The sequence below is a fragment of the Modicisalibacter sp. MOD 31.J genome (assembly GCF_020147985.1).
Classification (GTDB): domain Bacteria; phylum Pseudomonadota; class Gammaproteobacteria; order Pseudomonadales; family Halomonadaceae; genus Modicisalibacter; species Modicisalibacter coralii.
In genome coordinates this window covers 169,917-282,382 of record NZ_JAGXFF010000006.1, presented here as the reverse complement: position 1 = coordinate 282,382, position 112,466 = coordinate 169,917, and the positions used below count along the sequence as shown (strand labels likewise).

Annotated in this window: 109 protein-coding genes (1 of these 109 only partly in view); 55 read left to right on the top strand and 54 right to left on the bottom strand. The window is 65.4% G+C overall.

Features of this window, described 5'->3' with window-relative positions; translation table 11 throughout:
* Nucleotide 1 precedes the first annotated feature (1 nt).
* Nucleotides 2-946 carry a siderophore-interacting protein gene (locus KGR00_RS21110; protein ID WP_224419212.1) on the top strand — a complete coding sequence of 315 codons (945 nt, stop codon included), beginning with the start codon at nt 2-4 and terminating at the stop codon, nt 944-946.
* A 57-nt stretch (nt 947-1,003) separates the two neighbouring features.
* Here KGR00_RS21110 and KGR00_RS21105 read toward each other — a convergent pair whose 3' ends face one another.
* On the bottom strand, nt 1,004-1,963 hold the full coding sequence (locus tag KGR00_RS21105; protein WP_129141766.1) for a 2-hydroxyacid dehydrogenase: 960 nt from the start codon (nt 1,961-1,963) through the stop codon (nt 1,004-1,006).
* 9 nt (nt 1,964-1,972) lie between these two features.
* Nucleotides 1,973-2,728 (bottom strand): GntR family transcriptional regulator, encoded by a 756-nt coding sequence (locus KGR00_RS21100; RefSeq protein WP_162500915.1) that lies wholly within the window; start codon nt 2,726-2,728, stop codon nt 1,973-1,975.
* A 143-nt stretch (nt 2,729-2,871) separates the two neighbouring features.
* Between KGR00_RS21100 and dctP the strand changes: the two genes are divergently transcribed.
* Genes dctP through KGR00_RS21070 form a run of 6 tightly spaced genes read left to right on the top strand, consistent with a single transcriptional unit; the run spans nt 2,872 to nt 8,805 of the window.
* Nucleotides 2,872-3,915: a TRAP transporter substrate-binding protein DctP gene (gene dctP, locus KGR00_RS21095; RefSeq protein WP_129141764.1), complete on the top strand. Its 1,044-nt coding sequence runs from the start codon at nt 2,872-2,874 to the stop codon at nt 3,913-3,915.
* Nucleotides 3,916-3,949: 34 nt separating this feature from the next.
* Complete coding sequence (locus KGR00_RS21090) at nt 3,950-4,456, top strand: TRAP transporter small permease (RefSeq protein ID WP_224419211.1); 507 nt, start codon at nt 3,950-3,952, stop codon at nt 4,454-4,456.
* Entirely contained in the window at nt 4,453-5,760 is a 1,308-nt protein-coding gene (locus KGR00_RS21085) for a TRAP transporter large permease subunit (protein ID WP_224419210.1), read from the top strand. Before KGR00_RS21090 ends, KGR00_RS21085 begins: the two co-directional genes overlap by 4 nt.
* Nucleotides 5,761-5,769: 9 nt before the next feature.
* Entirely contained in the window at nt 5,770-6,981 is a 1,212-nt protein-coding gene (locus KGR00_RS21080) for a mandelate racemase/muconate lactonizing enzyme family protein (protein ID WP_224419209.1), read from the top strand.
* Nucleotides 6,978-7,745, top strand: coding sequence for an SDR family oxidoreductase (locus tag KGR00_RS21075; RefSeq protein ID WP_224419208.1), 768 nt, complete (start codon nt 6,978-6,980; stop codon nt 7,743-7,745). Before KGR00_RS21080 ends, KGR00_RS21075 begins: the two co-directional genes overlap by 4 nt.
* A gap of 19 nt (nt 7,746-7,764) precedes the next feature.
* Entirely contained in the window at nt 7,765-8,805 is a 1,041-nt protein-coding gene (locus KGR00_RS21070; RefSeq protein ID WP_224419207.1) for an L-idonate 5-dehydrogenase, read from the top strand.
* 177 nt (nt 8,806-8,982) lie between these two features.
* Here KGR00_RS21070 and KGR00_RS21065 read toward each other — a convergent pair whose 3' ends face one another.
* Together KGR00_RS21065 and KGR00_RS21060 are read right to left on the bottom strand one after the other, a co-directional pair.
* The gene (locus KGR00_RS21065) at nt 8,983-9,141 is read right to left on the bottom strand and encodes a hypothetical protein (protein WP_224419206.1); all 159 of its coding nucleotides are present in this window, start codon (nt 9,139-9,141) and stop codon (nt 8,983-8,985) included.
* The gene (locus KGR00_RS21060; protein ID WP_224419205.1) at nt 9,134-9,424 is read right to left on the bottom strand and encodes a nucleotidyltransferase family protein; all 291 of its coding nucleotides are present in this window, start codon (nt 9,422-9,424) and stop codon (nt 9,134-9,136) included. Before KGR00_RS21060 ends, KGR00_RS21065 begins: the two co-directional genes overlap by 8 nt.
* A 229-nt stretch (nt 9,425-9,653) precedes the next feature.
* On the opposite strand from KGR00_RS21060, the gene KGR00_RS21055 reads away from it, so the two are divergent.
* Nucleotides 9,654-10,148: a methylated-DNA--[protein]-cysteine S-methyltransferase gene (locus KGR00_RS21055; RefSeq protein WP_129141757.1), complete on the top strand. Its 495-nt coding sequence runs from the start codon at nt 9,654-9,656 to the stop codon at nt 10,146-10,148.
* A 19-nt stretch (nt 10,149-10,167) separates the two neighbouring features.
* Here KGR00_RS21055 and KGR00_RS21050 read toward each other — a convergent pair whose 3' ends face one another.
* Both KGR00_RS21050 and KGR00_RS21045 read right to left on the bottom strand, forming a co-directional pair.
* Nucleotides 10,168-10,506 (bottom strand): hypothetical protein, encoded by a 339-nt coding sequence (locus KGR00_RS21050; RefSeq protein WP_224419204.1) that lies wholly within the window; start codon nt 10,504-10,506, stop codon nt 10,168-10,170.
* A 25-nt stretch (nt 10,507-10,531) separates the two neighbouring features.
* Complete coding sequence (locus KGR00_RS21045; RefSeq protein WP_224419203.1) at nt 10,532-11,122, bottom strand: TetR/AcrR family transcriptional regulator; 591 nt, start codon at nt 11,120-11,122, stop codon at nt 10,532-10,534.
* 89 nt (nt 11,123-11,211) lie between these two features.
* Here KGR00_RS21045 and KGR00_RS21040 point away from each other — a divergent pair, with 89 nt between their 5' ends.
* On the top strand, nt 11,212-11,715 hold the full coding sequence (locus KGR00_RS21040; protein WP_224419202.1) for an HPP family protein: 504 nt from the start codon (nt 11,212-11,214) through the stop codon (nt 11,713-11,715).
* Here KGR00_RS21040 and KGR00_RS21035 read toward each other — a convergent pair.
* The gene (locus KGR00_RS21035; protein WP_224419201.1) at nt 11,669-12,628 is read right to left on the bottom strand and encodes a LysR family transcriptional regulator; all 960 of its coding nucleotides are present in this window, start codon (nt 12,626-12,628) and stop codon (nt 11,669-11,671) included. The genes KGR00_RS21040 and KGR00_RS21035 overlap by 47 nt on opposite strands.
* A 138-nt stretch (nt 12,629-12,766) precedes the next feature.
* Here KGR00_RS21035 and KGR00_RS21030 point away from each other — a divergent pair, with 138 nt between their 5' ends.
* From KGR00_RS21030 to recD, 5 genes are all read left to right on the top strand, one after another.
* A complete protein-coding gene (locus KGR00_RS21030) occupies nt 12,767-13,633 on the top strand; it encodes an SDR family NAD(P)-dependent oxidoreductase (protein WP_224419200.1) in 867 nt (288 codons plus the stop codon).
* Nucleotides 13,630-14,481 (top strand): SMP-30/gluconolactonase/LRE family protein, encoded by an 852-nt coding sequence (locus KGR00_RS21025; protein ID WP_224419199.1) that lies wholly within the window; start codon nt 13,630-13,632, stop codon nt 14,479-14,481. The genes KGR00_RS21030 and KGR00_RS21025 overlap by 4 nt, the downstream gene beginning before the upstream one ends.
* Before the next feature lie 125 nt (nt 14,482-14,606).
* Nucleotides 14,607-18,263 (top strand): exodeoxyribonuclease V subunit gamma, encoded by a 3,657-nt coding sequence (recC, locus tag KGR00_RS21020; RefSeq protein WP_224419198.1) that lies wholly within the window; start codon nt 14,607-14,609, stop codon nt 18,261-18,263.
* Complete coding sequence (gene recB, locus KGR00_RS21015) at nt 18,260-22,138, top strand: exodeoxyribonuclease V subunit beta (RefSeq protein ID WP_224419197.1); 3,879 nt, start codon at nt 18,260-18,262, stop codon at nt 22,136-22,138. Before recC ends, recB begins: the two co-directional genes overlap by 4 nt.
* Nucleotides 22,135-24,606, top strand: coding sequence for an exodeoxyribonuclease V subunit alpha (gene recD, locus KGR00_RS21010; RefSeq protein WP_224419196.1), 2,472 nt, complete (start codon nt 22,135-22,137; stop codon nt 24,604-24,606). Before recB ends, recD begins: the two co-directional genes overlap by 4 nt.
* 219 nt (nt 24,607-24,825) lie before the next feature.
* On the opposite strand, the gene KGR00_RS21005 is transcribed toward recD, so the two are convergent.
* Nucleotides 24,826-26,541, bottom strand: coding sequence for an ABC transporter ATP-binding protein (locus tag KGR00_RS21005; RefSeq protein ID WP_224419195.1), 1,716 nt, complete (start codon nt 26,539-26,541; stop codon nt 24,826-24,828).
* A 184-nt stretch (nt 26,542-26,725) separates the two neighbouring features.
* On the opposite strand from KGR00_RS21005, the gene KGR00_RS21000 reads away from it, so the two are divergent.
* On the top strand, nt 26,726-27,727 hold the full coding sequence (locus KGR00_RS21000) for an IS30 family transposase (protein WP_224419194.1): 1,002 nt from the start codon (nt 26,726-26,728) through the stop codon (nt 27,725-27,727).
* A 233-nt stretch (nt 27,728-27,960) separates the two neighbouring features.
* Here the strand turns inward: KGR00_RS21000 and KGR00_RS20995 are convergent, their stop codons facing one another.
* The 9 genes from KGR00_RS20995 to KGR00_RS20960 form a co-directional block, all read right to left on the bottom strand.
* Nucleotides 27,961-29,457 carry an RNA-directed DNA polymerase gene (locus KGR00_RS20995; RefSeq protein WP_224419193.1) on the bottom strand — a complete coding sequence of 499 codons (1,497 nt, stop codon included), beginning with the start codon at nt 29,455-29,457 and terminating at the stop codon, nt 27,961-27,963.
* A 99-nt stretch (nt 29,458-29,556) separates the two neighbouring features.
* Complete coding sequence (locus tag KGR00_RS20990; protein WP_224419192.1) at nt 29,557-30,510, bottom strand: toll/interleukin-1 receptor domain-containing protein; 954 nt, start codon at nt 30,508-30,510, stop codon at nt 29,557-29,559.
* Between the two features lie 81 nt (nt 30,511-30,591).
* Nucleotides 30,592-31,215 (bottom strand): restriction endonuclease, encoded by a 624-nt coding sequence (locus KGR00_RS20985; protein ID WP_224419191.1) that lies wholly within the window; start codon nt 31,213-31,215, stop codon nt 30,592-30,594.
* Nucleotides 31,216-31,463: 248 nt separating this feature from the next.
* On the bottom strand, nt 31,464-31,637 hold the full coding sequence (locus KGR00_RS20980) for a hypothetical protein (protein WP_224419190.1): 174 nt from the start codon (nt 31,635-31,637) through the stop codon (nt 31,464-31,466).
* A 17-nt stretch (nt 31,638-31,654) separates the two neighbouring features.
* A complete protein-coding gene (locus KGR00_RS20975) occupies nt 31,655-32,602 on the bottom strand; it encodes a DUF2971 domain-containing protein (protein WP_224419189.1) in 948 nt (315 codons plus the stop codon).
* Between the two features lie 237 nt (nt 32,603-32,839).
* On the bottom strand, nt 32,840-33,184 hold the full coding sequence (locus KGR00_RS20970) for a DUF427 domain-containing protein (protein ID WP_224419188.1): 345 nt from the start codon (nt 33,182-33,184) through the stop codon (nt 32,840-32,842).
* Between the two features lie 164 nt (nt 33,185-33,348).
* Nucleotides 33,349-33,792 carry a GNAT family N-acetyltransferase gene (locus KGR00_RS20965; protein ID WP_224419876.1) on the bottom strand — a complete coding sequence of 148 codons (444 nt, stop codon included), beginning with the start codon at nt 33,790-33,792 and terminating at the stop codon, nt 33,349-33,351.
* Nucleotides 33,793-33,893: 101 nt separating this feature from the next.
* Entirely contained in the window at nt 33,894-34,028 is a 135-nt protein-coding gene (locus tag KGR00_RS22470; RefSeq protein WP_275423205.1) for a hypothetical protein, read from the bottom strand.
* Between the two features lie 38 nt (nt 34,029-34,066).
* Nucleotides 34,067-34,681, bottom strand: coding sequence for a TetR/AcrR family transcriptional regulator (locus tag KGR00_RS20960; protein WP_224419187.1), 615 nt, complete (start codon nt 34,679-34,681; stop codon nt 34,067-34,069).
* A gap of 110 nt (nt 34,682-34,791) precedes the next feature.
* Between KGR00_RS20960 and KGR00_RS20955 the strand changes: the two genes are divergently transcribed.
* Nucleotides 34,792-35,808 (top strand): NAD(P)-dependent oxidoreductase, encoded by a 1,017-nt coding sequence (locus KGR00_RS20955; RefSeq protein ID WP_224419186.1) that lies wholly within the window; start codon nt 34,792-34,794, stop codon nt 35,806-35,808.
* A 154-nt stretch (nt 35,809-35,962) separates the two neighbouring features.
* On the opposite strand, the gene KGR00_RS20950 is transcribed toward KGR00_RS20955, so the two are convergent.
* Both KGR00_RS20950 and KGR00_RS20945 read right to left on the bottom strand, forming a co-directional pair.
* On the bottom strand, nt 35,963-36,922 hold the full coding sequence (locus KGR00_RS20950) for a zinc-binding alcohol dehydrogenase family protein (RefSeq protein WP_224419185.1): 960 nt from the start codon (nt 36,920-36,922) through the stop codon (nt 35,963-35,965).
* A gap of 203 nt (nt 36,923-37,125) precedes the next feature.
* Nucleotides 37,126-37,962: a glucose 1-dehydrogenase gene (locus KGR00_RS20945; RefSeq protein WP_224419184.1), complete on the bottom strand. Its 837-nt coding sequence runs from the start codon at nt 37,960-37,962 to the stop codon at nt 37,126-37,128.
* 15 nt (nt 37,963-37,977) lie between these two features.
* Between KGR00_RS20945 and KGR00_RS20940 the strand changes: the two genes are divergently transcribed.
* Entirely contained in the window at nt 37,978-38,364 is a 387-nt protein-coding gene (locus tag KGR00_RS20940; RefSeq protein WP_224419183.1) for a helix-turn-helix domain-containing protein, read from the top strand.
* A gap of 69 nt (nt 38,365-38,433) precedes the next feature.
* On the opposite strand, the gene KGR00_RS20935 is transcribed toward KGR00_RS20940, so the two are convergent.
* Genes KGR00_RS20935 through KGR00_RS20925 form a run of 3 tightly spaced genes read right to left on the bottom strand, consistent with a single transcriptional unit; the run spans nt 38,434 to nt 40,944 of the window.
* Complete coding sequence (locus KGR00_RS20935) at nt 38,434-38,913, bottom strand: nuclear transport factor 2 family protein (RefSeq protein ID WP_224419182.1); 480 nt, start codon at nt 38,911-38,913, stop codon at nt 38,434-38,436.
* A gap of 34 nt (nt 38,914-38,947) precedes the next feature.
* On the bottom strand, nt 38,948-40,078 hold the full coding sequence (locus KGR00_RS20930) for a YbfB/YjiJ family MFS transporter (RefSeq protein ID WP_224419181.1): 1,131 nt from the start codon (nt 40,076-40,078) through the stop codon (nt 38,948-38,950).
* Nucleotides 40,075-40,944 carry a LysR substrate-binding domain-containing protein gene (locus KGR00_RS20925; protein WP_224419180.1) on the bottom strand — a complete coding sequence of 290 codons (870 nt, stop codon included), beginning with the start codon at nt 40,942-40,944 and terminating at the stop codon, nt 40,075-40,077. The genes KGR00_RS20930 and KGR00_RS20925 overlap by 4 nt, the downstream gene beginning before the upstream one ends.
* A gap of 92 nt (nt 40,945-41,036) precedes the next feature.
* Between KGR00_RS20925 and KGR00_RS20920 the strand changes: the two genes are divergently transcribed.
* Entirely contained in the window at nt 41,037-42,101 is a 1,065-nt protein-coding gene (locus KGR00_RS20920) for a nitronate monooxygenase (protein ID WP_275423203.1), read from the top strand.
* A gap of 488 nt (nt 42,102-42,589) precedes the next feature.
* Nucleotides 42,590-43,888: an MFS transporter gene (locus tag KGR00_RS20915; RefSeq protein ID WP_224419179.1), complete on the top strand. Its 1,299-nt coding sequence runs from the start codon at nt 42,590-42,592 to the stop codon at nt 43,886-43,888.
* Between the two features lie 96 nt (nt 43,889-43,984).
* Here the strand turns inward: KGR00_RS20915 and KGR00_RS20910 are convergent, their stop codons facing one another.
* Nucleotides 43,985-44,908 (bottom strand): LysR family transcriptional regulator, encoded by a 924-nt coding sequence (locus tag KGR00_RS20910; protein WP_224419178.1) that lies wholly within the window; start codon nt 44,906-44,908, stop codon nt 43,985-43,987.
* 141 nt (nt 44,909-45,049) lie between these two features.
* Here KGR00_RS20910 and KGR00_RS20905 point away from each other — a divergent pair, with 141 nt between their 5' ends.
* The 3 genes from KGR00_RS20905 to KGR00_RS20895 are packed head-to-tail and all read left to right on the top strand — an operon-like array spanning nt 45,050 to nt 47,984.
* Nucleotides 45,050-46,243 carry a M20 aminoacylase family protein gene (locus KGR00_RS20905; RefSeq protein ID WP_224419177.1) on the top strand — a complete coding sequence of 398 codons (1,194 nt, stop codon included), beginning with the start codon at nt 45,050-45,052 and terminating at the stop codon, nt 46,241-46,243.
* A 48-nt stretch (nt 46,244-46,291) separates the two neighbouring features.
* Entirely contained in the window at nt 46,292-46,516 is a 225-nt protein-coding gene (locus tag KGR00_RS20900) for a DUF3311 domain-containing protein (RefSeq protein ID WP_224419176.1), read from the top strand.
* Nucleotides 46,509-47,984 carry a sodium:solute symporter family protein gene (locus KGR00_RS20895; RefSeq protein WP_224419175.1) on the top strand — a complete coding sequence of 492 codons (1,476 nt, stop codon included), beginning with the start codon at nt 46,509-46,511 and terminating at the stop codon, nt 47,982-47,984. The genes KGR00_RS20900 and KGR00_RS20895 overlap by 8 nt, the downstream gene beginning before the upstream one ends.
* A 124-nt stretch (nt 47,985-48,108) precedes the next feature.
* Here the strand turns inward: KGR00_RS20895 and KGR00_RS20890 are convergent, their stop codons facing one another.
* Entirely contained in the window at nt 48,109-48,498 is a 390-nt protein-coding gene (locus KGR00_RS20890; protein WP_224419174.1) for a carboxymuconolactone decarboxylase family protein, read from the bottom strand.
* Complete coding sequence (locus KGR00_RS20885) at nt 48,495-49,478, bottom strand: aldo/keto reductase (RefSeq protein ID WP_224419173.1); 984 nt, start codon at nt 49,476-49,478, stop codon at nt 48,495-48,497. Before KGR00_RS20885 ends, KGR00_RS20890 begins: the two co-directional genes overlap by 4 nt.
* 59 nt (nt 49,479-49,537) lie before the next feature.
* On the opposite strand from KGR00_RS20885, the gene KGR00_RS20880 reads away from it, so the two are divergent.
* The 3 genes from KGR00_RS20880 (at nt 49,538) to KGR00_RS20870 (ending at nt 51,384) form a co-directional block, all read left to right on the top strand.
* A complete protein-coding gene (locus KGR00_RS20880) occupies nt 49,538-50,497 on the top strand; it encodes a LysR family transcriptional regulator (RefSeq protein WP_224419172.1) in 960 nt (319 codons plus the stop codon).
* 67 nt (nt 50,498-50,564) lie between these two features.
* Nucleotides 50,565-50,957 (top strand): DUF4440 domain-containing protein, encoded by a 393-nt coding sequence (locus KGR00_RS20875; RefSeq protein ID WP_224419171.1) that lies wholly within the window; start codon nt 50,565-50,567, stop codon nt 50,955-50,957.
* A gap of 40 nt (nt 50,958-50,997) precedes the next feature.
* Nucleotides 50,998-51,384: an ester cyclase gene (locus KGR00_RS20870; RefSeq protein ID WP_224419170.1), complete on the top strand. Its 387-nt coding sequence runs from the start codon at nt 50,998-51,000 to the stop codon at nt 51,382-51,384.
* A 7-nt stretch (nt 51,385-51,391) separates the two neighbouring features.
* Here the strand turns inward: KGR00_RS20870 and KGR00_RS20865 are convergent, their stop codons facing one another.
* On the bottom strand, nt 51,392-51,877 hold the full coding sequence (locus KGR00_RS20865; RefSeq protein ID WP_129139376.1) for a MarR family transcriptional regulator: 486 nt from the start codon (nt 51,875-51,877) through the stop codon (nt 51,392-51,394).
* A 77-nt stretch (nt 51,878-51,954) separates the two neighbouring features.
* Here KGR00_RS20865 and KGR00_RS20860 point away from each other — a divergent pair, with 77 nt between their 5' ends.
* From KGR00_RS20860 to KGR00_RS20845, 4 genes are all read left to right on the top strand, one after another.
* A complete protein-coding gene (locus KGR00_RS20860) occupies nt 51,955-52,839 on the top strand; it encodes an EamA family transporter (RefSeq protein ID WP_224419169.1) in 885 nt (294 codons plus the stop codon).
* A complete protein-coding gene (locus tag KGR00_RS20855; protein ID WP_224419168.1) occupies nt 52,836-53,498 on the top strand; it encodes an NAD(P)H-binding protein in 663 nt (220 codons plus the stop codon). Before KGR00_RS20860 ends, KGR00_RS20855 begins: the two co-directional genes overlap by 4 nt.
* A 225-nt stretch (nt 53,499-53,723) precedes the next feature.
* Nucleotides 53,724-54,443: an SDR family oxidoreductase gene (locus KGR00_RS20850; RefSeq protein WP_224419167.1), complete on the top strand. Its 720-nt coding sequence runs from the start codon at nt 53,724-53,726 to the stop codon at nt 54,441-54,443.
* Nucleotides 54,444-54,639: 196 nt separating this feature from the next.
* On the top strand, nt 54,640-55,839 hold the full coding sequence (locus tag KGR00_RS20845) for an MFS transporter (RefSeq protein ID WP_224419166.1): 1,200 nt from the start codon (nt 54,640-54,642) through the stop codon (nt 55,837-55,839).
* A 261-nt stretch (nt 55,840-56,100) separates the two neighbouring features.
* On the opposite strand, the gene KGR00_RS20840 is transcribed toward KGR00_RS20845, so the two are convergent.
* Nucleotides 56,101-57,312, bottom strand: a complete 1,212-nt coding sequence (locus KGR00_RS20840; RefSeq protein WP_224419165.1) for a DUF1835 domain-containing protein — start codon at nt 57,310-57,312, stop codon at nt 56,101-56,103.
* Nucleotides 57,313-57,525: 213 nt separating this feature from the next.
* Between KGR00_RS20840 and KGR00_RS20835 the strand changes: the two genes are divergently transcribed.
* Entirely contained in the window at nt 57,526-58,515 is a 990-nt protein-coding gene (locus KGR00_RS20835; protein WP_224419164.1) for an alpha/beta fold hydrolase, read from the top strand.
* Between the two features lie 69 nt (nt 58,516-58,584).
* Entirely contained in the window at nt 58,585-58,806 is a 222-nt protein-coding gene (locus KGR00_RS20830) for a DUF3820 family protein (protein ID WP_129139369.1), read from the top strand.
* 7 nt (nt 58,807-58,813) lie between these two features.
* Here KGR00_RS20830 and KGR00_RS20825 read toward each other — a convergent pair whose 3' ends face one another.
* Entirely contained in the window at nt 58,814-59,695 is an 882-nt protein-coding gene (locus KGR00_RS20825; RefSeq protein WP_224419163.1) for a DMT family transporter, read from the bottom strand.
* A 98-nt stretch (nt 59,696-59,793) separates the two neighbouring features.
* A complete protein-coding gene (locus tag KGR00_RS20820) occupies nt 59,794-61,587 on the bottom strand; it encodes a sodium:solute symporter family protein (RefSeq protein ID WP_224419162.1) in 1,794 nt (597 codons plus the stop codon).
* A gap of 213 nt (nt 61,588-61,800) precedes the next feature.
* Between KGR00_RS20820 and KGR00_RS20815 the strand changes: the two genes are divergently transcribed.
* The 3 genes from KGR00_RS20815 to KGR00_RS20805 are packed head-to-tail and all read left to right on the top strand — an operon-like array spanning nt 61,801 to nt 64,679.
* On the top strand, nt 61,801-62,814 hold the full coding sequence (locus KGR00_RS20815) for a TRAP transporter substrate-binding protein (protein ID WP_224419161.1): 1,014 nt from the start codon (nt 61,801-61,803) through the stop codon (nt 62,812-62,814).
* Nucleotides 62,814-63,374, top strand: coding sequence for a TRAP transporter small permease (locus KGR00_RS20810; RefSeq protein ID WP_224419160.1), 561 nt, complete (start codon nt 62,814-62,816; stop codon nt 63,372-63,374). Before KGR00_RS20815 ends, KGR00_RS20810 begins: the two co-directional genes overlap by 1 nt.
* Entirely contained in the window at nt 63,375-64,679 is a 1,305-nt protein-coding gene (locus tag KGR00_RS20805) for a TRAP transporter large permease subunit (RefSeq protein ID WP_224419159.1), read from the top strand.
* 64 nt (nt 64,680-64,743) lie between these two features.
* Here the strand turns inward: KGR00_RS20805 and KGR00_RS20800 are convergent, their stop codons facing one another.
* The 5 genes from KGR00_RS20800 to KGR00_RS20780 form a co-directional block, all read right to left on the bottom strand.
* On the bottom strand, nt 64,744-65,598 hold the full coding sequence (locus tag KGR00_RS20800; protein WP_129139364.1) for a sugar phosphate isomerase/epimerase: 855 nt from the start codon (nt 65,596-65,598) through the stop codon (nt 64,744-64,746).
* 74 nt (nt 65,599-65,672) lie between these two features.
* The gene (locus tag KGR00_RS20795) at nt 65,673-66,689 is read right to left on the bottom strand and encodes an ABC transporter permease (RefSeq protein WP_224419158.1); all 1,017 of its coding nucleotides are present in this window, start codon (nt 66,687-66,689) and stop codon (nt 65,673-65,675) included.
* Nucleotides 66,686-67,705, bottom strand: coding sequence for an ABC transporter permease (locus KGR00_RS20790; RefSeq protein ID WP_224419157.1), 1,020 nt, complete (start codon nt 67,703-67,705; stop codon nt 66,686-66,688). The genes KGR00_RS20795 and KGR00_RS20790 overlap by 4 nt, the downstream gene beginning before the upstream one ends.
* Complete coding sequence (locus KGR00_RS20785) at nt 67,698-69,227, bottom strand: sugar ABC transporter ATP-binding protein (protein WP_224419156.1); 1,530 nt, start codon at nt 69,225-69,227, stop codon at nt 67,698-67,700. The genes KGR00_RS20790 and KGR00_RS20785 overlap by 8 nt, the downstream gene beginning before the upstream one ends.
* Before the next feature lie 76 nt (nt 69,228-69,303).
* Nucleotides 69,304-70,308, bottom strand: a complete 1,005-nt coding sequence (locus KGR00_RS20780; protein WP_224419155.1) for a substrate-binding domain-containing protein — start codon at nt 70,306-70,308, stop codon at nt 69,304-69,306.
* A gap of 200 nt (nt 70,309-70,508) precedes the next feature.
* Here KGR00_RS20780 and KGR00_RS20775 point away from each other — a divergent pair, with 200 nt between their 5' ends.
* The 4 genes from KGR00_RS20775 to KGR00_RS20760 all read left to right on the top strand — a co-directional run bounded on the left by KGR00_RS20775 (nt 70,509) and on the right by KGR00_RS20760 (nt 73,607).
* Nucleotides 70,509-71,573, top strand: a complete 1,065-nt coding sequence (locus KGR00_RS20775) for a LacI family DNA-binding transcriptional regulator (protein WP_224419154.1) — start codon at nt 70,509-70,511, stop codon at nt 71,571-71,573.
* Nucleotides 71,551-72,183, top strand: a complete 633-nt coding sequence (locus tag KGR00_RS20770; protein WP_224419153.1) for a nucleoside/nucleotide kinase family protein — start codon at nt 71,551-71,553, stop codon at nt 72,181-72,183. Before KGR00_RS20775 ends, KGR00_RS20770 begins: the two co-directional genes overlap by 23 nt.
* 160 nt (nt 72,184-72,343) lie before the next feature.
* Entirely contained in the window at nt 72,344-72,667 is a 324-nt protein-coding gene (locus tag KGR00_RS20765; protein WP_129139359.1) for an antibiotic biosynthesis monooxygenase, read from the top strand.
* 4 nt (nt 72,668-72,671) lie between these two features.
* Nucleotides 72,672-73,607, top strand: coding sequence for an oxidoreductase (locus tag KGR00_RS20760; protein ID WP_224419152.1), 936 nt, complete (start codon nt 72,672-72,674; stop codon nt 73,605-73,607).
* 117 nt (nt 73,608-73,724) lie between these two features.
* Here the strand turns inward: KGR00_RS20760 and KGR00_RS20755 are convergent, their stop codons facing one another.
* Complete coding sequence (locus KGR00_RS20755) at nt 73,725-74,351, bottom strand: TetR/AcrR family transcriptional regulator (protein ID WP_224419151.1); 627 nt, start codon at nt 74,349-74,351, stop codon at nt 73,725-73,727.
* A 156-nt stretch (nt 74,352-74,507) separates the two neighbouring features.
* On the opposite strand from KGR00_RS20755, the gene KGR00_RS20750 reads away from it, so the two are divergent.
* On the top strand, nt 74,508-76,544 hold the full coding sequence (locus KGR00_RS20750; RefSeq protein WP_224419150.1) for an NADH:flavin oxidoreductase: 2,037 nt from the start codon (nt 74,508-74,510) through the stop codon (nt 76,542-76,544).
* 16 nt (nt 76,545-76,560) lie between these two features.
* On the opposite strand, the gene KGR00_RS20745 is transcribed toward KGR00_RS20750, so the two are convergent.
* The 3 genes from KGR00_RS20745 to KGR00_RS20735 are packed head-to-tail and all read right to left on the bottom strand — an operon-like array spanning nt 76,561 to nt 78,713.
* Nucleotides 76,561-77,526 carry an AGE family epimerase/isomerase gene (locus KGR00_RS20745; protein WP_343232813.1) on the bottom strand — a complete coding sequence of 322 codons (966 nt, stop codon included), beginning with the start codon at nt 77,524-77,526 and terminating at the stop codon, nt 76,561-76,563.
* 5 nt (nt 77,527-77,531) lie between these two features.
* Complete coding sequence (locus tag KGR00_RS20740) at nt 77,532-77,807, bottom strand: AGE family epimerase/isomerase (RefSeq protein ID WP_224419149.1); 276 nt, start codon at nt 77,805-77,807, stop codon at nt 77,532-77,534.
* Nucleotides 77,808-77,849: 42 nt separating this feature from the next.
* Nucleotides 77,850-78,713 carry an SDR family oxidoreductase gene (locus tag KGR00_RS20735; protein WP_224419148.1) on the bottom strand — a complete coding sequence of 288 codons (864 nt, stop codon included), beginning with the start codon at nt 78,711-78,713 and terminating at the stop codon, nt 77,850-77,852.
* 339 nt (nt 78,714-79,052) lie between these two features.
* Between KGR00_RS20735 and KGR00_RS20730 the strand changes: the two genes are divergently transcribed.
* Nucleotides 79,053-79,256: a cold-shock protein gene (locus KGR00_RS20730; RefSeq protein WP_129139353.1), complete on the top strand. Its 204-nt coding sequence runs from the start codon at nt 79,053-79,055 to the stop codon at nt 79,254-79,256.
* A gap of 101 nt (nt 79,257-79,357) precedes the next feature.
* On the opposite strand, the gene KGR00_RS20725 is transcribed toward KGR00_RS20730, so the two are convergent.
* Nucleotides 79,358-79,711 (bottom strand): hypothetical protein, encoded by a 354-nt coding sequence (locus KGR00_RS20725; protein ID WP_224419147.1) that lies wholly within the window; start codon nt 79,709-79,711, stop codon nt 79,358-79,360.
* Between the two features lie 4 nt (nt 79,712-79,715).
* Nucleotides 79,716-80,012, bottom strand: coding sequence for a YciI family protein (locus tag KGR00_RS20720; RefSeq protein WP_129139351.1), 297 nt, complete (start codon nt 80,010-80,012; stop codon nt 79,716-79,718).
* 183 nt (nt 80,013-80,195) lie between these two features.
* On the opposite strand from KGR00_RS20720, the gene KGR00_RS20715 reads away from it, so the two are divergent.
* Nucleotides 80,196-80,993 carry a sulfite exporter TauE/SafE family protein gene (locus KGR00_RS20715; protein ID WP_224419146.1) on the top strand — a complete coding sequence of 266 codons (798 nt, stop codon included), beginning with the start codon at nt 80,196-80,198 and terminating at the stop codon, nt 80,991-80,993.
* Here the strand turns inward: KGR00_RS20715 and KGR00_RS20710 are convergent.
* A complete protein-coding gene (locus KGR00_RS20710; protein WP_224419145.1) occupies nt 80,981-81,505 on the bottom strand; it encodes a YgjV family protein in 525 nt (174 codons plus the stop codon). The two genes, KGR00_RS20715 and KGR00_RS20710, sit on opposite strands and share 13 nt — an antisense overlap.
* A 345-nt stretch (nt 81,506-81,850) precedes the next feature.
* On the opposite strand from KGR00_RS20710, the gene KGR00_RS20705 reads away from it, so the two are divergent.
* From KGR00_RS20705 to KGR00_RS20695, 3 genes are all read left to right on the top strand, one after another.
* Complete coding sequence (locus KGR00_RS20705; RefSeq protein WP_224419144.1) at nt 81,851-83,395, top strand: DHA2 family efflux MFS transporter permease subunit; 1,545 nt, start codon at nt 81,851-81,853, stop codon at nt 83,393-83,395.
* Nucleotides 83,396-83,432: 37 nt separating this feature from the next.
* Nucleotides 83,433-84,590, top strand: a complete 1,158-nt coding sequence (locus tag KGR00_RS20700) for an HlyD family secretion protein (protein WP_224419143.1) — start codon at nt 83,433-83,435, stop codon at nt 84,588-84,590.
* Between the two features lie 153 nt (nt 84,591-84,743).
* Nucleotides 84,744-85,970 (top strand): MFS transporter, encoded by a 1,227-nt coding sequence (locus KGR00_RS20695; RefSeq protein WP_224419142.1) that lies wholly within the window; start codon nt 84,744-84,746, stop codon nt 85,968-85,970.
* Nucleotides 85,971-85,986: 16 nt separating this feature from the next.
* Here the strand turns inward: KGR00_RS20695 and KGR00_RS20690 are convergent, their stop codons facing one another.
* The gene (locus KGR00_RS20690) at nt 85,987-87,201 is read right to left on the bottom strand and encodes a hypothetical protein (RefSeq protein ID WP_224419141.1); all 1,215 of its coding nucleotides are present in this window, start codon (nt 87,199-87,201) and stop codon (nt 85,987-85,989) included.
* A 79-nt stretch (nt 87,202-87,280) separates the two neighbouring features.
* Nucleotides 87,281-88,126 (bottom strand): EamA family transporter, encoded by an 846-nt coding sequence (locus tag KGR00_RS20685; protein WP_129139345.1) that lies wholly within the window; start codon nt 88,124-88,126, stop codon nt 87,281-87,283.
* A 173-nt stretch (nt 88,127-88,299) separates the two neighbouring features.
* Here KGR00_RS20685 and KGR00_RS20680 point away from each other — a divergent pair, with 173 nt between their 5' ends.
* Nucleotides 88,300-89,181, top strand: coding sequence for a LysR substrate-binding domain-containing protein (locus KGR00_RS20680; protein WP_224419140.1), 882 nt, complete (start codon nt 88,300-88,302; stop codon nt 89,179-89,181).
* Between the two features lie 24 nt (nt 89,182-89,205).
* On the opposite strand, the gene KGR00_RS22530 is transcribed toward KGR00_RS20680, so the two are convergent.
* Together KGR00_RS22530 and KGR00_RS20670 are read right to left on the bottom strand one after the other, a co-directional pair.
* A complete protein-coding gene (locus KGR00_RS22530) occupies nt 89,206-91,131 on the bottom strand; it encodes an acyltransferase family protein (protein WP_224419139.1) in 1,926 nt (641 codons plus the stop codon).
* 227 nt (nt 91,132-91,358) lie between these two features.
* Entirely contained in the window at nt 91,359-92,303 is a 945-nt protein-coding gene (locus KGR00_RS20670; RefSeq protein ID WP_224419138.1) for an OBAP family protein, read from the bottom strand.
* A gap of 228 nt (nt 92,304-92,531) precedes the next feature.
* Between KGR00_RS20670 and KGR00_RS20665 the strand changes: the two genes are divergently transcribed.
* Together KGR00_RS20665 and KGR00_RS20660 are read left to right on the top strand one after the other, a co-directional pair.
* The gene (locus tag KGR00_RS20665) at nt 92,532-93,167 is read left to right on the top strand and encodes a LysE family translocator (RefSeq protein ID WP_224419137.1); all 636 of its coding nucleotides are present in this window, start codon (nt 92,532-92,534) and stop codon (nt 93,165-93,167) included.
* 67 nt (nt 93,168-93,234) lie between these two features.
* Nucleotides 93,235-93,702, top strand: a complete 468-nt coding sequence (locus tag KGR00_RS20660; protein WP_129139338.1) for a YbaK/EbsC family protein — start codon at nt 93,235-93,237, stop codon at nt 93,700-93,702.
* Between the two features lie 19 nt (nt 93,703-93,721).
* Here the strand turns inward: KGR00_RS20660 and KGR00_RS20655 are convergent, their stop codons facing one another.
* From KGR00_RS20655 to KGR00_RS20640, 4 genes are all read right to left on the bottom strand, one after another.
* Entirely contained in the window at nt 93,722-94,327 is a 606-nt protein-coding gene (locus tag KGR00_RS20655; RefSeq protein ID WP_129139337.1) for a LysE family transporter, read from the bottom strand.
* A 15-nt stretch (nt 94,328-94,342) separates the two neighbouring features.
* The gene (locus KGR00_RS20650) at nt 94,343-95,176 is read right to left on the bottom strand and encodes an AraC family transcriptional regulator (protein ID WP_224419136.1); all 834 of its coding nucleotides are present in this window, start codon (nt 95,174-95,176) and stop codon (nt 94,343-94,345) included.
* A gap of 146 nt (nt 95,177-95,322) precedes the next feature.
* Entirely contained in the window at nt 95,323-95,934 is a 612-nt protein-coding gene (locus KGR00_RS20645) for a cyclodeaminase/cyclohydrolase family protein (protein WP_224419135.1), read from the bottom strand.
* A complete protein-coding gene (locus KGR00_RS20640; RefSeq protein ID WP_224419134.1) occupies nt 95,931-96,935 on the bottom strand; it encodes a ribonuclease Z in 1,005 nt (334 codons plus the stop codon). The genes KGR00_RS20645 and KGR00_RS20640 overlap by 4 nt, the downstream gene beginning before the upstream one ends.
* Nucleotides 96,936-97,068: 133 nt before the next feature.
* On the opposite strand from KGR00_RS20640, the gene dauA reads away from it, so the two are divergent.
* From dauA to KGR00_RS20625, 3 genes are all read left to right on the top strand, one after another.
* Nucleotides 97,069-98,844 (top strand): C4-dicarboxylic acid transporter DauA, encoded by a 1,776-nt coding sequence (gene dauA / locus KGR00_RS20635; RefSeq protein ID WP_224419133.1) that lies wholly within the window; start codon nt 97,069-97,071, stop codon nt 98,842-98,844.
* Nucleotides 98,845-98,995: 151 nt separating this feature from the next.
* Nucleotides 98,996-101,077: a methyl-accepting chemotaxis protein gene (locus tag KGR00_RS20630; protein WP_224419132.1), complete on the top strand. Its 2,082-nt coding sequence runs from the start codon at nt 98,996-98,998 to the stop codon at nt 101,075-101,077.
* 146 nt (nt 101,078-101,223) lie between these two features.
* Nucleotides 101,224-102,162, top strand: coding sequence for a 2-dehydropantoate 2-reductase (locus KGR00_RS20625; RefSeq protein ID WP_224419131.1), 939 nt, complete (start codon nt 101,224-101,226; stop codon nt 102,160-102,162).
* A gap of 48 nt (nt 102,163-102,210) precedes the next feature.
* Here the strand turns inward: KGR00_RS20625 and KGR00_RS20620 are convergent, their stop codons facing one another.
* Nucleotides 102,211-103,308 (bottom strand): class I SAM-dependent methyltransferase, encoded by a 1,098-nt coding sequence (locus KGR00_RS20620; protein WP_224419130.1) that lies wholly within the window; start codon nt 103,306-103,308, stop codon nt 102,211-102,213.
* Between the two features lie 107 nt (nt 103,309-103,415).
* On the opposite strand from KGR00_RS20620, the gene KGR00_RS20615 reads away from it, so the two are divergent.
* The gene (locus KGR00_RS20615) at nt 103,416-104,453 is read left to right on the top strand and encodes a helix-turn-helix domain-containing protein (protein ID WP_224419129.1); all 1,038 of its coding nucleotides are present in this window, start codon (nt 103,416-103,418) and stop codon (nt 104,451-104,453) included.
* A gap of 10 nt (nt 104,454-104,463) precedes the next feature.
* Here KGR00_RS20615 and KGR00_RS20610 read toward each other — a convergent pair whose 3' ends face one another.
* From KGR00_RS20610 to KGR00_RS20600, 3 genes are all read right to left on the bottom strand, one after another.
* Complete coding sequence (locus KGR00_RS20610) at nt 104,464-105,177, bottom strand: DUF3581 family protein (protein WP_129139328.1); 714 nt, start codon at nt 105,175-105,177, stop codon at nt 104,464-104,466.
* A 192-nt stretch (nt 105,178-105,369) separates the two neighbouring features.
* Complete coding sequence (locus KGR00_RS20605) at nt 105,370-106,092, bottom strand: glutathione S-transferase (protein WP_224419128.1); 723 nt, start codon at nt 106,090-106,092, stop codon at nt 105,370-105,372.
* A gap of 142 nt (nt 106,093-106,234) precedes the next feature.
* Nucleotides 106,235-107,059, bottom strand: a complete 825-nt coding sequence (locus KGR00_RS20600) for an SHOCT domain-containing protein (protein ID WP_224419127.1) — start codon at nt 107,057-107,059, stop codon at nt 106,235-106,237.
* Between the two features lie 205 nt (nt 107,060-107,264).
* Between KGR00_RS20600 and KGR00_RS20595 the strand changes: the two genes are divergently transcribed.
* A complete protein-coding gene (locus KGR00_RS20595; protein WP_224419126.1) occupies nt 107,265-107,798 on the top strand; it encodes an Hsp20/alpha crystallin family protein in 534 nt (177 codons plus the stop codon).
* Between the two features lie 75 nt (nt 107,799-107,873).
* On the opposite strand, the gene KGR00_RS20590 is transcribed toward KGR00_RS20595, so the two are convergent.
* Nucleotides 107,874-108,905, bottom strand: a complete 1,032-nt coding sequence (locus KGR00_RS20590; protein ID WP_224419125.1) for an alcohol dehydrogenase catalytic domain-containing protein — start codon at nt 108,903-108,905, stop codon at nt 107,874-107,876.
* Nucleotides 108,906-109,415: 510 nt separating this feature from the next.
* On the opposite strand from KGR00_RS20590, the gene KGR00_RS20585 reads away from it, so the two are divergent.
* The 3 genes in view from KGR00_RS20585 to KGR00_RS20575 are tightly spaced (at most 54 nt apart) and all read left to right on the top strand, a layout consistent with a single transcriptional unit that may run on beyond the window.
* A complete protein-coding gene (locus KGR00_RS20585) occupies nt 109,416-109,994 on the top strand; it encodes a substrate-binding domain-containing protein (RefSeq protein ID WP_224419124.1) in 579 nt (192 codons plus the stop codon).
* On the top strand, nt 109,972-111,162 hold the full coding sequence (locus tag KGR00_RS20580) for a hypothetical protein (protein WP_224419123.1): 1,191 nt from the start codon (nt 109,972-109,974) through the stop codon (nt 111,160-111,162). Before KGR00_RS20585 ends, KGR00_RS20580 begins: the two co-directional genes overlap by 23 nt.
* Nucleotides 111,163-111,216: 54 nt before the next feature.
* Nucleotides 111,217-112,466, top strand: the 5' portion of a protein-coding gene (locus KGR00_RS20575) for an EAL domain-containing protein (RefSeq protein ID WP_224419122.1). It continues 1,660 nt past the right edge of the window; only the first 1,250 of its 2,910 coding nucleotides appear in the window; its start codon is at nt 111,217-111,219; the stop codon falls past the right edge of the window.

The window sequence follows — 112,466 nt, the reverse complement described above, 5'->3', positions numbered from 1 at the left end:
CATGGCCGCACAGCAAAGTTACCGAATCTTCGATATCACCCTCTCGCGGCGCACCCCGATCAGCCCCTCGCTGGTCAGGTTCACCTTCACCGGGCCGGAGGTCGACCGGATGGCCACCCATGCCCCGGATCAGCGCATCAAGCTGTTCTTCCCCACCGAGGGTCACGACAGCGAAGACGGAGGCCTCGACGCGCTGTTCGAGATTGCCAAGCGGCACGAACACGACTGGTATGGTGCCTACCGCGCCCTGCCCGATGCCCGGCGTCCACCGATGCGGACCTACACCATCCGCGAACTGCGCCCGGCCAGCGCCGAGGTCGACGTCGAATTCGTGCTCCACGGCGACAACGGCCCCGCCTCGCGCTGGGCCATGCAGGCCCGCCCCGGCGACCGCCTGGCGATGACTGCCCCGGCGGCCGGGAACGACGCCGCCGCGGTGGGTTTCGAATGGAAACCGCCGCAGAGCGTGCGCCGGGTTCTCATCGTCGCCGACGAGACCGCCCTGCCGGCTGCCGCCGGGATCCTTGAAGCGCTTGCCGCGCGTGCCGACCGCCCGCGGGTGGACGCACTGGTCGAGGTGCCCAAGGGCAGCGATGAGCAGGCGTTGGCGCCGGTTGCCCGGGTACGCTGGCTGCCGCGCGATGCCGACCCCGGCTGCGCCCACGGCGAGCGGCTGCTGGGCGCGGTGCGCGAACTCGATCTTGCTCGGGAGATCGCCACCCTGGGCGGCCAGCCCGCCGGTACCGACGGCGACGAAGAGACGCGGGGCGAAGGCCTGTTCTGGGAAGCCGCGACCGTCGACGACAGCGCCCCCTTCTACGCCTGGATTGCCGCGGAAACCAAGGTGGCGCGAAGCGTTCGTCGCTATCTGGTCAACGAATGCGGGCTGCCCAAGCGCTACATCACCAGCATGGGCTACTGGTGCAAGGGCAAGGTACTGGGGTAAAACGCTGCTGCCCCTGCTCCCGGCACGGATGACGGCGCTCTTCGCGGTGTGGCGCCCTCAGGCAATGACGTTGCGCAGCTCCCGACCGGCGGCCAGACGATTGATGTTGTCGGCGATCGCGTCCTTGCGGCGTTCGATGGTGCCCTGGGTCCAGCCCGACATGTGGGGGGTCATGATCAGGTTGTCCAGTTCGTGGAAAGGCTGTTCGGCCGGCAAGGGGTGTGGTTCGTCGGCATTTGGATAGCGATACCAGGTGTCAATCACCGCCCCGGCGATGCGTTTCCGGCTCAAGGCACGATACAGCGCCTCGGCATCGATAACCCCGCCTCGCCCGACGTTGATCACCCGGGCATGCGCCGGCAGGGCATCGAATGCGGCATCAGCGACCAGGCCCTGGGTAGCGGGTGTCTGGGGGAGTGCCACGACCAGATCGTCGATACCGCGATAGAAGTCCGTCAGCGCCTCCAGCGAGTAGGCGGCATCCACCAGCGGGTCGTTCACCGGGCTACGGTTGGCCGCATGGACCGTCACGCCCAGCGGTCTGACGACCCGGGCGATGGCCCGACCGATATGGCCAAAGCCAAGGATGCCGAGCGTCCGGCCGGCCAGCTCACCGTGAAACCGGTTGCCCGACTGAAAGGTCCAGTCACCTCTACGCAATTGGTGATCGGCCTGGAAATAGGGAATCTGCGACGTCAGCAACGCGCCCAGGACGTACTCCGCGATCGGTACGTCGTGGCCGTAGCAATTGCACAGCGTGGCCGTCTCGGGCAGCAGTGATCGATCTACTGCATCGATGCCCGCGCCAGCCACCTGGAACAACCTCGCCCCCGAAGGCTGCGGCTGGTCGCTGGAGAGTTGCGTCGCGACGATCACGTCGGCGTGGGAATAGGCATGCCGGTCACGCTCATCGACCAGATCGTCAGGCAGACAGACCAACTCGGCGTCGATGTCGAGCCGAGCGCTCAGCCCGTCGTGGAAGGTGGCAGCATTCTTGCCGTGAAAGACGATCCGCATGGTGGCTCCTTATGGCATGAAGGGCTCGATACTGGCGTCGAGCAGGGAAGGGTCGAGCTCCATCTCTAGAGACGGGAACATGCTCGCGGCGAAATCCATCAGCTCGTCCGACGCCCGACAGGCGCCCTCGAGATCCCGGGCGAGAATGGCCCGCAGCACCTCCTGATGCAGCGCGATGTTGCGATGGATCAGCTCATCGGTCCCGCAGTAAGTGAGAAACAGAAACCCCAGCCGGCGATAGATCGTATGCAACGGTCGCAGGGTCCTGACCAAGAAGGGCTCGGCCGCCGCCGCGAGGATCAGGTCATCCATGCGATGGTCGAGCTCGTTGAAGCTCCTGATGTCGTCCGCCGTCAGCGCCGTGTCACGTGACGCGTTCAACGCCTCGAGCGACTCGTAGAGACGACGCATCTGGCTGACGTGCAAATGCGATGCGTTGTTTATGGTACGCCGAATGGCAAAGCGCTCCATGTCCCGGCGCAGGTCCAGCAATTCGCGCTCCCTGGCGAGATCGATGGGCGCCACCTTCAGCCCACGCCCGGCCCGTACCTCGACCAGGGTGTCGTCCGACAGCTTGCGGATGGCCTCGACGATCGGCGTCCGCCCCAGCCCCACGCGCTCCTGCACGGCCTGGAGAGTGAGGTACTCCCCCGGCTTGAGTTCCATGTGGGTCAACAGGGACTCGATTCGCTCATAGGCCAGCTCGCCCCGGGATAGCCCCTTGACCACCGTCGAGGCGCCCTTGTCTTGGGATGGTGAATTCATCGTCATGCCTCTCACTGTGACTCCCCCAAGATATTTTGCGAATTAAACCTTAGTTTCATGGAATTATAAGAAATTGCGCGATATTTTTCTTGTCGGGACAGAACAAGACGGCGAAACCGCCACGCTCACGACGAGGACGCCCCATGAAGACACTCACCCGAAGAGACCTGATGAAGTCCACCGGGTCCGGGCTGCTGGCCGCTGGCCTGCTTCCCGGTGCCGCACGCGCCGCGACCGGACAGGCGGAATACCGCCTTCGCGCCCAGACCAACAAGAGCGAGACCTCGACCCAGGGCCGCATGTACGGCCGTCTGGTGGAGCTTTGCCGGACCCTGTCCGGCGGGCGCCTGCAGATCGACCTCCACTACTCGAACGCCATCGTCGAAGGCGTACAGACGTTCGATGCCGCCTCCTCCGGCGTACTCGACATCGACATGACCGGCGCCAGCTACCTCACCGGCAAGGACCCGGCCTTCCAGTTCATCGGCGACGTCATGGGCGGCTACGAGGATCCCATCCAGTTCCACGCCTGGCTGGACACCCCCCAGGCTCGGGAGATCGTCGATCCGCTCTACGCACGCTACGGGATGTACTGCGTGGGCCTGCTCTGCCCGCCACTGGAGTCACTGAGCTCCACCGTGCCGATTCCCGGCATCGAAGCGCTGAAAGGCTGGAAGTTCCGCTCCCCGCCGGGGATGGAAAGCGAGATCTTCGCCAGCCTTGGGGCCGCCCCGGTGGTCATGCCGTTCGGTGAAGTCTTCACCGCCATGGAGACCGGGGTCGTGAGCGGCGCGGACGCCGGTACCCTGGCCCTCAACCGCTCGCTCGGCCTTTACGAGATCTGCAAGTACGCCACCTATCCGGGCTTTCATTCGATGCCCGCCGACCACCTGGCGATCAATCTCGAGGTCTGGAATCGACTGCCCGAAGAACTGCAATTCGTGATCCGTACCGCGCAACGGGCCATCGCCTTCGACCTGATCAAGAGCGTCACGGTCGCCGACCGTCAGGTCGTATCGGACCTCGGCGACGAGGTGACATTCAGCGACTGGTCCGATGAAGACAGGAAGGCATTCCGTCAGGCAGCACTGGATATCTGGAAGGACTGGGCAACACGAAGCCCGGCGGCCGATGCCATGGTGACCAGCCATCTCGCCTTCATGAAGAAGCTCGGCTTGCTCGCCTGAACGCGCTTCCCGGATCCCACCGTTGGAGTCTCTTATGTCGAACGATACGTCACGCCATCGCGATGACGACCGTTTCAGCTGGGACAGCCTTCCCGCCTGGCTGTTCATGGTCGTCATCGGGGCAACCACGTACGAGGTCGTGGCTCGCTACTTCTTTCACAGCCCGACGATCTGGGCCAACGAACTCTCGCTCTACGTCTGCGCCATCGCCTACATCTACGCGGGCGTCTATGTCATGCGACGAGATGCCCACCTGCGCATCTCGATCCTCTATGACCTGGCACCTCCCCGTCTCAAGCGCTGCCTCGACATCATCCAGTGCCTGTTCATCGTGGGCTTCAGTCTCGCCATCGGCGTCTTCGGGGCGCCCGAGGCCTGGCAGGCCTTCATACACACCGAACGCTTCGGCACCGCCTGGAACGCACCGATTCCCATGACGATCAAGCCGCTGCTGGTGCTGTGCGGCCTTGCCATGGCGGCTCTGGCGATCGCGAATCTGCGGCGTCGCCTGCGTGACAGCGACCAGGAGGAACGGTCATGACGATAGCGGTCTTTTCGGCGGTCCTGCTGGCCGCGCTCTTCGCGGCCATGGCCATCGGCGTCCCCCTGGGGTTCGCCGCCGGCGGCGTCGCCGCGCTGTTGGCCGTGGTCCACTTCGGCACCGATGTCCTGCCGTTGGCCATGGAGAAGGTCTACGGGATGGCGGTCAACTACTCCTTCGCCGCCGTCCCGCTTTTCATCCTGATGTCGTCGCTGCTGGAACGCTCGTCGATCGCTCAGGATCTCTACGATGCCCTGCAGCAGATGGTCGGCTCCGTGCGCGGCGGCGTCGCCCTGGTCACGCTGATCATCGCCGTCGTCCTCGCCGCGATGAGCGGCATCATCGGCGGCGAGATCGTGATGCTCGGGCTGGTGGCGCTACCACAGATGCTGCGCCTGAACTACGACCGCAACATGGCCATCGGCGTCATCGTGGCCGGCGGTTCACTGGGCACGATGATCCCGCCGAGCATCGTCATGATCATTTTCGGTCTGGTGGGCGGGGTCAGCATTCAGAAGCTGTTCGCCGCGACGGTCGTTCCCGGGCTGATCCTGGCGCTGAGCTATATCGCCTATGTGGTCATCCGCTGCTGGCTGAACCCGTCCCTGGCGCCGGTCAAGGCCACGGAGCCGGACAAGCCGGCCATGTCACCGGGCCGCCTCTTCAACAGCCTCGTTCCACCGCTGTTGCTGATCACCCTGATCCTGGGCTGCATCTATGGCGGCGTGACCTCGATCACCGAAGCGGCCTGCATGGGGGTCGTCGGGACCCTGGTATTCATCGTGCTTCGCGGTGAATTGTCGCTGTCGCTGCTGCATCAGAGCCTGACCCAGACGTTGCGCTCGGTGGGTGTACTGCTGTGGGTGACGTTCGGTGTGGCGGTGCTGATCAGCGTCTACAACCTGGCCGACGGTCGCGAATTCGTCAATTCGCTGCTCCTCGACGCTGGGCTGTCGCCGATGATGACGATCGTCTTGATGCTGGCGATCTTCCTCGTCCTGGGCTGCTTCATGGACTGGATCGGTATCGTCTTGCTGACCATTCCGATCTTCATTCCCATCGTCAATGAACTCGGCTACAGCCCGGTCTGGTTCGGCGTGCTTTTCTGCATCGCCATGCAGATCGCCTTTCTCTCGCCGCCCTTCGGCTCCGCCGCCTTCTACCTGATGAGTGTGGCCCCCAAGGGTATCGGCCTGATGGATATCTACAAATCCGTGGGACCCTTCATGGCCATTCAACTGGCCGTGCTGCTGCTGGTCCTGTTCCTCCCCGACCTGGCGCTTTGGCTGCCCGGCCTGAATTGATACCTGGAGATGCCGGTGAAAATAACCGCGATAGAAACGCTCATTGCCCGAGAGTTCGAAAACGTGCTCTGGGTGCGGATCCATACTGACGAAGGGCCCATCGGGCTCGGCGAGACCTTCTATGGGGCGGGCAGCGTCGCGGCCCATATCCATGACACCCTGTCGCCGCGCCTGCTGGGTCGCAACCCGCTGGATATCGAGGCGCTGCACCGTGACATGACGGCCCTGCCACTCGCCCACGCCTCGACCGGTGCCGAATCGCGCGCGGTGTCGGCCATCGACATCGCGCTGTGGGACCTGCTGGGCAAGGTCTGCAACCAGCCGGTGCACCAGATGCTGGGCGGGCTGTGTCGGCCCAAGCTGAGGATCTACAACACCTGTGCCGGCTACGGCTATGTGCGCAATCGTGACATCCGCCCGGTCAACAACTGGAATCTCGGCGCCCAGGAGGGGCCCTTCGAGGATCTCGATGCCTTCATGACCGACGCCGGCGCCCTGGCCGAGAACCTGCTGGAAAACGGCATCTCGGCGATGAAGATCTGGCCTTTCGATCCCATCGCGCGCGAAACCGGCGGCCTGGATATCAGCGCGGCACAGATGAAGCGCGCGCTCACCCCCTTCGAGCAGATACGCCAGCGTGTCGGCGACGCCATGGACATCATGGTGGAGTTCCATTCCCAGTGGAATCTGACCAGCGCCAAGCGCATCGCCAACGCCCTGGAACCCTACGATCCGTACTGGTTCGAGGACCCGATCAAGATGACCTCGACGGCGGCCCTGGGCGAGTACGCGCGCTCGACCCGCGTGCCGGTCTGCGGCAGCGAAACGCTCGGCTCGCGCTGGCCCTACAAGGAAATGCTCGACCAGGATGCCCTCGGCGTGGTGATGGTCGATCTGTGCTGGACTGGCGGGCTCACCGAAGGCCGCAAGATCGCCTCGCTGGCCGAGACCTACCACAAGCCGTTCGCTCCTCACGACTGCATCGGGCCGATCGGCTTCGCCGCCGCGATACACATGTCGTTCAGCCAGCCCAACACCTTGATCCAGGAGTCGGTGCGCGCCTTCTACCGGGGTTGGTACCGGGAACTGGTGACACGCGTGCCGACCATCGAGGACGGTTACGTCTATCCCATGGAAGGCCCGGGGCTCGGCGTGGAGCTGTTGCCCGAGGTCTTCGAGCGTTCTGACCTGAGCGTACGTCGCAGTGAGGAGGCAGCATGACAGCGTTGTTCGATTTGACGGGCAAGACCGCGCTGGTGACCGGTTCATCAGGCGGCCTAGGCTTGGCCATGGCCCGCGGCCTGGCCGAGGCCGGCGCCGAAGTGATCCTGCACGGCAGGAATCAGGCCAAGCTGGACAAGGCCGTCGGCGAGCTGCGCGACGCCGGCCTGGCGGCCGACTCGGTCTCGTTCAACCTCACCTCGGAAGCCTCGATCGAATCGGCCTTCGCCGCCTTCGACGAGGCACAGCGCCACATCGACATCCTGGTCAACAATGCCGGAATGCAGTTCCGCCAACCGATGACCGAGCTGGCCCTGGAAGACTGGCAACAGGTCATCGATACCAACCTGACCAGTGCCTTTCTGATGGGCAAGCAGGCTGCACGCCGGATGATCGCCCGCGGCGACGGCGGCAAGATCGTCAATATCGGCTCGTTGACCAGTCAGGTGGCGCGGGCCACCGTCGCGCCCTATACCGCCGCCAAGGGCGGGATTCGCCTGCTGACCTGTTCGATGGCGGCCGAATGGGCGCCCCACGGCATCCAGGCCAACGCCATCGGCCCCGGCTACATGCTTACCGAGATGACCCAGCCGCTGGCCGACGATCCCGAGTTCGACGGCTGGGTCCGCAAGCGCTCGCCTGCCGGACGCTGGGGCACGCCCGAAGACCTGGTCGGCACCGTGGTCTATCTGGCGTCACCGGCCTCGAGTTACGTCAACGGCCAGATCATCTATGTCGATGGCGGCATGCTGGCCGTGCTGTGAATACCGGAGGGAAGACAGCATGAACATGACACACGCAGTGGTCGCCCATGGCCCCCATGATCTGCGTATCGACGAACTGGCGTGCGAGGCACCGGGGCCAGGCGAGGTCCTCGTCAGGGTCGCGGCGGGCGGCATCTGTGGCTCGGACCTGCATTACTATCACGACGGCGGCTTTGGCGACGTTCGCCTCAGAGAGCCGCTGACGCTGGGCCACGAGGCCGCCGGCTTCATCGCCGCGGTCGGCGAGGGCGTCGAGGCCTCGCTGCAGGGGCGGCTGGTGGCCATCAACCCCAGCCGTCCCTGCCAGCAGTGTCGGTACTGCCTGCGGGGATGGCAGAATCACTGCACCGACATGGTCTTCAACGGCTCGGCGATGCGCTTTCCCCACGCCCAGGGGATCTTCCGCCAGCAATTGACCGTACCCCTGGCGCAGTGTGTCTTTCCCGCCGCGGGCGTCACTGCCGGCGAGGCGGCCCTGGCGGAACCCTTCGCGGTGGCCCTGCACGCGGTGCGCCAGGCCGGGGATGTCTTCGGCAAGCGCGTGCTGGTGACCGGCGCGGGGCCGATCGGCGCACTGACCGTGGCCGCGGCGCGAATGGCTGGCGCGGTCAGCGTCACTGTCACCGACGTGGCGGACTTCCCGCTGGAGAAGGCCCGTCTGATGGGGGCCGACGAGACGATCAACGTCACGCAGGGCGATGCTCTGGAGCAAGCCGTCGCCGAGCATGACGGGTTCGACATCGCCTTCGAGGCCTCGGGGGTGCCGGCCGCCCAGCTCCAGGCGCTGCGTGCGTTGGCGCCCCGCGGCACCCTGATCACCATCGGCCTGGGCCAGGAGGCGACACTGCCGATGGCGCTGATCTGTGCCCGTGAACTCACCGTTCGCGGTACTTTCCGCTTCCATGAGGAGTTCGCGCTGGCGGTGAGCAAGATCCCCGAACAGCGCGAGGCGCTCGGCCATGTCCTGACCACCACGCTCGGCTATACCCGGGCGGACGAGGCATTCGACCTCGCCTCGGATCGCAACCGCGCGCTCAAGGTACAGTTGAGCTTCGACTGAACGCCACGACACACGCCAGGAGCCAGACGGCTCTTGGCGTGACGTCATAAGCCTTCCACGCCGAAACCCTGAACGGCCCCCTGGCTCCCGCCACGTGCTGCGGCACGATGATACCTGTTCAGTCATGTCACCAGAATCGCCGTACCCATTCAGCCGTTTCCACCGTGCAACCCGACATCAAGGCTCGAGATTGCGCAATGTCGCATCGTAGGTGAGCGCGTCAGCGACGAACGAGACTTGATCGAGTCCCTCCGTGTAGATGGACACCTTCTCGGCGAAGCCGATCATGTCATCCAAATAGAAACGCCATTCGCGCCTGGGGCGAGCGTCAGACATGCAAGGCCTCACGCTCGATGAAGGGTCTGAGTTCGGCACGCAGCGCCTTGTCGGTAACGAGATCGACACGCCGCCCCAGCAGGTCCTCCAGATAGAACTGCACACCGAAGTAACGCGACGACGTCGCCGGGCCATCGAACGTCACCAGGATATCGACATCGCTCCCGGCTCCCGCCTGATCGCGGGCCAGCGAACCGAATAGCGCCAGATCCCTGACACTGTAATCCGCTCTCAGGGTCGGCATGTGGTCCTGCAACACTCGTAACGTCTCGGCTCGGTTCATCGTTGCCACCTCCGCTCGAGTCACGATAGCACGCTTTGGCACCTTGGCTCCCGACGCTCGCTGGAGCACCATTATCCAGCCACCCAGGATCGCCAGACCCGGCCACTCGCCCGCCTCGCTACAGTCCGGCATCATGGCGATCCACGGCAAGTGCCCGAAGGCGCTTGCGCGACCTGACCCGGCAGCCCGTCTCGGGCACCCGCCCCGCCAGACACGAGGAGCCAAGCCGATGAGCACTGACACCGCCCTGGATTACTATCAGCCGCCGGAAGTCGAGGCGCTCGGCCTGATCCGCCTGCGGGCCACCACCGCTGGCCTCACCGAAATCGCCTTCGTCATGGACGCCGACGCGCCGGCGCGTCCCAACCCGATCACCGAGCGCGCCCGCGACCAGCTCGCCGGCTACTTCGACGGCACTCGTCGGACCTTCGACCTGCCGCTGGCACCCGAGGGCACCGACTTCCAGCGCCGCGTCTGGGAAGCGCTCGCGACGATCCCCTACGGCGAGACGCGCTGCTACGCCGAAATCGCCGAACAGCTGCGCTGCAAGGGCGGCCAGCGTGCGGTGGGAGCGGCCAACGGCAGAAATCCGCTGGCCATCGTGGTGCCCTGCCACCGGGTGATCGGCAGCGATGGCCGGCTCACCGGCTATGCCGGTGGCATCGGCCGCAAGCAGTGGCTGCTGGCTCATGAGGCCGGCGAAATTCCCTTCGCGCTGAGCTAGCGCCACGATCGCGAGTGCCTCAATCGCCTCGCGTGGCCTGTGTGGTCGCGTACCACGCCGCGTAGGGCGTGTTCGCCGCCTTGTAGCGGGTGTAATCCGGCGCGCCGTCCTGCCACCACACCGGCCCGCGCTCGCCCAGCGCCCGCTTGGCGGCGTCGACCTCGTCGCGAGCCTCGCGCTCCGCCTGCGGATCCCGCGCCCGCTTCGCCTGGGCCACGGCGCGCCGGGCCCGCATCAGTTGCTGCACCCAGTGCTGGCGCTGCGACTCCGGCAGCTCGGGATTCGTGCATCGCCACAGGCGGCCACGGACCACGATGTAGCGACCGTCCGGCGTGGTCAGCGGTGTCGATGAGTTCATGACATGACTCCAGGCCAGATGAGGATCAGGGGAGCGACCAGCCCACGTCACCCTCGCGCGCCAGTGGTCGGGCGTCCAGCCCCAGCAGCGGCGCCAGCGCCGCCCAGGCGTCGTCCACGGCCTCGGGGCCGAACAGATAGGCGTTGACGATCATGCCGTCCAGCGTTACCTGCACAAGGCGCGCCAACCCCGTTACGGCCTCGCCCTCGTACTCGGCGAGGATTCCCTCGACCAGCTCTGCCACCTCGTCCTTGTGGCGCCGCGACAGCGCCAGCAAGGCCTCGGGCTGCCGGGCATACTCCTCGGTCGCCTTGATGAACATGCAGCCATGGAAATGCTCGGAGGCAAACCAGCGGGCATGCCAGTCGAAGACGGCGCGCAAGCGTTCATCCGGCGTCCTCATCGATTCGACCACCGCCCCCAGCGAGGCCATGAAACGTTCATGGCGCTGCGCCAGCACCGCTTCCACCAGCGCCTCCTTGCCAGGGAAGTGGTGATAGAGCGTCATCTTCGAGACGCACGCCTCGTCGCGAATCCGGTCCACGCCGACGGCATGGTAGCCATACTCGCCGAACAGCCGCGTCGCCGTCGCCAGGATATCGTCGCGCTTGGCCATGGCCGTCTCTCCTCGTCGTTGATGGGTTGCTTCAACGAGCACATGATAATACTGTACAGACCTGTCTGTACACAAAAGTGAGACGATCCATGCTCCGCAAGATGAAAGGCGGCGGCCCCCTGCCGGCGCGTCCCGACACCCTCCAGATCCTCACCGGCTTGATGGGCGGCATCAGTGGCATCGGCCTGGTGGCCTGGCTGACCCGGCTCACCGAGGTACCGCTGCTGATGGCCCCCTTCGGCGCCACCTGCGTGCTACTGTTCGCCGCACCGGGGGCGCCGCTGGCCCAGCCACGCAACGTGATCGGCGGCCATCTGGTCTCGGCGCTGGTCGGCCTGATCGTCATGCAGCTACTGGGCACCGGGCCGCTCGCCATGGCGATCGGCGTCGGCCTGGCCATCGCCGCCATGCAGGCGCTGCGCGTGGTGCACCCGCCGGCGGGGGCAAATCCGCTGGTGGTGATGATGTCCGGCGCCGTCGGCTATGACTTCCTGTTGATGCCGGTGCTGGCGGGCTCGGCGAGTCTGGTGCTGGTGGCGCTGCTGATCAACAACCTGGGTAGCGAGCGCCGCTGGCCGAACTACTGGCTGTAGAGAGCCCCCGCGACCTCTCTTCACCAGTGGCATGCCAAACGAAGGATTCCGCCGAGGGAGAGAGGTCACGATAGACAAGAGAGAGCTCGAACTCCGCACCCGCATCGGGGATGGAGCGATACGTTATCCGATCGCCACGAAATCCACTCATGCTCTCCGGTACGACGGAAACTCCGGCACCGACGGCGACCAGCGATAGCACCGCATGCATGCCATACGCTTCCTGTTCGACTCTCGGCACGAACCCGGCATTCGCACAAAGGCGAATCACCTGTAGATGGAAACCGCGCCCCTCGAGCATCGGCCATAGGATGAACGGCTCATCCGACAGCTCGGGGAGCGTTAACCCAGCTTGATTTCCCAGAGGGTGATCCTTCGGTATCGCCATGCATAATCGATCACTGTCGAAGCGACTCATCTCAACATCTTCAGCATTCGATAGCGGAGGTATCACCACACCGACATCCATCTCTCCGGCGCGTATTGCGGCAACCTGTGCGGCGGTGGTGGCTTCACGAAGCTCAAGGCGAACCTCAGGATACTGCCTCCTGAATGTACGAATGGCATCGGGTAAGCGGCCATAAAGCGAGCTCCCCACATAGCCTAGCCTTACCAGGCCCGTTCGCCCTGCGGCCACATCTTGTGTCCCCATGATGGCCCGCTCTGCCTGTCGCAAGGTCTCGCGCGCTTCCTCGAGAAACTTTTCTCCCGCAGGTGTCAACCTCAGCACACGGTTAGCACGCTCGATCAGGATGACATCGATATCTTCTTCCAGCTTGCGAATCGCACTGGTGAGGGGAGGCTGCGACATATTCAGCCTTTCCGCCGCCCGATGGAAATGCAGCTCTTCCGCCACGGCAACGAATTGCTCCATGGTGCGCAAAGTGACTCGTGCCCTGGTATCTGTCGCCATGCCCTTCTCCCCGGACGTGTTTGGGTCGCTCGATCGCCTTGCGATACTAAAAATATATCACGAAGCATTCTAGATGATATTTTATATATTGATCTGACGACTCCATGCTTCTCCCACAGGTATCAACAGGAGCGTGGAATGATCCACTTCGAAGGTCAGACAGTACTCATCACCGGGGCCGGCCGCGGACTTGGTTTCTCCTATGCCCGACATATCGCATGCCTCGGTGCCACGGTCCTCATCCAGGACATCGGTGCGGATACCGACGGCAACGGAGACTCACCGGAGGTAGCGGAAATGGTCGCATACCAGCTACAGGCAGAGGGGCTGGATGTGCGAGCCATTGCCGGAGACATTGGCTCCCGTGAAGGTTGCCATGGACTCGTGAGAGACGCCCGAGCCATCACAGGAAGACTCGATGCCATCATCCACAATGCGGGCTGGGTCGCCTATGAGCGAATCGAGTCGTTAGAGGAAACATCCTTCGACCGCATGATGGCCATCGCAGCGAAAGCGCCTCTATGGCTTGCACAGGCCGCCTGGCCATCCATGAGCACGTCAGGCTATGGACGCCTCGTCATGACTACATCCTGTCGTGCGCTTTATCCGCAATATGTTCATGAAGGCCTCGCGTCCTACTCTGCGGCCAGGAGCGCCGTGGTAGGCATCATGAACGTCCTCGCCGCAGAGGGTGCCGAGAGCGGCATCGTCGTCAATGCGATTTCCCCCGTCGCCAAGACGCGCATGTGGGGAATAGAAGGCGAGCCTGACGAGCTACACCCATCCAAAGTGGCTCCAGGCGTGGCATTCCTGGCGTCATCGGCATGTTCCGAAGGGGGATGGATCCTACGCGCCGCGAACGGACAGTTTCACGCGACCAAGACAATGGAAGCCGAGGGCGTCGACTATCCCCGTAATCTGCGAGCGGTCCCGGCCTCAACGGCCCAAGAGATTGCCGAAAGCTGGTCCCATATTGCCAAACATGACATTGAGCCTCGCTCATGAAGGGCCTATCAATAGCGCTTGCGAGCCAGGCAGAGCTCGGCGAGTCTCCCGTATGGAGTTCACACCGAGGCTGCCTGCTTTGGGTCGATACTCTCGGGGCCTCTCTCAATGTCTTCGACCCCGCCACGGGACAGAATGTCACCCATGCCATGCCTTCACCGCTCGGCTTTGTCACTGAGACGCATGAGGGCCAATGGCTCGTTGGCATCGGCTGCCATGTCGAGCGCTTCGATGAACGATCGGGTAATCGGCAGCGAATCGCGACGGCACCGCATGCCAAGAAAGGCTATCGGCTCAATGATGCTTGTCTTGATCCTGCGGGCCGTCTGTGGGTAGGGCTAATGGACGAAAACCTGAGCGAAGATTCCGGCTATCTCTACCGCCTCGACCCCGACGGCATATGGCACATCATCGATTCCGGCTTCACGCTCATCAATGGCCTCGCTTGGAGCCTTGATGGGAAAACGCTCTACGTCACGGATTCACGGCGTGGAACCATCTATGCTTATGAATACGACGCACTCTCCGGTGAAGCCGGTCGTCGACGCAAGCTCGTCGACATTGCTCCAGACGAAGGAAAACCGGATGGATTGGTGGTTGATCAGACTGGATGCTTGCTCAGCGTACTCTTCGATGGGGCTAGCATCGCACGCATATCTCCAGACGGAGACATCGTGCAACGAATTAGGCTCCCCGTCCCCCGCCCCACGAGCTGTACCTTCGATGGTCGCCACCGACATCTCTTCGTGACCTCAGCGCGCCTGGGCTTATCACGCGCCACGCTCGCAAATATGCCGGCATCCGGAGCTGTGCTGAAAATTGACTATCAGCGCATGCTAAGCCCATGAAGCACGCTCGGCGGGAACGTCAGATCATCACTCCCGGCTGGTGGGGCTGAGGCGTGCAACGGCTGACTTAGCGCCTGTCTTACGGCACCATTGAGGCCCCGTCTCATCGCCGTGAAGGATTCGCCATGCCCCTCCGTCTCGCCCAGGGAACCGAGCTCAGCCCCGGCTTCATGGTGATCCACGGCAATCGCCTGGAGGCGCTGCGCGACCTGGCGGTGGAGTGGCTGCGCAATCACCCGCTGGGGCCGCTCGAGGACGAGGTGATCCTGGTGCAGAGCAACGGCATCAGCCAGTGGCTGAAGCTGGCGTTGGCCGCCGACCCGCCCGCCGGCGCCGGCATCGCCGCGGCGATGGACGTCACCCTGCCGGCGCGCTATCTGTGGCAGGCCTACCGCGCCGTGCTGGGGGCCGAGGCCGTGCCACCGGCCTCGCCCCTGGACAAGCCGCGCCTGGTCTGGCGATTGATGCGCCTGCTGCCGGAACTCCTGGATGATCCAACCTTCGCCCCGCTGGCGCGCTTCCTCGCCGACGACGATGACCTGCGCAAGCGCCACCAGCTCGCCGAGCGCCTGGCTGACCTGTTCGACCAGTACCAGGTCTACCGCGCCGACTGGCTCACTGCCTGGGCGGCGGGCCGCGACGAGTTGATCGACGCCCGCGGCCAGGCCCGGCCGCTGGCCGAGGACCAGTGCTGGCAGCCGGCGCTGTGGCGGTGGCTGCGCGACGACATCGGCGAGCAGGGCCTGGCCACCAGCCGCGCCTGGGTGCACACCCGCTTTCTCGAGGCCTGCCGCGAACTGACGCCCGAGACGCGCCCCGCCGGCCTGCCGCGCCGGGTGGTGGTGTTCGGCATTTCCTCGCTGCCTCGCCAGACGCTGGAAGCCCTGGCCGCGGTGTCGAGGGTCACCCAGGTGCTGCTCTGCGTGCACAACCCCTGCCGCCACTACTGGGCCGACATCATCGAGCACAAGGACCTGCTGCGGGCCGCCCGCCGGCGCCAGCGCCACCGCCCCGGCATGCCGCTGGAGCTCGACGACACCCAGCTGCACCTCCACGCCCAGCCGCTGCTGGCCGCCTGGGGCAAGCAGGGCCGCGACTACCTGCGCCTGCTCGACGAGTTCGACGACCAGGACGCCTACCGGGCGCTGTTCGACGCCGAGGCGCTGCGCATCGACCTGTTCGACTCCCCCGCCGACGGCGAGGCCCCGGGGCTGCTGCAGCAATTGCAGGACGACATCCTCGAGCTACGCCCGCCCCGGGAGACCCGCGAGGCCTGGCCGGCGGTGGGCCCGGCCCGGGATCATAGCCTGCGCTTCCATGTCGCCCACAGCGCCCTGCGCGAGGTGGAGATCCTCCACGACCAGTTGCTGGCCGCCTTCGACGCCGACCCCACGCTGCGCCCGCGCGACGTGCTGGTGATGGTGCCGGACATCGACACCTACGCCGCCGCCGTGCAGGCCGTGTTCGGGCGCTTGGCACCGGACGATCCGCGCCATATTCCCTTCACGCTCTCCGACCAGACCAGCCGCCACCGCCAACCGCTGCTGGTGGCACTGGAGGCGCTGTTGCACCTGCCGGAATCGCGGCTCACGGTCAGTGACCTGCTCGACCTGCTGGAAGTGCCCGCCCTGCGCGGGCGCTTCGGCCTGGCCGCCGACGCCCTGCCGGTGCTGCGCCGCTGGATCGAGGGCGCCGGCATCCGCTGGGGGCTCGATGCCGAGCAACGCGCCCGGCTCGACCTGCCCGGCGGGCTCACCGCCAACACCTGGGCCTTCGGCCTGCGCCGACTGCTACTGGGTTACGCGGTCGGCGACACCGCCGACGGCCCCTGGCACGACATCGAGCCGTTCGGTGACATCGGCGGCCTGGAAGCCGCCCTGGCTGGCCCGTTGATGGACCTGCTCGACGCCCTGGAGGCCCAGTGGCGCGCGCTCAGCGAGCCCGCCGACGTCGCCACCTGGTGCCGCCGCCTGCGCGACCTGCTGAGCGAGTGCTTCGCCGCCGAAGACGAGGCCGACCTCGCCACCCTCAACCGCCTGGGAGAACTCCTCGAGGAGTGGCAGGAGACCACCGAGGACGCCGGCCTCACCGAAGCACTGCCGCTCTCGGTGGTGCGCGAACATTGGTTAGGCCAGCTCGACGAAGCCAATCTTTCGCAGCGCTTCCTGGCCGGCGCGGTGAACGTCGCCACCCTGATGCCGATGCGCGCCATCCCCTTCCGCCACGTCTGCCTGCTGGGCATGAACGACGGCGACTACCCACGCGTGCAGCGCCCGCTGGACATCGACCTGATGGGCCAGGACTACCGCCCCGGCGACCGCTCGCGTCGCGAGGACGACCGCTACCTGTTCCTCGAGGCACTGCTCTCGGCCCGCGACAGCCTGATGATCAGCTGGGTCGGCCGCAGCATCCACGACAACGAGCCGCGCCCGCCCTCGGTGCTGCTCGGCCAGCTTCGCGACCACCTCGCCGCCGGCTGGCGACTGGCAGGTAGCGAGTACGAGGATGAAGCCGGCCAGGCGCTGGTCGACGCCCTGACCACCGAGCACCCGCTGCAGCCGTTCAGCAGAAAATACTTCCGTGCGGGGTCGGGCACGGTAGAGAGCTTTACCGGCGAGCGAGGCCTGTATACCTATGCTCATGAATGGCGAGCGATCCATGCCGGCCATTCATCTCCCGAAGCCGCCGTCGACGGCGAGCTACCACCGATGGAAATCGACACGGCGCTGCCACTGGCGCGTCTCAGTGGCTTCCTCAAGGATCCGGTGAAGTCCTTCTTCACCACCCGCCTCGGCGTCTACCTCGAGCGCGAAGCATTGGAAAGCCCGGACCACGAGCCCTTCGCCCTGGACGGCCTGGACCATTGGCAGCTCCAGCAGGCACTGATCGAGTCCGGGCGTCGCGCCGTGGACGCCGCCGAGCCGCCGACGCCCGCCATTCACGACACCCTGGAGCGCCTGGAGCGCGAGGGACGCCTGGCCATGGGCGGCTTCGCCGAGCTGATGCGCGAGCACCTGGTCGAGCCGCTGGACGGCCTGCTCGCTGACTACGCCGACCAGCTCGAAGCCTGGCCCCACGCCTGGGAGACGCCGGCTGCCGTATCGCTGGAACTGGCCACCAACGAAGGCACGCTGGCCGTGGAGGACTGGCTGGACGGCCTGCGCGAGAACGCAGACGGCGAGCGCTGCCGGCTGGTGCTGATGACCAGCAGCCTGGTCAACAAGGGCAAATACAACTGGAAGCACTGGCTGGCCCCCTGGGTCGCGCACCTGGCCGGCCAGCTTGCCCTAGGCCCCATGACCACGGTGCTGCTCTCCCGCGCCGGCGGCGGCACCCTGGCGCCACTGGACGCCGGCACTGCCCGTACGCACCTGGAAGCCATCGCCCGCGCCTGGCGCGCCGGCATGACCGCCCCGCTGCCGCTGGCCCGGGACACCGCCTTCGCCTGGCACGAGAAGGGCGGCAATCCCGACGCTCTGGCTCGCGTCTTCGGCGATGAAGAGAAGGCAGAAGAAGCCGATCTCAAGGCCTGGAAGGCCGCCGTTCAGATGTTCGAGGGCAACGACTACACGCCCGGTGAGCGCGACCGGGACCCGTACCTCGCCCGCCAGTGGCGCGATCTTGCGAGCCTGGTACGCCATCAGGCCGCTGGCCGGCGCTTCACCGAGCTGACCAATGCGCTCTACGCCCCGCTGCACGATGTTGTGAAGAATCGTGCCGTGAAGGCCAAGGGCGGCGGCGATAAAAAGAACGGCGGCAAGGGCCAGGGAGGCAAGGCATGACGATGACAGCAGACAGGCACACGGCCGCGACCCCGCGCCTCGACCCGGTCGCCCTGCCGCTCACCGGCAGCCGGCTCATCGAGGCCAGCGCCGGCACCGGCAAGACCTTCACCATCGCCCTGCTCTATCTGCGCCTGGTACTCGGTCCCCGGAACGAGGACGACGCGGCCAGTTTCCCGCGACCGCTGACGCCGCCGGAGATCCTGGTGGTCACCTTCACCAACGCCGCCACCCAGGAGCTGCGCGACCGTATCCGCGCCCGGCTGGTGGAGGCCGCCGACGCCTTCCAGCCCATCGGCGAAGACGCCGCGACGGAGGCACCCGACGACGCACCCGACCTGTTTCCGAACGAGACCGGCGATCTCTTTGCCGAACCGGCGGTGGATAACTCGCGACCTGAAGAAGATGCGCCTCCAAGCAGCGATTCGCCGGGCGGCGACCCGCTGATCGCCCTGCGTAACAGCTACCCGCGCGAGAGCTGGCCGAGCTGCGCCCGCCGCCTGCGGCTGGCCGCCGAGTGGATGGACGAGGCCGCGGTCTCCACCATCCACGCCTGGTGCCACCGCATGCTGCGCGAGCACGCCTTCGACAGCGGCAGCCTGTTCGCCCTGGAGATGTCGCTGGACCAGTCGGAGATGGACCTTGAGATCGCCCGGGACTACTGGCGCAGCTTCTACTACGACCTCGACCCCGAGGCGCTGCAGATCGTCGCCCGCTACTGGACCACGCCGGATACGCTGAACGACACCGCCGCCCGGCTGCGCACCCACGCCGCCGCCCTGCCCGTGACGCCACCACCGTTCGAGGCGCTGGCCAACTACCGCGAGCAGCGCGCCGAGGCGCTGGCCGAACTCAAGGCCCCTTGGGCGGCCTGGCTGGACGAGCTGGAAGAACTGCTCGAGGCCGCCGCCAAGCGCAAGGCCTTCAACGGCCAGAAGCTCAACGCCAGGAGCCGCGCCAATTGGATCCGCGATCTTCGCGACTGGGCCAGCGACCCGGAGCTTGCCGAACCGAAGCTGACCGACGCCGCCTGGAAGCGGCTGACGCCCGACGGCATCGCCGAGATCTGGAAGGAAGACCCGGTGCCGAACCTGCCGGCGCTGGAGGCCCTGGAAGCGCTGCCGGATAAGCTCGCCGAGCTGCCCGACCCCTTCGCCGACCTGCTCGCCCACGCCGTGCACTGGATGGCCGCCCGCCGCGAGACCGTGCAGCGCCGCCGCGCCGAACTCGGCCCCGACGACCTGCTGCACCGGCTGGACGCCGCCTTCGCGGGCGAAGCCGGCAAGACCCTGGCCGCACGCATCCGCGAGCAGTTCCCGGTGGCGTTGGTCGACGAGTTCCAGGACACCGACCCGGTGCAGTACCGGCTGTTCGATCGGGTCTATGAGCTGGCCAAGAATCGTGATGACAGCGCGGCTTCGGGCGCTGAAAAGAGCGCGGTGCTACTGATCGGCGACCCCAAGCAGGCGATCTACGCCTTCCGCGGCGCCGATATCCACACCTATCTCCAGGCCCGGCGCGACACCGCAGGCCGCCACGTCACGCTGGGCACCAACTTCCGCTCCGCCGCAACCATGGTCGCGGCGGTCAACCGCGTGTTCGAACATGCCGAGCAGAGCGAATCCGGCGCCTTCCTGTTCCGGCGCGGTGACGACAACCCCGTTCCCTTCTTCCCCGTGGATGCCAACGGCCGCAAGGACGCCCTGGTTCGCCACGGCGCGCCCCAGCCGGCGCTGACGCTCTGGCACCTGGCCAGTGACGAGACGCTGGCCAAGGGCGCCTACCTCAAGGAACTGGCCGGGCGCTGCGCCAGCGAGATGGCGAGTCTCCTGCGCGAGGGCCAGGCCGGGCAGACGGGCTTTGTCGAAAACGGAGAACTCACGCCGCTGGCACCGTCGGATCTGGCGGTGCTGGTCAACAACGCCGGCGAGGCCCGCGCCATCCGAGCCGCCCTGCTGGCCCGGGGCATCCGCAGCGTCTATCTCTCCGACAAGGAAGGCGTGTTCGAGACCGAGGCCGCCGCCGAGCTGGAGGTGTGGCTGGCCGCCTGCGCCGCGCCGGACGACGAGCGCTGCCTGCGCGCCGCGCTGGCCACACCCAGCCTGGGCCTGAGCCTCGCCGAACTCGACGCCCTGAACGGCGGGCCCCAGCAGGACGAACTGGCCTGGGAAGCGCGGGTGATGCAGTTCCGCGACTACCACCGCCAGTGGCAGCGCCGTGGCGTGCTGCCCATGCTGCACCGGCTGCTGGCCGACTTCGCCGTACCCGGCCGGTTGCTGGCGGTACCCGAGGGCGAGCGGCGGCTCACTGACCTCTTGCACCTCGGCGAATTGCTGCAGGAGGCCAGCGCCGAGATCGACGGCGAGCACGCCCTGCTGCGCTTTCTCGCCGAGTCCCGCGCGCATCCCCAGGCGCAGTCAGACACCCACCGCCTGCGCCTGGAGAGCGACGCCGACCTGGTGCAGGTGGTGACCATCCACAAGTCCAAGGGCCTGGAATACCCGCTGGTGTTCCTGCCCTTCATCGCCGCCTTCCGCCCGGTAAAGGCCGGCGACCTGCCGCTGCGCTGGCACGACGACGCCGGCCATCTGCGCCTGACGCTCTCCGCCGACGAGGCCACGCTGGCCCGCGCCGACCACGAGCGCCTGGGCGAGGACCTGCGCAAGCTCTACGTCGCCCTGACCCGCGCCCGCCACGCCACCTGGCTCGGCCTGGCGCCGCTGGAGGCCATGGAGCGCAGCGCCATCGGCCACCTGATTGCCGGCGGCGAGGCGCTGACGCCCGAGTCCCTGCGCCCGGCGCTAGAGGCCTTAGCGGCCGACGACGACACCGGCAATCACGAGGCGACGGTCACGGTACGCGACGCCCCCGAGGCCGATGCCACGCCGGTCCAGCTCGCCAGCGACGACACACCGCTCGGTGAGGCCCGCGCGCCCACCCGGGCGATCCGCGAACACTGGTGGATCGCCAGCTACTCGGCGCTGCGCACCGGCGCCACCCCGGATGACGAGAGCGAACCCGCCGCCGAGGCCGAGCCCTCCCCGGAGCCCACCACCGCCACTGAAGCCACCGCCATGGAAGTGCTCGACGAACCCTTCGATGCCGAGGCTGCCACGGTGAGCGAGGGCTCGCTTCACCGCTTCCCTCGCGGGCCTTCGGCGGGCACCTTCCTGCACGGCCTGCTGGAATGGGCCGGCGAGGAAGGCTTCGCCCGGGTGGCCGTGGACGACGCACTGCGCGCCGACACCCTGGCACGGCGCGCCAACCGTCGCGGCTGGGAGGGCCAGATCCCCGCCCTGGAACAGTGGCTGCCGGAACTGTTGAGCACGCCGCTGCCGATGCCCGGCGAAGGCTCGCCACTGCGTCTCGACGCCCTGGATCGCGCCACCGACTACCGGATCGAGCTGGAGTTCTGGTTCGCCGCCCACCAGGTCAACACCCGCCGGCTGGACGCCCTCGTAAGCACTCACACACTCGGTGGGCGCTCTAGACCGGCGCTCGAACCCGACACCCTCAACGGCATGCTCAAGGGCTTCATCGACCTGGTGGTGGAACATGAGGGGCGCTTCCATGTGCTCGACTGGAAGTCCAACCACCTGGGCGCGGACGACGCCGCCTACACCGCGGCGGCGATGGCGGAGGCCGTGCTCGACAAGCGCTACGACGTGCAGTACTGCCTCTACCTGCTGGCCCTGCACCGGCTGCTCGAGGCGCGGCTGCCGGACTACGACATCGAGCGCCACCTGGGCGGGGCGCTCTACGTCTTCCTGCGCGGCACCCGCGCGCCCTCCCGGGGCGTGCATGACGAACGCCCGCCGAGCGAGCTGATCCTCGCGCTCGATGCCCTGTTCCGCGCCGAGGAGGCCGCCGCGTGACCCCGGATACCCCGAACCACGCCACCGCCCCAGAACGGTCGCTGATTCAAGCGCCCGAAAACGCACTGGCCGATCACGCGGCGCTGTTCGCCCTGCTCGACCGCTGGTTGGATCGCGGCTGGCTGCGCTCGCTGGACCGCGCCTTCGCCGCCTTTCTGCATCGCGAGGCGAGCAAGGGGCATGCGGTAAGTGAGGCCTCGCCCCTGCTACTGCTCGCGGCAGCGCTGGCCAGCCACCAGCTCGGCCGTGGCCACGTGTGCCTGGACCTGGCCCAGACGCTGGCCACGCCGGACCTGGCGCTCTCGCTGCCGCCGGAAGGCGACAGCCTGGAGGACCCGCCGCCGTTGCCCAGCCGAGTGATGGCCACGCTCGAACTGGACGCCTGGCGCGCCGCTCTCGACCAGCCCGAACTGGTCGCCATTGGGCCCGGCAGCACCCCGCTGGTGCTCGCCGGCACCGCCGCGCGCCCCCGGCTCTACCTGCGCCGCTACTGGCAGTACGAGCGCGACATTCACGGGGCGCTGAATGCGCGCCTGGCCGCTGACGGAAAAAGCCTCGCGCATGGTGGGAGCGAACTCGTTAGCGATGGATCCGCCACCCAGCCCACCGCTGTCGGGAATAAATTCCCTCCCACCGGCGAAGACACGGGCAGCAGCAAGATGGCCGCAACGCACGGTGGGAGCGAACTTGTTCGCGATGAATCCGCCACCCAGCACGCCGCTATCGGGAATAAATTCCCTCCCACTGGCGAACAGCCGGATAGCAGCAAGAACACCGGAACATATGGTGGGAGCGAACTTGTTCGCGACGATCCCTCCCGCCTGCGCCCGATCCTCGATGCCCTCTTCCCCGACCGGGGCGGCGCCTCGCAAGCGATCGACTGGCAGAAGGCCGCCTGCGCCCTGGCCGGCCGCTCGCGCTTCGCGGTGATAACCGGCGGCCCCGGCACCGGCAAGACCACCACCGTGGTCCGCCTGCTCGCCCTGCTCCAGGCACTGGCCCTGGATGAAGAAACGGATGAAGGCAGACAAGCCCTGCGCATCCGCCTGGCCGCGCCCACCGGCAAGGCCGCCGCCCGGCTCAACGAGTCCATCGCCGGCCAGGTGGCCCGACTCGACCTCGGCGGCCTGACCGGCGATCCCGAGCGGCTGCGCGAGGTGATTCCCAAGGACGTGAGCACCCTGCACCGCTTATTGGGATCTCGACCGGGCACCCGACGCTTCCGCCACGACCGCCACAATCCGCTGCCGCTGGACGTGCTGGTAGTGGACGAGGCCTCGATGGTCGACGTGGGCATGATGGCCGCGATGCTCGAGGCGCTGCCACCCCGGGCGCGGCTGGTGCTGCTCGGCGACAAGGACCAGCTCGCCTCGGTGGAGGCCGGCTCGATACTCGGCGACCTGTGCGCCCGGGCCGAGGGCGGCCACTACACCCCGGCCACCGCCGAATGGCTGGCCCAGGCCACCGGCCAGCCGCTGCCAAGCGATACTCTCGACGCCAACGGCCAACCGCTCGACCAGGCCATCGCCATGCTGCGCGTCAGCCACCGCTTCACGGCAGATAGCGGCATCGGCCAGTTGGCCGCCGCCATCAACAGCGACGCCGGACCCGTTGCCAAACGCCGTGCCATCGGTGACGCACTCAAACACGGCTTCGCGGATCTCTCGCACCTGAAACTTTCCGCCGACGACGAACGCGGCCTGGCCCGCCTGGCGGTGAGCGGCTGCCCAGAGCAGTTTCCCCGCAGTGGCCAGGGCCGCGAGCATAACGGCGAAACGCTGCCGCCCCCGGTGGGTTACCGCCACTTCCTGAGCGTGATGGCCGAGCGGCGCCCGGCGGACGACGCGGATCAGGAACAATTCGATGACTGGGCCCGCGCCGTGTTGGCGGCCCACGGCGACTTCCAGCTGCTGTGCGCGCTGCGCCGTGGCCCCTGGGGCGTGGAAGGCCTGAACGAGCGGGTACGCCAGGCGCTGGAGCGGGAAAAACTGATCGACAGCCAGGACGGCCGCCAACGCTGGTACCCCGGCCGCCCGGTGCTCGTCACCAGGAACGACTACGGCCTGGGGCTGATGAACGGCGATATCGGCATCACCCTGGACATGCCGCGCCCCGGCACCTCACCCGACGATCGAAGCCGCCGCCTGCTGAGGGTGGCCTTCCCCGCCACTGATGGCACCGGTCGCATCAAGTGGGTGCTGCCCTCGCGCCTGCAAGCGGTGGAGACGGTGTTCGCGATGACGGTGCACAAGTCCCAGGGCTCGGAGTTCACCCACGCCGCCCTTGTACTGCCCGACGCGCCGAACCCCATCCTCACCCGGGAGCTGGTCTACACCGGCATCACTCGCGCCCGCCACTGGCTGACGCTGGTGGAAACCGGCCGCGGCCAGCTGATGGACGCGGCGCAGAGACGGGTGATGCGGGTGAGTGGGTTGGGGAGTGATCTACAGTCAGAAGGGACTAAATGAAATGGCACTCGGTCTCAAAATGTGTCCGCAAAGCGCTTCGACTTCAAGCATCCGATTGAAATTAAGAGAGAACTGATGGTGCAGTACCATGAGACCAAATCATCAACGCATTGACGGTGTTGCACTCAGAATTTGCGGCCACGGGTGCACAACGCTTTCCATGCAGGAATTTCTTCCACCTTCATTTAGTGCATTCTGGAGCTGTATCAAAGACATGGTTTATTTCTCTTTCGTAGCCTGTATCGGCGTGTTGCACAGTCCGACTTCAATGAACTCATCGGCAAGTTCTAGCACCTGCTCACGGTGGCTTACAACAATCAGAGTTTCAATGCGTTCTCTTAGCGCCTGCATAAGCTGAATTTCGCGAACACTATCCAACGCTGCTGTTGGTTCATCAAGTATCATGGTACGTGTTCCACGCAGCAGAGCCCTGCCAATTGCGATACGCTGCTGTTCCCCACCTGAAAGGTTTCTTCCCTGTATGCCAACACTACGGTCCAGCACTCCTTCACCCGAGCTTCCACCGCCGACCCGTTTTAGATCCAGGAGTTCGACAAGCTCCAGCAGCTCCTCGTCGGATACAGGTTTAGAGTGCGCATAGAGTAAATTCTCGCGAACGCTACCACTAAAAATCAGCGGAGCCTGGGGTACTACACTTACTTCATTCAGTATGTCATTTGGAGAAAGTTGGCGAATATTGACACCATAGAAGCAGATCTCGCCAGCTTCCTGAGTCACAAGCCCAAGAAGCGTCCTCAATAGCGTGGACTTCCCGCTTCCGGATGGACCGCGTACACCGTACATATTGCCAGCCTGAATTTCCGCACTAAGCGGCATAGTGGATGTGGCGTCATCGGCGCGTAGAGTAACGTTTCGTAGCGTGAACACAGGCTGCCGATGATCAAGGATGATGCCGGAAGCGGATTGGGGTTCAGTCGGTAAATCAAGATATCTAAGGCCGTCATCTAGGGCTACGTAGTTCTTCTTGAGATCGATCAACGCTGCCGCAATCATGACGAACGGAGAGGTTAGTTGCACCACATAGTTCGTGATCATGATAAAATCGCCGACCTGATAGCGCTGGCGTAGCGTTTCACTGACGGTATAAAGCGTGAACCCACCCAGCACGAGACCTACAGCGAGGACTTGCCCGCCCATCAGGCCACTGAGCTTCGCATGGGTTCCGTATACCGTGTGGACGTAGGTGCGCAGATGCTGGTCGAGCGTTCTTTCTTCATGCCCAACAGCGAGGTTGATCTTAATATCATAAAGGGCGCGTAGGCGTTCCGCGAGGAATTCACTCAGTTGGGTGTGTGTCTGATAAAAGTTCTTGTGGATTCGGGTTGTCGCATCGGCGATTCGGTAGGTCAACATGAAGAGTGCGACGATGGCCAGGATGAAGGCTACCGCGAAGGTAAGGTTTATCACCTGCCAGAGAATACCGAAGACGAAACAAAGCTGAATAACCACGGGGGTTATGGTCCAAAAGATGGCGTGGTTGATCAGGCCAAAACTGCTCATCGCTCGGTTCACATCCGCCATGACCACGCCTGTATCAAGCTGATGCTGAGCCTGGTAAGGCAAACGCAAGAGGCGCCGCACCACACTCGAATAAACGGCGGCATCGCATCTGGCCATTACGTAGGAACTCGCGAGATTCTTCCCCCACTCCATCATATTGCTCAATGTCCAACCGACCGCATAGGCAGTAGCGAATACGTAGATCATACTCACTATCCCCTCCCCCGATTCCTTCACCAAGAGGTTGGTGGTCTGTCGTAGCAAATAGGGAACGGCTGCGCCCACTGCCGCTATGCTGATCATGAGCAGCAGTACAAGTATGAGGTGAACGAAAAATTGCGGATAGCGTGAACGGACCAGCTCAAGCCCACGCCGATATGTCGTCACATAAGATGGAGGATAGGTGTCTTTCATAGCAAGGCTCGGTAATCTAGACCTCAACAATCGGGCACATTCTCTCGGGCAAATTCGGATCATCGCCTAGCACTTTTCCCCCGACTTCAACTCTGGATTCATAGAATAACCGCAGCACTTTGGACAGCACGGTAGAGGCAGGAAGGCCAGCGCCGGTACCCTTCTCGGCTCACCGACCAAAGTGATGCAGAGCATGGGATACCGACAACTGACCCAGACCCAACGATACCAGATCCACGCCCGCTATGACTTGGGCATGAGCCAGCGGCAGATCGGCAGGGAGTTGGGCCTCCACAGCAGCACGATCAGTCGTGAGCTGCGCCGCAACGCGACCTCCGATGGCTATGATCCCGAACAGGCTCAGGCCCTCAGTGATCATCGGCGCCGTACCGCCTGGAAGTGGACAAAGCGCCTGCCGAGCATGATTGCCGCCGTTGTCGGCCGGCTGCGTGAGGAGTGGAGCCCCCAGCAAATCAGTGGCTTCACAGCGCCATTGGCCGGCGTCGGCGTCAGTCATCAATGGATCTACTCCTTGATCTGGGATGACAAGGCACGGGGTGGTGATCTCTGGCGGCATCTCCGTCAGCCCAAGCGTCGCAGCAAACACCGCGTTCAGGCCAAGAGCGCTGGGCTGGGCAAGATCCCCAACAGGGTAGGGATTGAGCGCCGCCCCGCTGAGGTCGATGACCGGCGTTTCATCGGTCACTGGGAGGGCGACACCGTGATCCATGGGCACAAGCAATCGGGCTTGGTTACGCTGGTCGAGCGTCGCAGCGGCTATCTGCTGGCGGCACGGCTGCCCAAGATCTCGGCAGAGCTGACACAAGCGGCCATGATCCGCCTGTTGAAGCCTCGTCGGGGAGCTGTCCAAACTATTACTCTGGACAATGGCTCGGAATTCGCTGGCCACGAAGCCGTGGCCAAGGCGGTGACGGCGTCGACGTACTTCTGCGATCCCTACTGCTCCGGGCAGCGTGGGACCAACGAGAATACCAACGGCCTGATACGGCAGTACTTCCCCAAGGGAACGGACTTCCGACAGGTCACCGATACCAAGCTGCGCAAAGTGGTCATGAAGCTGAATGACCGCCCCCGAAAACGGCTCGGCTATCGAACACCGGCGCAGGTGTTTCTGGGGGAATACTCAGGAGCCCTAGATACCGCAGGTGCTGCGCTTATTGCTTGAATTCCGGACTATCAATCCATCAACGTCGCGATACGACTCAGGCAGTACTGTAATGCCCTTCGAGGCGCTCGGTATCTCATCCAGAATTTCTGAATCTTCTAGTTCTGATAAGGAGTGTTTGTTTTCTGGCTCAAGGTTCAATCTATTTCTCCGATTCCTAACGCCGCATGCACCGGCTTGTCCGGTGAAACGCCTTGTTCAGCACCATTTACACGACACCCTTATTTAGAGCGTTAGTATGACCAAGCATTCTGTTTGAAAAGCTCGATTTCTTTGGGTTCAATCACTTCTGTTGCGTCTGCCACGTCCGCAACAACAATACTTTTCACATCAATCGCATTTTTCAAAGCTTCACTAGCGATCCAGTCACACCCCCACAATTGCGGCGCCCCACCATTAACTATCTGGCAAATTGGCTCAGAGCTATCAAAGGGAATTCCCAAGGCTTTTGGTTGAGTTACTCGCTGCAACCATATTTCAAGATAACCATTGTAAGGAACCCGTTTAATTTTCTCTCGGACTTTAGTCCAGAGTCGAACCTTTTCTTCGGCTGGTGCAAGCACAATCAGATGGCTCAAAATTCCAGCTACGGCGGGAAAAGTTGCTGGAGACACATAGGCAATATCTGTTGCGATTGCCACTTGAACTTCCAGGTCGTCGGGGGATTCCGTTTGGCTAGAAACGTTAGTGTGAAATTCACCCACTAATCGACGTAACGCACCGCTATTCGGGTATCGTTGACCGAACGCATGAAGTCTCATTAATTGTTTTTGGATCGTTTTGGCATTTGCTTTGCCAAGGTCTTGCAGTTCAATACCAGCAAGTTTGTCTGGCTTGATAGACCCTTCCACTACGTTTCCGCTAGAGAAAGTCTTTGAAACTCCTAGCTTCATTCCGACCGTTCGCAATTTATCGCTAACAACCTTAAGAACGGATTCAGCACGCTCATCGCTGTTTGCAAAGATGCGGTAGTCATCTCGGTAACGAAGGATTCGGATATCAGAACAGCTACCCAGCTCAGTATTTATAAGCTCATCGACATAGCCGAGTACGATTTCGGCGATAAAATCCATAAGTACCGAGCCTTGGCAAATTCCATTTGTTTGGCCGTAACGACTAGCCTGAATGTGAAAATCAATCTTGTTTCCGAGAAGCGAATTCTTAGTCTTGTTTTTCTTAGCTTCTTCGATTCCATGGATAGCCCATGCAATGCTATGCGTATAAAGCGAGCCGTAGCAGTCAGTCACATCGGTGTGAAGAAGGTGATTGAATTCCAGCGAATAAGACAAAGAGCGTTGTTCAACAGCCTGCCACCAGCCTTTTATTTGAGTAGCAACATCGGTCTGTTGGTCAACTGACATTACAGGCGCACTGCAGCAGTCTATGACACCATTCTCAAACTCAGCCATACGGGATATAATTAGAGCCCAGTTTTCCTCGTCGCAAATAACGTTTACTAATGAGACGTATATTGCAGGGTGCATCAACTCATAGGACCGCCAAGCAAACCGTCCATCCTTATTGGCAATGAAATTGTAATTTACATCAGGAAAATCGGCTGGATTGCATTTCTTGAATTTATTGAAATTAGCGCCGCCTAAAGTTTCAGAAACACTTGCCAAAATAGGCTCAAAATTAATGTAGCTCGGAATATCCCCATTGAAGTAGCTACTCCCCTTCAAGAAATGAGCACGCGCTTCTTCATTGGTTAGGTCGATTAAACGTTTCATTTATTCGCTAGCCTTTGTGGGGCGCTGAACGCCAAGCTCTGAGGTAAATTTGTTGCGAAGCGTAGAATTTATCCGACAGCAGCGCTTTGTTATGCGAAATCACGTCAGCATCCGCCGGAACTTCGCGTGAACGCTGTGAATAGTGATATTGCCCCCCAGATATTTCGACGTTTCAATTAGTCCATTAGACTCGAATACATCCAATATGTGTTCGATGAGGCGAAGGTGAGCTCCTGTTCTTTTAGCTAACGACTGATTATCTTGTACTCCTTCGTTAACGATTAGACCAGCGCACTGATCCTTCAGTTGCTCGTATGTATCAAGTTCAGTCGAGCAGTATTTCTGGAGCCCGAAAGGAGTTACTTGAATGTAACATCCATACCTGTCTGGTCCACCGTCCACGTAGCGGGACACCTCGAAAAATCCATCGGTATCCAGAACTTCGATTGAATCCAGAATCTGTTGCTTCGAAAGTCCGAGGGTATTTAGATCGGAGAAGATGTTTTCTGGCTCAACGATGTGTGAATTATTCTCCAGATCGTATTTTGCAGTCCGCTTCAGAACTAATTCATCAACGCTGCTCAGTCCCTCGATACTGCTGGTTGCCTCTCGGACGAACTCGGGAGGTTCTCCGACCTCTGGCTTTTCACGCACATCAAAAATTGCAGCTAGAATACGGCGTAATGGCTCGTCGAAATCTGAAGGGTCTACAACTCGTTCCCATAGGGTAGATTTGAGCGCTTCGGGCACATCACAATCGTCAATAACAACGGGAATGATCTTGGTCCCTTTGGAAATGCGAGCAACTATGCTCGCGTTCAGTTCCTCAGATACCCAAGGCTTCGACACACTGAAGTTCGATAGGACGATGATTACCGCCTGAGCTTCTTTTAGACCTTCTTCAAAAATTTTATCGACAAGGCTGTCTCCTGGAAGCATTTCCCACCGGTCCAACCATGCATCAACGCCGTTCTCACGGAGCCTTGTTGCAAATGCTGAGACAAACCGAGGTTTATCCTCACTAGCGTGGCTAATGAATACTTTGGGACTCACTTAATGCCTCCATTGCGCATAACGCCGTGCTCTGCGGAAATTTAGGAGCGTCAGCGAGTAAATTTTCCGCAGAGCACCTTGTTAGCTTTCTTGATCAAAGACAAAGTCATTAGATTTAATAAATTGAATAAACTCATTTATCATTTTCACGTTCTCTTTGTGCCCATAATTATTTAACAAATAAAAGCCAACCTCCTCGAACTCATTGCTCATATAGGAGGTGCTTGAGTCACCGCACTCGTAAAAGTATATTGAGTCAGATTGTTTAATAAGCCCTGGAAACCTTGACGATATTTTGACTAGATTGCGATTAACCTCTCTCTTAAGGTCCAGCTCTTCCCAGACTACAACTTCAAAGCTATACTCACTCTTTACACTATTAATCCAATCTTTTAGATCAGCTGTAAAAGTGTCAGAAATTGCAAACAATAGATAATCAACACCATGTTCTCTTGCGGCATTAAACGTCTCTGTTAACTCACTTTTAGTGACTTTCTTTTTGGTATACCTCTTACACTGACATAGCCATTTTTGGTTTACGGTCTTCCCACGAAATGGGCTAAAGCTTTTCTCTGCAAGGATATCCCTACCTCTATCACCACCACTTTTTCCGTACCATTCCAAGTTATGGAAGTCGTTTTCCTCAAGAAGTAAATAGCAAAGCTCCTCAAACTCTTCAGGAGTGACATTTTCCCAATTGATCATTTAATCTCCTATAGAAGCTAACGCCGTGGTAATGGGCGTCAACGGAGCGCAGCGTAGTTGGCGTCCCGTTGACCACCTTGTTAAATGCCCTGGTTGACGCTTGTTCAGTTGTTAATCGCATATATTTTTTCGACTTCTTCAGGATCAAGCTTTAACAACGCGACTTCCACTTCGGTTAGTGAATGCTTTGGATTAAAGTACATAGTGTGTACCTCACCCTTTGCAGCTTCCTTCACAGTCTTGTCATGCTAATCTAGGTCACACTCTTCGGTGACATAGTCGTCAATAAAATCGAAAAGTTCATAGTCCTCTACGCTGACTGCAACAGCCCCGTATTGATCTAGTCCGATTTCGATATGCGGCAGTATTTTCTTCATGGCATTTAACGCTCCGCTAATGTGCGCCGCCTGCGGGGTCACCATTGAGCGGCTTGTTAGCACTAGCCTCGATATGGGACGTCAGACTTTATCACTCTGACCCCCTCATACCCCTTGCAGGTAAGGTATTCTTTAATACTTTTAGCGGTCATATCTTGATTTACAGCAGGGCCAACTCTAATCTCAGTAATGGGCAACTTATTTGTACCCAGATGCTTTTCAAAAGATTCATTGTAAATATCCTTTGAAGTTATATATGGAATAATACAATCTTTGCCAACTCTATGCTTTACCCCCTGAAAGTGATGTAAATGGCTACTAGATACTGCCATTCTAATTTCTTGTTCCGATGCATATTCGGAGTGCTTAAAGTTAATGAACTCTAAGGCTAAGTGCTTCGCTAATTGATCGCTCCAGTCCTCAATATCTATCGGGTTTCCGTACTCTAGATCTACAATGTACTCTTTTCTGTAGCGCCTAATTGTACGCAGTATTAGCTTTATTTTTTCACTGTCGTTGTAAAGGACTTTGCTAACCGAAAGTATTGGCATTGCAAAAAAGTGGCTTAGGGACTTTCTTGTGTTATCAAAAGTTATTGATAATCCTTGCCCGTTCCCTCCATAAGATCGCCACTGGTCGAGACTATCAGGTTTTTTGGAAAAGGAGCATACATAGTATGGTTCCTCGCAAAAGTTCTCTAGCTGCGAGACTGTTTCTAGCAATATGTCTTTAAAATGACTGTACGCTTTCTTTCCTGCTAGTTTTTTTAGCAGATTATTCGTGAGCTTTCTGCCATTCTCGAATTCCTCCGTATCATTTAAAAACCGATGATCTGATAGCCAGAACCCACCAGATTCTACAATCCCAAACAACCCAGCAAGATCTGTATAGTGACTGATTGTTTCTCCTGTATAGAAAAATAAATCTATGTCGAAGTGTTTTGGAGACCCTCTGTTAAACTGAGCCCTTAAGAAGCCAAAGGTACATTCCTTTGGATCGCTGATTTCCATGGTTTGTTATTCCTTAAGTGCTAACAGGTATTAGACAGCACGCTCGTTTATTGACTTGAACGCACACGCGCGTTCAACAATGTTATACCGCACGCCGCTTTCCCCATAATATACTGAAAAATCGACACATTAAGTATAGCTTGGCTGTATAACACCAATCATAGTGCCGGCTGCATAACACCGATGAACGTGCAGGCCGCCTTTTCCAGCATGGCCGCTTTGGGTCGATAGCGGTCGTCACTCCACAAGCTCCATCACCTTCCTGGCATCAAACGCCAGCCGCCCAGTAATCGCCTGCATTTCGTCAATCGGCCGTTCATAGCTCCAGGCCACATCGGCGATATCGGGCAGAGAGTAATAAGTGCTATCGCCCTTGAACGGGCAGTGGGTGACGGTGGAGGAAATCGAAAGCTTCGCCATATCCACATCCTCTTTCGGGATGTAGTGGCGGTGTGGATAGCCTTTCTCGCGCAGCTCAATGGCATTGCGGGTATCGGCGATCAGCGTGTCGTCAGCAAGGATGCGGACCCGCCGAGAATGCGGATGCAGGGTAATGCGGGGTTCAGTGGTGCGGTCGGCCATCGGCAGTCCCCTGCTGGTGGGCTGATATCTCAGCCTATAACGAGGGATTCAGAATGCCACCGCCTGAAGCCAATTTCACTTAGGCTTTTGATCTAGGTCAGTCTCATGAGAATCGTCTGATCAGCATCTACCTAGGTGTGCGGTCCTCTTGCTGACGTGGTACGTCACGGCGTGTTCACGAGTTCCATATGCAGCAATGGGTAGGGCTTCCCCAGTCCATCGAGCGGTGAGCGGTCTCTAACGACAAACCCCTTGTGCTGGTAGAAGCCCAGCGCCTGTGGGTTCTGTTCGTTGACATCTACCCGGGTGGCACCCTTGGCAGTTACCGCGTCATCCAGCAGCAAGGTGCCGATGCCTTTGCCGCGCGCATGCGGTGCGATGAACAGCATCTCGATATTGCCGTCGTGAACGCCACAGAAACCCAGGATGTCACCTCTCCCGTCTTTGACGCAGGTTAAATCGACGGCGCCAAAATACTGCTCGTAAATCAGTGGCTTCAGCTCCAGCAGGTCCTGTTCGCGCAAGAAATCATGCGTTGCCCTGACCGATGCCTCCCAGACATTCAGCAGCTCACGATAGTCTGCTTTCCCTGCGCTCTCGACCTTCATCAAACACTCACTATTTGCGTCATGTATGGCTACCGCGCCTATAAAAGACGCCATGCCGCTTGCCAGTGTCAAATCATGAAGGTGGAACACGGGCACGCGGATCATGCCTCCCCCAGGAACTGACCCGCGAATGCCTGGAACACGGGCGTCTCGTAGCCGCAGCGCCACAGCAGGCGCGTGGTGAGGGTGCCCATCGCCGGCGTGGCCAGGCCGTCCGCCACGCGGCTGACGTCCATCACCAACAGGCGCCGAGTATGGGCCGCTAAACGAACCCTCAGGGCGTGGCCTGAATACCGCCTCGTATCAGTGAGGCAAACGTTGCCGCCGCTTCGGCCTCGCTGCAGCTGCCCCGCACCATTGCCGCCGAAATCGCATCCCCCGCGCCGATCAAGGCGATGCAGCGCCGGTCGAGCTCCGCGTCGGGCAGGGCGGAATAGGGCTTCAGCGCGGCCGCGAACAGCTGGACATAGTTGTCGAGCAGTTCCTGGTAGACCGTCTCTTTGTCTTCACTCCCCGTCAGCGCGGCCCCGATGGCATGCCACTCACCGCTGGTATCGGCATGGCAGTGCACGTGGGCCGCCGCCAGCAGCGAGGCGGTTTCCTCGAGGCTTCGCTCCTCGCTCGTCAACGTCTCGCGAAGCGCATCCGATTGCCGGCGGTCGATCAACTTGTACAGCTCGATCAACAGCGTCGAGCGCGTGCCGAAATGGTCGTAGGCGACCGGCTTGGAAACCCCGGCACGCGCCGCCAGGTGACCCAGCGTGAGCCGATCCGCCCCTTCTTCCCGCACGATGCGCTGTGCCGTATCCAGCAGCTGGCGGCGCCGTTCGGGCCCGGAAAGCCGCCGCTGCCCCGTTGCCTCTCTTGTCTCGCGTGTCGTGCGCTTCACGGCCCACCCTTTCCTTCGTGTTTTGGCATGTTGAAAACCTACCATGAGTAGGCTAGCGTCACCACAACCTACTCATGGTAGGTTTTATTCATTCGACTCGGAGACTTCTCATGTCAGCCGCTCCCCTACTGCTCATCGGTGGTACCGGCATCGTCGGCCGCCACACCGCACGCTTGCTGCGCGACGCCCACCCGGACATCCCCTTGCTGATCGGCGGTCGCGATCTGGCCAAGGCGCAACGCGCGGCCGCCGACATCGGCAACGCCGAAGGCACGACGGTCGATCTCGCTGCCGATGATCTCGGACTCGGCGGACGCCCCATCGGGGCCATCACGATCTTCTTCACGGACACGACCGTCGCCGCTTTGCGCTTCGCCCAGCGACACGGCGTGCCTTACATCAGCATCTCCCCCGCCATGCACGAAACCGGGCCCGAGGTTGCGGCCTACATGCATCGGCCGAACGCCGCACCGGTGGTCCTGGGGACCGAATGGCTGGTCGGCGCGACGACGATTCCCACGCTCGAGTTCGCCAGGGCGTTCCGTCATGTCGACGCGGTTCGCCTCGGCGCCGTGCTGGATGAGCAGGACGAAGGCGGCCCCGCCTCCTTCGACGACCTGGAGCGCCAGACACAGGCCCTTCCCGCCGTGCAGGTGCGCCGGCAGGGCGCCTGGGTCTGGCGCCAGGGCGAGGATCTCGCGGCCACCTTACACGCCGCCGACGGCACGGCGATGGACGCCACGGCCCTGTCACCCCATGACGTGTTCGGCCTCGCCACCGCCACCGGCGCGCCGAACGTCGAGTTCAACCTGGCCATCGGGGTCAGTTCCAGCCGCCGTCGTGGCGAGCCGATGTCCACCGAGATCCTGATCGAACTCGCCGGGGAGGACCACGCCGGGCAACCGCGGCGCTCACGCCATGCGGTGATCCATCCCGAGGGACAGATGCCGCTGACGGGGCTGGGTGTCGCCCTGGTGCTCGAACGCCTTCTCGGGCTCGACGGCAAGCCGCCCACACCGGCCGGGCTCTACTTTCCGTACCAGTTGCTCGAGCCGGCGGGCTACCTGGAACGGTTCCGCCAGGTCGGTGGGCAGATAGTGGCGCTCGAGGCGCAACCCTGTCCCTGACGCCATTTCCGTCGTCTTTTCCGAACCGGCATCGACGGTAGCAAACAGCCAGGCATGCCCCGCGCCAGATCAAGGTCGCCGTTTCCCTCTACGGCAACGATTCCCGATGCAGCAACCCGGGCACACGCCTCCACGGCGCCCCGGGTCTTGCCGATCAAGGGACAAGGACGACCCGGCCCAGGATGGCATTTTCCTCGGCATAGGCATGTGCAGCCGCGGCCTCGCAAAGAGAAAACCGTCGATCGATGGGAACCTCCAGCTCACCGGTGGCGGCCAGACGCAACATGTCGTCGACCGTCCGGTGGACGTCGGGTTTTTCGAGCTGGCTGCCCATGAAGACACCCAGAAGCGTTTGATTGGCCTGCAAGGCGGGCCAGAGGTCCAGGCCCAGCGACGCGCGCCCTGCATTACCGACGAAGACCAGACGGCCCTCGGGCCGGAGTGCGGCCAGCGATCCCGCGAGCGTGGAGCCGACGGGGTCGACGACCAGATTCACGCCGTGGCCGTCGGTCAGCCGCATGACGGCCGCGGTCACATCCTCAGAGCGGTGGTCGATCGCGGCGTCCAGCCCATAAGCCTGCAGCCGGGCAACGCGATCCGCGCCCGAGACGGTCGCCAATACCTTCGCACCGGCGCGATGCGCCAGCTGGATCGCCGCGACCCCGACGCTGCCCGCTCCACCCTGCACGAGCAGGGTCTCGCCTTCGACCAGGTTGCCGCGCGCGAACAGACTGTGATGGGCGGTCCCGAACGAGATGGGCAGAGCGGCCGCAGCCGCCATCTGCAACCCCTCCGGCACGATCCAGGTTCGCGTGGCCTTCACGGCGCGCAATTCGGCATGGGACCCGCCCATGTCGAATGACGTCACCTTCTGACCGATGAAGCAGTCGTTGACTTTCGCGCCAACCTCGACGATCTCGCCCGAGGCCGCATAGCCAGGAACGTGGCCTGCTGCCTGAGGCGCCGCCGTCGCCCGGTTGATGAGATCGCCCCCCTCGACTGAGATTGCCTCCACCCGGAGAAGCACGCCATCCTCGGGGCAGACCGGAGCCTCGACGTCTGTGTAGCTCAGGACCTCCGGTCCGCCTGGCGCATCATAATATGCAGCCTTCATGTTCTTTCCTTCCAGACGGGCATTGTCGTCGGCCAGGGTCTGATCGCGGGCTGAAGTGCTTTGCTATCCGAGAGCCGCCCGGTTACTTAAGCCATTTCCGATCGAATTCCGACCGGTCCACCATCGAGCTGTAACGCAGCAGAGCGTGCCGCCCGGAGAAAAGGCCCCGAACAAGAAAGCCAAGTTCTGAATTTGAGCGGCCATCAGACTTGTGCGGCCCCGCCATCAGCGAAGACCTCGCTACCGGTCATGAAGCTGCTTTCGTCCGAGGCAAGAAAGAGCGCCACCGCCGCCGTCTCCTCGGGGTGCCCGATACGACCAAGAGGTATCTGCGAGGCAAAGCCCTCCAGCAACGCATCTTCCTCGCCCACATTGGCCAAGCCCTTGAGGCCGGGAGTCTCGGTGGCGCCGGGAGAGAGCACGTTGACGCGGATGCCTGTCCCTTTCAGGTCCAGGGCCCAGCTTCGGGCAAAATTGCGGATTGCAGCCTTGGTCGCGCTGTAGACGCTGAATGCAGGTGTCCCCGTCGAACCGGTAGTGGAACCCGTGAGAATGATGGATCCACCGGCCTGCATAAGCGGCAGGGCCTTCTGCACCGTGAACAGCGTTCCCTTGACATTGACGTCGAAGGTCAAATCGAACGACGCCTCGTCGATGGCGCCAAGCGGAGCTAGCTTTCCAAGCCCGGCATTGGCGAAGAGAATGTCTATTCGTCCGCTTTTCGCCCGCACCGTCTCGAACAGCCGCTCGAGATCGTCCAGACGCGAAACATCGCCCTGCACCGCGGTCACTCCGGAGCCGATCGCCGCCACAGCCCTGTCCAGTTCCTCCTGACGACGGCCGGTAATGAAAACCTCGGCACCTTCTGCCACAAACCGTTTGGCCGTCGCCAGACCGATGCCGCTGTTGCCGCCGGTTATGACGGCGATTTTACCTTCAAGCCTACCCATCTCTATCTCCTGGAAAGTGTTGGCTGCTTCGAAATAGAGAATAGAGACTTGCTTTCCTTCATTGAAGTATGCACCTTTTGGTAAGTGCATACTGGAGCATGCGAAATGACAACATCTGGCTTTATCTGTGGGCTGGACGCTGCGTTGGCTGTCATCGGTGGCAAGTGGAAACCGTTGATTCTGTTCCACCTTGCCCACCAGGCACGACGTTATGGCGATCTGAGGCGCGCCATCGGCAATGTCAGTGACAAAATGCTCATTCAGCAGCTCAAGGAACTGGAGGCTGATGGAATCGTCGACCGGCTCGACTTCAAGGAAATTCCGCCGAAAGTCGAGTATTCCCTCACTGCGTTCGGCCAGACTCTCGCCGAAGCCTTGAAGCCGCTCTGCGCCTGGGGGACGGAACACATGACCGAGGTTGAGACACTCATGTCACAGCGCTCCGTGCCGCGCTCGTCCGCCTATTCGAAGACCCCGCAACCGTCGCGATGATGCGTGATCCCCACGGCCGGCTCTGGGTGGACCGGCTGCTTGGGGCGTGAACGCGCCCATGGTGACGGCTCACGCCTTCCCCTGAACCGAGCCGGCATGCAGGCTGGCATTGCCCCAGCTCTGCAGCGCCTGCTGCTTGATGCCCGCTATCTTCCATTCGCCCCTCACCTGGCGCAGCTGGAATTCATAGCTGCCACAGGAGTGAAAGAAGTTTTCCTCTTCAGCACGAAGCGCTCGCGACAGCTCGAATCGCAGGATCAGGTAGTGACACCTGGCGATGGCCGTGCGGCCATCGGAATCCTGGGTGACCCGCAGGTTGGAGAAGCTGTGTTGCTTGGTCAGGGTGTCGGCGGCCGCCTGACGGCGCCTGACGAACGCCTCGCCGGGCATCGTCGACGGCGGCTCCCGCCCCGAGGAGGCGTAGTCGATCGACACTTCGGGCATGAGGCACTCGGTCATCGCGGGCCAGTCGCGCCGGTCGAAGCAGTGGAAGAAACGACACAGCAGATCGTTGATCGGGACGAAGACATCGGGATCGGCGGTTTGCACGGCGGACTCCTTCAGAGGGCCGGATGGGAAGACGTCACAGTGTGGCAAGACTCATGCAGGCCCCGACCAGAAGCGCAGCGCCGGCGGCCAGCAGAGCGCCCTGGAAACTGTGGCTGATGGCGTGGAGGCCGGTGGCGGCCAGGGGGCCGACGATCTGCCCGATGCTGTAGGTCAGGGTCATGCCGGCCAGCAGGTTGCCGCGAGCGCGACGGGCGGCCTGCTGTGCCGCCGGCATGGCGATGGTCACGGTGCCCATGAAGGTGCCGCCGACCAGCAAGGCGCTGGCCAGGTAGCCCACACCGCCGGGCACCAGGATGGGCAGCACGACGCCGAACGCCTGGAGGCCCAGGTTCCCTGCCAGTGAGCGCCGGGTGCCGAAACGCCGATGCAGGCGATGCCAGAGAAAACACGACGGCGCAGCACCCAGGCCGAACACTGCCCAGACGTGGGCGGAATCGACGTCGGGCAACGCCGTCTTGACCAGCAACGGCAGATAGGTCGCGGTGATGATGTAGCCGAAGCCCGCCAGGCCATAGATCGTCACCAGCGGCAACGCCCTGACCACCTCGCCCTGCCGTGGCACCGTCGAAGAAGGCCACTCGGGTGCTGTGCTGGTCGTCAGCCCCGGCACGGCCAGGCCGCCCAGCACGAGGCTGCTGACGCCGAGCATCAGCCACAGCCCCGGGCTCTCCAGCCCCAGCCGCGACGCCACCACGACGAGTTCGGCCGACAGGGCAATGCCGACGCCTACTCCGGCGTAAAGTAGCGGCGCCCCCTCCAGGTGTTGGCGGTGCTCGAGCAGCCACACCGAGGCGGCGACCATGGAGATGGCGCTGAAAATGCCAGCGATACCGCGCACGGCGACGATGGCCCAGGTGGCATCGAGCACGGCCAGCAGGGCGAGGCACGCCGCCGTGCCTGCCACCGCCCACAGGCAGAAGCGATGGGCGCTTGCCGGCCGGGCCTTGACCGCCAGCAGCGCCCCGATCAGGTAGCCCGCATAGTTAGCGGACGCCGCCAGGCTGCCGCCGCTCAGGCTCAGCACGCCCTCCTCCACTATGTGCGGATAGAGCGCCGTGTAGGCGAAACGGCCGAACCCCATGCCGATGGCCATGACCAGCGCCGCGTCGATGGCGGAGCGTATCCATGCGGGAAGCCGGGTCATGCGTCCCCCAGGAACTGACCCGCGAATGCCTGGAACGCAGGCGTCTCGTAGCCAGAGCGCCACAGCAGATGCGTGGTGACGCTGCCCATCGCCAGCGTGGTCAGGTCGTCCGCTACACGGCTCACGTCCAGCACGCTGCGGGGTAGCAAGGTAACGCAGGATCCGGCGGCGACGGCCGCCACCATGGCGTGGTAGGAGCCCAGTTCCTGGATGCGCCACTCACTTCCGGCGACGATGCCGAGCCGATCCTCCGCCAGGGCTCGATACGTGCAGCCCGGCTTGAAGGCCGCCAGGGTGCGAGTGCGTAGTTCCGCCGGTGCGGTGGCCCCGGCGTCGGCGGGCGGCAACAGCAGCAGCAGCGATTCCTCCCAGACCGGCGCGCTTTGCAGCCCCATCTCGGCCAGGCTGGCGGCATCCTCCAGCTCGGCGGGCAGTGCCACGAAGGCGCCGTCCAGCCGCCCGTCGCGCACCTCATCCACCAGCGGCCCCGTGGGACCGGTACTGACCTCGATCCGGACCGCCGGATGGGCGCGATTGAAGGCCGCCAGCGGCGCCGGCAGCCGGCTGGCCGCCGTACTCTCCATGCTGCCGATGCGCAGGCTGCCGCCATCGGCGCCGCCCACGGCCTGCCGGGCCTCGTCCTCCAGCGCCAGCAGGCGCTGGGCGTAGGTCAGGAAGCGCTGCCCCGCCGTCGAGAGCGTGATGCGCTTACCGAGTCGAATGAACAGTTCCGCGCCCAGCTCCGATTCCAGATGCTGTATGCGCGTCGTGACGTTGGAAGGTGCCCGCCCGAGCCGCGCGGCGGCGCGGGTCACGCTCAACTCGGCGGCGACGGCCTCGAAGATTTTCAGGGTTTCCAGATCCACATCGTTCGCCTTTTGAAATTCATTGACCTATATTATTCTCAATTTGAGAATAAATGAAAGCCATCGTTCCCGCACTCGTGGAGGCCGTTCCCATGACATCGTCGAATCCCCTGACCGACCGGCTCGGCATTCAGCCCATCATCCAGGCGCCGATGGCTGGCGTGGCCACGCCGGAGTTGGCAGCAGCCGTGTCGAATGCCGGCGGCCTGGGTTCCCTGGGCATCGGCGCCAGCAGCGTCGAGCAGGCCCGGTCAATGATCGAACGGACCCGAGCGCTGACGTCCCGCCCGTTCAACGTCAACGTCTTCTGCCATACGCCCGCAGTGCGCGACGCGGCCCGCGAATCGGCCTGGCTCGCGCACCTGGCGCCGCTGTTTCGGGAAAGTGGCGGTGAGCCGCCGAGCGGGCTCGAGGAGATCTACCGCAGCTTCTTGGAGGACGAGGCGGCCTTCGAGATGCTGCTCGAGACGCGCCCCGCCGTGGTCAGCTTTCATTTCGGCTTGCCGTCCGAGGCGCGGATACGCGCCCTGCGGGAGGCCGGCATCTATACCCTGGCGACGGCGACCAACCTGCCGGAGGCGAGAGAGATCCAGACGCGGGGCCTCGACGCGATCGTTGCCCAGGGCTATGAGGCGGGCGGACATCGCGGCTGCTTCGATCCGCAGGCCGACGATGAACGATTGAGCACGGCCGTGCTCGTTCGCCGGCTGGTCAGGGAGATGGCCCTGCCGATCGTCGCGGCCGGCGGCATCATGGATGGCCAGGGCATCCGGGCGGCCCTGGCGCTGGGCGCCTGTGCCGCCCAACTGGGAACCGCCTTTATCCTGTGCCCGGAATCGGCGGCCAACGACGGCTATCGCTCAAATCTCAAGAGCGAACGCGCCGAGGTGACCCGCATGACATCGGCGCTGTCGGGGCGCCCGGCGCGCGGCATCCTCAACCGCCTGATTCGCCACGCCGATGCCACACCTGGGGCAATGCCCCCCGCCTACCCCGTGGCGTACGACGCGGCCAAGCGGCTCAACGCGGCGGCGGCCGGTCTCGGCCATCATGAATTTGCGGCACACTGGGCCGGCCAGGGCGCGCCACTGGCACGCGAACTCCCCGCCGGCGAACTCGTGAGCCGGCTGCTTCAGGAATGGCAAGACGACGCCTGAGGGCAGCGAGGCGGAAAGTTTGCTTCATCGCATTTCGCCGGGAAATGCGATGCGGATCATCGCGAACAAGCTCTCTCCCATGACCCTGCCGGTTGGCTTGTCCTTGTGGAGCGAATTCATTCGCGAGGGCGGTGGGCACGAAAGGCCGTCATCTCTATCGAAAACGTAACGAACTGTGCCCATCCCGACAGCCGGCTTGAAGGGGGACAACCTAACCCCTAGGCTTCTTCGAGCCAGTCCACGGCGCGCCAACGGTTCGTCCTGGACCCCCATCGACGGCACCTCGCGGTGCGGCGCCTTGGCCCAGGTTCCTGGTAGCGCGGTATCCCGCTCCCTGGATGGCTCGGCAGGCCTTCGTCGACACTTTCGTTCCTGTCAGGCGGGGACCGCATGGCGATGACGACGGACAAGGATTTCGCCCAGCCACGGGCAGACCGCCTGAACGCGGAACGGACCGACATCCACGACTCTTGCCGCATGGAGGCGCCATGAGATCCCTGTCGAGTACCCAGTTCGCGCTGTTCGGCGCCGCACTGATCGCCATCAGTTACGGGCTCGCGCGCTTCGCGTTCGGCCTTTTCGTCCCCCAGATTCGCACCGCGCTGGATCTTTCGCCCTATGTCATCGGCATCATCGGCGCGCTGCCGCTGATCAGTTTCCTGTTCGCCACGGCGATCGCGCCGCTCGCCACCGATTATCTGGGTGCCCGCTACGCGGCGGTGCTGTCCGGCGCCTTCGGCGTCGGTGGCCTGGGACTGATCAGCCAGGCCCCCAACGCCTGGCTGCTCGGCGCCGGGGTGTTCGCGTGCGGCATCTGCACCGGCCTGATGATGCCAGCACTCACGGCGGCCATGCAGGCGCTGGTGAAGCGCTCGATGCACGGCCGCGTCAGTTCGGTGATGAACGCGGGGACCAGTATCGGCGTGATCGTCGCCGTACCCACGGTGCTGTTCCTGGCCGATGCCTGGCGCATCGCCTATCTGTCGTTCACCGTGCTGGCCGTCCTCGGCGTGATCGGCGCCTGGTTCATCCTGCCCTCGGTCGCGCGGATCGTGCCGGCCAACGCCGCGCCACCGGCCCCGCTCCGCGAGCTGCCCTGGTCGCGTCTGTGCCGGCTCACCCTGTTTGCCTACGTGATGGGCTTCGTGTCCTCCGCCTACTGGATCTTCGCCCCCGATCTGGTGGTCAACCTCGGCAAGCTCTCGCCCGCTACCACCGGGTGGCTCTGGCTGGCGGTGGGCGTCGCCGGCCTCGGCGGTGCCGTGGTCGCCGACCTGGCCGATCGCAACAACCCGCCCATCACCCAGGCCCTGATGCTGATGATGCTGGCCGCGAGCCTGGCCCTGCTCGCGGCGAGTCCGAGTCAGCCGCTGCTGGCGACGTTTTCCGCGCTGGTCTTCGGCCTGGCCTACATGAGCCTGACGGGGCTCTATCTGATGACCGGCATCCGCTTGTTGCCGGGCCGCCTGTCGGCGGGGCCCGTGCTGCCCTTCATGGCGGTATCGCTCGGCCAGGCGAGCGGCTCGCCGGCCGTCGGGGGGCTGGTGGATGCCTTCGGCTATGCCGATGCCTTCGCGATGTTCGCCGCGCTGGGCATCCTGGTGTCCATCCTGTCGCCCTTCTATCCAGGCGCCATCGCCCAGAGCGACGATGAGGAAACCGAGGAAGAGACCAGGGAGGAAACCGGTCTTCAGGCGGCCTACGACAGCCAGCTCCAGAATGAGGAAGGCGAGCCGCTGGAGGACCCCACCGAGGACGAGGCGGAAACGCCAACGGAACGCTCATAGGGTTGGTGCCGTCACCTGCCGGCATCGCAGGCGTCTTTTTATCGGCGTCTGCCGCCCCATGCCCCCCTCGGCTGACACCCCGGGACGCCTCACGTCTCAAAGGGACGGGAAGACTTCCTCGCTCGTCGGCGGTGCCAGCGAACGCGACTCGGCCAGCTCGATCAGTCGATGTACCGCCGGCAGACTGGCATCTCGCCGCCACACCAGCATCAGCGGCAGGACCAGATCCAGATCGTCCAGACGATGACTGACCACGCCCTCCGGTGCCCCGGCCATTGTCATCTCCGGCAGGATGGTGCACCCCATGCCGGCCGCCACCAGACACAGCATGGTGGCGTTGTCCGTCCCCTCCTGAACCACGTGGGGCGTGAAGCCACGGCGCTGGAAGGCATGGATCAGCTTGTCGTGATAGGTCGGCGTGTCGCTGCGCTCGAACCAGATGAAGTCCTCGCCGTTGAGATCGGCCAGACGACTTGGTGGACTCTTGGCCAGGGACGATCCGGCGCTGGTCACCAGGACCAGGCGATCCTCGTAGAGACAGTGTCTGCAAAGTTCATCGTCATCCTCCGGCGGGAAGAACAGCATCCCGGCATCGAGCCGTTGCTCGCGAATGCCCTCGATCTGCGGCGCCGAGAGTAGCGACATCACCCTGAGTGTCACCTCGGGATGGCGCAGACGGAAGTCGTTGAGTAATCGCACGATCTGGGGCACCCACAGATGCATGACGGTCACTCCCAGACGTAGCTGGCCGAGCTGACCATCCGCGATCCGGCGGGCATTGTGTTTGGCCTGCTCGAACTCGCCCAGCAACCGCCGCACCTCATCGTGGAAGGCTTCGCCTGCAGCTGTAAGGCGGACCCCATGTCGCGAACGCATTAGCAACGGCGCCCCCACACTCTCCTCCAGTAGTTGCAGTTGCCGCGACAGGGCTGGCTGTGCCAGGGGAATGCTCTTGGCAGCCGCCGATATGGACCCCTCTTCCACCACTGTGACGAAATAACGTAACTGTTTGAAGTCCATGGCATCCCTTGGCGACCACATGATCGCTCACGCACCTTTCATCCAATTTTAGTATGGAAAACACCTAATAAAACTATTTTACCTATAGCCAGTCGAGCAACCACGATGGCCAAAGTCATCCATCCACTACAAACGACAACCATGACTGACTTCATCGATCCTACGTTCTTCGACCACCACCATGCGGCGCTTACCCGGCTGCGTCACGATTTGCACCGCCATCCGGAACTGGGTTTCCAGGAACATGCCACCGCCGAGCGTGTGGCCGCGGAACTGACGCGCCTGAACATCCCTTTCGAGAGCGGCATCGGCGGCACCGGGATCGTCGCCACCGTGACGGGCCAGCTCCCCGACAACGGCCGTCGCATCGGCTTGCGGGCCGACATGGACGCCCTGCCTATCCAGGAGCTCGGCGAGCATCAGCACGCCTCGACGAATCCCGGCGTGATGCATGCCTGCGGCCATGATGGCCACACCACCATGTTGCTCGGCGTGGCCACCTACCTGGCCGCGCACCGCGAGTTCGCCGGCACCCTGTATCTGGTCTTCCAGCCCGCCGAGGAGGGACTGGGTGGCGGACGCGCCATGGTCGAGGATGGTCTGTTCGAACGCTTCCCGATGGATGCCATCTACGCCCTGCACAACTGGCCAGCCCTGCCGGCCGGTCGTGTGGCGGTACGCAGTGGTGCCATCATGGCCGCCACCGATCGGCTGGATATCACCGTGCGTGGCAAGGGCGGCCATGGCGGCGTCAATCCGCATCTGGCCGTCGACCCGGTGCGTACTACCGGCGCCCTTATTCAGGCCCTGCACAGCGTGGTCTCGCGCGACGCTGATCCTCTCGCCCCGGCCGCGCTCAGCCTCTGTGGCTTGCAGGGCGGCGATCTGGATGGCTTCGCCATCATCCCCGACGAGGTGCGTCTCAGTGGCACAGTGCGCACCCTCGACACTGCCACCCAGGACCGTATCGAACAGGCCGTGCGCCGGATCTGTGACGGTATCGCGGCGGCACATGGCAGCGAGATCGCAGTGGACTACCAGCGCATCTTCCCCGCCACGCTCAACGACGCCGAGGCGACTCGCCATGTCGAGGCGAGCGTCGCCGACCTGCTCGGCGAGCAGGCCCTGGTGCGCGATGTTCAGCCGAGCCTGGGCGGCGAGGATTTTTCGTTCATGCTGCAGCGCTGTCCCGGCGCCTATTTCTTCCTCGGCACCGCCGAAGACGATGACACGCCGCCACTGCACAATGCCCGCTTCGACTTCAACGACAACGTCATTCCCGTCGGCTGCCGCCTGCTGGCCGCCATCGGGCTCGGCGCGCTGCGCCAGGGCTGATCCCTGCCCAATCCACGCCCAACCAACACCACAACAAAGAGGCCTCAAATGACCACGAAATCCACGCTTCCCTCCCGGGGGATGTGCGTCTTTTTCCTGCTCTGCGCCCTGGCCATGATCTGGCCCGGCGCACTGCTCGCCAATCGCATCGAGCCCATGGTGATGGGCCTGCCCTTCTTCATGTTCTGGTACATCGCCTGGGTCTTCGCCATGTTCGTCGGCCTGGTGATCTGCTATCGCCGCGACAGCGCCGAGGAGGTCGACGATGAATGATTCGCTGCTGATCACCGTCATGACCTTCGGCTACCTGCTGATCGTGCTGCTTGTGGGCCTGCGGGCCCGGCGCGGCCAGAGTTCTTCGCTGGAGGGCTATGTCGCCGGGGGCCGACACATGGGCCTGTTGGTGCTGTTCTTCATTCTCGGCGCGGAGATCTTCTCCGCCTTCGCCTTCCTGGGTGCCCCCGGCTGGGCCTATAGCAAGGGCGCCCCGGCGCTCTACATCATCGCCTACCTGGCTCTGGCAGTACTGGTCTGGTGGGTAATCGCGCCACTCATCTCTCGGCTCGGACGCCGCCATGGCTTCCTGACCCAGGCCGAGTTCCTGTCCGCCTGCTACCCCACCCGCGGTAACGTTCTGGGGCTGCTGATCGGCATCATCAGCGTTCTGGCCATGATTCCCTACCTGACGATCCAGATCGCCGGCGCCGGCATGCTGTTCGAGGCCGCCACCTCGGGCACCATTCCCTTCTGGCTGGGCAGCCTGGTGGCCTGCGGCGTGGTCGCTGCCTATGTCTACGCCAGCGGCTTGCAGGGCATCGGCTGGACCAACCTGTTGCAGGGTGTGATGATGATCGTCATCGCTTGGGTCCTGGGATTGACCACCGCCGACCAGTTCTTTGGTGGTGTGGGCGAGATGTTCCGAGAGATCCAGCGCCAGGCACCCGAGTACCTGACCATGCCCGGCAGCCAAGGCATGGGCTGGGGCGCCTTTTCTACCGCCATCCTGATCAGCGCCCTGGGCTGCGTGATGTGGCCGCATATCTTCATGAAGTTCTACAGCGCCCGGAGCGAACGAACCCTCAAGCGAGTGTTCGTGCTCTACCCGCTCTACAGCTACCTGCTGGTGCCACTGCTGATCATTGGATTCGCCGGCATCGTGGTGCTCAAGGACAACCCGCTCGATTCACCGGATCAGGTACTGCTGAGTCTGGTGGTGGATATGGCCGACTTCCCGGCCTGGCTGATCGGGCTCGCCTTGTCTGGCGCGTTGGCCGCCGCCATGTCAACGGCCGCTAACCTGGCCCACACATCCGCCACCATTCTGGTGCGCGATATCGGCCAGCATCTGCCCGCTTGGCGCCAGTTGCCTGATCAGCGCGCCCTGAAGCTGACGCGTCTGGGAGTGATCGTCATCTCACTGGCCGCCTATCTACTGGCGCTGGCCAATCCAGGCTCGCTGGTGGCCCTGCTGCTGGGGGCCTACGGTATCGTCGTCCAGCTGCTGCCGATGCTGCTCGGCGCGCTTTTCTGGCACCGGGCGTCACGCAGCGCCGCCTTCACCGGCCTGGCTGTCGGCGCCGGCCTCACTCTCTTCTTCCAGTTCGGCGGCAATGCACCCTTCGGCTGGAATGCTGGCTTCTGCGGCCTGCTGGTCAACGCGGCGATTTTCGTCGCCATGAGCCTGACCGCGCGCCAAGCTTCCAGCCATACGCCGGCGGAGGCCCTGACAACTCGCGCCTGAGCCCTTGTCCAGCAAAGCAAGGCCCGGCATCTCGCCGGGCCGTTTTCTTTTTCCGTTCAGGAATCACGACTCCCGGGAGTGCGGCACGCGACAAGCCCGACCAACACCGCACTCGGCAAGCCCCTCACGCACCCTCCCTTGCCCGGGACGCCGCCTTGGCGGCGCTCATCGCGTTCATGGCGGCGGGTATTCCCGCATACACCGCGATCTGCAGGGCGATCTCGACGATTTCCTCCCGGGTGACGCCGGTGTTCATCGCCGCGCGCAGGTGAAATTCCAGTTGGCCGGGGGCGTTGCCCATGGCGCCGAGCATGGCGACCGTCAGCATTTCGCGGGTCTTGAGGTCGATCCCCTCGCGGGAGACCACATCGGCAAAGGCGAACCCCAGCAGCGTTTCCAGGGCCTGCGGGTGGAAGTCGTCGAGGTTGTCGGCGACCCGCCCCGGCGCCTCGGGCTCCAGGCGTTCGAGCAGGGCCAGTGCCTCCTCGCGTCGATCAGTCCGTGCGCCACTCATGCATTCACCCCTTTCATGCCTTCCGCCGTGTAGCGCTCGCCGGCCACCGGTATCCGGGCCGTGGCCGCTTCCAGTTGCTCGCATTCAGCTTTTGTCAGTGCGATGTCCACGGCGGCGGCGTTCTCGTCGAGGTAGCGCAGGCGCTTGGTCCCGGGGATCGGCACGATGTCATCGCCCTTGGCCAGCAGCCAGGCCAGCGATAGCTGGGCCGATGTGCAGCCTTTCGCCGCCGCCATCTCGGCGATCACATCGGCGATACGCCGGTTATGTTCGATCGCCCCTTCCGCGAAGCGCGGCAGATGGGCGCGGGAGTCCCCTTCCCCGAACTGATCGGTGTCCTGGAAGCGCCCGGTCAGGAAACCGCGCCCCAGCGGGGAGTACGGCACGAAGCCGATGCCCAGTTCCCGGCAGGTGGGCAGCACTGCGTCCTCCACGTCGCGCGTCCACAGCGAATATTCCGTCTGCACGGCGGTGATGGGATGCACGGCATGGGCGCGCCGCAGGGTCTCGGCGCTCACCTCGCAGAGCCCGATGCGGGCGATCTTGCCGGCCTCGATCAGCTCGACCAGCCCGCCGATGGTTTCCTCGATGGGTCGCATGGGGTCGATCCGGTGAACGTAGTAGAGATCGATGCGCTCGACCCCCAGCCGACGCAGGGAGGCCTCGCAGCATTCCCGCGCGTACCGGGCGCTGTTGTCCAGGCTGCGCCGGTATTCGCCGGGGTTGCGCACGATCCCGAACTTCGTCGCGATCGTTACCTCGCGGGACGTGCGTGCCAGGAACTCGCCGATCAGGGTTTCATTGTGATGCGGGCCATACATGTCCGCCGTATCGAGAAAGTCGATACCCCGCTCGACGGCCCTGTCCAGCACCCGCAGGGACTCGCTGTCGTCCCGTGCGCCGTAGAATTCACTCATTCCCATGCAGCCCAGGCCGATGGCCGACACCGACAGATCGGCGCCCAGTGTGCGTTTTTCCATTTCCAGAATCCTCGTGGCATGCTCGCTGAAAATCATTGCACGAGGCCGGGACACCCGACATGCACGATGCCGGAAAGGGGATTTCCACTCACGGAAAACCAGCGTCGCGGGACGTCGACTGGAACGATTCGCGCGCCTTTCTGGCGGTCGTTCGCAGCGGTACCCTGAGTGGCGCGGCGCACAGCCTCGGCGTGGGTGTCGCCACGCTGTCCCGGCGCATCGAACGTCTCGAGGCGGCCCTGAACAGGGCCCTGTTCACGCGCCAGCAGTCGGGCTACCGGCTCACCGAGGACGGCGAGCGTCTCATCGACAAGGCCGAAGCGCTGGAGGCGGCGGCGCATGCCTTTACCGCGGGCGGCGACGACCACGAGGCGATTGCCGGCACGGTCAGGCTGGCCACGGCCGAAAACCTGGCGACCGGCTTGATCCTGCCGGCGCTGGCGGACTTTCGGGAGCGCCATCCCGCGTTGACGGTGGAACTCGTCACGGACATCGCCACGGCCAACCTGCACCGCCGCGACGCGGATCTGGCCATCCGCATGGTCAGGCCGGAACGCGGCCATGTCTCGCTGCGCCGCCTGGCGACGCTGGGCTATGGCCTCTACGCGAGCCCGGCCTACGCCGCCGGGCGCCGAGGCGTCCCTGAAAACGGCTACGACGCCGACCGGTTCATCGCCTGGGATGACGCCTACGCTCACCTGCCCGCCGCGCGCTGGATGGAGCGGACCCTGCAAGGGCGTCGCCCCGCGCTGACGACGACGTCGCTGCGAACCCAGGTCGAGGCCGCCGCCCAGGGGCTGGGGCTTGCCGTGCTGCCCCACTTCACCGCGCGGGAGGCCGGCCTGGTCTGCATCGACCCGGCCATCGAGGTCGAGCAGCCCATCTATCTGGTGATCCAGACCGACCTGACCCGCTCGCCGCGCGTCCGCGCCCTGGCGGACTTCCTCAGCGAACGGGTCATCCAGAACGCGGCGTTGCTCGGCGGCCCCGCGTCACCGCCATCACCTAACGGGCCGTGATACCAGGCAGGTGGTCAGACTCACGGAGTGATCGCGCGGCCATTGTCCCAGGCTCTACGGAGGTTCCATGAACGACAGCGATCTGTTGCAGCATCTGCGCCATCTCGAAGTCGCGCTTCACCAGCCGCTCACGCGCTCGGATCGTGGCCGGCTGGATGAACTGCTCGATGATGAATTCCTGGAATTCGGGAAATCGGGTGCCCGGCTCACGAAGGCCGACATCCTCGAGTGGCTGCCTGTCGAACGCCGCGCGGACACCATCTGGTCGGAAGGTTACGAGATCGCTCGCCTGGCGGAGGATATTGCGCTGCTGACCTACCGGGCGGCACAGGCCGATGACGAAGGCAATTTATCCGCCCACACACTACGCTCGTCGCTATGGATACACAGTGCACGCGGCTGGCGGATCCGCTTTCATCAAGGCACGGCGACCGAGGCATTCCGGCAATGTACGAACTGACGAAGAATCACCTTGGTGAACGATGGCACAGGATGCGCCCATGACTCGAGACGATCTCGCCAACCTTTATCGCGGCTACATCGACTGCCTGAATGCGCAGGACTGGTCGAGCCTGGGCCGCTTCGTCCACGACGATGTGGAACACAACGGCCGCCGACTCGGGCTGGCGGGCTATCGCGAAATGCTCGAGCAGGACTATCTGGCGATTCCGGACCTGCACTTCGCCATCGAACTGCTCACGGCCGACCCGCCCCACGTGGCCAGCCGGCTCCGGTTCGATTGCACGCCAAGGGGGGAGTTTCTCGGCCTGCCCGTCAATGGCCGCCGGGTGACGTTCGCCGAGAACGTGTTCTACGCGTACCGCGACGCCAAGATCGTTGGCGTGTGGTCGGTGATCGACAAGGCGGCGGTCGAAGCGCAGTTGTGACAACGGCTTAATCCTCGAACGAAGCCAGCCACTTGCCAAGCAACTCATCCAGCCTCGCCCGCTCGTCGTCGCTCAGCGCCTCGGTCAAGCGGTGCTGGTTGGCGACGTGTTCGCCCACCACCTGATCGATCAGCGCGAACCCCGCGTCCGTCAGCGCCACCACCGAGCCGCGTCCGTCGTCGGGGTCACGGCGCCGGGTGACGAGACCGGCCTCCTCCAGCCGGTCGATGCGGTTGGTCATCGTCCCCGAGGTGACCATCGTCCAGGCGATCAGCGCGGACGGGCTGAGCGCATGGGGCGGCCCGGCACGCCGGAGCGTGGCGAGCACGTCGAAACCGGCCGCCGTGAGCCCGTGAGCCGTTATCACGCGCTCCATCCCCTGGGAAAGATGCACGTTGAGGCGCTTCACGCGGCCGATGGTCCCCATCGGGGCAACGTCGAGGTCCGGGCGCTCGGCGCGCCACTGCGCGAGAATACGTTCGACTTGATCCATGCCGTCAGGCTAACCGGCCAATAGTTTGACATCAAGATTTATTGGTTTATCTTGACGTCAAACTATCGGAGGACGCCATGTCACGCACCCGGGATCTCTTGCTCACCGCCGCCGCGCCGGCGGTCTGGGGAAGCACCTACCTCGTCACCACGGAGCTGCTGCCCCAGGGCTACCCGCTCACGGTGGGAATGCTGCGGGCGCTTCCCGCCGGCCTGCTCCTGCTGCTGATCGTTCGCGAGCTGCCACCGGCCCGGTGGCTCGGGCGGATCGTCCTGCTCGGCGCGCTGAACTTCACGGTGTTCTGGGCGGCCCTGTTCGTCGCCGCCTACCGGCTACCGGGCGGTACCGCGGCGACGCTCGGTGCCATTCAGCCGCTCATTGTGCTGGTGCTCTCGCGGCTCGTGCTGGCCACCCCCATCCGTGCCGGCGGTCTGGTCGCCGCCGTCGCCGGTATCCTCGGCGTGGCGCTGCTGATCATGGTGCCCAGTACCCGGCTCGATCCCATCGGCGTCGGCGCGGCGTTGCTCGGCGCCCTGTCGATGGGCGCCGGCACGGTGCTGACCCGTCACTGGCAGCCCCCGGCCTCGCCGCTGACCGTCACGGCCTGGCAGCTCGTCGCCGGGGGCCTGCTGCTGTTGCCGCTGGCACGTGTCGTGGAACCGGCGTTTCCCCTGCCGTCGGCCAGCAATCTCGTCGGCCTGGCGTGGCTCGGCCTGATCGGCTCGGCACTCACCTACTACCTGTGGTTCCGGGGCATCGCCCGGCTGGGGCCCGCCACGGTCACCGCATTCGGCTTTCTGAGTCCGCTCACCGCGGTGGCGCTGGGCTGGCTGGTGCTCGGCGAAACCTTCAGCACCACACAGGCACTGGGCGCGCTCATCGTGATCGCCAGCGTCTGGCTCGGTCAGCGCGCCGCTCGCAAGCCCCTCACAACCCCTTCATTGGCGGGAGACAAGGCATGAAGATCATCGTATTCGGCGCGACCGGCGAGATCGGGCATCACGTGGTGGCGCAAGCCCGGCGGCGTGGTCACACCATCACGGCGGTGGCACGCTCACGGCGACGCCTCGAGGAACTGGACGGCACCCTGACACGCCAGGCGGCGGACCTGATGGCCGACCCCGACGCGCCACGACGGCTGATACCGGGACACGACGCCGCCATCAGCACCCTGCGGCCGTCGGCGGGGGCGGAAATGCAGCTCGTCGCCCTCACTCGCGCCGTGCTCTCCGGGGCGGCGAGCGCCGGTGTTCCGGTCTTCGTCACCGGCGGCGCGGCGACTCTAAAGCTGCGCACCGGCGACCCCGCCAGCGTGCTGAACACACCGGGGTTCCTGCCCGAGGCGGTGCGCCCCATCGCCGAGGCCTGCGCCGCACAGGACGCCCTGCTCGACGTCACGCCCGATGCCCGCTGGTACTGCCTGCGGCCACCGGCGATGCTGGTACATGGCCCGGGCACGGGCGATTACCAGTGGGGCACGGATACCCTGGTCAGCGACACGGAAGGTATCTCGCGGATTTCGTATGCCGACTTCGCCTCGGCGATGCTGGATCTGGTCGAGACGGGACACGATCGGCACCCCCGGCGGCTGACGGTGGGGTGGCAACAAGTACCGAACTAGCCGGAACATTACGGCTGCCCCCTTATCGAACACGATAACGTCACATCGCGTTATCCCGGACCTCAGAGGGTATTTACAAAGTCGGCGAGCGAAGGCAAGACAAGGCAAAATCGGCCGAAAAAACGGAGTTTACACGGGGTAAATGAGTATTTTGAGGCCGATTTTAACGCCGTATTGTCGAGCGCAGGCATTTTGTAAACACCCTCTCAAATGGAGAACCGTCCCATGCAACCCCGAACCTTTCTCGTCACCGGCGCGTCGCGGGGGATCGGATGGGCCATTGCGAAGGCATTGGCCGATCAGGGGCATCGGGTCGTCGGGGTGGCACGCCAGGGCGACGCAGCCAACTTCCCGGGCGTCCTGCTGAGCGGCGATCTCTCCCGGATCGATACCACGCAGGACCTGCTGGAGCACGTCAGGGCCGACTACGCGATAGATGGCATCGTGAACAATGTCGGCATCGCCTCTCCCCAGCCACTGGAGTCGCTCGACCTGGCCACCCTGCAGAGCGTCCACGACCTGAACGTGCGCACCGCCATACAGATCGTCCAGGCGTTGATCGCTGGCATGCGAGAGAGACGCTTCGGTCGCATCGTCAACATCTGCAGCCGGGCCATTCACGGCGCCAGGAACCGCACGGCGTATGCGGCCGCCAAGAGCGCGCTGGCGGGCTGCACGAAAAGCTGGGCCCTGGAGTTCGCCGAACATGGGATTACCGCCAACGCGGTCGCCCCGGGCCCTACCGCCACAGAACTCTTCCATCAGGCGCGCCCCGCCGGGAGCCAGGCGGAGCGGGAGGTCATCGCGACCATTCCCATGCGCCGGCTCGGCTCTCCCGAGGAAATCGCGGCTGTCGTCGGCTTTCTGATGTCGGACGCGGCGAGCTTCGTCACCGGCCAGGTCATCGATGTGGATGGCGGCGGCAGTCTGGGCGGACGCTCCTGAGCGTGTCGGCGCCGACGGCGACGAGATAGCGTAGACAGCCTCCTCGCACCGCTGCGCGCGCTTTCCAGCGTCGAGGCAATCGGCCGTGCGCCCATGCGGTAGCCCCTCGATGCACATCGATTGTCGAGCACATACCTTGACGTAAAGATACTTTATATCGAGAATCTAGCCGAACATCGAACCCCTGGAGGACGCCATGTCGAATGCCAACGCCGGGCGCCATGCGCTGGTTGCACTCACCGTCGTGCTGGTGGGGCTGAACCTCCGTCCCATCATGGCGGCCGTCGGCCCCATCCTCGCCAGCGTTCAGTCAGCGACCGGCATCGGCGATACCACCGCCGGGCTGTTGACCACGCTGCCCGTGCTGGCCATGGGGCTGTTTGCCTTGCTGGGCGGCATGCTGCAGCGCGTTCTGGGCGTCGAGAAGACGGTGCAGTACGGCCTGGTGATGGTGGGTGCGGCGACCCTGGCGCGCCTGCCCTTCCACGGCGAGGCGGGCCTGATCGCCACCGCCGCGGCGGGCGGCATCGGTATCGCCGTCATCCAGGCGACCCTGCCCGGGATGATCAAGCGGGACCACGGCGCCAAGGCCGGCCAGCTAATGGCCCTTTACACGGTCGGCATCATGGCCGGCGCCATGGTGTCCTCGTCGCTGGTCGCCCCGTTGTCGGCGATGCAGGGCTGGCCCGTGGCACTATCGGTATGGGCGGCCTTCGCCATTCTGGCCCTGCTCGGCTGGCGCCGGGCCGGCACGCCACGGCCGGGGGCCGACGCCGGCGGCGGACCGGGCCTGCCGATGGCGTCACCGCGCGCCTGGTACCTGATGCTGTTCTTCGGCATCGGTACCGCCGCCTACACCCTGGTGCTGGCCTGGCTGCCGCCCTTTTATGTCCAGTTGGGATGGTCGGAGACGGCCAGTGGCTTCCTGCTGGGCGGGTTGACCCTGGCTCAGGTCGTCGCCGCCGTCGGCCTCTCGTCGGTCGTTGACCGCTTCCCGGACCGCCGCCCGGTGTTCTACGTCATCCTCGTGGTCATCGCCCTGGGTCTGCTGAGCCTGATCGTCGCGCCGCAACCGCTCGCCCTCCCGGCCCTGTTGCTGCTCGGCCTGGGCATCGGCGGGCTGTTCCCGATGTCATTGATCATCGCCGTCGACCATCTGCAGGCGGCGCGCCAGGCGGGCGCCCTGCTGGGCTTCGTCCAGGGGGGCGGGTACATCATCGCCAGCGTCATGCCGTTCCTGGCCGGTCTGCTGCGCGACGCCTTCGATGATCTGACCCTGGCCTGGGGCATCATGCTGGTGGGCATCCTGGTGCAGATGGTCATGGTCCCGCGCCTGTCGCCCGGCGACTCCCTGTCCAGCGAGGACTGGCGCCTTCACAGCACGGCACGGTCATGAGTGGCTGGCTGGCGACACGACCACCAATCCGTCCTGTCCATCCACTCATGCCGTCTCGTTCGGGGCCCGCGCCGTGTAAGACGCCGGCCGTGGGTCGCCGTCTCGGCGATTTCCCGTTCCAGCGCCTTCTGATGTCCAATAATTCAATATGTCCATTTTTCATGGACACCCGTGAAAATTGGACAGCAAGGACCGCCCGCTATTCAGAGACAGCCGTGGAGCCGGCCGCCATCCTCTGACATAGCCCGCCGGGCACACCCCTCAATGCGGCGCGATACGGATGCCCCCGACCCAACGGACCGTCGTCACGAAATCCAGCCAGCTACGCCGGCCGGCCAGCACTTCCCTGCCCAACGTCGTCAGGGCGAGCGTCCGTTGGGGCCATTCGCGGTCGGTGTCGGTGATCGCGAGCAGCGGCCGTGGCGCCTCGATCAGCGCCTGGATCTGCCACCAGAACATCAGGTCGCCCAGGTAGGGCAGCGGTTCGGACTCGCGCATCAAGCGCGAAAACGCCTGGCCGACCGTCAACGGGCCATGGTCGCGGACGATCTCCAGCGTGAGCCGCTCGGTCAGCCCGAGCCCCGTCGTCGGCTCGGACAGTTCCCGAAGGTGCCGGGCGAGCGCCCGCCCCATCATCGGTAACGCCGGCGTGCCGGTGGCGATCAGGGCCTCGAGCGGGTCGGGCCGGTCGGCGACCAGGGCGCCCCAGGCACGCGTGCCGAGTTCCAGCAGCGGGGCCTGCACCGGGCGGCGCTGCCGCCACAGCCAGGCGAGCAGATCGGGGGCGAGCTGGCCGATACCGATGAAACGCGCCACACCGGGGATGCTGTCCACCGCAATCAGCTCGACGCGGACCTCGGGACGCTGCCGATTCAAGCGGTGCAGCAGGTAGGCCAGCAGGAGCTGATCGTAGCTGTCGTGCTCGAACCACAGCACGATGCGTTGATAGCGATCGAGGCTCTCCAGCCGTTCGTAGCTGGCGCGCAGGCGCCCCAGGGCATCCGCCTCGGTCATGGCGAAGGCGCCGGCCAGAAAGCGGGCCCGCAACCGCATCAGTGCGTCCGGCGGCAGATCGACCAGCGGCCCGAGGCAGAACGGGTCGGAAAATTCCAGGAAGTCGCCGACGAAGCCCGCCGTGCGCAGGCCGTGTTCGATATCGTTGCCGCAGCGGATGTGCAGCGTGGTCAGGTCGCGGTCGCCCCGCTCGGCGAGCTGCGCCTTCGCGGCATCGAGCGCGCCGATGTGTGCCTTCAACCGGGCCCAGCTGGCAAACCCCCTTTCCCGGGCGATGACGAACTGGGCGTCGGCCAGCTTGAGAGGCGTCTGGCGCGGCGGCAGATGGTCGAGGACACGCGCCAGGGCGTGGGGCTCGTTCGCCCGAACCGCCTTGAGCAGTTCCTTGGCACGCTTGCGCTGCTGTTCGAGGTTGAGGCGGCCATGGGAGATGGCGTCGGGCCGGCTAGATGGGGTCATACGATTCCCTCCAGGCGCCTGCGTCCGCCGGACAGGCCGGGAGTCGTATGGATGGCATCGATGATGGCGATGGGCGCAGCCCTTTCCGCGGACGGGGACGCCTTGCGGCGCTGGAATCAGCCTACCGCAGCGCAGGCGCGTGTCAATCTCGCGGCTCGCCAGCCACCGCCGGGAAGCGCTAGGCTGGCAGCACGTCGCCAACACGAGAAGCCGATGAAACTCCTCCTTATTGCCGTTCTCCTGATCGTCATCGGCCTGCCCGTCGCCGTGGTGCTGGCCCTTCTCTTCGGCGGGCCGTCCAGCCCGCCCGTGGCCAAGGGCATCACCGAACCCTTCAAGGCGCTGGACGACAGCGACCTGCCGGCGCCCAGCCACTACCCGGCGCGCGACGGGTCGCAACTGGCCTTTCGCCATTACCCGCCCCACGCCACGGCGCAGCGAGGCAGCGTGGTCCTGCTCCACGGTTCCTCGGCCACCAGCTGGAGCCTGCACCCGCTGGCCCGGGCCTACGCCGATGCCGGCTACGCCGCCTACGCGCTGGATGTGCGCGGCCACGGCGGCTCCGGCACCCGGGGCGTGATCGACCATGTCGGTCAACTGGAAGAGGACCTGGAAGACTTCATGCAGGCCGTCGCTCCCGCCGCGCCGACCACGCTGGTGGGCTTTTCCGCCGGCGGCGGTTTCGCGCTCAGGGTCGCCGGCGGCCGGTACCAGGGGCTGTTCGACCATTACCTGCTGCTGGCGCCGTTCATCGGCCAGGATGCCCCCACCTACCGCCACGGCAGCGGCGGCTGGGTGCGCGTCGGCATCCCCCGCTACCTGGCGATCCTGCTGCTGAACCGGCTCGGCATCCACGCCTTCGACCACCTGCCGGTGGTTCGCTATGCCCTCAACGACGAGGCCAAGGCCGCCCTGACGCCCTGGTACGCTTTCAACCTGGCACAGAACTACCGACCGGAGCGCGGCTACCGGGCGACCATCGCCGCGGTCCAGCGGCCGATGCACGTGCTGGTCGGCGAGCAGGACCCGGTGTTTCACGTCGAACACTTCGACGCGGTGTTTCGGGATGCGGGGAGTACTGCCACGGTCGAGCTGCTGCCCGGCATCGATCATGTCGGCCTGGTCCTCGAGCCCCGTGCCATCGACGCGGCGATCGACGCCACCCGGGACCTTCACCGGCACGACAAGCCTTCCATTCCATGACCGCTGGAGCCCGCCGGACGGCAACCGGAAGCCGCATGGCATAATCGCGCGATCGACACAGGAGCCAGCGTGAAACCCGAAGACCTGGAAAAACTGCTCACCCGCCGCATGCCCTTCGGCAAGTACGAGGGTCGGCCGATCGCCGACCTGCCCGGCCCCTATCTCAACTGGTTCGCCCGCGAGGGCTTTCCGCGCGGCGAGATCGGCCAGTTGCTCGAACTGATGCACGAGATCGACCACAACGGCCTGAGCGACCTGCTCGAGCCATTGCGCCGACGGCACGCCGAGTGACGCCTGCTCAGCCCGCTCGACCGGGGCTGGCAGCCGCCCTAGCCCGCAGCCCCAGCCAGGCGTTGGCGACCAGCGTGACCAGGGTCAGCGTGCCGCCGTAGAGGGTGGCGCCGGGCGGGCGCTCGCCGAGGATCCACCACACCCACAGCGTGCCGAGTATCGCCTCGACGAGGTAGAACAGCGCGACTTCGGCGGAAGGCAGATAGCGCGTGGCGTTGTTGATCAGCGCCGTCGCCAGGGGCATCTGCACCAGCCCCATGACGGCGAGGACGACGTAGCTGCCGGTGTCGAGCCGCAGCGGGGTCGCCATGGGCCAGGCGATCGCCGCCGAGACGAACCCGCCCACCGCGATCAGCGGCAGCCGATCCATGACGGGAAAGCGCCGCAGCAGGGTGAGATTGCCGCCCACGGCCGCCGAGGCGCCCAGCGCGTAGAGATTGCCCAGCATCCCGTCGCTCTGCAGCGAGCCGGCGAAGACGATCACCAGCCCCAGGGACGCCAGGGCGATCGCCATCCAGGTGCGCGCCGCGACGGCCTCGTGCAGGCAGAACCGCGTGAACAGCGCGGCGAACAGCGGCGCGGTGCTGAGGATGACCACGACATTGGCCACCCGGGTATGCATGACCGCCAGGACGAACAGCGTCGACGTCGCGGCCAGCAGCAACGCCGACAGCAGCGCGGCGCCTGCGTGCCCCCGCAGCGTGGCGAGACGGTGCCTACGGCCATAGAGCAGCCCCACGGACAGCGCCATCAGGCTGCCCCGCCAGAACACGATGTCCCAGCCGTCGCTGTCCGCCAGGCGCACCAGCAGGCTGTCGACACTCAGCACCAGTATGCCGAACGTGGCCAGCAGCAGGCCGTGACGGTGATCCTCTACCTCGAGAGACATCGCCGGCACCTCGCTTGACGAGTCGGGGCCGCACCCGGCGATGCGGCCCCGATGGGTTGATCGGGCGGCGATGGCGGCACCGCTGCCGCCACACCGCGTCAGGCACCGCTGGAGACGCTTCGCGCTACCCCGGTCCGGCGGGTGCGGGCGACCCGGTACCCGACCCCGCCGGCGATGAGCAGCATGCCGCCACAGCCCACCGCCAGCGCGTAGGCACCCAGCGTCGCCGATTCGGCGATGGCGAAGCGCCCGGCCAGCCCGGCGAGGGTGTCCGCGTACTGGTACCACAGGAAGACGCCCACCAGGATTCCCGCCAGCATGGTGCCGACGGCCACCCGGCGCGTGCCGCTTTCCCAGTTCGCCTGGGTTGCCTCGTCGCGCCGGTGCAGGCTCGACAGGTAGTCGCGTTCCGCCGGGCTGACCGTGGTCAGCCGCGAGGCCGCCACGATGGCCACGAGCGCCGCCAGGGTGCTGACCACGACCGGGTGCAGGTAGACCGGCAGCGTGATCCAGCCGGCCTGCTCGGCCAGCGAGAGCAGCAGATTGCCGACGAAGCCGACGATCAGCCCCCAGGCCGCGCCGGCGGCGGTGATCCGCCGGCTCCAGATGCTCATCAGCGCCACCGGCCCCCAGGACGAGGCGAACAGTGTCGCCGCGAACCACACCACGGCCATCACCGCCGGCGGCTGGAACAACGCCAGCACCAGGGCGATCAGCCCGGCGGCGAGGACCGCGATGCGACTGGTGCGCATGGCAGTCTTCTCATCGCGCGAGGCGGGCAGAATGTCGTTGGACAGGCTGAAGCCGATGATCGACAGGAAGGTCGAGCAGGACGACAGGCCGGCCGCGAAGACGCCGGTCAGGATGACGATGCCCAGCCAGGTGGGCAGCACGTTGAGCGCCGACCAGACCATGGCGTGTTCGCCGTCGAGGCCGGGGTCGTAGAGGTTGATGGCCGCGCCGGTCATCATCATCAGCGCATAGAAGATCGCCAGCGCCACGGCGGTGAGCATCGCCGAGCGCATCACCACGTGCTCGTTGCGCGCCATCAGGTAGCGGCTGGCCTGCCAGGGGCTGGCGGCGAGCACCGCGGCCCACACCAGGCCCAGCGTCAGCCCCCAGGTCAGCGCCTCGGCGGGCGAGGAGAAGGTGGCGTCCTCGCCCTGAATGACGCCGTGCCACAGCGCGATGCCGGGCTTGTCGGACTGGCTCAGCAGCCCTTCGATGACGCCGTGCCAACCGCCCAGGTCGTCGATGATGTACAGCGACCCGCCCAGCGCGGCCAGCGAGAAGATCACGAACATCACCGTGTCGGTCAGCACCACCCCCGGCGAGCCCGAGTAGAGGATGAAGCCGGTATAGGTCAGCCAGACCAGCACCAGGCCGACCCAGTACGGCAGCCCGGTGAGTTCCTCGAACATGATCCCGGCGCCCTGCATCACCCCCAGCAGGTAGGCGCCCAGGCCGACCACGGTGGTCAGCCCGGCAATCACCTGCACGCGCCGCGAGGCGAAGCGCTTGCCGAAGAACTCGGGCACCGTGAGCGCGCCGCTGCGCCGCAGGTAGCGGCCGAAGGCCAGCGCTCCCAGCAGGCAGCCGGAGGTGCTGACGGCGGCGAAGATCAGCATGACGAAGGGGTACCCGGCGTAGGCGAAGCCGGTCTCGCCGAGAAAGGCGCTGGTACTCAGGTAGCTGGCCACCAGGGTGCCGAGAATCAGGAAGGTCGGGGCGTTGCGCCCGGCGACCAGGTAATCGTCGAGGTGCTTGACGCGACGCCCGGCCAGGTGGCCGATGACGAAATAGCCGATCAGGCTGAGCAGAATGGCGATGGTGTAGATCATGGCAATGACCGTGATTGTGGACTTGTTGGTATTCGCCATGATGCTGGCCATGCCCGGGCCGGTCGTTCTCTCAGCGTCACCCCGAAAGGTTTGCACGACACCGCGCCGATCCCGCTTGCCGCTGGCGCACCTCACACGACCCGACGGCACGCCCCCCGCACGGGTGCCGGCGTCGCACAGGGAACGCTTTGCGTCGTCCAGAGACCGTCCTCGGTCGGGGCGTTTCCCGAAGCTCAAGGATCGACCAACAACAAGGACTCACCCATGCCCGGCAGATTGTCCATTTCCCCCGCCCGCCTCGTGACGCGCTCGCTGCTGGCGCTCGGCCTGGCGGCTCTGGCCGCCCCCGTCTACTCGGCGTCCATGGATTTCTCCAACGAATACAATGCCAGCTCGATCCATGCCCAGGGCGATGCCTGGTTCATCGACCGGGTCAAGGACCTGACCGACGGCGAGGTCGACATCACCCTGCACACCGGCGGCTCGCTGGGTTTCCGCTCGGCGGATCACTTCTATGCCGTGGCCGACAACGCCGTGCAGATCGCCGACAGCCTCTCCGGCACTCTCGGCGGCGTGGACCCCATCTTCCTGCTGTCGTCGCTGCCCTTCCTGGCGGACGACGTCGAATCCGCGCACCGCCTCTACAATATCGCCCGGCCCGAGTACGCCAAGGTCTTCGAGGACAACGACCAGATCCTGCTCTATGCCTCGCCGTGGCCGGCCAGCGGCATCTGGTCCAAGACTCCGGTGACCAGCATGAAGGACCTCGATGGCCTCAAGATCCGCAGCTACGACCGCAACGGTACGGAAGCCTTGTTGAGCGCCGGCGCCTCGCCGGTGAAACTGTCCTGGGCCGATGTCGTGCCCCAGCTCGCCACCGGCGGTATCGAGGCGGTGCTGACCTCGGCCGAGGCCGGCGCCAACGGCAGCTTCTGGGAACACCTCAGCGATTTCAGCGCCATCAACTACGCCGTGCCGCTCAACATGGTGCACATGAACCGGGATGCCTTCGAGGATCTCAGCGAGGCCAACCAGCAGGCGGTGCTCCAGGCGGCCAAGGAGACCGACGCCCACAACTGGGAGGTCGTGAAACAGCGTCTGGCACAGAACTACGCCGAGTTGCGCGAACACCAGGTGGCCATCCACGACCCCATCCCGGCCGAGTTCCAGGCCGGCCTGGAGAAGGCGGCCGAGCCGGTGGTCGCCCACTGGGTCGAGTCGGCCGGCGATCGCGGCCAGCGCATCCTCGAACAGTACCGCGATCCAGAGGCCCCGTGATGGCGGCCCCCGAACCTTACGGGGAGACCGCAACGCCGCGCCGGGTACATCCCGTCGTCGCCGTGCTCGGCCGGCTGTCCAGCGCCCTGGCGGCGCTGGGCGCCGGTGTCGCCATGCTGCTGGTGGTGTACATGCTCGGGCACATCCTGCTCGAGATCGGCCTGCGCCTGTTCGGTCGCTCCACGTTCATCCTCGACGAATACATCGGCTACAGCGTGGCGGCGATGACCTTCCTCGGCATGCCCTACGCCCTGGAAAAGGATGGGTTGATCCGCGTTTCCCTGGTCCTCGAGCGCCTGCCCCAGGGCTGGCGCTGGCCGCTGGAGCTGTTCGCCAGCCTCACGGCGCTGCTCGCCTTCGGCTGGCTGGCACGCTACTGGACGCTGGCCGTGGAGCGCAGCTTCGCGCGCGGCATCATCAGCGAGACGATGGCCCGCACCCCGCTGTGGATTCCCCAGGGCGCGGTACTGCTGGGCCTGTACCTGCTCTGCTTCACGCTCGCCGTGCGCACGCTGCATATCCTCGCGCAGCGCCGGACCTTCCCGCCCGGAGGACGATGAATGGACATGCTTCTCACCGGCGCCGGGGTCATCGCCCTGTTGCTCGGCGTGCTGGCGCTGGGCAACTGGGTGTTTTCCGGCCTGGTCATCGTCGCCATGCTCTCGCTGTGGGGGTTGGGCGACTTCGATGCCCAGCGGATCGGTCTGATCCTCTCCAAGATCCTGTTCCGCGCCGCCAACAGCTGGGAGCTCTCGGCCATCCCGCTGTTCATCCTGATGGGCGAGCTGATCTTCCGCTCCGACATCTCCGAACGGCTGTTCCGGGGCCTGACGCCGCTGACCCGGCACCTGCCCGGCGGCATCCTGCACACCAACGTGCTGGGCTGCACGCTGTTTGCCGCCGTCAGCGGCTCGAGCGCCGCGACCACCGCCACCGTCGGCAAGATCACCACCCAGGAACTGGCCAGGCGCCACTACGACCGCGACCTGTCGATCGGCTCGCTGGCCGGGGCGGGCAGCCTGGGGCTGCTGATCCCGCCGTCGATCGTGATGATCGTCTACGGCGTCCAGGCCGAGGTCTCGATCAGCAAGCTGTTCATGGCGGGCGTGCTGCCGGGGCTGCTGATCGCCGCGCTGTACGTCGGCTACGTGGCCCTGCGCAGCCTGCTCGACCCGCGCGTCGCGCCCCGGGGCGAGGACGACGCCACCGGCATCGGCCGCGCCCTGCTCGATCTGGCGCCGGTGCTGGGGCTGATCGTGATCGTGCTGGGCGCCATCTACAGCGGCATCGCCACCCCCTCCGAGGCCGCCGCGGTGGGCTGTGCCGCCACCCTGGCCCTGCTGCTGTGGGAACGCCAGCTGAGCCTGGCCCTGTTCGTCGATGCCCTGCGCGGCGCGCTGATCAGCGCGGTGATGGTCTGCAGCCTGCTGATCGCCGCCGCCCTGCTGTCCACCGCCATGGGCTACCTGCACCTGCCCAGCGAACTGGCGGGCTGGATCGCCGCACAGGGGTTCTCGCCGGTGGCCCTGCTGCTGGCCCTGGCGCTGTTCTACATCGTGCTGGGGCTGTTCCTCGACGGTATCTCGATCACCGTGATGAGCCTGCCGATCACCCTGCCGATCATCGTCCAGGCCGGTTACGACCCGCTGTGGTTCGGCGTCTTCCTGGTGATCATGGTCGAACTGGGTCAGATCACCCCGCCGGTGGGCTTCAACCTCTTCGTGCTGCAGGGGCTGACCGGCGAGAGCATCGGCCGGGTGGCGCTGGCGGCGGCGCCGTTCTTCGTGCTGATGTGCATCGGCGCGCTGATCGTCTGCCTGTGGCCGGCGATCGCCCTGTGGCTGCCGACGGTGCTGTCGGGCTGACCGGACGTGCCGGCGGGTGACCCGCCGGCGCCTCCGGCATCAGGGGATTACCGGACAGGACACGCTAGATCAAGCCGTACTGATCGGCCTTCATGCGCAGATAGCCGAGCCCATCTGTCAATACCTCCTCGCGGGAGGGCGCGACGTCGCGCCATACCGACAGCGCGCTGGCCACCTGCGGCGGTACGGTGATGAAGCTCTCCATGGCCATGCCGCCCTTGAAGTCGATGGCGGCGAGGGCGGCGAAGACCTCGTCCCAGGCAATGGTGTCGCGGCCGGGGGTGCCACGATCCGAGGCGGAGAGGTGGATGTACTTGAGATGCTCGCGGGCGCGCAGAATCCCCTGGGCGATGCCTTTCTCCTCGATGTTCATGTGATAGGTATCGAGGTGCACGAAGACATTCTCGGCACCGACCTTTTCGCACAGCCGGACCGCCTGATCGGCGGTGTTGATCAGGTGGTTCTCGTAGCGGTTGACCGCTTCCAGCCCGTACAGCATGCCCTTGGAGCGGGCGTAGGCGGCGGCGCGCGCCACCACGCGTGCGGTGTCATCGAACTCCTTCTCGGTGGGGCGCTGGCCGGTGCGCTGGCCGATCCCCCCGTAGATGACCCCGCTCATGGCCTTGGCGCCGATCTCCGCCGACTTGTCGATGGCCATGGTGAGGAAATCCAGGGCGCCTTCGGGGTTGTTGGTGGGCAGCTTGTCCAGCGGTAGTCCGAGCGAGCAGACGCAGGCCACCTCGGCTTGCTCCAGCAGGCGGCGGGTATGCGCGGTGTCCACTCCCTCGGGATCGAGCATGGTGATCTCGAGGAAGTCGATGTCGTGCTTGACCGCTTCCGGGATCGCGAATTCGGCGGCCTCCCGGTTCCACTCCATGGCCCACATGGCCGTGTGTACGCCAAAGCCACTGACACTCATAGCCTCATCCTTCTGTCGTTGATGTCTTGGATAGATCGATGTCGCGAAACACGCTCGGCCGTGACGGCGCTGCGTCAGCGATGTCGGTGGCGGCGATCGCGCAGCCGACCCCACAGGTAGCGCACCACCATCACGGCGATGAGGATGCCGCCCCACAACGCCGTGGCGAGGTGCTGGTTGGTGCCGAGTAGATTGAGACCGGAACTGATCACCTGCAGGATGATCAGCGCCATCACCACCGGCGCCACGCGGCCGAAGCCGCCGAACGGATCCACCCGGCCGAGGAAGCAGGCGAGTACGGTGATCAGCAGGTAGGCTTCACCGTGCCCAACTCGCACCGAGTTGAAGCGGCTGGTCATGATGATCCCGGCGACGGCACACATGACCCCCGAAAGCACGTAGACCAGGGTCAGGGCGCGCCGGGTGCTGATGCCGGAGTAGCGCGTGGCCTCGGTATTGGAGCCCAGCATGTAGATCGAGAAGCCCAGCCGGGTGCGATTGAGGATCAGCGCCCACAGGGCGGCGCAGGCGGCGAACACCAGCAGCGGCACGGGGATGCCGAGCCAGGTGCCCTGGCCGAGGCCGACCAGTGCGTCGGGGAAGCCCGAGACACTGCTGCCACGGGTGAGGAATTCACCCAGCCCACGCAGGAAGATCATCATCGCCAGCGAGGCGAGGATCGGATGGGCGCCGGTGTAGGCGACGATGGCCCCCAGCGCCCAGCCGATCAGGGCGCCGCTGAGCAGCGCCGCCAGCATGCCCAGCAGGATCCCGCTCATGCCGGCCTCTGGGCCACCCAGCCAGCCGACCACCCAGGCCATTACCAGGGCCGAGAAGTTCGCCGAGAAGGTGATCGCCAGATTGAGCCCGCCGGAGAGCAGCGGGATCAGCATGGCCAGTGCCAGCAGCCCCAGCTCGGGGAGCTGGAAGGCGATCGAGTCGAAGGTGGCGCCGGTCAGGAAGCGATCCGAAAGCAGGCTGAAGCTCACCACCAGTACGCCCAGCACTATACCCATGCCGGCCAGCTCGCCGGCGGCGGGGCTTTTGCTCCCGGCGGGGTTCATAAGACGCGAGATCACGCTCTGGCTCATGACAGCACCTCCTGGCGCGGGGCGGCGCGTCGGCGGGCAAGACGGGTGCGCAGGACGTCCAGGGTCTCTCCCGACATGCAGATGGCGATCAGGATGATGGCGCCGACGATCATGCGGAAGGCGTAGGGCGAGATGTCCAGCAGGTTGAGGCCGTTCTGGGTGATGGCGATCAGCGCCAGGCCCAGCACCGCCCCCAGCAACGTGCCGCGCCCGCCCCCCAGACGCGCGCCGCCCAGCACCACGGCGGCGAGGACATCCAGTTCGCGGCCGTACAGCGCGTTGGGCACGACCTCCTGGGCGTAGTGCATCTGCATCAGCCCGGCGATGCCGGCGCAGGCGCCCAGCCAGCCGTAGGCGAGATAGTGCATCTTGGCGATGCCGATACCCAGGCGGCGGGCGGCTTCCGGATTGTCGCCCATCGCGAACAGCTGACGCCCCAGGTTCAGGCGGCGCAGCAGCAGCCAGGTCGCCAGCACCACCACGGCCATGACCGCTACCGGCAGGGTCAGTTCCGCCCAGCCATTGGCGGTTTCGTGCTCGAACAGCACCACGCGCTCCACCAGCCAATCCGGCAGGTTGTAGATCGACACCCCATCGGTGAAGAACATCAGCAAGCCGAAGAAGAGGTTGAAGGTGGCGATGGTCACCACGATCGAGATGATGCGGAAGTGATGGATGAGGGCGGCATTGAAGGCGCCCAGCAGGGCGCCGAAGCCGATCGACAGGGCGAAGCCGAGCACCCAGCCGCCCCCGCCCAGACTCAGCAGCGTGGTGGCGACCAGGTACTGCACCACCGAGGCGGCCACGGCGAAGGAGATGTCGATACCGCCCGCGACCAGCACCACCAGCAGGCCGGCGGCGAAAATCACGTTAACCGCCGAGTAGTTGAGCAGGTCGAGCAGGTTGACCAGGGTCAGGAAGGTGTCGGTGGTCAGCGCGAGCCCGCCGCAGATCACCGCGATCACGGCGATCAGCCACAGTTCCGTGCTGCCCAGGCGGGGCAGGAATTTACGCATGGATGGCCTCCTCGATCCGCTCGAGTTCGGTATGGGCGGGAATGAACGATTCGACCAGGCGACCGTCGCGCATGTGCAGCACGCGGTCGGCGTTGAAGTAGACCTCCGGGGTCTCGTCCGAGATCAGCAGGATCGCCATGCCCTGGGCAGCGAGCTCGGCGACGATCTCGAAGATGCCGGCACGCGCGCCGACGTCCACCCCCACGGTGGGGCTGTCGAGAATCAGCAGACGCGGCTCGGTGGCCAGCCACTTGGCGAGCACGATGCGCTGCTGGTTGCCGCCGGAGAGGCTGGAGACCGGATCCTGGGGCGAGCCGACCTTGACCTTGAGGCGACGGATCCAGTCCGCCACCAGGCCGGTTTGCCGACGCGGCGAGAGCAGCCCGGCCCGGTTCAGCAGGCGGCCGAGCACGGTGATGGCGATGTTGTCGGCGATGGCCTGCTGCTGCACCAGGCCGAGGGAGAGTCGATCCTCGGAGACGTAGGCGATGCCGGCGCGGATGGCATCGCGGTTGGAGGTCATCCTAAGCGGTCGGCCGTCGAGCAGGATCTGCCCGCGCTCGGGCCGGCGCATGCCGAACAGTGACAGCGCCAGCTCGGTGCGCCCGGCACCCAGGCGTCCGGTCAGGCCGACGATCTCGCCGGGACGAATGTCGAGATCGATGTCCCGGTACTCACCCTGGCGGGTCAGTCCTCGGACCGACAGCCGGGGCTCGCCATCACCTGTCGGCGCGGGCCGGGTGCGGTAGTCGAACTGGCGACCGGTCATCAGCTCGGTCAGGCGTGACTGGGTCATGCCCTCAGTGGAGTAGGTGCCGACGTAGCAGCCGTCGCGCAGCACCGTGACCCGGGAGCAGATATCCAGCACCTCGGCCAGGCGGTGACTGACGAACACCACCGCGATGCCCTGGGCCGAGAGTCGCCGCACGATGTCGATCAGCGCCTCGGTCTCGTGCCGCGACAGCGAGGCGGTGGGCTCGTCCATGAACACCAGTCGCGCGTTGGCGATCAGTGCGCGGGCGATGGCCACCAACTGCCGGTTGGCGATCGACAGCGAGGCCACCCGAGCATCCAGGTCGATGTTCACGCCCAGGCTGTCGAGAATCTCGGCAGCCTGGGCGCGCATCGCCGCAGTCTTGACCAGCCGTGGACGGCGACCCAGGTTGCGTTCGAAGGCGATGTTCTCGGCCACGCTCATCTCGGGGAACAGCGCCAGGTCCTGCCAGATGACCTGGATGCCCAGTTCGCGCGCGCGGGCGGGATCGATGCCGAGCATGTCCTGGCCATCCCACTGCATGACGGCGCCGGGTTCGGGGGCGTGGACGCCGCTGACCGTCTTGATCAGCGTGGACTTGCCACAACCGTTCTCGCCGGCCAGGCACAGCACCTCGCCGGGACGCACGTTGAAGGCGATGTCGTCCAGGGCCTGGACCCCGCCGAAGCGTTTGGAAACATGCTCGAGGCGCAGTAGCCAGGGGCCGGGATCGGTGTCGCCGGGCTGTGAGTGAATCGGGGTGTGCATGGCGCACCTCTGGCGTAATCCTGGGGGGATTCAGAAGCGCTGGTGCCCGTTCGGATGGGACACCGGCGCCGTGGCGTCAGAGACCGAGCGCGGCCAGGTCGTCGACGGTCTTGTCGTTGATCTCGACCAACTGGTCGACAATGATGTCGCGACCTTTCACGTCAGGATGGATCTCGCCGAGGCCCGCGATCTCCATCCCGTCTTTCAGCGTCTCACCCTTGGCCAGCAGGGTGCCGAGGGTGACGAAGACTTCGCCGGCCTGTTTCGGGTTCCACATGAAGCCGCCGCTAAGCACGCCGTCATGCACCAGGCGACGACCCTGGCCGGGGGAGAAGGGGCCGAGCACCACGACGTCGCCGCTGCGTCGGCGTTCTTTCACGGCGCGTGCTGCGCCGATCGGCCCCTGGCTACCGAAGGCCAGGATGCCGCCCAGGTCGTCATTGGCACGCATCAGGTCGAGGGCGGTGCGCCGGGAAGCGTCGACATCCTCCGCCACGCCGTAGCGATCACCCACCAGTTGCATGTCGGGGTAGTGCGCCTTGATGTAGGCGATGGCGGCATCGGCCCAGGCATTGTGCAGGGGCACGGTCAGCCCGCCGACGAACACCGCGTACTTGCCGCTGCCGCCCATCAATTCGCCCAACCGCTTGCCATAGGCGGCACCGAAACCCTTGACCGAGGCGAGCTCGAAGTCCCAGTCGACGTTCTTCTGATCGGGGGATTCATGGGTGAGCACGATGATGCCCTGCTCCCGGGCGCGGGCCAGTACCGGCTCGAGCACCTGAGCGTCGTTGGGCACCACGCCGATCACATCCACGCCCTGGGCGATCAGATCTTCGATCGCACGCACCTGCAGGGCCGGATCGGCGCTGGTCGGGCCCACCATGAAGGCGTTCACGTCCAGTTCGTTGGCGCGCTCTTCGATGCCCGCTTCCATGGCGTTGAACCAGGGTATCCCGCCGATCTTGGCGACCACGCCGATGGTGATCTCCTTGGCCATCGCTGGCGCGGTCGCCAGCGTCATGAGCAAGACGCTGGCGGCGAGGGTCAACCAGCGGCGTACACCTTTGTTGCGAATCATATGCATGTCTCCCAGGGCTATTGTTGTAGGGCCTGTTTGGGTCGTACGGCATGACGTGTCGCTGTCTTGGGGCACCCGCCAGCCGGGCATGTCGGTCGTTTCGGTTATTAGCAAAAACCTTTTAGCTTGTGGCGTCAATGCGATCATGGCATCGTCTTTAGTCCAAGACTCACCTCGTAGCCCAGGCGTCGGAGACCGCTATGACCAAGGCGAACCGCAAAGGGGGCACCACGATTCGAGAGCTGGCCAGCGCGGCGGGGACCTCGATCTCGACGGTCAGCTTCGTGCTGAACGGCAGTTGGCGGCAGCATCGCATCAAGGAGGCCACGGCGGAGCACGTGCTGGCGGTGGCCCGGCAGATGGACTACCAGCCCAACCAGCGCGCCCGGGGGCTACGTATGCAGCGATCGTCGCTTGCCGGCATGATCGTGCCCCATCACCGCAACCGGTTCTTTGCCGGCCTGATCGAGAGCTTCGAAAGCGAGGCCCGGCAGCGCTCGCTGGTGCCGATCGTGGTCAGCACGCAGCGTGACCACGAGATCGAGACGCAGGTCGTCGAGACGCTGGTGGCACAGCAGGTGGAGCTGATGGTGATTGCCGGCGTGCGCGATCCAGAGCCGCTGAACCGGCTTTGTCTCGCCCGTGGGGTGCGCTGTGTCAACGTCGACCTGCCGGGCGCCAATACCTTCTCCGTGGTCACCGACAACGTCGGCGGCGCACGCAGCCTGACCCGCTGGCTGTTGGACGGCCTTGCGTCACGGGAGCGGGTGATCTTCCTCGGTGGTCGGGAGTCGGAGTACGCCACGGATCAGCGCGTGTCGGGCTTCATGGCGGAGTGCCAGGCGCGCTCCCATCCGGTCGAGGCGGGCGACGTCCTGCGCTGCGGTTACAGTCCGCTGGCGGCCAAGAATGCGCTGGAAACGCTTTTCGCCAATAGTGACCGACCGCCGGCAGCGCTATTGGTGAACTCGATCACCGCCTTCGAGGGCTTTGCCATGTTCTGGCATGCCCACCCCGAGTTGGTGCGGCACGTCCGACTGGCGTGTTTCGACTGGGACCCTTTCGCCGCCTGCCTGCCCCTCGACACCGTCATGCTGCGCCAGGACATGGAAACGATGATTGCTACCTGCTTCGAGTGGTTCGATCGCGCTGACGAGCGCACCGGCGAGGTGGCGGTCATCCCACCACGTCTGATGATCGGCGATCCCTCGGAGTCACTGCTGGCACAGGAGGCGATACCGAATGCCGACCCGCACCAACCTTGATGATCTGATTGCCCGTCTCACCCCCATGACGCAAGGCCCCGAGCGCCGCATCGTGGCGCTGGCAGGCCCACCGGGCGCGGGCAAGAGCTATATCGCTGCGCGTCTGATGGAGGCCATGACGGCGCTCGCCCCCGGGAGCGCCGAGATTCTGCCGATGGATGGTTTTCACTACGACGACACCCTGCTGACGCAGCGTGGCGACCTGGCACGCAAGGGGGCACCGCATACCTTCGATGTCGAGGGCCTGTCAGTGACGCTCGCACGGATCGCGGCCGACGACGGTAGCGTCGTTGCGGTGCCGGTATTCGATCGCGCGCTCGAGATCGCCCGAGGAGCAGCGCGGCTGATCGGCCCCAAAGCGCGGCTCATCGTCGTCGAGGGCAACTACCTGCTGCTCGATGACCCGCTCTGGGCGCGATTGTCTGACAGGTTCGATCTACGTGTCTTCATCCAGGTACCGGAGCACGTACTGGAGGAACGTCTAACCCGGCGCTGGGCGCACCTCTCCGACGCCCAGCGTCAGACCAAGCTGGAGGGCAACGACCTACCCAACATGCGCCTGGTCCTGCAGCACGCGAACCGCGCGGACCTCTTTCTGGAGAATGGCTGAAGACAAAGGCCGGAGGAAAAACCTGTCGAGAGATCACTCCCGGGGGCAGTCAATGACGGCACCGACGTGCCGAGGCCGCCCCTGCCGACCGCCTTGCCCCACTCGGGGGAAGGTGTCATCGTTCCCGGGCACCCATTGATCCGCCAGGAGGCACACCATCGTGTTCATCGCCATGAATCGTTTCCGGGTCAATCCCGAGCGAACGGAGGAGTTCGAACGGATCTGGCTGGAGCGGGAGAGCCACCTCCAGGGCCTGCCCGGTTTCGTCGAGTTCCACATGCTGCGTGGCCCGGAGAACGACGATCACGTGCTCTACGCCTCGCACACCGTCTGGCGCTCGCGCGAGGATTTCGAGGCCTGGACGCACTCCGAGGCGTTCCGCGCGGCGCACGCCAATGCCGGGCAGAGCCGTCGCGAGGGGCTCTACCTGGGCCCGCCGCAGTTCGAGGGCTTCGAGGTGATCCAGACCGTCGGCAACGACTGAGCCGATGGCGACCGACCACGCCGCCCCGCTGGCGATCGTCACCGGGGCCAACACCGGACTGGGCTTCGAGACCGCCCGGGGCCTTCTCGCGCGGGGCCATCGCGTCATCGTCGCCGCGCGCAATCCGCACAAGGGCCGTGCCGCCGTCGAGGCGCTGCGTGCCGAATTCCCCGAGACTGCAGTGCGCTGCGAGCCACTCGACCTGGACAGCCTGGCCTCGGTGCGTGACTTCGCCGCCCGGGTACGCGAGCACGAGGGCGCGCTGGACGTGCTGGTGAACAATGCCGGCATTCTGGCGCCTCCGACGCGGGAAACCACCCGCGACGGCTTCGAACGCCAACTGGGCGTCAACTACCTGGGGCACTTCCTGCTGACCAGCCTGCTGCTGCCCCTGCTGCTGGCGGCGCCGGCACCCCGGGTCGTGCAACTCTCGAGCCTGGCGCATCGCGGCGGGCGTATCGATTTCGACGACCTCCACGGCGAGGGCCGTTACGATCCCTGGCGAGCCTATCGCCAATCCAAGCTGGCCATGCTGCTGTTCAGTCAGGCGCTGCAACGCCACAGCGACGCGCGTGGCTGGGGGCTGCTCAGCGTGGCGGCGCATCCGGGGCTGTCGCGCACCGCGCTGTTCGAGCATGGCGTCGAGAGCCGCGCCCTGGTGGGCAGCCTGTTTCGGCTGGTGATGCCGCTGATCAGCCAGTCCGCCGCCGACGGCGCCCGGCCGGTGTTACACGCGGCCACCGCCGATGACGTGCGCCCCGACGACTACTTCGGCCCCGCCGGGCCGGGGGAAATGCGCGGCGCCGCGAAGCGCGCCCGCGCCACCGCCGCGGCCCGCGATCCGGCACTCGCCGAGCGCTTGTGGGGGGTCTCCTGCGAGGCGACCGGCGCCACCTACGCTTTGCCTGAAAAATGTCTGCGCTCGCCCATACGGCGTTAAAAATTGACTCAAAATGCTCATTTACGGCTTGTAAACTGCGCTTTTTCGTCAATTTTTGTCTTGTCTGGCCATCGCTCGCCGACTTTTCAGACAGAGCTTGGAACGACGCGTAACGCATCAGGCTTCGTCGGCGAAACGCGCCGGGTGGCGGGCGGCAAAACGCGCGAGATCCTCGGGAGTGCAGCTCTGCCCGGTGAATATCTCGACATAGTGCGCCACGCGGGCGAGTCGGGTTTCCCGGCTCTCGCGGGTGTGCATCGAGATGTAGCCGATCTGGATCAGGTAGACGGTCCGCGCCCGGGTGTCCGCCTCCGCCGCGGCGTATCCGTAACGGACGAACAACCGTTGCAGGGCCTCTAGACGCCGTTCGTCGGCATGCCGCACGCGCTCGGCGACGGCGCCGTCCTGCAGACTCCAGCTCCTCACCGCGTATTCGAACTCCGAGTCGAAGAGGCCCGGGTCGAACCAGCAGTCAAAGACGTTCAGCACGGCTTCGACGATCGACGCGGCATACGCCTCGCTCTGGCGGACGAGCGCCTCGGTGTTCTGGCGCTCCCAGCGCGCCAGCAGGGCGGCGAGGATCGCTTCGCGATCCTCGAACAGCCAGTAGAAACTGGTCCGCGACGTGCCGAGCTTGCTGGCCAGCGGCACGATCTTGACGGCCCCGACCCCGCCGTCGATCAGCAGCTCATAGGCCGCATCGATCCAGGCCGCCTGGTTGACGGTCGAACGCTTGCCTTTCACTTGATTCCCTCCGACGCCACCTTCACGGCCAAGGCCATCGCCCCACCCTTTCCTTTTCTTTCCCTTCCTGTACACCACTGTCTATTATTCTGACACCGGTGTACAGAAACATCATCGGGCCGCCTCGACGCCACAAGAACAAAGGAATCTCGCCCCGTGAACCACGACCCTCTGCTGCAGCCCCTGCAGATCAAGCATCTGACGCTCAAGAACCGGGTCATGCTGACCGCGCACGAGCCCGCCTACGCCGAAGACGGCATGCCCAAGGCACGCTATCGGGCCTATCACGTCGAACGTGCCCGCGCTGGCGTGGCGCTGACCATGACCGCCGGCTCGGCGACGGTCTCCCGGGACAGTCCGCCCGCCTTCAACAACATCCTCGCCCATCGCGACGAGGTGGTGCCGTGGATGCGCGAGCTGACCGACGCCTGCCACGAGTACGACACGGCGGTGATGATCCAGCTGACGCATCTCGGCCGTCGCACCCGCTGGGACAAGGGGGACTGGCTGCCCATCGTCTCGGCGTCGCATCACCGCGAAGCCGCCCATCGCGCCTACCCCAAGACCGCCGAGGACTGGGACATCGCGCGGATCATCGACGATTACGCCGATGCCGCCGAGCGGATGCACGCCGCCGGCCTGGACGGCCTCGAGATCCAGGCCTACGGCCACCTGCTGGACCAGTTCTGGTCGCCGCTGACCAACGAGCTCGACGGCCCCTACGGCGGCAGCCTGGACAATCGCCTTCGCCTGACCTTCGAGATCCTCGCCGCCATTCGCGCGCGGGTGGGCGAGCGCTTCCTGCTGGGCGTGCGCTACACCGGCGACGAGTGCCTGCCGGGCGGACTCGACGCCGACGACGGCGTGACGATCTCGCATCGCCTCAAGGACAGCGGTCTGGTGGACTTTCTCAACGTGGTCCGCGGGCACATCGACACCGACCCCGGGCTGACCGATGTCATCCCGGTGCAGGGAATGCCCGGCGCGCCACATCTCGACTTCGCCGGCGAGATCCGGCGCGCGGTCGACTTTCCCACCTTCCATGGCGCGAAGATCCAGGACGTCGCCACCGCGCGGCACGCCATCGCCTCGGGCAAGGTCGACATGATCGGCATGACGCGGGCCCACATGGCGGACCCGCACCTGATGCGCAAGGTCATCGAAGGCCGCGAGGCCGAGATTCGCCCCTGCGTCGGCGCCAACTACTGTCTCGATCGCATCTACCAGGGCGGCGCGGCCTACTGCATCCACAACCCGGCGACCGGCCGCGAGACCAGCCTGCCGCACACCATTACGCCGGCGACGGCTCGCCGCAAGGTGGTGGTGATCGGCACCGGGCCCGGCGGGCTGGAGGCGGCGCGGGTGGCCGCCGAACGCGGCCACGAGGTGGTGGTGTTCGAAGCCGCCGACGCGCCCGGCGGGCAGATTCGCCTCACGGCCCAGAGCCCACGCCGCCGCGAGATGATGGGCATCATCGACTGGCGCTACGAACGCTGTCAGGCCCTGGGGGTCACCTTCCACTTCAACGTGTTCGCCGAGAACGACGAGGTCCTGGCGGAGGCCCCCGAGGTGGTGATCGTGGCAACCGGTGGGTTACCCAACGAACGGGCCCTGGAAACCGGCAACGACCTCGTCGTGACCGGCTGGGACATCCTCTCGGGCCACGCGAGGCCGGGCAGCGACGTCCTGGTCTACGACGACGCCGGCGATCACACCGCCCTGCAGGCCGCCGAGATCATTGCCCGGGCCGGAGGGCGGGTCGAGTACATGACCGCCGACCGTGCCCTGGCACCGGAGGTGATGGCCATGAACCTGGTTCCCTACCTGCGCGCTCTGCAGCAGCTCGACGTCACCTTCACGCCGAGCTTCCGGCTGACCGGGGTGCGCCGCGACGGCGAGGCCCTGCTGGCCTCGATCGGCAGCGACTACACCGGCGTCCGCCGCGAGCGGCGAGTCGATCAGGTCGTGGTCAATTTCGGCACCCTGCCGCTGGAGGACCTGTACGCGTCGCTCAAGCCGCTGTCGAGCAACCGTGGCGCGGTCGACTACGAGGCCCTGATCGCCGGCGAGCCGCAGCCGCTCGCCGGCGAGGTGGGGGGAGGGTTCCAACTGTTCCGGGTGGGCGACGCGATCTCGCATCGCAACACCCATGCCGCCATCCACGACGCGCTGCGGCTGGTCAAGGATCTGTAAGCCGGGCGGGGGCGACTCATAACCTTTCGACCGCCAGCGCCAGGTTGGGCGCCAGCGGCAGCCGGGGCAGCAGCGTGGCCTGATAGGCGTGGTAGAGATCGGGCTTGATATCGCCCTCGGCGGCATCGATGGCCAGACGGCCGTCCAGCTCCTGGCGCCAGCCGCCCCGCTCGCGGTCGACGAAGACATCGTCGATGACGTCCCACAGCCGCCGGTACCAGTGCTCGTAATGCGCCTCGCCGGTGCGCTGGATGAAGGCCGCCGCCGCGGCCGCGGCCTCGGCATGGACCCAGTGACGCCGGCGCCGGGAGACCGGCTGCCCCTGCCAATCGACGGTATACACCAGACCCGGCGCGCCATCGGCTTCCCAGCCGTCACGCAGGCTGGCGTCGAACAGCGCGGCGGCCTCCACGAACAGCCAGGGCGGGGCCGCCTTGCCGCGCCTTTCCAGCGCGGCCTCCAGGTGCAGCATCAAGCGCGCCCACTCGAAGCCGTGACCGAGGGTGGCGCCATAGGGGTAGAAGCCGTCGTCGGGCCGGTCGGCGTTGTGCTCCGGCCATTCGGACCAGTCGCCGTGGAAGTGCTCGAGGATACGGAAATCGCGGGCGGCGGCGTGGCGGTGGATGATCCGTTCGACGATCGCCAGTGCCCGTTCGAGCCACACGGGCTCGCCGCGGACATCGGCGAGTTCCAGGCACAGTTCGACGCCGTGCATGTTGCTGTTGCCGCCGCGGTAGTCGGCGAGATCCCGCCAGTCCTGGGCGTAGCCTTCGACGAACGCCTGCTCCTCCGGGGACCAGAAACGGCTATCGATCACCTCGACCGCCTCGTCGAGCAGTTCGGCCGCCCCGGGGATGCCGGCGTGTGTCGCGGTGGCGGCCCCCAGGGCGACGAAGTGATGCAGGTAGCACTGCTTGCTGCGGTCGTCCGTCGCCGCGGGATCGCCGGCGAACCAGCCCCCTTGCCGGGTGTCACGCAGCACGCCGTTCAGCGCACGGACGGCGTGTTCGGCCAGCGCCGCCGCCCCGGCACGCCCTGGAGCGCCGCCAGGCCGTAACTGTGCGCCATGCGCCCGGTGATCATGGTATCGGCGCTCGCCCCGTCGAGAAGACGGCCGTCACCGTCGATGGGCCCGAAGCCACCGGACGCCAGCCGCCCGGCGCGATGGAAGTCGAGCAGGGCCAGCCCCTCGCGGGTCAACCAGTGACGATGGGTGGCGCTGTCGAGCCAGTGGCGCGGCTGGCGTGGAGTGTCCTGGGTCATCGCTACGCTGCCTCGTGTCGACGAAGGGGCTCGGCCCCGGTATCAGCCATTGACCACGGTACCACCGTTGGGGTGGATCGTCTGGCCGCTGATGAACGAGGCGTCCAGGCTGGCCAGGAACACGAACACCGGGCCGAGCTCGCTGGGCTGACCGGGGCGCCCCATCGGCGTCTGCTGGCCGAAGCCTTCCAGCCACTGCGGATCGTGGGCACCCAGGGTGGCGGGTTGCAGCGGCGTCCATACCGGGCCGGGGGCCACGGCGTTGACCCGGATGCCCCGCCCCACCACCTGGTTGGAGAGGCTGCGGGTAAAGCTGACGATGGCGCCCTTGGTCGCCGAGTAGTCGACGAGGAAATCCGGGCCGATATAGGCGTTGATCGAGGCATTGTTGATGATCGAATCGCCCTCGCCGAGGTGTGCCAGCGCGGCCTTGGCGAGGTAGAACTGGCTGTGCATGTTGACGTCGAACATGCGGCGCCACTGTTCGTCGGGCAGCTCGGCGAGATCCTCGCTGACCCATTGCGTGCCGGCGTTGTTGACCAGCACGTTGAGGCCGCCGAGGACATCGACCGTCTCGGCAATGCAGCGACGGCAGAATTCGGCCTCGGCCAGGTCGCCCTCGATCAGATGGCAGCGGCGCCCTTCCGCCTCGACCAGGCGCCGGGTCTCAGCGGCGTCCTCGGCCTCGCTGAGATAGACGACGGCCACGTCCGCCCCCTCGCGGGCGAAATGGATCGCCACCGAGCGGCCGATGCCGCTGTCGCCGCCGGTGATCAGCGCGACCTTGCCCGCGAGCTTGTCGGCGCCCCTGTAACCGGCCCGGATCATCTCGGCCGGCGGATCCATGGCGGCCTCGCTGCCGGGCAGGGTCTGCGACTGGGCGTGGATCTCGAACTCATTGGTCATGTTCACCTCCGTGTGATGCGTGCGTGGCGGTCACCGCGAGTGACCGCACCTGCGCTCAACGTAGACCTTGGTCTAAACGACGACAAGCCAGGCACCACCGGCCGGCCCGCCGAGGCCCGCTACCGACGTCCCCTCGGGCCATCTTTTCGTGCCTGCGGCAGAAAACGTTTGACGCAGCCCCGGCAGACCCCCATCATGCCCCCAGTTGGTTAGCAAGTCGCATATCGTCAGTTGTACTCGAAGCATTCGGTTACCTGGTCATATCCCTTGTCTTACCCACTGTATCTCGGGTATCACCCGGCAACCGCAATACACGCTCAATGCGTAAGGAATTCGAAAATGGCAACTGGCACAGTCAAGTGGTTCAACGACACCAAAGGTTTCGGCTTCATTTCTCCCGCCGACGGCGGTGACGATCTGTTCGCCCACTTCTCCGAAATTCAGGCCGAAGGCTTCAAGTCACTGCAGGACGGCCAGCAGGTCTCCTTCGACGTGACCCAGGGCAAGAAAGGCCTTCAGGCTGCGAACATCAAGCCTCTCTAACCCTCCCGGTTAGTTCGGCGCCTCGCGCGCCGTCAGGCTTCGAACACCAGGGCTCGCTTCGGCGGGCCTTGGTGTTTTTGCGTGTCTGGAAAACGGACCCATCAATCGTGGCCCCTCGACGCCAGAGCATGCCGATACGCCGCCCGCCAGGCTTCGACATGCCTCGCGGACGCGTCGGGAAAGCGCCCCAGCGCCACGGCGAGATCGAAGAACCCCCGGGCGGGCAGGCCCTCCCCCTGGCGGCTGACCACCAGCGCGGCAATCAAGGGCCGATCCGCGGCGGCGTCCTCGCGCATCGTTTGCTCCAGCGCCATGGCGACCTGGCGAATGGTTCGCGGCGGCTGCAGTCCGAGTGCGTCGGCGACCTGATGATAGGTCAGCGGCAGCGCCTCGCGGGGCGTCGTCTCGAGCAACCGGCGAATCCGGGCGGCCAACGGCGTACCAGTCTCGGCCATGACGTCAGGCGCCGGGATCGAAGAGCCTGACCTCGCGGATATCCACCCGCTCCCAGACCCGGCCGGTCATGTAGGGTTCGCTGGCCAGCCAGTCGTCCAGCGCCGCCCGATCGGCGAACTGGAAATGCGCATTGGAGCCGACCATTCGGCCGTCGTCGTCGAGGATCGCCCCGCCGCTGAGGAAATGCCCCCGATCCGCGAGCCGGCGGATGCCCGCCAGGTGCGCATCGCGATTGGCCAGCCGCCGGGCCAGCGCGTCGTCATCCGTGTGGTCGTAGGCCACCACCGCGTATTGCTTCATCGTCGCTTCCCCGCCATTGCATGGACACGCCGGCTAACATAGCCGGCGCGGTCGGCGGCGGCAACGCCTGTCGCCCCTCATCGAGCCCCTTGTCGCCGTGCGTCCAACCGCTTTCAGCGCGATCGGGTCCCGGGCTTCGGGTATAGTCGTTTCTGCTGATAAACCCACAACGAACGGGAACGCATGTCGGATCTGTCGTGGTACCAATACGCGCTCATCGGCGCCATCTTCGCCTGGAGCGGTTTCGTGCGCACCAGCCTGGGGTTCGGTGGCGCGGTACTGGCCCTGCCCTTCCTGCTGCTGGTCGTCGACGATCCGCTGGTCTTCCTGCCGATCATCGCCATCCACCTGATGATCTTCTCGAGCTGGATCGCCTGGCGCGGCCGTCGCCAGGCACAAGCCGAGGGCACGGCGACGACGAATGGCGGCAATATCGACTGGGGCTACCTGAGCAAGGCCCTCAAGATCATGATCGTGCCCAAGCTGGTCGGCGTCGTCGGCTTGCTGACCCTGCCGGCCGGCATCATGTCGATCATCATCTTCGTGATCGTCATCGTCTACGGCGTCAGTTACGCCCTGAACCGACCGTTTCGCAGCAACCACCCGGTCGTCGACTGCCTGCTGCTGGGCCTGGGCGGCTACGTCAGCGGCACCTCGCTGATCGGGGCGCCGTTGATCGTCTCGGTATTCGCCAGCCACGTGGCCAAGCATCAACTGCGCGACACCCTGTTCGCGCTGTGGTTCATCCTGGTGGCGATCAAGATGACAGCGTTCATCATCGCCGGCGTCGACCTGCAACTGATCCATCAGCTCTGGCTGCTGCCCTGCGCCCTGCTGGGCCATCTGCTGGGCGAACGTGTCCATCGCTACATGCTCGCCGCCGGTACGCAGACCTTCTTCAGAATCCTCGGCGTGGTGCTGGTGGTGGTCAGTGTCATCGGACTGATCACGGGCACGGCCGCCGGCGGTCATGGCGACTGACGCCACGCCGGATCACGTCGCAGGCGCCATATCGTGATCACGTTGGTGACGAAGATCAGCGACTCGGCGAGCGTGCCGCCGAGGGAACCGGCCAGCAGATTGCTGACGATCCAGCAGAAGGCGGCCAAGGCCAGCATCGCGCGCATGGCCAGGCCGCGCAGCATGAACATGCCATAGGTGCCCACCAGCCCGGCGAGCAGGGCAGGGATATCCTGCGGCCCGCTCCAGGCCGGCACGGCGATCGCCAGCGTGGCGAGCAGCATCCCCGCCATGATCCCGACATGACCGGGGTAGCGACGGACCAGGACGATACGCAGGACGATCAGCGCGGAGATGCCCGCGGCCACCCAGCTCTGGAAGAGCGCGAACTGGGTGGCAAAGGCCACGTTGGCGAACAGCAGCAGCACGAACAGGCGATCGTCGCGCCGGCTGGTGAAGGCCACGACACACAGGGCCAGCGCCATCAGACTGACGCCCTGGCCCAGCCACCATCTCGGGTCGATCTCTGGCATCGCGGCTCCCGGTCCATGCGCCCTTCCCTCACGGGTTCCCCTCCACCGGCGGACGAATGCCGGTCGAGTACCCGCAGCGATCAGAGCATACCCTCTCAGCGCTGGTGGTCATTGTCACTGGGTTTCGGCGGCAGAATGCGCTACTATCCTTAGCTATCAAACGATGTCTTAGCTACTAGTTAGCGCTACATCGGCGTTACAGCTCGCTGTTCGATACTTCGGGCCGACATCTCGCCACTCAGAGATGCCGGCCCGCCTTCTTGGGCAGCCGGTAGGCACGAGGAGACCTCCCGTGGTATTTACCGCCAATCCTGACCGGGTGCGCGCACCGCAACGGCGGGCGTCATGAGTCAGGTCGATCTATTGTTCGAGCGCTACGGCCCCCGCTACAAGCTGTGGGTGACCCTCACGGTGATGCTGGGGCTGGTAGCGCTGGGTATGTCGATCACCATCGTCAACGTGGCGATTCCCTACATCAAGGGCGCTTTCGGCATGAGCGACTCCCAGGTCCAGTGGCTGTCCACCGGCTTTCTGGCCTCGACCACGGTATCGCTGCTGGTTGCGCCGTGGCTGGTCGCCGCCGTCGGCCAGCGCGCCACCTTCATGGGGTTGTTGCTGGTGTTCATCGCCGCCTCGCTCCTCGGCGGTCTCGGCCAGGGCATGGCGATGCTGATCGCCGCCCGGGTCATCCAGGGCGCGATGACCGGGCTGATCCGTCCGGTGGCGATGCAGGCGCTGTTCGCCGCCTACCCGCCGGAAGGCCGCGGCATGGCGTTGGCCATGTACGGCATGTGTCTGGGGCTGCCGCTGACGCTGGCGACGGTGATCGGTGGCTGGCTGGTGGAGAACTTCACCTGGCGTTACGTCTTCTTCATCACCCTGCCGATCTGCGCAGCCGCCGTGGCGATGGGCTATTTCTTCCTGCCCCCGCGCGAGGCCAAGGGGCCGCGCCCGCCCTTCGACTGGGCCGGGGTGGTGCTGCTCTTCGCGGCGGTGTTCTCGTTGCTCGCGGCGCTCTCCAACGGCCAGCGCTGGGGCTGGGACGATCCGCGCATCCCCGAGTTGATCGGCGCTGCGCTGATCTGCGCGGCCATCTTCGTCGCCTGGCAGAAGCGCACCGCCCACCCGCTGCTCGACCTGTCGATCTTCCGCTACCGGATCTTCGTGGTCGGCACCCTGACGATGCTGCTGTTCGGCGGTTCCTTCTACGGAATCATGTACCTGCTGCCCCAGTTCGTGCAGTCGGTACTGCACTACAGCCCGGTCAGCGCGGGGATGATCTTCGTGCCCTCGACCGCCGTGCTGGGCGTACTGGTGCCGCTGGTGGGATGGCTGAGCGATCGCTATCCGCCGCATTGGATCACTCTACCGGGCCTGGCCTGCACGGTGTTCTCGGTGTGGCACATGGCGCAGATGGACTGGAATACCTCGTTCGGCTATCTGGCGGGGTCGATGGCGATCATGTCGATCGGCATGGCGGCCTTCCCGCCGCCGACCCTGTCCAACGCCATCGCCGCCCTGCCCCTGAAATTGACCGGCTACGGCTCCGGCACGATCAACTTCGCCTTGCAACTGGGCGGCGCGCTGGGCACGGCGGGGCTGGTGATCCTGCTCGACCGGCGTACGGCGCTGCACGGCCAGTACCTCAACGCCGGGGTGAATGCCGGCAACAGCCTGGCCCGCGAACAGCTCGGCGACTACGCCCAGATCGCCGGCCACCTGGGCGTACCGGATACCCACCAGCAGGCGATGGCCGGCTATCTGCTGGGCCGCCTCGAGGCGGTCTGGGCCGCGATTCTCGCCTATCAGGATGGGTTCTGGCTGCTGGTGGGCAGCCTGCTGGTGGTCGCGATCCCCTCGATCCTGCTCAGCCGCTGGCAGCGCGTCTGAGCCGTCTTTCATTCGTCAGTTCAAGGATTCATCGATCATGACATCGCCGACGTCGAATGCCGTATCCCGCCGCCCCGGCAAGGGCACCAAGCTGACGCTGCTCGCGCTGGTCCTGCTGGCCTGCCTGATCTGGGCGGGCTTCGCGATCTATCACCGGATGACCCATGTCAGCGCCCAGGACGCCCGGGTGATGGCCGATCAGGTCACCGTCAGCAGCCGCCTGGCAGGCTGGGTCACCGACTTCTCGATCACCGAGGGCGACCACCTGGACAAGGGCGCCGTCGTCGCCAAGCTCTACAGCCGGCCCGACGAGCAGGAACTCGAGACCCTCGAGGCCGGCGTGGCCGCCATGCAGGCACGCGTCGACTATCAACGCCAGCGTCTCGAGATCGCCGAACGCCAGCTCGCGGGCGGCAAGACCCTGACCCGCCAGGAACTCAGTGCCAGCAAGGCCGCCATGCAGGCCGCCCAGGCGCGGCTGGTCCAGGCGCGCAAGGACTTCCAGCGCTCCGACGCCCTGCTCGCCAAGCACTCGGTCTCGCAACAGCAACGCGATGCAGACTACTACGCCTACCAGGCGGCGCAGGCGGAATACCATCAGGCCAAGCAGGAGGTCGCGGTCAGCCAGGCTCAGGCCGACAACGCCGAGGTCGGCTTCATCAATGGCTCGCAGATGCCACTCCCCAACCCCGCCGTGCAACGCTCGCAACTGCAGGTCGCCCGGCAGGAGCTGGCCCAGGCCCGGGCCCGGCTGGAACAGGAAAAACAGCGCATCGCCGACCTCCAGGTGCCGAGCCCGGTCGGCGGCGTGGTCAACAAGACACTGATCGACCAGGGGGAGTACGTCAGCGCCGGGCAGCCGATCCTGATGATGCACGACCCGGACAAGCTGTGGGTCGAGGCCAAGATCAAGGAGACCGACATCGCCGAGCTGCGCGTCGGGCAACCGGTCGACATCACCGTCGACGCCTATCCGGATCGCGCCTTCCACGGCCACGTCACCGTCATTGGGCGCGCCGCGACCAGCCAGTTCGCGCTGCTGCCGGATCCCAATCCCTCCGGCAACTTCACCAAGATCACCCAGCGCATTCCGGTGCGTATCGCTCTCGATGACGGTCCCGACGACTTGATCGGTCCGGGTATGATGGTCGAAGTCGATATCGACGTCAGCGGCGATGACCATCAGCCCAGCTAAGCTCTGTCTGAAAAGTCGGCGAGCGATGGCCAGACAAGGCAAAAATTGACGAAAAAGCGGAGTTTACAAGCCGTAAATGAGCATTTTGAGTCAATTTTTAACGCCGTATGGGCGAGCGCAGACATTTTTCAGACAAAGCGTAGGAGAAACGAGGTGACGACCGACGCGACCGACACGCAAACCGACGGCCGCCCGGCCCTGCGGCCCAATGACCTGCTGACCTTCGTCATGGCGCTGGCCTGCGGCGTGGCGGTGGCCAACATCTACTACGCCCAGCCGCTGCTCGACACCCTGGCCCGGGGCTTCGAGGTCTCCCGCGGCACGGCCGGACTGATCATCACCCTGACCCAGCTCGGCTATGCCGCGGGGCTGATCCTGCTGGTGCCGCTGGGCGACCTGCTCGAGCGCCGCCGGTTGATCGTCACGGTGTCGCTGGCCACGGCGGTCGCCCTGGCCGGTACCGCGCTGGCGCCGGACATCACGCTGTTCTTCGTCTGCGCCCTGGCCACCGGCCTGACCGCGGTGGTCGCGCAGATCCTGGTGCCCTTCGCCGCGCATCTCGCCAGCGATGCCGAGCGTGGCCGGGTGGTGGGCCGGGTGATGACCGGCCTGCTGCTGGGCATCCTGCTGGCACGCACGGTGTCCGGCGGGATCGCCGACGCGCTGGGCTGGCGCGCGGTCTACTGGCTGGCGGCGGCACTGATGGTGGTCCAGGCGCTGCTGCTGTCGCGCCTGCTGCCACGCGAGCCCGGCCAGACCCGACTCGGCTACGGCGCCCTGCTGGCCTCGGTGCTGAGTCTGCTGCGCGACGGGCCACTGCTGCGCCGCCGGCTGTTCTACGGCGCCATGGGTTTCGCCGCCTTCAGCGCCTTCTGGACCACACTGCCCTTCCTGCTCGCGCGGCCACCCTACGACTACCCGGATTCGGTGATCGGCCTGTTCGGTCTGCTGGGCGTGACCGGCGCGCTGTGCGCCAACCTGGCCGGCAACCTGCACGACCGCGGCCTGTCGCGGGTCGCCACCGGCAGCTTCCTGTGCCTGATCGTGCTGAGCTTTCTGGCGATGACGCTGTTCGCCCACGAACTGGCGGCGATCATCGTCGGCATCGTGCTGCTCGACCTGGGCGTGCAGGGCAACCAGATCCTCAACCAGAGCGCGATCTACCAGATTCGCCCCGAGGCGCGCAGCCGCATCACCACCGCCTACATGACCGGCTACTTCCTGGGCGGCGCCGCGGGCTCGGGCGGCGCGGCCTGGCTGTACACCCTGGCCGGCTGGCCCGGCGCCTGTGCGCTGGGCGCCGCCTTCGCCCTGGCGGCGGTGCTGTTCTGGTTGAGCGAATGGGTCGGCGAAAGCGCTCCGGCCGGGCAAGGCGACTGACCGCCGAGGCTTCGGCTCAGTCGCCGTCGTCCTGACGCATCTGCTTGTTGCGGCGCCGCTGACGATAGCCATAGGTGGCGTTGAGCACCGTGGTATCGTCTTCGAGCCCGGCGCCCAGGGCACCGGCAAGCGTCGCCAGCGAACTCGCCAGCCAGGCAAGCGACAGATAGTTCGCCGGCCCCACCGCATGGCCCAGATTCTGGCTCAGCAGACTCGCCGGCACGAATAGATAGACCGCGAACAGGAACAGCAGGTAGAGCACGCCGTAGTAGAACACCACGGCGGTGCTCAACGTCAGTACGGTGACCATGTTGTAGAGCCGGGCGATATGCCGCGAACTGGCTTTCCTGAGCGGCTCCCACAGGCCGTGGGCGAGCATGATCCAGATGACCATCGCGATCATCGCGGTGAGCATGAGCACCACCAGGCGAGAGCCGCCGTAGCTGTCGTTGAGCTTCCAGAAGGTGGGGAAGATCAGCCCGTAGGCGCCGGTGGCGAAGGCCACGGCGATCACGCTGCGAAAGGCGGGGAAGACCGTCCAGGGCCGATTGGCCCGCACCATGCCGGAGAGTATGCGCAGGCTACCGCCCAGCCGCGAGCGCGTGACGAAACGCACGTCGATGTTGCCCTCGGCGTGTTCGGGCGTCTCGCGATGGATGGGAATCAGGCTCTCGAAGAGCCGGTGGCCCATCAATCGGCGGGCCCCTTCGCCACGCAGGTCGTCGCTGACCTTGTCGGAGGCTTCGGTGCGGCGCTCCTGTCGCTCCCGCGCGGCCTCGGAGCTGCCATGATGCATCTCGTTGACGAGTTGCAGGATCGACTCGCGCAGGCGCTGCCGGATCCCGGTCGCGCCAAAGGCGGGTAGCGAGACGATCGCCGAGCAACGCGCCATGCTGGCCTCCGCGACCATGTAACGCTTCTCCTTGTAGATGGGCAGGTCGGTGATGCAGATCACGTAGTCCCATTCCCGCTGGTGCTTGTACGCTTCCGTCTTGTCGATGATGGAATCGGAGTCTTCCATGGCGCCGGTCAAGGGGTCGACGACCACCTGCACGTCCCACGCGAGACGGTCGTCGACGTAGTCGGCCAACAGTTCGGGGAGCTGCCCCGCGAGGCTCTCGGCGATGTCGGCCGGCTGTTCGGGCGCCGGCAGCAGACCCACCAGGGTCGGGCGCCGGGTATCGTCCGGCTGATCGCGGGATACCTGGCGGGCGGGCTGTGTCTGGTCCATGACGCTTCCTGTCCGGGTGAATGAGCCGCTCTACTCAAGCAGAGCCGACGCAGCGCGTCCAGCCCGTCGCTGGCTGGCCTCAACCCAGCTTGGCCAGCATCACCCCGGCGACGATCACCAGCGCCGCCAGGGCGCGCCAGCGGCTGAGCGGCTCCCCCAGCCACCAGCAGCCGATCAGGGCGGCGAACAGCACGCTGGTCTCGCGCAGCGCGGCGACCAGCGCGATCGGCGCCCGGGTCATCGCCCAGATGGCAATGGCATAGGCGCCCAGCGACATGGCGCCGCCCAGCAGCCCGAGCCGCCAGTGTCCGGCCAGGGCCGGCAATGCCCGGGTACCGCGCGTGGCCAGCAGCAGGACCGCCATCACCAGGCCGTTGGCGACGAACAACCCGGCGATGTACCCGCCGGGCGAGCCACTGGCCCGGGCCCCGATGGCATCGCTCAGGGTGTAGCCGGCGATGAAGGTCGCGGTCGCCAGCGCCGCGCCCACCGCGCGCCGTTCGAGACGCTGCGCATGGCGGCCCCCGCGTAGCGACATCAGCCCCACGCCCGCCACCAGCACGACGATGCCCAGCGTGGTCAAGGGCGGCGGCAACTCACCGAGGGCCAGCGCGGACACCACGGCGACCAGCAGCGGTGCGGCACCGCGTGCGATCGGATAGACCTGCCCCAGATCGCCACTGCGATAGGCCTGCACCAGGAAGACGTTGTAACCGATGTGCAGCAGCATCGACAGCGCCAGCCATGGCCAGGCGGCGGGGGCCGGCGGCGGCGCCAGCCATACGCCGGGCGCGGCGACCAGGCCGGCGCCCATGGCGATCAGCGATACCGCGAGAAACCGGTCCAGGCCCACCTTGACCAGAGCGTTCCAGCCGGCATGCAGCAAGGCCGCCAGCAGGATCGCCAGGAACAGCCAGGATTCCATGCCCTCTCCTTCATGTGAGTTTTATGAATCACCGCACCGCGACGATCCGACGCTGGACAATCATGACCACGCCGGGCTCAATGGCGTCACGTAACGGGAAAGACCCCAGCAAAGCACGTACCTGGGCGTGGACCTAACGATTTATCGGCACATCATTTGTCAGGAAAAATCACATGGCACGACGCCTGCCACCGCTCAACGCCCTGCGCGCCTTCGAGGCGGTCGGCCGCCTGGGGCGCATGACCGAAGCGGCCGAGGAGTTGCATGTCACCCACGGCGCGATCAGCCGTCAGGTCAAGCGCCTCGAGGCGTACCTGGGCGTGACGCTGCTCGAGGGGCCCCGTCAGGCACAGCGTCCGACCGCGGCGGGCCGCGAACTGCTGGAGGGTCTGACGGCCGGCTTCGACCGGCTCGACACCGCGGTACAGGGCGTGACCGACGCCGTCGAAGGCACGCTGGACGTCTACTGCCTGGGCAGCCTCATGCTGCGCTGGTTGATCCCGCGCCTGCACCGCTTCCAGCACGCTCATCCGGGGCTCGAGCCCCGCCTGAGTGCCTCCGCGGGTCCGCTGAATCTGGAGCAATCACGCTTCGATGTGGCGATCCATGTCGACGGCGAGTGGACACACGGCCTGGAGACGACGCCGCTGTTCGCCGAGAGGGTGGGGCCGGTGATGGCGCCGCCATCGGACCCGGAGTCACGCCCGAGACTGGACGGACGAACGCTGCTGCACACACGCACCCGTCCCGACGCCTGGCGCGACTGGGCATCGGCCACGGGCATCGAGGTGCCCCAGGCGCGCGGGCCGCACTTCGAGCACTTCTATTTCATGCTCGAGGCGGCCGTCGCCGGTCTCGGCGTGGCCATCGCCCCCTGGGTGCTGGTCGCCGACGACATCCGCGCCGGACGCCTGGTGGCGCCCTGGGGCTTCATTCCCAGCGGGATCGATTACGTCGTGCTGCGCGCGCCGCAAGCCCCGCGCAAGACGGCACTGTTCCGCGACTGGCTGTGCGCGGAGGCCGCCCGCTTCATGCACGAGTCACCGCCGCCCTGAGCGCCACCCCCGGTCAGGGCGTCGTTATTGCGAGCGGGGCCACGTACCGAGCGCGACCCGTGCCGCCACGATCCGGCGGAAGACGGGAGCCATCAACCGGGCACCGCTGGCACTCAGGTGGCTGGCGTCGGCGAAGAACATGCCGGTCTTGTCACCGTAGTAACAATACCCCCCGCGACACAGCCGGTCGTGAGCGGTCACGAAGTGCGTTCCCAGACTCGCGGAAAGAAATGTCAGCATCTCGCCAAATTCCGTGTCAAAGACACCACGGGGCACCTTCAGCGCCTCCATCACCGCATCCACGCCGGCACCGCGCAGCATCAGCTCACGACTCAGCGACGAGGAAAGATCGCGTCCCGGGATCTTTATCGGCCCGACCAGGAAGACTTCCTTGCCGGCGCTTTCGACCTTGTCCATCAAACCCAGAACCGATCTCGCCAGAAGCATCCGGGAGCGGTCTTCACGTATTCTCCCCTGCTCATCGACCAGCGAATCAGAGTACCAGGTCATCGCGAATATCACGGTCTTGATGCGATCGTCCTTGATATATTCCGCATAATTCATCCTGGCCAACTCGAGACACTTTCGGGAGACATTGACATCGATCGTCGGCAAGCAGCTGTTCAAGGGAATGAGAATTCCCTTTTCCCGCTGACCTTTCAAGACGTCTTCCAGGGCAGGCACATACATTTGCGCATGAGAATTGCCGATCAAGGCGATGTCATAGTCGCTCCGTTCGTCCTTGTTGACAAAACAGGCACGCGCATTGCCGTAGGCAAAGTAATCCGTTATCGGGCACCGGTAATTGGTCTGAGTGGCACTGGCCAGCGTATTGACCAATCGCGAATGCCGTGTCTTGAAGCCCTGCGAGGCCACCGAACCGCTCACGAACACGATCATCAGCAGCATACTGGAAATCACGGCGGTACTGACATTCCTGGGGCTACGCCGCCATCGGTAAGGTGCCTCCACCAACGTGTAACTCGCACTGGCCAGAATCAGGGTGACCACCATACCCAGTAAAAGGGTCGACAGTGGCGGCGGTTCAATGGCGACATATTTCATGAACACGAGGACCGGCCAGTGCCATAGATATAGCGAGAAAGAGATGAGTCCGATCCTTCTCACCAGAGGGTGCGTCAGGCACTGCATGGGAAGCGAAGACGCATGATGGGGCCTCGACAAGAAAACCCCCAAGCCCAACGTCACGGTCGTGGCCATCGGCAGTACCGGGACGGCGAATAGCAACCCGGCCATGACCGCGAGTAGCGACGCATAGGTGACGTAGACGTTCCGGTCGGTTTTGCGGGCCTTGAAGGCAAAAGCCGCCAGGGTCCCCACCCCGAACTGCCACACCCGGGTCGGCAGCAGAAAGAAGGCCGGGTTCTCGCCACCGATCGCCGCCAGGAAGACATTGAGCAGGAAAGACAGCAGAACGATCAGTAAAACACAGATGACCGCATACCTGAGCGTCTTCAATTTGGAGACAATCAAGACGAAGATGGCCGGGAACAGCAGATAGAACTGCTCCTCGACACCCAGGGACCACATGTGCAACAGCGGCTTCAGTTCATCCGCATCGCCGAAATACCCCCCCGTCCTCCAGAAGAATATATTGGCAGTGAACGTCAGGGTCGCGATGAGACTCTGCGAATATCTCACCAGATCGGGCGGCGTCAAGATAAAGAAGGCAAAGAAGGAGGTGACCAGCAGGAGTACCAGGGTCGCCGGCAGGATTCGTCTCGCCCTTCGCCAGTAGAAGGTCTTGAAGGAAAAACTCGCTTTCTCCACCTCTTCGAGAATGTAGGTCGAGATCAGAAACCCGGAAATGACGAAGAACAGATCGACGCCGAGATAGCCCAGGGGAAGCAGGGCCGGAAAGAAATGAAAGACGAGAACGGTCGATACCGCAATGGCCCGCAAGCCATCGATTTCATCACGGTGCTGCACGGCAGCATCACCCTAAATTTAATTAATTTTTGGTAGTGATTTTGCTCGCATCTCCTCCCCGAGCCACTGGATCATAGTCCGCACTCATGACCTTTTCTCAAACTTATTGGCCGTATGGACGATAATCCTATTGGTAACAAAAAGTAACCGTCAGGTTGTTGGCAATTACGTTCAGTCCGCCTCATGCCGAGGCGATTACCCGTGAAAGCAGACGCGGTATCGACGCATTAAGGACAGTAGATTCCCGGCACGGCAGGTTTCCCACCGTGCCGGGATGACGGCGGTAGACTCATCGTCGTCGCTGGCGCATCAAGCCACTCATGCCCGATGCCGGGCAAAACCCGGCAGGCCTCGTGCGTCGTCTTCCATTCGCCCGCGGGGGGGCATCGTTTGAAGGGCCGCTCCTCCAGGGTGGTCTGCACGATGCGCCCGCTCTCCCAGCTATTGGCGCCGGGCGCCACCACCGGCGTGGCGATGTCACCGCGATGCCGACGACGCTCGGCGGTCGAGATCCCCAGCCGCCGATCGCGGGCCGCGACCAGATCCGGGTCGGCCTGGCCGTCGTCGGTGAAGCCCATCATCAGTTGCGGCACACCGTAGGGGAAGTCGTCGCGATCGTACTGCCAGGTGTGAAAGGTCTTGCCGTAGGTGGTAACGAGATCCTCGAAGTAGGCATGCTCGGCCATCTCGGGAATGCCCGGCGCCACCAGCAGGCCCGACTTCACCTCGTAGTGGTGGCTGTGCCAGAGACGTTTTTCCGCTTCCGGCAGGGCGCGAAAGCGTGACTCGCTGATGATGTACTCGATACCGATCAACCGTGCATCGGGTTTGTTGGAATCGAAGATCACGCACTGGTGGAGATCCGGCTCGAGATGGATACAGAAGTGCGAGGCCTCGACCTGACGCCCCATCTCGTCGGCGTACATGTGGAAGCCGTTGAGGTAGGTGCTCATGGCCTCCAGCGGGATCTTGCGCTGCATGGTGCCGGAAGCCACGTCGAGCATGCGGTGCTTGAGCGGATGCCCCTTGCCCAGACGCGCCGTGGTGGACGCCTTGCGCCCCACCAGCACCCCGGCAGCCGCGGCCACCCCGGCCACCAGCCCCAGACCGAGGGCGCCGGCCGCACCGATCCCCGAGCAATGCGCGCAATTCCTGTCGTGACGATGTGACATGACTGGCTCCTTGTCGTCGCTGACGATCGTCCCTGTGAGACATTTTCGTGACGGCAGTGCTGCCGCTCCCCCCAGCGTAGCCACTCACGCGGATCCTGCCCGGCCACACCGGGCTTGTCGGCGGATGACGGTGTGGTCATGGCTGGGCGGACTGGGAGGACGACGGCATACTACGAGAGACCCATCCACTACGCTGGCGGCCCTGACGCCCGAAGTCCCGGAGATCCCATGTCCCTGTCCGTCTGGTTGCTTTACATCACCTTCGCCGCCGCGGCCACGCTGAGCCCCGGTCCCGCGGCGCTCGTCGCCCTGCGCAACGGATTGAGCGGCGGCACGTGGCGGGTCGCGGCGTCGTCGCTGGGCAACATCACCGGCATCGCCTGCGTGGCGGGGCTGGCGACCCTGGGGCTGGGCGCGGTACTGCACACCTCGGAATGGCTGTTCACGCTGCTAAAGACCTGCGGCGCCCTTTACCTGATCTATCTGGGCATCCGCCAGTGGCGCTCCTCGTCGTCGCTGCTGGCCGCGCTGTCCGCGACACGGGCGCCGGCCGGCTGGTCACCGTTGAAGACCTTCGGCGAGGGCTACCTGGTGGCGATCAGCAACCCCAAGGCGATTCTGTTCTTCTCGGCGCTTTTCCCCCAGTTCATCGCCGCGAGCCGGCCGCTTCTGCCCCAGTTCCTGATCCTGATCGCGACGATCATGACGATGTCGTTCCTGGCCCTGATGGGTTACGGCCTGCTGGCCGGCCGCCTGGCGCACCGACTGCGCTCGCCGCGGTGGGCCAGACGTTTCCAGCGTACCCTCGGCGGGCTGTTCATCGGGCTGGGCGTATCGCTGTTCCGGATACGACTGCCGGCCTGACGGGTGGCGCGAGGCCCGACTTTCGGTTATGCCTGGGGGTTCATTCATTGCCCCCGGAGCCCGACTCATGAGCCTCGACACCGTTCGCACCTTCCTTGCCGAGCGCGCCCCCGATCTCGACGTCATCGAGCTGGAAACCAGCACCGCGACGGTGGCGCTGGCCGCCGAGGCTCATGGCGTCGAGCCGGGGCAGATCGCCAAGACGCTGGCCTTTCGCGTCGGCGAGCGGCGGGTCCTGGTGGTGGCGAGCGGCGAGGCGCGCATCGACAACCGCAAGATGCGCGAGACCTTCGAGGCCAAGGCCAAGATGCTCGACGCCGAGACGGTGCTGGCGCTCACCGGCCATCCGGTGGGTGGCGTCTGCCCGTTTGGCCTGGCGACCCCGCTGCCGGTGTACTGCGACGCATCGCTGCGCGCCTATGCCGAGGTACTGCCCGCCGCCGGAGCCACCCACAGCGCCGTGCGTCTGACGCCCGAGCGGCTGGCCGACCTGGTAGACGCCGAGTGGGTGGATGTCTGCAAGCTGCCGGCCTGAATGCCCGTCCCGAAACCGGTCACGCCGCGAGCGGCCGATAGACGTGTTCGTAGCCGATCGAGATCGCCACGCCGGCGAGCAGGATCGCCATCGCCAGATTGAACCCCCGAAAGAGCCGTGGATCGGCGATGCGCCTTCCCAGCAGCGCGCCCACCAGCGCATAGCTCCCCGGTGCGCCCACCGCCAGCAGCGCCAGCCCCAGCGACCAGGCGATCAACGCGACGCCGTGGATGCCCGCCGCCGGGAACTGCAGCGTGGCGATCGGCAGGGTGGCGACCACGCCCTTGGGATTGAGCAGCTGCATCAGCAGGCCGTCGCGAAATCGCAGGGCCTGCGCGGCGGGCCGGTCGACATCGATCTCTACGCCGGCCCGGGCGAGCTTCGCCGCCAGATAGAGGATGTAAGCACAGCCCAGCGCGCCGACCACCGTCAGCAGTGCCCCCTCCACCCAGGCCGCGCCCACCAGGCCGAAGATCAGGAACAGGCCCAGCATCGCCGTGCCCACGCCCAGGCAGAAACCCAGCGAGGCACGGCCCTGGCCGTTGAGTCCGGCATTCAGGCCGAGCAGATTCACGGGCCCGGGGGTGTACATCACCCCCAGGGCATAGGCGAGGATTCCCAACATGTGACAGTGTCCCGTTCAGCGGCTGACGTGGCGTCGATACTGGTGCGGCGTCATGCCGTAGATGCGCTTGAAGCGCCGGTTGAAGTGGCTGAGGTCGGCGAAGCCGTAGCGCAGCGCGACGTCACCGAGATCCCCACCGGCGTCGAGTTCGCTGCGCGCGGCGTTGACGCGGCAGTTGAGCACGTACTGGTGCGGCGTGATGCCGAACTGCCGACGAAACAGCCGCAGGAAGTGATACTTCGACAGATTGGCGGCGCGGCTGATGTCATCCAGCGACAGGTCGTCACCGACGTGGGCGTGGATATACGCCTTGGCCCGGCCGAGCAGCGCATCACTGCGGCGCGTCCGGGCGTCGGGTTCCCAGCGCCCGGCGCGCTGTGCCAGACGGGTGGCGATCCGGTAGAGCGCCTGCTCCTGCTCGATGCGACTGCCCGTCTCCCTGGTGACTCGCCATGCCAGATCGAGAATGGCACGGCGCAGTGCCGCGTCCTGCATCAAGGTCTCGCCGATGCGGAACTCACCCGCCGCCTCGTGGCCCTGCGCACTGGCGAACAGTGGCGCAAGCCGCTGTGGGTGGACATAGACCATCACGTAGTCGAGCGTACCGCCGTCGCCGGCCTCGCCGTCGTGAATCTGATCCGGATTGAAGGCGATGACGTTGCCGGGCGGGCTACGGTGGTAGCTGCCGCTGCTGAAGAAATCCTGGCGCCCGCTGAGGGTGACGCCGAAGGCGTACTCCTCGTGGGCGTGACGGTCGTAGCTGAAATCGCGCATCGCCGCCTGCAGCACGGTGAGATCCGGCAGCAGCGGGCTCCTGGCGAAGCGAAAGCGACTCTCTGATTGCGACACCCTGCACCTCCCGGACGCCATCGTCGTCCCATCGCCGTCCTGTCACCGACCACGCTATCACCGGTGGGATGCCGGGACTTGGACATTATTGCGCTGTTGCGCGCGAACGGCGATCCCGGCGCCGCAACCGACGTAAGCCGGCGGGTTCAGCGCAGCAGGTCGTCGCGGCAGCGATCGGCCGCCTCCTGCAGGGCATCCCGCGAGCGGGCCAGGGCCTCGCGCTCGTCGGCATCGTCGAGACTCGCCAGATTGGCCTCGACACCGAGCAGCAAGGCGCTCAGCCCCGAGTGCAGCATCAGTGCGCCGGCGCGGGTATCGCTCTGCAGATTGTCGGCGGTGAGCGCCAGGGCCTCGACGCTCAGCACCAGTCCCTCGTGACAGACCCGCGCGGCCCCCAGCGGCACGTCATTGGCCCGCTCGGCGGCGCGGGCGATGGCGTGCTCACGGCGCTCGCGCTGCGCGTCGTCAGCGTGGGGCAGCTTGACGGCGGCCAGGTAGGCCTCGAACGCCTCGACATCCTCGTCAGCGTAGTCGCCGAGCTGGGCCAAGAGCGCGTCGGCGCGCTCGATCGCCTGGTACATCGCCTCCGGCGCGTCGTCGTGCTTGTCCCGGGTGATGCGCAGTCCCTTGAGCACCAGCGCCATGCCGAGCCCCGCCGAGGCCGCCGCGGCGGCGCCGCAGCCCGGCGTGGAGCGCGATTCGATGGCATCGCGAAAGCCGGCGAGGGTCATCTCCCAGAGGCTGGTCGAGGCGGTCATGGCGTTTCTCCTTCATGCAACGGTCCTTCGTTCTCTCCATCGGGCGCTTCGATGCTGCCCTCGCGGTTAACGCCGTACGTGGCCCGATCGCGGGCCAGGAACAGGGCGCCGCTGAAATGGGCTCGGGCTTCGTGCTCGATGTCGGCGATCGAGGGCGAGGCATCGCGGCGCGTTGCATAACGCGGGCTGAAGTGGGTCAGGATCAGGCTCGGCAGACCCTCGGACGCGGCGAACTTCGCCACCCGCGCCGCCGTGCTGTGGCCGTTGTCGGTGCCCAGCCGCGCGACGACCGGTTCGGTGTAGGTGGCCTCGTGGACCAGCACGTTGGCGCCCTCGCACAGCCGGCCGAGACGCGCCGGGGTGTCGTTGTCGCCGGCGATCACCGCCTTGCGCGCGCGTCGCGTGGCGCGCCGGACAGCGTCGCTCGCGATCCGGGTGCCATCAGCGAGGAACGCGTCCTCGCCGCGCTGCAGCCGCCCCCAGGCCGGACCCGGCGGCAGCCCCAGCGCGAGCAGTCGGTCGCGGTCGAGTTGACGCTCGACGTGCCGCTCGGTGAAGGCATAGGCGTAGGAGGCCACGCCGTGGGAGAGCGCGGCGCTCTCGACCCGGTAGTCGGCCAACTCGAGGGGACCCTGCGCCGGCTCCACGGCGATGAAATCCAGCGCAAAGCTCAGATGCAGCCCGGCGGTGGCCTGCACGGCGTCGAGGAAGTCGCGGATCGCCGGCGGGCCGACCACGCTCAGCGGGCGTTCGCGGCCAGCCAGCGAGGCGCTGGCCAGCAGCCCCGGCAGGCCATAGCAGTGATCGCCGTGGACGTGGGTGATCAGGATCGTCTCGAGATTGGGCAGGGTCAGCGACGTGCGCATCAGGCGATGCTGGGTCGCCTCGCCGCAATCGATCAGGTACCAGCGCTTGCCCGTCTCGGGCTGCAGGGCCACGGCGGAGACGTTGCGCGAACGGGTCGGTACGCCGGCGGAGGTACCCAGGAAATGGAGACGCATACGGACTCGCCTGTGGGGAACGTGGAAGACCATTGTGGGTCAAGCGGGCGTATCGGTAAAAATGCCCCAGCGCGTCCCTGTCCCGCCTTGGTAACATCGATGCTTTCCCGATTCGATAGAGGAAGACACGACGATGAGCGACGGCGAGCGACGCTGGACAGGGCCGCGCCTGGCCACGGGACTGCGCGAGGCATGGCGGGAGGGATATGGCGTGCGCGATTTGCGCAGCGATCTGCTCGCGGGGCTGACCATCGGTATCGTCGCCGTCCCGCTGTCCATGGCGCTGGCCATCGCCACCGGGGTGGCGCCGCAGCACGGTCTGTACACGGCGATCGTCGCCGGGATCGTGATCGCCCTGACGGGGGGCGCCCGCTTCAATGTCTCGGGGCCGACCGCCGCCTTCGTGGTGATCCTCTTTCCCATCGTGCAGCAGTACGGCCTCGGCGGGCTGCTGCTCGCCTCGCTGATGGCCGGCCTCATCCTGGTCGGACTGGGAGCGGCGCGGCTCGGCGCGCTGATCCAGTTCGTGCCCTACCCGGTGGTGCTGGGTTTCACCGCCGGCATCGCGGTGGTCATCGCCACCCTGCAGATTCCCGACTTCCTGGGGCTGACGGTCGAGCTGGGCGACAGCTACATCGCCAACCTGGGCCACATCGTCGCCGCGCTGCCCTCCGTGCAGCCCCAGGAACTGTCCGTCGGGGTGCTCACCCTGGCGGTGCTGCTCGTCTGGCCGCGCCTGAAGACGCCGGTACCGGCGCCGCTGGCCGGGCTGGTGGCGGGCGCCCTGGCGGCCTTGGTGATCGATCACTGGCTACCCGGCCAGGTCGCCACCATCGACTCGCGCTTTCACTGGTCGCTGGATGGCACGAGCGGCCAGGGCATTCCGCCGATCGCGCCCCGGTTCGACCTGCCCTGGAATGCCCCCGGGCCTGACGGCCAGCCGCTCGGCCTGAGCTTCGAGCTGTTGCGCCAACTGCTCGGGCCGGCCTTCGCCATCGCCATGCTGGCAGCCATCGAATCGCTGCTCTGCGCGGTCGTCGCCGACGGCATGACCCGCGGCCGCCACGACCCCAACGCCGAGCTGATCGGCCAGGGGCTGGGCAACCTGTGCGCCCCCTTCTTCGGCGGCATCACCGCAACCGGCGCACTGGCGCGAACCGCCACCAACATTCGCAGCGGCGCCCGCTCGCCGCTGTCGGCGGTGGTCCACTCGCTGGTGGTGCTGCTGGCGGTGATCGGCCTGGCCGGCCTGCTCGGCCGCGTGCCCATGGCATCGCTGGCCGCCCTGCTGTTCATCATCGCCTGGAACATGAGCGAGGCTCACCTGTTCCTGCGCACCCTGCGCACCGCGCCGGCCGGCGATATCGCGATCCTGGCACTGTGCTTCGTGCTCACCGTGGTGTTCGACATGGTGCTGGCAGTGGGCGTGGGCATCGGCATGGCGGCGGCGCTTTTCATCCACCGCATGAGCGCCCTGTCACGAACCGCGCGCCTGGATAGCGACCGGCAACCGCAGCTCGGCGACCTGCCGTCCAGCGTGGCAGCCTATTCGATCGCCGGTCCGATGTTCTTCGGCGTCGCCGACAAGGCACTGGCGGCGCTGCATATCACCGACCCGCAGGTGCGAATCGTGTTGATCGACATGCGTCAGGTCCCGAGTATCGACGGCACGGCACTGGTCGCGCTGCGCAGCCTGGTCGACGAGATGCGCCGCCGCGAGGTGGGCCTGATCTTCGTCGGCCTGACACCGCGCCAGATCGTCAAGCTCAAGCGTACCGGCATCCACAGCGTGCGCCGCCGTTTGAATCATTGCGCCGATTTCGACCGCGCCCGGCGCCTTGCCCACCGTTGGTTGAATGACGCTGGCGAGGCGCCGACGGCATCTGGCCCAAGAGCCCGAATCAGCTGACAGTTTTGTAAGAAAACGTCAGCAAAGCCTTTAAAACATTATTTAACTCTAATCAAGAGTCTGTAAATACTACGAAAATCAGCGATCATCCCTAAAGTCACGCCCCTTACAGTCGATAAACTTTGTATCACTGTGTAACGGAGCAATGACAATGAAGAACAAAACGGGGATGCGACGCCTGGGTATCGTCAGCCGGGTATCCATTCTGGTGGCAGCGATTCTGGTCGTCGGTTTCGTCGCCCTGAGCTGGGCACTGACCTGGGCCGCCGAACGCCAGGTGGCCGCCGAGATGACCGAGCGCGTCACCCAGCAGCAGGCCCAGGTCGGCGCCCGCCTGACCCTGTTCGACCAGACACTGCATCACGAGATCTCGCGACTGCTGAACCTGTTCGAGGGCGAATTCGACGCCGCCTACGCGCTGGCGCCTGACGAGCGCATCGAGGTCGCCGGCCGGCAGACGCCGGCGCTGCGCAACGGCGCTCGCGTGCTCAACGGCGACTACGGCCCGCTGGATGAGTTCACCCGGGCGGCCCAGGCACCGGTGACGATCTTCGCCCGCGACGGCGACGACTTCGTCCGCGTTACCACCTCGCTCGAGACATCCGACGGCTCGCGCGCCGTCGGCACCCTCCTCGACCGCAACAGCGCCAGCTACGGTCGCCTGATCGCCGACGAACCCTACACCGGTCTCGCCGACCTGTTCGGCACCCGTTACATCACCCAATATCGGCCGATCGAGAACGCCGACGGGAAAGTCATCGGCGCCACCTTCATCGGCATCGACATCACCCGGCAGTCGGCACTGCTCGAACAGCAGATCCGCGACATCCGCTTCGACGGGAGCGGCTTCGTCATGCTGGTCGACAACCGCGAGGGGCATCGCGGCCAGGTGATCGCCGGCGGCCCCTTCGAGGGACGGAACCTCGACGAGGTCCTCACGCCGCAGGGCCAACCCGCCTATGCCGAGCTATTCGAGGGCGACAGCGGTCGCTTCGACACGGCGATCGCCGCCGACGACGGACGCCCGCGGACGGTCTATTTCACCGCCCACCCCGAACGCCAGTGGACCATCGTCAGCACGGTCTTCGACGACGAGGTCTTCGCCGCCATCGACACCCTGCGCAACTACGCGATCGTCGGCGCGCTGCTGGTCGCTCTGGCCCTCGGCCTGTTGCTCTATCGGCTGCAGCGGCGGATGATCAGCCGCCCCCTGGATGCCCTGGGCGGGCTGGCCGAGGATCTGGCCAAGGGCGACCTGTCGCGGCGCATCGCGGTCCGGCGCGACGATGAGATCGGCCGCCTGACCACCGCCATGAACGGCATCGGCGACGGCCTGGCGCGCATCGTAGGCGACGTGCGTCGCAGCACGCAGAGCGTCTATCACACCGCCGGCGAGATCGCCCAGAGCAGCGAGGATCTCGCCTCGCGCAGCGACCAGTCGGCCAGCAACCTGCAGGAGACCTCGGCCTCGCTCGAGGAGATCACCAGCACGGTGGCCAACACCGCCGACGCCGCGCGTCAGGCCACGCAATTGGTCGGCGATACCCGTGACCTGGCCGGCCAGGGCAACGACGCCATGGCGCGGGCGCAATCGTCGATGAATGACATCAATGCCTCGGCGGAGAAGATCGGCGACATCATCACCCTGATCGACTCGATCGCCTTTCAGACCAACATCCTCGCGCTCAATGCCTCGGTGGAGGCGGCGCGTGCCGGCGAGCACGGCCGTGGCTTCGCCGTGGTCGCCCAGGAGGTGCGCACCCTGGCCACCCGCTCCAGCGATGCCGCCAGCGAGATTCGCGGTCTGATCGATACGTCACTCACCCATACCCGGGCCGGTGCCGAACAGGTCGAGCGCGCCGCGCGCACGGTGTCATCGATTCTCGACGGGGTCGAGCGCGTCAACGACGTCATCGGTGAAATCAGCAGCGGCGCCAGCGAACAGAGCGACGGCATCGGCCAGATCAACGTCGCGGTGACGGAACTCGACACCATGATCCAGCAGAACGCCGCCATGGTCACCGAGTCGAGCGCCGCCGCCGAAGAGATGCGCAGTCAGGCACGCCACCTGAGCGAATTGATGGAGCGCTTCCATCTGGGCGATTCGGCCCCCGCCCCGAGCCGGGCCGAGACGCCCCGGCCCGACGCCGCTGCCGAACTCCGCCGCCCGTCCCTGAACAAGCCGACGACGCAGGCCGCCGAGACGACGAAGGACGACTGGGAGGCGTTCTAGGCTCTCGATCGCGCCTCGAAGGAAGAACGATGCATAGGCCCGCCCCATGGCGGGCCTTTCCCTGCGACCGGGCCGACCGGATCGTGCGAGCGCGGCCCCGGGTTCCGTATACTGCCCCGATGACCCACACGACACGAGGAGTCAGCATGCGCTTTGCCATCTATGGAACCGGTGGCGTCGGCGGTTATTTCGGCGGCCGTCTGGCCGAGGCCGGCGAGGACGTGACCTTCATCGCCCGCGGCGAGCATCTGGCGGCCCTGCGCCGCGACGGCCTGCGGGTACGCAGTATCGCCGGCGACTTTCACCTGCCCACGGTCGCGGTAACGGATGACCCCGCCGAGGTCGGCGCGGTGGATGTCGTGCTGGTGGCCGTCAAGGCCTGGCAGGTGGCCGAGGCCATCGAGGCGATGCGCCCGCTGGTCGACGAGGGGACCCTGATCCTGCCGCTGGAGAACGGCGTCGAGGCCGCCCGCCAGGTCGCCGAGGCGTTCGGCCCCGAGCACGCGCTGGGCGGGCTGTGCGGCATTCTCGCCTGGCGTGGCGAACCCGGCGAGATCGTCCACGCCGGCGTCGACCCCTTCGTGCGCTTCGGGGAACTGAACAACCGTGCCAGCGAGCGCACACGACGCCTCAAGGCCGCGTTCGACGGCGCCCGAGGCATCGAGGCGGAAGTCCCCGACGACATCCACGTCGCGATCTGGAGCAAGTTCCTGTTCATCTGCGCGATGAGCGGCATCGGCGCGATCACCCGCGCGCCGATCGGCGTGACCCGCGGCCAGCCGGCGACCCGCGAACTGATCGAACGGATTCTCGATGAGATCGCCCGGGTGGGCCGAGCGCGGGGCGTGGCGCTGCCGGACGACGCCGTTCAGCGCGCGCTGCGCTTCATCGATCGTTTGCCCGAGTCGGGCACCGCCTCGATGCAGCGCGACATCATGGATGGCAAACCCTCGGAGCTGGCGTCCCAGAACGGCGCCGTGGTGCGCCTGGGCCGCGAGGCCGGTGTCGACACCCCGGTCAACGCCTGGATCCATGCCGCCCTGCTGCCCCAGGAGCGACGTGCCCGGGGAGAACTGGATTTCTGACCCGCCAAAACGCCGCGCCGGCAACCGGCCGGCGCGGCGTCAGCGAGGTCAATCGGCCCGACAGACGAAATAGTCATTCTGGATGTCGTGCTCGAGCTGGTGAACGCTCACCGTCGTGAACCCCGCCTCGGCAAACAGTGCCTGGGCGCGCTCGCGCCCCCACATCGTGCCCAGCCCCTCCCCGCCCTGGGCCAGCGAGACCGTCATGCAGTGGCTCACCGACACCGCATAGAGCAGCGTACCCAGCGGGTGCTCGCGGTCGAGATGATGATGGCTCGAGGCGTGGATGTCCTGAGCGAGATACACCCCGCCCGGGCGCAGGCTGCGACGGATGCCGCGCACCAGCGCCAGCGGCCGGGCCTGGTCGTGGATGCCATCGAAGGTGGTGACCAGGTCGAAGGCCGCCCGCTCAGCACTCGCGTCGAAGTCGGACAGGTCGCGCGCCGCGAAGCGAACGTTGGCGAGGCCGCTCTCGGCTACCCGCGCCTGCGCCCAGGCGATCGCCTCCGTCGACAGGTCGTAGCCGGTGAAACGACTGGCCGGGTAGCGCTCGGCCATCGCCAGCAGCGCCCGCCCTCGCCCGCAGGCACAGTCCAGCACGTCGATGCCCTGCTCGAGGCGCGCGGGCAGCTCCGGGGCGAGCGGCAGGATGGCGTCGAATAGCGCCGGGAGCACGGTCTGGGCGCTGTCGGCGGCCATCACCTCGTGAAAGCGTGGATAGCGCGAGTAGGGCACGCCTCCGCCTTCGCGAAAGCAGCGTACGACGTCATCCTCGACCGCGCCGAGCAGAGCGAAGAACTGCGCGTAGACGGCCAGGTTGGGGCCATCGGCATCGGTCAGCAGCGCGGCGTGGGCCGAGGGCAGCCGGTAGCGGCGGGTCGCGGGGTCGAGTTCGATGACGCCGCCGGCGACCATGCCGCCCAGCCATTCGCGCACATAGCGCGCATCGAGGCCGGCGCATTCGGCGATCTCGACGTCGGTGAGCGGCGGCTGGCCGGCGAGACGCTCGTAAAGACCGGTACGATAGCCGATCGACATCAGCAGCATCAGCCCGCCCTCGTTGAGGGCGTTGACCAGACGCGCCTCGAAGGCATCGGTCTCGGCATCGGGTCGATGGGTGTCGGCAGGGGCGAGAGCTTGGCACATGACGGGACTCCTCGGAAGGTAGACAAGCCGGAATCGGCCAGTCGACGCTATCCCGCGAAGTGAGCCTGTACTAACGTTGATTGGGACACAAACGCGCGGATCGTGCCATGTCATCCGACGCCCCGATCACGGTCGCCCTGCTGGCGCCCCCCGAGGCCACCGCCTCGACCCTCTACGGCCTCTACGACCTGTTCAGCTCGGCAGGACGCGACTGGACGCTGGTCACCGAGGGCCGCCCCGGGCGCAGCCTGTTCGCCCCGTTGATCGTCTCCACCGACGGTCGGGGCTTTCGTGCCGGCAACCGGGCCTGGATCCAGCCCGACATGGCGCTGGCCGACTGTCCATTGCCCCAGGCGGTGTGCCTACCCGACCTGATGGTCGCGCCCGACGAGCCGTTGACCGGCCGCTACCCCGCCGAGATCGCCTGGCTGTGCCGCTGCCATGCCGAGGGCGCGCTGCTGGCGGCAGCCTGCACCGGCGCCCTGCTGTTCGCCGAGGCCGGCCTGCTGGCCGGCGGCGAGGCGACCACCCACTGGGCCTACTGCGAAGCGCTGGCCACGAAATACCCCGATGTCCGCGTGCACGCCCATCGCTCGCTGGTCGCCAGCGGTCCCGGCGAGCGCCTGCTGATGGCCGGGGGCGGCACTTCCTGGCTGGACCTGGCACTGTTTCTGGTGGCGCGGCTGGCCGGCATCGAGGAGGCGATGCATCTGGCGCGCCTGTACCTGATCGACTGGCACCGCGAGGGCCAGCAACCCTATGCGGCGCTGACCCGGGCGCGCCAGATCGCGGATGGCGTGATCGCCGAATGCCAGGTGTGGGCGGCGCGCCATTACGACCACCGCTACCCGGTAGCCGGCATGATCCGCCTCAGTGGGCTCAGCGAGCGCTCGTTCAAGCGCCGTTTCAAGGCCGCCACCGGCATGACGCCGATCGCCTACGTGCACACCCTGCGCCTCGAGGAGGCCAAGCAGATGCTGGAGAGCGACGATGCCCCGATCGAGGCAATCGCCGAAAGCGTGGGTTACGAGGATGCCAGCTTCTTCCGCCGGCTGTTCGGCCGTCGGGTGGGGCTGACCCCGGGTCAGTACCGGCGCCGCTTCCGTTCGCTGCGGCTGGCCATCCAGCAAAAGGCGACCCCGTGAACGAAGGGCCTCACGACGAGGCGCCGGATGCCGACTTGCGCCGGTTGAAGGTCTCGACGAAGGCATCCATCACCGAGGCATCGTAGGGCTGGAGGCCGCTGACCACCAGCTTCTTGGCGCCGGTCCCCACCGGGGCCCCGTCGGCGAGCATGCGGAATGCCAGCCGCGCCTCGCCGCGCTTGCCCTGGCATTCGAAGGTGGCACCGTCGAAGGCGATCTCCAGCGCGGCATCGTCGATCCGCTCGAGCGCGAAGCCCATGCTGTCGTAGATCACCAGGGGGCGCTGGGGATTGAACATCACCCCATGCTCTTCCAGCAGCGGCTTGAGAAAATGCGGGAAATTGCGCCCCGAAAAGGCGATGTAGCGGCGGGTGAAGGCCTCGATCACGGCCGGATCGCGGGTGGTCTCGCCGCTGCGCTCGACATCCAGAAAGGCCTTGCCCGTCGCGTCGACGACGCTTAGCGCACCGCCGTCACGCTCCTCGACGGCCAGCGGTACGTCGTCGCCGACCATGCCGCGGAAATGGAAGGTCATGCGCTGCGACAGTCCGTGGCGCGCCAGCACCAGGGCGAAGAGCAGATCGCCGGGCACACAGAAGCGGCGGGCATCCGGGTCGTGAATGGGGTTGTAGTCGCCGGCCATCCGCTTGGCAAAGCGGCTCGCCTGCGTCGCGGTGATGCGGATCCAGCCATCCGCCACTGTATGGAAATCGTCGAGAAACATGCCAGTCCTGGTACCTTGAAAGCCGAACCGTCGGTGCGCCATCGAGCGGCCCGCGCGTTGGAATCGTTCAGCGAATGCCTCAATCGTGGCGTTCTACAGCATTGCGCTGCCGCTGACCAGAACGTGCGTGAAGGTGGCGTGCGTAAAAACGCCTCACCCAGGGCGCTAGCCGACGCCAGGGGCGCAGGGCGCTCAGGCCACGTCGAGCTCGGGGTAGTGGCGGAAGAGGCCGTTCTCGTTGAACGGCAGGCGGCGCTCGGAACTCAGATAGTCGGCGATGCGCTCGCGCCGGACGACGCGGCTTGTCAGCGCGGCCACGCCCGGGTAGCGCGGGGCCAGGCGCTCCATGGCACACGGGAAGGCATAGCGCAGCCCGCTGACCACCTGGAACAGCGACAGGTCGACGTAACTGTGTTCACCGCCGACCAGGCAGTCGCCGCTGTCGGGATTGAGCTCGATCACCCGCTCGAAGTAATCGAGAAACTTGGGTAGCCGCGCCTCGTGGAAGGCCTCGGCCCGCTGGCGCGCCACCCCCTTCTGGTCCTCGTAGTACTCGTCCGAACTGATCGGGTGGTGGACGTCGTGAATCTCGGCGACGAAGTCGGTCACGGTGAGCTGCAGGCCATGGGCCCACAGGCGCGTCGCCTCGTCCTCGGGCACCAGGCCCAGGCGTGGCCCCAGGAACTGCAGGATATTGGCGACGTGCGAGACGATCACCTCGCCTGCCTTGAGAAACGGCGGCGCAAACGGCGGACACGAGGTACTCTCGCCGTCGAGGTAGTCGGAGATCTCGGTGATGCCGGCATCCGAGGCATTGCCCACATCGATGTAATCGGCGCCGGCATCCTCGAGGGCCAGCCGGACGAATTCGCCGCGGCCCTGAATGGTCGGCCAGTAATAGAGTTCGTAGCGCATGGTCGTCTCCTCGATCGCTCGCTTCCCTGCGGGAACGACTAGCCAAGGTAGCAGAATGTGACCGGCCGCGGGCGAGATTCGCCCCGGCATCACGCCCGCCACCCGCACCGGCGGCAAGGTGCCCCGCCCATCGCGGCATGCGTCACAGCCGGGCGAGCAGTTCCGCCTTCTTGGCGGCGAATTCCGCCTCGGTGAGGATGCCCTTGGCCTTGAGGTCGCCGAGCCGCTCCAGGGCGGCGAAGACGTCGTCTCCGCCGACGGACGAGATGCCAGGCGAGGGGCTCGGGGACGGCGGCGGGGCCGGTTCGCTCGCCGGCGGGACCGCGGCGAGGCCCGCGTCGTCGGTCGAGACCAGAGTCAATCGGGTCACATCGACGCTGCCGTGCTGGCTGGTAAAGGTGATCGAGCCGCCGGCCCCCTGCTGCTGGGCGAAGCCGCCGATACGGTGATCGCCGGTGTCGTAGACCCGGACTCTACCGTTGCTGTGCACCGCCAGCCGCCTTGGCCCGGCGAAGTAGGCATAGCGCAGCTGATTCTGCGTGCCCCGGGCATCGGGCTCGCCGAGCGCCGCCGGCCACCAGCGATCGTCGGGGTCGGCCACGAACAGGCTCGAGGTGCCGGCCATGTCGCCCGTGTCCTGATACTGCCGGGCACCGCCGCTCTGGCGCTGCGACTGGAAACTGCCCGTATGGAGCAGCCCGGGCTGCGCGGCGAGCCGTTCGGCGACGTCGTGACAAAGCGCGTCCACCCGCCCTTTCAAGCCATGATTGAACATGTCGCCGAGCATCAGCATGCCGCCGCGCATCCATTGCCCGGAGCCGCCGAATTCGGGATGACTGAACTGGGCCATGCCGCCGTTGCCGTCACGAACCGCGAACAGCATGTGTATGACCGCTTCGCGGCTGAAGCCGTGACGCTGAGCGAGCTCGTCGACCGTCGCTTCGCCCTGGGATGAAAGTCGTGCCATGCAGGCGTCCTCCCTGATCGATACCGTCAGTCTAGCGGGTTTACATCGCGGGCCCCCGCTCATCTTGACGGCTTCGCCCAACGCGCTCTTGACGAGCGTCAATACGCGTTTACACGGGCCTCACTATCTTTCTATCCGTGGGTTTCACCGGTGGTCCCGGCGGGCCCAAGCGCCGGACCACATCCTCTTCATGGAGGGTTTTCCCATGGCCAAGAAACTCAGCGACATGAGCAACGTCAGCGAGATGAAGGACGCCACCCCCGGCGCGCCGGAATCACCCCCCGGACGGTCCGGCAATCAGGCGATGACACCGTTCGAGGAGTTCGACCGCTTGCTCGAGCATGTCTTCGATCGCGGCTGGATGCGTCCGCTGTTCAAGGAACGCCAGTTCTGGGACCGCTTCGACATGGCCGGGCCACGCCTGCCCCGGGTCGATCTGATCGATCGCGACGGCGAGTTCGTGCTGCGCGCCGAGATACCCGGTGTCGAACGCGACAATCTGGACGTCTCGATCGCCGATAACCGTGTCACCATCAAGGGCGAGCAAGCAACGACCAGCAAGGAGGAAAAGGGGGAATACTTCCGCAGCGAGATCTCGCGCGGGACCTTCGCCCGCACGCTGACGCTGCCCGGCGACGTCGATCCCGACAAGGCCAGCGCCTCGTTCCAGGACGGCGTGCTCGAACTCATCCTGCCCAAGCTCAAGGAAGCCCGTCGCCGGCGAATCGACATCCAGTGAGTGCCACCGAGGTCTGCCGCGCCGCCGTCCACCGCCGGCGCGGCCCTTTACGTCGGCATGCTGGCTTTTCCGTGGCTATTCCCTGATCTTTAGCACCTTGGCACCGCGCACCGAACGCGTCTTGAGTTCGATCAGCGCCCCGTTGGCCTCCTCCAGCGGGAAGGTCCGCACCGTGGGACGGATGTCGATCTCGGCGGCCAGCTCGAGAAACTCGACGATATCGCGGCGGGTGACGTTGGCCACCGACTGGATACGCTTCTCCAACCAGAGGTGTGACGGGTACTCCAGCGCCAGAAGAGCCGACTGATCGCGCCCCTCCTTGCGAATGGCATTGATCACCAGACGCCCGCCGGGGGCCAGATGACCCAGCGCCGCGACGATCGGCGTCCAGGCCGGCGTGGTGTCGATGATCGCCGCCGGAGGCTCGGGTGGGCGTTCATGAGTGTTGCCGGTCCAGCGCGCCCCGAGCTGGCGGGCGAACTCGCGCTCCGCGGCATTGCGCGCGAAGACGAAGACGGCTGAATCGGGATAGCGATGCCGCACCAGTTGCAGGACCAGGTGCGCGCTGCCGCCGAAGCCGGTCAGGCCCAGCGGCTCGCCGTTCTCCAGGGCCGCCAGACGCAGCGAGCGATAACCGATGGCCCCGGCGCACAGCAGGGGCGCCACCTGGGCGTCGTCGAGCGAGCCCGGAATCGGACAGGCGAAGCGCGCATCGACCACCATGCGTTCGGCATAGCCGCCATCGATGTCGCGCCCGGTGGCGACGAACTCGGGACACAGGTTCTCGCGGTCGCTGCGGCAGTAGTCGCACTCGCCGCAGGCCGAGGCGATCCAGCCGACCCCCACCCGTTCCCCCAGCCGCGCGTCGTTCACACCGCGGCCCACGCCGATGATCGTACCCACCACCTGGTGACCGGGAACGAGCGGCAGACGAGGCGGCGGCAGGCGCCCCTCGATCTCGTCGAGTTCGGTGTGGCAGACGCCGCAGACACCCACCTCGATGAGCACCTGGCCCGCGGCGGGTTGCGGCGCCTCGATCTCGCCGATGCGCAGCGGCGTGGCGCGCTGGGTCACGGGGGTCAACTGATGCAATTGCATGGCACGCATGGGGCACTCTCCGGTCGGTGACGCAGGCGATGATTCGAGTCTAGTCGGGGTGGTGGCGTCCGCCTTGATCGGTATCAGGTCGGCACGACCTGCCGGTGTCTCCGCCGTGTTCACTGCGGGAAGTGCTGTGAAAAAAATAACTTAGTGAAATTCATATTTGTGCCGAGCACGAGTAACATACCTGATCGCCGCCCGGTCGTGGCGAGGGTTGGCCACTCCGCCGGCGCTATCGAACAGGCGCGGGATACCAAATATTAATTAGAGACTTCGCGCTACAAGGCATCAGGCTTGCCCTCTGAGCCATCGCACGAGAAGGGTCGGCTTTTTTGCCAGGATGATGGATTCGATTGACACGCTAGTATTATGGTAAACGTCCCTCATGGGTCGTAACTCGGGGTCAAACAGACGAATGAAAACGCTCGTGCCAGCTGACGATTTCTTGCGGCTTCGCGGGAAAGTCTACCCGAAGTGCGCTAACGATTTGCCCGCGTCCTGGGCGTTTTCCACCTCATGATTTGGCGTCGACCCCAGCGGCGTAACGATGCCATCGCGTCCTCGATTCCATCGGGTACCTCGCGGATTTCCGGGTGCCCTGGCTCACGCCGCCGCCGATTCCATCCCGGCAACCTGGCGCCGCCCCCGTGGACGCGCCATCTGACCCGGCATTTCGTCGGCTGCACGGCGCTGCTGCTGCTGGCCTGCCAGGGTCCGGCCCAGGGGGCCGAGCACGATGTCGTGGTGATCGCCAACCAGGGAGTCGGCGCGCGCGTCATCTCCCACGACATGGCCCGCGCCATCTTTGCCATGCGCCTGCGCACCTGGCCCAACGGCCAGGCGATCAACGTCTTCGTGCTGCCCGACGACGACCCCGTGCACGAGCGCTTCGCGAAGAGGCTGCTCAACGTCTACCCCCACCAGTTGCGACTGGCCTGGGATCGGGTGGTCTTCTCCGGCACCGGCCAGGCCCCCCACCCGGTGGACGACGAACGGGAAATGCTCGAACGCGTGGCCTCGACACCGGGCGGTGTCGGCTATCTCGAGCGCGATCAACTGGAGGACAGTGTCCATGTCATATCGCTGGCGAATTGAGCGCCTGATCGCATGGTCGCTGTTCACCCTGGCGGGCTGCCTGCCCTGGCCGGTCGCCAAGGCCGACGCCATGGACACCCTGCAGGTTCACGGTTTTCTCAGTCAGGCCTGGCTGGTCAGCGACGACAACGACTTCTTCGGCCCGAGCAGCGAAAACGACGGCAGCTTCCAGTACACCGAGATCGGCCTCAACGTCTCGCTGCGCCCCCTGCGTGACGTCCTGGTGTCCGCCCAGGTGCTCAGCCGTCGCGCCGGTGACGACGATGCCAGCCCCAGGCTCGATCATGGCATCGTCGACTACCAGGCATTCTCCAACGCCCGGCGCAGGCTGGGTATCCAGCTCGGACGCTTCAAGAACCCGTTCGGCTTCTACAACCAGACCCGCGACGTCGCCTTCACGCGGCCGAGCATCCTGCTGCCGCAGTCGATCTATTTCGAGCGCACCCGCTCGCTGGCGCTGGCCGCCGACGGCGTCTCGGTCTACGACGAGGAATACCTCGCCGACGGCACGCTGCGCCTGCAGATCGGCATCGGCGACCCCCAGGCCGGCGACGATCTCGACGAGACCCTGGGACTCGGCGAGCAGGCCGGTTCCTTCGACGGCCGTACCTCCTACATCGGCCAGATCCTCTACGAGGATGGCGAAGGCCACTGGACCGCTGCCCTGAGTGCCGCCGACGTCACCGCCCGTTACCAGGACAGCGCGGGCCCCATCGGCGACGGCCGCTTCCACTTCCAGCCCTGGATCCTCTCGTGGCAATACAACCAGGAGCACTGGAGCCTGACCACGGAATTCGCCCTGCGTCGCATCGCGCTCGACGACTTCACCAACCCGCGTCTCAATGACGTCAGCCTCGGGCAAAGCTGGTACGTGCAGTACACACGGCGCTTCGCCGACGAATGGCAATGGCTGCTGCGTTACGACAGCCTGGCCAACGACCGCAACGATCGCGACGGTTCCCAGTATGAGGCGGACGGTCTGGGCCCGGCCTATTCCCGCTACGCCCGGGACGTGACCACCGGCCTGCAGTGGCGTATCCACCCGCGGGTGCTGCTGGCGGCGGAGTGGCACAACATCGAAGGCACGGGCTGGCTACCCGTCGCCGATGCCGAGGACACGGAAAAATACTGGAACCTGTTGCTGTTCCAGGCCTCGTTCCGATTTTGAACGCCATGACCCGAGTGCGGGTCGACGACCAGCCAGCGAGGATTGCCCCGGACCATGCGACTGCCGAACGATAGCGACACGGAAAGGCCGCGGATCAGCCTGACCTGGCGGGCGATCGCCCTGACCAGCCTGCTGCTGCTGGGCATCGCCTCGGTATTCACGCTCATCAGTCACGACAGTCTCACCGAACAGTTTCACCAATCGCGCGAGTCCATCTACCAGTCACGCCAGCGCGAATTCCAGCAGGTGATCGCCCGGTCCAACGACACCCTGACTCAACTGGCCAGTCTCGCCGCCGCCTCGGACCGGCTGGGCGCGGCCGTGCGCGCCAACAGCCCGACCCGCGTCACCTTGGCCATCGACCCGGTCTGGCCGACGCTGCAGCTCGACGTCGGCGTCGACGAGATGCGCATATTCAACGACCGCGGTCAGGTACTCGCGGCCCGCGGCCAGCCGCTGCCCGGCGACACCCCCCCGTTCGATGGCTGGACCCGTCAGGTCATGCGCAAGGAGACACCGCTGAGCACCCTGCGCTGCCTGCAGGATTGCCGTCAGTACACCGTGGTGCCGGTGCTCGCGGGCGGAGCCAGCGTGGGTGTGGTGGTGCTGTCACGCTCGCTGGCCGATCTGACCCGTTACGCCCGGAGCATGGCCCAGTCCGACGTGGCGCTGCTGGTCGCCGAGCGCTATAGCGCCGGCCTGTCGAGCGCGGCGGTCACGCCACCGCCGACCACCGCTTCCGGGGTCCCCGGCGAACGCTACCTGGCCGCGTGGCGCGGCTCACTGATCACCCTGACCCACCAGGACCAGAATCTGCCGATCCTGCGCGACGCCGCGCGGCAGGCCCCGCTGTCGCGACTCACCGAAGGGCCGTGGAACTTCGCGCATCGCGGGCGTACCTACGAACTCGCGGCGGTGCCCATGAACGATTCCGCCGAATTCCCGAGCCGCGGCTACCTGCTGCTGATCTCCGACATCACCGAGCAAGTCGAGGCGATCCGTCGCGATACCCGCCATAGCCTGACGATCGCCCTGCTCGGCTGGCTGGCCGCCGAAGGGTTGCTGCTGCTGATCCTGTGGCGCCCCATGGCGCGCCTGCGCGATCTGGCGGTGCTGCTGCCCCGGCTCGCACAGCGCGACTTCGACGGCGTCCAGCGCTCGCTGGCGCGCGACAAGCGCCACTTCACCGACGAGATCGACACCCTGGAACGCACCACGCTCGAACTCGCCGGCCAGCTGGAATCCCTCGAACATGCCGTTTCCAGCCGCGACCAGGAGCTGACCCGGCGCCTCGCCGAGTTGAG

Bases quoted from the DNA above. Each gene is read 5' to 3' on its own strand.
- KGR00_RS20840 (WP_224419165.1), bottom strand. From the start codon at position 57,312: ATGACCCCATCTAGCCGGCCCGACGCCATCTCCCATGGCCGCCTCAAC.
- KGR00_RS21075 (WP_224419208.1), top strand. From the start codon at position 6,978: ATGACAGCGTTGTTCGATTTGACGGGCAAGACCGCGCTGGTGACCGGT.
- KGR00_RS21050 (WP_224419204.1), bottom strand. From the start codon at position 10,506: ATGAACTCATCGACACCGCTGACCACGCCGGACGGTCGCTACATCGTG.
- dauA (WP_224419133.1), top strand. From the start codon at position 97,069: ATGAGCGACGGCGAGCGACGCTGGACAGGGCCGCGCCTGGCCACGGGA.
- KGR00_RS20655 (WP_129139337.1), bottom strand. From the start codon at position 94,327: ATGTTGGGAATCCTCGCCTATGCCCTGGGGGTGATGTACACCCCCGGG.
- KGR00_RS20930 (WP_224419181.1), bottom strand. From the start codon at position 40,078: ATGACCCGGCTTCCCGCATGGATACGCTCCGCCATCGACGCGGCGCTG.
- KGR00_RS20900 (WP_224419176.1), top strand. From the start codon at position 46,292: ATGACCACGAAATCCACGCTTCCCTCCCGGGGGATGTGCGTCTTTTTC.
- KGR00_RS20775 (WP_224419154.1), top strand. From the start codon at position 70,509: ATGACCAAGGCGAACCGCAAAGGGGGCACCACGATTCGAGAGCTGGCC.
- KGR00_RS20950 (WP_224419185.1), bottom strand. From the start codon at position 36,922: ATGAAGGCTGCATATTATGATGCGCCAGGCGGACCGGAGGTCCTGAGC.
- KGR00_RS20795 (WP_224419158.1), bottom strand. From the start codon at position 66,689: ATGAGCCAGAGCGTGATCTCGCGTCTTATGAACCCCGCCGGGAGCAAA.
- KGR00_RS21045 (WP_224419203.1), bottom strand. From the start codon at position 11,122: ATGGCCAAGCGCGACGATATCCTGGCGACGGCGACGCGGCTGTTCGGC.
- KGR00_RS21110 (WP_224419212.1), top strand. From the start codon at position 2: ATGGCCGCACAGCAAAGTTACCGAATCTTCGATATCACCCTCTCGCGG.
- KGR00_RS20665 (WP_224419137.1), top strand. From the start codon at position 92,532: ATGTCCCTGTCCGTCTGGTTGCTTTACATCACCTTCGCCGCCGCGGCC.
- dctP (WP_129141764.1), top strand. From the start codon at position 2,872: ATGAAGACACTCACCCGAAGAGACCTGATGAAGTCCACCGGGTCCGGG.
- KGR00_RS20590 (WP_224419125.1), bottom strand. From the start codon at position 108,905: ATGCGTGCCATGCAATTGCATCAGTTGACCCCCGTGACCCAGCGCGCC.
- KGR00_RS21065 (WP_224419206.1), bottom strand. From the start codon at position 9,141: ATGTCTGACGCTCGCCCCAGGCGCGAATGGCGTTTCTATTTGGATGAC.
- KGR00_RS20585 (WP_224419124.1), top strand. From the start codon at position 109,416: ATGATTTGGCGTCGACCCCAGCGGCGTAACGATGCCATCGCGTCCTCG.
- recC (WP_224419198.1), top strand. From the start codon at position 14,607: ATGCCCCTCCGTCTCGCCCAGGGAACCGAGCTCAGCCCCGGCTTCATG.
- KGR00_RS20825 (WP_224419163.1), bottom strand. From the start codon at position 59,695: ATGTCTCTCGAGGTAGAGGATCACCGTCACGGCCTGCTGCTGGCCACG.
- KGR00_RS20630 (WP_224419132.1), top strand. From the start codon at position 98,996: ATGAAGAACAAAACGGGGATGCGACGCCTGGGTATCGTCAGCCGGGTA.
- KGR00_RS20820 (WP_224419162.1), bottom strand. From the start codon at position 61,587: ATGGCCAGCATCATGGCGAATACCAACAAGTCCACAATCACGGTCATT.
- KGR00_RS20620 (WP_224419130.1), bottom strand. From the start codon at position 103,308: ATGTGCCAAGCTCTCGCCCCTGCCGACACCCATCGACCCGATGCCGAG.
- KGR00_RS20615 (WP_224419129.1), top strand. From the start codon at position 103,416: ATGTCATCCGACGCCCCGATCACGGTCGCCCTGCTGGCGCCCCCCGAG.
- KGR00_RS20835 (WP_224419164.1), top strand. From the start codon at position 57,526: ATGAAACTCCTCCTTATTGCCGTTCTCCTGATCGTCATCGGCCTGCCC.
- KGR00_RS20920 (WP_275423203.1), top strand. From the start codon at position 41,037: ATGACATCGTCGAATCCCCTGACCGACCGGCTCGGCATTCAGCCCATC.
- KGR00_RS20905 (WP_224419177.1), top strand. From the start codon at position 45,050: ATGACTGACTTCATCGATCCTACGTTCTTCGACCACCACCATGCGGCG.
- KGR00_RS21060 (WP_224419205.1), bottom strand. From the start codon at position 9,424: ATGAACCGAGCCGAGACGTTACGAGTGTTGCAGGACCACATGCCGACC.
- KGR00_RS20730 (WP_129139353.1), top strand. From the start codon at position 79,053: ATGGCAACTGGCACAGTCAAGTGGTTCAACGACACCAAAGGTTTCGGC.
- KGR00_RS20970 (WP_224419188.1), bottom strand. From the start codon at position 33,184: ATGGCCGACCGCACCACTGAACCCCGCATTACCCTGCATCCGCATTCT.
- KGR00_RS20810 (WP_224419160.1), top strand. From the start codon at position 62,814: ATGGCGGCCCCCGAACCTTACGGGGAGACCGCAACGCCGCGCCGGGTA.
- KGR00_RS20910 (WP_224419178.1), bottom strand. From the start codon at position 44,908: ATGGACTTCAAACAGTTACGTTATTTCGTCACAGTGGTGGAAGAGGGG.
- recB (WP_224419197.1), top strand. From the start codon at position 18,260: ATGACGATGACAGCAGACAGGCACACGGCCGCGACCCCGCGCCTCGAC.
- KGR00_RS20740 (WP_224419149.1), bottom strand. From the start codon at position 77,807: ATGACCCAGGACACTCCACGCCAGCCGCGCCACTGGCTCGACAGCGCC.
- KGR00_RS20860 (WP_224419169.1), top strand. From the start codon at position 51,955: ATGTCACGCACCCGGGATCTCTTGCTCACCGCCGCCGCGCCGGCGGTC.
- KGR00_RS21040 (WP_224419202.1), top strand. From the start codon at position 11,212: ATGCTCCGCAAGATGAAAGGCGGCGGCCCCCTGCCGGCGCGTCCCGAC.
- KGR00_RS20980 (WP_224419190.1), bottom strand. From the start codon at position 31,637: ATGGTGACCCCGCAGGCGGCGCACATTAGCGGAGCGTTAAATGCCATG.
- KGR00_RS20895 (WP_224419175.1), top strand. From the start codon at position 46,509: ATGAATGATTCGCTGCTGATCACCGTCATGACCTTCGGCTACCTGCTG.
- KGR00_RS20865 (WP_129139376.1), bottom strand. From the start codon at position 51,877: ATGGATCAAGTCGAACGTATTCTCGCGCAGTGGCGCGCCGAGCGCCCG.
- KGR00_RS20845 (WP_224419166.1), top strand. From the start codon at position 54,640: ATGTCGAATGCCAACGCCGGGCGCCATGCGCTGGTTGCACTCACCGTC.
- KGR00_RS20625 (WP_224419131.1), top strand. From the start codon at position 101,224: ATGCGCTTTGCCATCTATGGAACCGGTGGCGTCGGCGGTTATTTCGGC.
- KGR00_RS20780 (WP_224419155.1), bottom strand. From the start codon at position 70,308: ATGATTCGCAACAAAGGTGTACGCCGCTGGTTGACCCTCGCCGCCAGC.
- KGR00_RS20815 (WP_224419161.1), top strand. From the start codon at position 61,801: ATGCCCGGCAGATTGTCCATTTCCCCCGCCCGCCTCGTGACGCGCTCG.
- KGR00_RS21055 (WP_129141757.1), top strand. From the start codon at position 9,654: ATGAGCACTGACACCGCCCTGGATTACTATCAGCCGCCGGAAGTCGAG.
- KGR00_RS20690 (WP_224419141.1), bottom strand. From the start codon at position 87,201: ATGGACCAGACACAGCCCGCCCGCCAGGTATCCCGCGATCAGCCGGAC.
- KGR00_RS20660 (WP_129139338.1), top strand. From the start codon at position 93,235: ATGAGCCTCGACACCGTTCGCACCTTCCTTGCCGAGCGCGCCCCCGAT.
- KGR00_RS21090 (WP_224419211.1), top strand. From the start codon at position 3,950: ATGTCGAACGATACGTCACGCCATCGCGATGACGACCGTTTCAGCTGG.
- KGR00_RS20790 (WP_224419157.1), bottom strand. From the start codon at position 67,705: ATGCGTAAATTCCTGCCCCGCCTGGGCAGCACGGAACTGTGGCTGATC.
- KGR00_RS21105 (WP_129141766.1), bottom strand. From the start codon at position 1,963: ATGCGGATCGTCTTTCACGGCAAGAATGCTGCCACCTTCCACGACGGG.
- KGR00_RS20770 (WP_224419153.1), top strand. From the start codon at position 71,551: ATGCCGACCCGCACCAACCTTGATGATCTGATTGCCCGTCTCACCCCC.
- KGR00_RS21000 (WP_224419194.1), top strand. From the start codon at position 26,726: ATGCAGAGCATGGGATACCGACAACTGACCCAGACCCAACGATACCAG.
- KGR00_RS20705 (WP_224419144.1), top strand. From the start codon at position 81,851: ATGAGTCAGGTCGATCTATTGTTCGAGCGCTACGGCCCCCGCTACAAG.
- KGR00_RS20875 (WP_224419171.1), top strand. From the start codon at position 50,565: ATGAACGACAGCGATCTGTTGCAGCATCTGCGCCATCTCGAAGTCGCG.
- KGR00_RS20640 (WP_224419134.1), bottom strand. From the start codon at position 96,935: ATGCGTCTCCATTTCCTGGGTACCTCCGCCGGCGTACCGACCCGTTCG.
- KGR00_RS21025 (WP_224419199.1), top strand. From the start codon at position 13,630: ATGAAGGGCCTATCAATAGCGCTTGCGAGCCAGGCAGAGCTCGGCGAG.
- KGR00_RS20735 (WP_224419148.1), bottom strand. From the start codon at position 78,713: ATGACCAATGAGTTCGAGATCCACGCCCAGTCGCAGACCCTGCCCGGC.
- KGR00_RS20715 (WP_224419146.1), top strand. From the start codon at position 80,196: ATGTCGGATCTGTCGTGGTACCAATACGCGCTCATCGGCGCCATCTTC.
- KGR00_RS20580 (WP_224419123.1), top strand. From the start codon at position 109,972: ATGTCATATCGCTGGCGAATTGAGCGCCTGATCGCATGGTCGCTGTTC.
- KGR00_RS21100 (WP_162500915.1), bottom strand. From the start codon at position 2,728: ATGAATTCACCATCCCAAGACAAGGGCGCCTCGACGGTGGTCAAGGGG.
- KGR00_RS22470 (WP_275423205.1), bottom strand. From the start codon at position 34,028: ATGGACGTCAGCCGCGTGGCGGACGGCCTGGCCACGCCGGCGATGGGC.
- KGR00_RS20880 (WP_224419172.1), top strand. From the start codon at position 49,538: ATGCACGATGCCGGAAAGGGGATTTCCACTCACGGAAAACCAGCGTCG.
- KGR00_RS21035 (WP_224419201.1), bottom strand. From the start codon at position 12,628: ATGGCGACAGATACCAGGGCACGAGTCACTTTGCGCACCATGGAGCAA.
- KGR00_RS20595 (WP_224419126.1), top strand. From the start codon at position 107,265: ATGGCCAAGAAACTCAGCGACATGAGCAACGTCAGCGAGATGAAGGAC.
- KGR00_RS20955 (WP_224419186.1), top strand. From the start codon at position 34,792: ATGTCAGCCGCTCCCCTACTGCTCATCGGTGGTACCGGCATCGTCGGC.
- KGR00_RS20885 (WP_224419173.1), bottom strand. From the start codon at position 49,478: ATGGAAAAACGCACACTGGGCGCCGATCTGTCGGTGTCGGCCATCGGC.
- KGR00_RS20890 (WP_224419174.1), bottom strand. From the start codon at position 48,498: ATGAGTGGCGCACGGACTGATCGACGCGAGGAGGCACTGGCCCTGCTC.
- KGR00_RS20975 (WP_224419189.1), bottom strand. From the start codon at position 32,602: ATGGAAATCAGCGATCCAAAGGAATGTACCTTTGGCTTCTTAAGGGCT.
- KGR00_RS20940 (WP_224419183.1), top strand. From the start codon at position 37,978: ATGACAACATCTGGCTTTATCTGTGGGCTGGACGCTGCGTTGGCTGTC.
- KGR00_RS20725 (WP_224419147.1), bottom strand. From the start codon at position 79,711: ATGGCCGAGACTGGTACGCCGTTGGCCGCCCGGATTCGCCGGTTGCTC.
- KGR00_RS20800 (WP_129139364.1), bottom strand. From the start codon at position 65,598: ATGAGTGTCAGTGGCTTTGGCGTACACACGGCCATGTGGGCCATGGAG.
- KGR00_RS20870 (WP_224419170.1), top strand. From the start codon at position 50,998: ATGACTCGAGACGATCTCGCCAACCTTTATCGCGGCTACATCGACTGC.
- KGR00_RS20805 (WP_224419159.1), top strand. From the start codon at position 63,375: ATGGACATGCTTCTCACCGGCGCCGGGGTCATCGCCCTGTTGCTCGGC.
- KGR00_RS20685 (WP_129139345.1), bottom strand. From the start codon at position 88,126: ATGGAATCCTGGCTGTTCCTGGCGATCCTGCTGGCGGCCTTGCTGCAT.
- KGR00_RS20945 (WP_224419184.1), bottom strand. From the start codon at position 37,962: ATGCACTTACCAAAAGGTGCATACTTCAATGAAGGAAAGCAAGTCTCT.
- KGR00_RS20720 (WP_129139351.1), bottom strand. From the start codon at position 80,012: ATGAAGCAATACGCGGTGGTGGCCTACGACCACACGGATGACGACGCG.
- KGR00_RS20760 (WP_224419152.1), top strand. From the start codon at position 72,672: ATGGCGACCGACCACGCCGCCCCGCTGGCGATCGTCACCGGGGCCAAC.
- KGR00_RS21085 (WP_224419210.1), top strand. From the start codon at position 4,453: ATGACGATAGCGGTCTTTTCGGCGGTCCTGCTGGCCGCGCTCTTCGCG.
- KGR00_RS20915 (WP_224419179.1), top strand. From the start codon at position 42,590: ATGAGATCCCTGTCGAGTACCCAGTTCGCGCTGTTCGGCGCCGCACTG.
- KGR00_RS20700 (WP_224419143.1), top strand. From the start codon at position 83,433: ATGACATCGCCGACGTCGAATGCCGTATCCCGCCGCCCCGGCAAGGGC.
- KGR00_RS20600 (WP_224419127.1), bottom strand. From the start codon at position 107,059: ATGGCACGACTTTCATCCCAGGGCGAAGCGACGGTCGACGAGCTCGCT.
- KGR00_RS20670 (WP_224419138.1), bottom strand. From the start codon at position 92,303: ATGTCACATCGTCACGACAGGAATTGCGCGCATTGCTCGGGGATCGGT.
- KGR00_RS20850 (WP_224419167.1), top strand. From the start codon at position 53,724: ATGCAACCCCGAACCTTTCTCGTCACCGGCGCGTCGCGGGGGATCGGA.
- KGR00_RS21080 (WP_224419209.1), top strand. From the start codon at position 5,770: ATGCCGGTGAAAATAACCGCGATAGAAACGCTCATTGCCCGAGAGTTC.
- KGR00_RS21005 (WP_224419195.1), bottom strand. From the start codon at position 26,541: ATGAAAGACACCTATCCTCCATCTTATGTGACGACATATCGGCGTGGG.
- KGR00_RS20680 (WP_224419140.1), top strand. From the start codon at position 88,300: ATGGCACGACGCCTGCCACCGCTCAACGCCCTGCGCGCCTTCGAGGCG.
- KGR00_RS21070 (WP_224419207.1), top strand. From the start codon at position 7,765: ATGAACATGACACACGCAGTGGTCGCCCATGGCCCCCATGATCTGCGT.
- KGR00_RS20965 (WP_224419876.1), bottom strand. From the start codon at position 33,792: ATGAAGGTCGAGAGCGCAGGGAAAGCAGACTATCGTGAGCTGCTGAAT.
- KGR00_RS21030 (WP_224419200.1), top strand. From the start codon at position 12,767: ATGATCCACTTCGAAGGTCAGACAGTACTCATCACCGGGGCCGGCCGC.
- KGR00_RS20610 (WP_129139328.1), bottom strand. From the start codon at position 105,177: ATGTTTCTCGACGATTTCCATACAGTGGCGGATGGCTGGATCCGCATC.
- KGR00_RS20855 (WP_224419168.1), top strand. From the start codon at position 52,836: ATGAAGATCATCGTATTCGGCGCGACCGGCGAGATCGGGCATCACGTG.
- KGR00_RS20605 (WP_224419128.1), bottom strand. From the start codon at position 106,092: ATGCGCTACGAACTCTATTACTGGCCGACCATTCAGGGCCGCGGCGAA.
- KGR00_RS20785 (WP_224419156.1), bottom strand. From the start codon at position 69,227: ATGCACACCCCGATTCACTCACAGCCCGGCGACACCGATCCCGGCCCC.
- KGR00_RS20645 (WP_224419135.1), bottom strand. From the start codon at position 95,934: ATGACCGCCTCGACCAGCCTCTGGGAGATGACCCTCGCCGGCTTTCGC.
- KGR00_RS20710 (WP_224419145.1), bottom strand. From the start codon at position 81,505: ATGCCAGAGATCGACCCGAGATGGTGGCTGGGCCAGGGCGTCAGTCTG.
- KGR00_RS20985 (WP_224419191.1), bottom strand. From the start codon at position 31,215: ATGATCAATTGGGAAAATGTCACTCCTGAAGAGTTTGAGGAGCTTTGC.
- KGR00_RS20995 (WP_224419193.1), bottom strand. From the start codon at position 29,457: ATGAAACGTTTAATCGACCTAACCAATGAAGAAGCGCGTGCTCATTTC.